The organism is Sulfitobacter mediterraneus, assembly GCF_016801775.1.
Taxonomy (GTDB): domain Bacteria; phylum Pseudomonadota; class Alphaproteobacteria; order Rhodobacterales; family Rhodobacteraceae; genus Sulfitobacter; species Sulfitobacter mediterraneus_A.
The window spans coordinates 398100-511614 of record NZ_CP069004.1 but is presented as its reverse complement, the minus strand read 5'-3'; the positions used below and the strand labels follow the sequence as shown (position 1 = coordinate 511614).

Genomic DNA, 113515 nt, shown 5'->3' with positions numbered 1-113515 from the left:
TCTCCACCACGCCACTGGCGGCCGAGGTTAGGGTTTCCAATGTGCCAAACCCGTCTTCGTAACTGATTTGCACGTGAATTTCCGCGCCGATATCTTCTGCACCCAGATCATAATTGGCAGTCACGGCATCAGGCTGCACCAGCCCGTCACGGAACCAGACAAAGCTGAACGCGCCGGTCCCGTCAGGATCACTGATCCCGGAGGTATCTGCAAATAGTGTGCTGCCTTCTTTGGCCATGCCGGTCAATGTAATCGCGCCTTCGGGGGCATCGTTTACGTTCTCGACGGGCGCTGTGGCGGCTGATGTAAGGGTCTCAACCGTGCCATGGCCGTCGGTAAAGCTGACTTGGACCTCGATCGTTTTGCCAATATCGGCGGCTGTCAAAGCATAGCTTGGACCGGTCTGCCCCGGCACCGGATCGCCGTCGCGCAGCCAGACATAGGCAAACGGGCCGAGACCGTCGAGATCCGCGATGCCGTCCGTTTGGGCGGTCAATATGCTGCCCTCTTGCAAGGAGCCGACCACTTGCGGTTCACCTGTTGCTGGATCGTTCACGTTTTCGATCAGGGCCGTTGCACCGGAGGTCGCTGCCTCGGCATTGCCGAACTGATCATTGAAAGACACCCTCACAGAAAGGGCACTGCCGATGTCCGCAGCGGTCAGGACATATTCGTCCTGTGTGGCACCGGCCACGGCTTCGCCATCGCGCAGCCATTGATAGTGGAACGGGCCAAGACCATCCGGATCGGTAAGTCCGCTGGGATCTGCGGTCAATCTCGCGCCTTCCTTGGCCTCACCGTAGATGTTGACCGTGCCCGAAACCGGATCGTTTGTATTGGTCACAGGGCCGGTTGGGCCGGACAGCAGAACCTCACTGGCGCCAAAACTGTCGGTAAAGGCCAGACGGGCGGTAAAGACCTTGCCAATGTCGGCGGAGGTCAACGCATAGGTTGTGCCGGTCACGCCTGTGTCCTGACCATCGGCGAGCCAGGTGATTGTGTATGGTTCCAAACCATCCTCATCGGCCAGATCGCTGACCGAAGCGGTCAATGTACCGCCCTCGGTCACATTTCCGCCAATGATGAGCGTGCCACTGGCGGGATCGTTCTGGTTCTCCACGATGGCGGTTGCGCCGCTGATCAGGGTTTCAAGGCTGCCGTGCCCGTCAGTATAGGACAAACGCACTTGCAGTGAGGTGCCAACATCCGCCTGCACGGGCGTGTACTGCGCCGCCGTTGCGCCCGCAATTTCGGTACCGCCGCGCAGCCACTGATAGGAAAACGCGCCCAATCCGTCGGGGTCTGCAATGGTGCCGGTGGCAGCCGTCAAAGATGTGCCCTGCTTTGCCAAGCCGGTGATCTGCACTTTGCCCTGAGGCGCATCGTTGACGTTCTGCACGGGGCCGCTTGGGCCGCTGGTCACGGCCTCGCTGGTGCCTTGCCCGTCAATGTAGGAGACCCGCACCGACATCTGGGCATCCACGTCCTGTTGCCCCAGTTCGTAGGTTTCTGCAGTCGCGCCAGCGACGCTTTGACCGTCCCGCAGCCATTGGTAGGAGAATGCGCCGAGGCCATCCCCGTCTGTCACTGCCGACGCATTTACGCCCAGCGTTTCGCCTTGCGCCGCGATACCGGTCAGGGTGACGCTGCCTTGGGGTGCTGTGTTGGTGTTTTCGACCGCGGCTGTTGCGGTGCTGGTCACGGCTTCTATCGTGCCTTGCCCGTCTGTATAGATGATCCGTAGGGAGATTGTCGCGCCAACGTCGTCTTGTTGCAATTGATAGCTACTGCCGGTTGCGCCGGCGATATCACTGGCGCCCCGCTGCCACTGGTAGGAAAACGCGCCGAGGCCATCTGCATCGGACAGAGCATTTGTATTTGCGCTCAGCGTTGCACCTTCCTGTGGCTGGCCATTGATCTGCACGATGCCTTGCGGTGCATCGTTGATGTTCTGCACTGCCGCGCTGGCACCGCTGGTCAGGGTTTCCAATGTGCCTTGCCCGTCGACAAAGCTGACCCGCACCGAGATCTGTGTATCCACATCTTGCTGGGACAGTTGATAGCTGGCCGATGTAGCACCGGATATTTGCGCGCCATCGCGCAGCCACTGGTAGGAAAAGCCGCCCAACCCGTCGCTGTCAGTGATAGCAGATGTGTCCGCCACGAGGGTCGCGCCCTGCAAGGCCGTTCCCGTGATATCTACCACGCCTTGCGGTGCATCATTCAGGTTCTGTACAGGACTGGTTGCCGCGCTTGTTACGGTCTCAAGTGTGCCTTGCTGATCGGTGTAGCGGACCCGCAGCGCGATGTCGTGGCCAACGTCGGATTGCGTCAGGGCAAAGCTGCTGCCTGTTGCGCCATTGATTACGCCGCCATCACGCAGCCATTGATAGGACAACGCCCCCAGCCCATCGGCATCGGTCAAGGCATTGGTGCGCGCAGAAAGCACGCTGCCTTCTTGCGCGGTGCCGTCGATCTGCACGCCGCCTTGGGGCGCGTCATTGATGTTTTGCACGGTGGCAGTGGCGGCGCTGTTGATGTGTTCGGTTGTGCCTTGCTGGTCGGTGTAGGACACGCGCAGGCTGATGGTTTCGTCTACATCTGATTGGGTCAGGCGGTAACTGCTGCCCGTCGCGCCAGAAATCGCCGCGCCGTCCCGCAGCCATGTATAGTTGAACAGACCAAGGCCATCTGCATCGGACAAGCCAGAGGTCTGCGCGGTCAGCAACACGCCCTGCCGTGCGGTGCCATTGATAGAAATCCCGCCTTCCGGCGCGTCGTTGACGTTTTGCACGGTGGCCGTCAAGGCGCTGGTCAAGGCTTCGTCATAACCGGCCTGGTCTTCGAAGCTGACGCGCAGTGAAATCCGCTCGCCCACATCGGCCTGGCCCAAGGTATAGCTGCTTCCGGTTGCGCCGCTGATCGCGCTGCCATCACGCAGCCATTGATAGGAAAACGCCCCCAGACCGTCGGCATCGGCAATCCCGCTGGTATTCGCCGTCAGGGTCTGGTCTTCGCGGGCGGTGCCGCTGATGGTGACAGATCCGGTTGCCGCGGAATTGCCCGCGGGCACATCGCCTTGCAGTTCGATGTTGGCGGCGGTCAGGGGTGTCCCGCTTTGCGAGCCGTGAAATATGTCGATGTAGGTGCCGTCAGACAATGTGAGCCGCGAGACATTGGAGAAAGGTTTGGTGATCGAGGCAATCGCCGCATCCGCCGTGGCAAAGCCGCTGTCAATCAGCCGGATCACCTCGGTGCCAAGATCAAAGTCATAGACCGTGTTCTCGCCATCCCCAAGGCCGACGACAAAGGTGTCGGTTCCGCCTTGGCCGAACATCACATCCTCCCCCGCGCCGCCGCGCAGGGTGTCATTGCCTATGCCGCCCTGAAGCTGATCATTTCCGGCATCGCCAAACAATTCATCCGCGCCGGTCTGGCCAAACAAAGTGTCTTGCCCGCCGCCGCCGTGTAACGTGTCATCGCCCAGATCACCCTGGATCTGATCGTTGCCGCCCAGACCGTCGATGAGATCACCGATGATGGTGCCAAAAATCGTTTCGCCCCCGCCAGTGGCGATGTCAGGTTGAGATCCCTGCGCGGTGTAGTCTGTGACCTCGTAACCGATATCGGCAAGGATGGCTTTATCCACTTCGCTCAGCAGTACGCGTGTACCCGTGGTCAGCATCGGATCGAGCGATACGGTATCACCATCAAATCCTTCTTCGACGTGGCTGTGATCATCGTGCAGAGGCACAGCTGCGCCGCCGTTCACCGAACGGGCATTGGTTCCGGTAAAGGTTTCGCCCGATACCAGCGCATCAAACGCACCGGAGGTGCCAATGCCAAGGATATGGCCGATCTCATGCACCGCGACCGACAGGAAATCGTTCTGCCCCGCAGAGGGTGCGCCAAGGCCAAAGTTCCAGTTCGTGCCGGTGTCAAATGTCAGCGTGCCTGCCCAGGGCTCAAAGTCGCTGACCGCACCTTGGCCGCGAAAATCATCGCTGATCCGCGCTGAAAAGATATCGCCGGATGCCGAATACCCCGATGGTCCGGCGTATCCCAAGGTGGAGCCGCCAAGCGAGGCCGCGCCCACGAACACAATCAGGTCATCAACGGCCTCGGTCAGGGTGATGGTTTCCTGGGTCACGCCATTTGTTGGATTGGTGATGTCGAAAGAGATACCCGCCTGCACGTCGTCAAAGTCGTCACCGATGACGCTTTCCCAAAGACGGGCCGCTTCCTCGAGGGTGGCACGGCGGCTGGCGTCCGAGAAAAACCCATTCGTGTCAAAGCGATAGTCAAACTTGATCTCAAACGACATGTCGTAAACCCTTAATCATCAATCCGGCGCCTTTGCCCCCAGGTGCACCCGCGCAACCGGCCCCGTCTTGCATCACACATTCGCAAAACCGGCCCGCAAAAACGCCCAAGCGTCTGTGACCATGATCGAAAAAGTTGACGAAAAGATGTTCCAAATCGTGCTTGGGCACAGAAAATAGATAAACGTGACCACAACGCCAGTGCAGCCTGCGCCGTCGGCGAATATCGGCATAGTGGAGATGTCCCTCGGCAAATTGCCGCTGTCGAAGCCCATGGAGGCGGTCAGTCCAGAACCACCGCCACCAGCCCGACGAAATCACCCATTTTAACCAGCCCCGGCACATGACGTGCCGCCAGAATGCCGCTGCGCCCTGCAGTGCAAATCTGTGGCGCAACGCCGGTACGGTCTGCCGGCCAGATGCGGGCAATCGGTTGCCCCTCAGTCACTGAATCCCCCATGTCCCGAAGGTATTCGATCATCCCCGCAGTTTCCGCAAAGTGAAAACAACTGGCATCCGGCATGTCGATATTGATGGTTGGATCCTGCGTCATCTCACCTTGCAAAATACCACTGTGGATCAACAGGTTGCGAATCCCCTTGCGGGCGATGGCGACACTTCGGGCGGTGGATGTGCCCGCGCCGCCCAATTCGGTTGTGACAAAGACCTTGCCCTGGTTTTCGACCTCGGTGTCAAACATGCCAACGTTGTCGATCTCCAGCATTCGCGCCGAATAGGGCGCGTTGAACGCCTGCATCGCGGCCATGCAAGCGGCCTCCTGGGTTTTGTCCTCAAGCACATGCGCTGCCGCGAAGGGCAGAAAATCCAGCGTGCTGCCGCCTGAATGGAAATCCAGCACCACATCGGCCAGCGGCACCAGCCGGGTTGCGATAAAATCGCAGATCTTGGCAGTGGCGTTGCCATCGGGCTGGCCCGGAAAGCTGCGGTTCATATTGGCCCCGTCAATGGGCGAGCACCGCTTGCCCGCCGCAAAGGCAGGCATGTTCATCATCGGCAGGATGATCACCCGGCCGGTGATCTGATCGGGGGTCAGCGTCACCGCCAGATCCTGAAGCGCAATGGGCCCTTCGTATTCATCGCCGTGATTGGCCCCGGTCAACAGCGCGGTTGGCCCGGTCCCATTGGCAATCACCGTGATCGGGATCATCACAGAGCCCCAGGCGCTGTCATCGCGGCTGTAGGGCAGCTTGAGAAAACCATGATGCACGCCCTGCGCATCCAGCGGGATTGTGGCGCTGATCGGGTTGGCCGTCATCGTTTCACCCACAACTCACGCGGGGTGTTGCACAGGCATTCATGGCCCGTTTCAGTGATCAGGATCGGCTCCGTGATTTCCAGCCCGCCATCATCAAGCCAGAGCGCGGGCATAAAGTGGAAGGTCATCCCCGGCTCCAGCACAGTGGTGTCGCCGCGCCGGAACGAGATGGTACGTTCGCCCCAATCGGGGGGATAGCTTATTCCGATGGCATAACCGCAGCGGCTGTCTTTCTCAAAACCCGCCTTGTTGAGCGTGGCATTGAATGCGTTGGCGATGTCCTGGGCCTGATTGCCCGGCTTTGCCTGTTCCAACCCAGCCTCAATGGCATCGAGAACCGCGCTTTCCGCATCACGGTATTTCTGCGGCACATCGCCAAGGAACAGCGTGCGCGATTGCGGACATTGATAGCGCCGGTGTGCGCCTGCGATTTCAAAAAAGGTCGCCTCGCCCTTCTGCATCGGGCGGTCATCCCACGTCAGATGCGGCGCTGTGGCATCAAGGCCTGACGGGGCCATTGGCACAATCGCCGGATAATCCCCCCAATGCCCTTCAGCCCCGCGAATGGCAGTTGCGTAGATCTCGGCGATCAGATCGTTCTTGCGCAATCCCGGTTCGGCCAATTCGAGCACACGTTCATGCATGACTTCGACAATACGCGCAGCGCGGCGCATGTATTCAATCTCAGTCTGGGATTTGACCGCCCGTTGCCAATTGACCAAACCTGTCGCATCGGCGAACCGCGCCTCCGGCAATGCACCGGTCAGTGTCATATGCGCCTTGGCGGAATAGTAATAGTTGTCCATCTCAACGCCAATTCGCGCATTTGACAGCCCAAGTTCGTTCAGCAAGCCCGCCAGATCGGACATTGGATGTTTGTCGGGATTTTGCACATAGGTGTCATCGTAGCCGCGAATGTGGTCCGCGCCGTCCATGAATACCGTGCGCCCCGCGCCCACCGCATCCATCGCCCTGCCCCACCAGACCGGATCGCCCGATTGGGTCAGGACCACACCCTGATAAACGTAGAAGGACCACCCGTCATAGCCCGTCAGCCAAGACATATTGGATGGATCGCAGACCACAATAGCCTCAAGTCCGGCTGCGTCCATCGCGGTGCGGGTTTTGGCAATGCGGCGGCGATATTCATCATCAGAGAAGTTTTTATCAAATGTTGTCATGGGCTTGTTCCGGTCAAATCCGCGCGGGCCTGTCCCGCCTCCCGATTAGATTTTCCTGATTTGTTGCAATTGACAAGCGCCCATGTTGCACCGACATGATCACCCTCATGAAATCACCGCGCCTTGATAAGACCGATATCGCCATCCTTGCCCTGCTGTCGCGCAATGGCCGGATCAGCAAAAGCGATCTGGCCCGCAAGGTCGGGCTTCGGCCCACGGCGTGCTGGGAGCGGATGCAGCGGCTTGAAGAAAACGGCGTCATCACAGGCTACCGCGCAGAGTTCCATTTGCGCGCCATCGGCCCGTCTATCACGGTCTTTGTCACGGTTGAGTTGGGCGCGCATCGTGCTGAAAATTTTGACAAATTTGAACGCGAGGTGGCCCGCCATGATGAGATCACAGGCTGCTGGGCCTTGGGCGGCGGCTTTGATTATCTGTTGCAGGTCGTGAGCCCCGATATCGACAGTTACCAGCGCCTGATCGACACGCTTTTGGATCAACGTGCGGGGGTGACGCGCTACTTTACCTATATCGTGACCAAGCCAGTCAAAGACGGCCCGCCACCCTTTGATCTGCTCAGCGGGGGCTGAGCGCAATCCGATGATTTTTTGGGATCAGAACCGATTTGCCGAAAAATCATCGCCGCGCCGCAGGCTAGGTCAAACCCAATGAGGCAATACATCTGCCAAGACAAAGACCAAAGGACCGGCCATGACAGACACACGCAGCAACGACCAGCTTAGCCAGTGGGACCACGATCACTTTTTCCACCCTTCGACCCATCTGGGCCAGTTTGCCCGCCGCGAAATGGGCAACCGGATCATCACCGGGGCCGAAGGGGTTCATATCACGGACCGCGAGGGCAACCGGTCGCTGGATGCTTTTGCCGGGCTCTACTGTGTGAACGTCGGATATGGCCGCACCGAGATCGCCGAGGCCATCGCCAAACAGGCGCATGAACTGGCCTATTACCATTCCTATGTGGGGCACGGTACCGAGGCCTCCATCACCCTGTCGCGGATGATTGCAGAGCGTGCGCCCGAAGGGATGAACCACGTCTATTACGGGCAAAGCGGATCTGACGCCAATGAGACCAACATCAAATTGGTCTGGTACTACAACAACATCCTTGGCCGCCCGCAGAAGAAAAAGATCATCTCGCGCTGGCGCGGTTATCACGGCTCCGGTCTGATGACCGGCTCTTTGACCGGATTGGGATTGTTCCACAACAAGTTTGATCTGCCGCTGTCGCAAGTGGTGCACACCGAAGCCCCCTATTACTATCGCCGCGATGATCTGTCCCAGACCGAAGCACAGTTCACCGCCCATTGCGCGGCAGAACTTGAGGCGTTGATTGAGCGTGAGGGGCCAGACACCATCGCCGCCTTTATCGGCGAGCCGGTTTTGGGCACAGGCGGCATTGTTCCGCCCCCTGCCGGATACTGGGAAGCGATTCAGGATGTATTGAACAAACACGATATCTTGCTGATCTCGGACGAGGTCGTGACCGGCTTTGGCCGTTTGGGCACCATGATGGGATCGGATCACTACGGGATGAAGCCTGATCTGATCACCATCGCCAAAGGTCTGACCTCGGCCTATGCACCGCTGTCCGGCTCCATCGTGTCGGACAAGATGTGGAAGGTGCTGGAGCAAGGCACCGATGAAAACGGCCCCATTGGCCATGGCTGGACCTATTCGGCGCATCCCATCGGCGCAGCAGCGGGGGTGGCCAACCTCGAATTGCTGGACCGGCTGGATCTGGTGGCCAACGCGGGCAGCACCGGCGCGCACCTGAACGCCGCGATGGCGGCGGCATTGGGCACCCACGCCCATGTGGGCGAGATCCGCGGCGAAGGGATGCTTTGTGCGGTCGAGCTGGTGAAGGATCGTGATGACCGGATCTATTTCGATGCCGCTGAGAAAGTCGCACCACGGATCGTGGCAAGGATGCTGGAACTGGGCGTGATTGCCCGCGCCATGCCGCAGGGCGACATCATCGGCTTTGCCCCGCCGTTCTGCCTCACCCGATCCGAAGCGGACCACGTTGTCGGCGTGACCCACCGGGCCATCACTGACATTCTGGGCTAAACAACCAGCGGGCGGCGATCAATCGCCGTCCGCCACCCCAGCCGCCCGTGCCCGCGCCCGCCGTGCACGATAGCTGGGCAGCACCACGAGGATCGCGGCAATCACCAAAAGGCCAAGCGTCATGGGCCGTTCCCAGATAAACCCGATACCGTCATAAAGCTGCATGGAGCGGGCGAAGTTGTTCTCAAGCATGCCGCCCAGAATGAACCCGATCAGCAGCGGAGCCAGCGGGTAATCTGCAAACTTCAGCGCCGTGGCACAGATGCCGAAACCCACCAGCAAAAGCAGCTCTGTTGCATTGTTCTGGCCGATGTAGGCGCCCATTAAGGTGAAAAACAAAATGAACGGGATCAGATAGTTGCGCGGGATCGATAGCACTTTGGCAATATAGGGGATCAAGGGCAGGTTCAGGATCAACAACACCAGATTGCCGATGAACATCGACATGATCACCGCCCAGAAAATCTGCGGCTCGTCGATCATCAGGCGCGGCCCCGGCGAGACATTGAGCGCGATCAGAGCCCCCAGCAGGATCGCCGTGGTGCCAGAGCCGGGAATGCCCAGCGTCAGCAGCGGCACAAATGATCCAGTGCAGGCGGCGTTGTTGGCGGTTTCGGGCGCGGCGAGGCCTTTGATCGACCCTTTACCAAATTCTTCCTGCTCTTCTTTGGTGGCGATGTTGCGTTCGACCGCGTAACCCAGAAAGCTGGCGATCGTGGCACCCGCACCGGGCAGAACCCCGATGAAGAACCCCTGCAAAGATTGCCGCCCGATCACCGGCGCAATTGCGCGGGCCTCGCTGCGGGTGATGCGCAGGTCTTTGATTTTGCCGTCGCCGCCACCTTGGGTGATTTTCGGTTTCAGCACCAGAAACAACGCCTCTGGCAGGGCGAACATCGCCATCGCCAGAGTGATAAAGCCAAAGCCCGATTGCAGGTCCATCACCCCCATGGTGAAGCGCGGCAGGTTAAAGAGCGCCCCCTCGCCCACGGTCGCCATGATCAGGCCCAGCACGGTCATCATCATCGCCTTGGCCACCTGCCCCGTGCCCGCAAAGGCCGCGATGGCCGACAGACCCACCACCATCAGGGCGAAATATTCTGCTGAATGGAAAAGCAGCGCCACCGAGGACAGCATCGGCGCAAAGACCATCAGCAGCAATGCACCGATTGTACCACCGGCAAAGCTGGCGATGGCGGCAATCGTCAAGGCCTTGCCGGCCTTGCCCTGTTTCGCCATCGGATAGCCATCAAAGCTGGAGGCCACGGTGCCCGCCACCCCCGGCGCATTCAGCAGGATCGAGGATGTCGAACCTCCAAAGATCGCGCCGTAATAAACTCCGGCCAGCAGGATCAGCGCCGCGGAAGGATCACCCATCGAGATCGCCACCGGGATCATGATCGCGATGATCGACATCGGGCCAAGGCCGGGCAGCATGCCGATGAATGTCCCGATCAGACAACCACCAATCACCATCAACAGGTTTTGCAGGGAAAGGGCCGTTTGCAGGCCAATCAGAAGTCCTTCGAGCATGTCATCACCCTCCGAAAAAGCCGGGCAAGGGGCGCATGTAGATTCCCAAGACCTGTTGCACCAGATACCAGACCACCACAGCCGTCAGCACCGAAACCGGCACCATCAGATGCCATTTGCGTTCGCCCAGAATGAACGATCCCAGAATGAGAAAAGCACCGGTGGAGAACAGAAACCCAAGCGGCCGCAGGCACAGCGCATAGGCCACCATCAGCGCCAGCAGCAAGATCGCCTGACCCAAATGGTAATCCCCCAAGCGGCGGTAATCGATCTCACCGACTTGGGTTTCTCTTTTCTCCAGCCCCAGCAGGATAATCAGCGAGGCAAGAATGCCCAGCACCGACAAAACTTTGGGAAAGGTGCTTGGCCAGATGGGGTTGCGCTTCATAAAGGGGGCAAGGCTGCCGTCCATTGTGAACCACGCGGTGTAGCCATAAGTCAGGCAAATTCCGAGCAATATCAGTGCGATCCAGCGATCAAGCGCCATCGTCCCATCCCCCCTTTGGTGATGCAGGGCGGCGTACCGCCCTGCCATGTTCAGCCTTTGTTAAAGAAAGCCGAGCTTTTTCATCAGATCACCGATGACCTTTTCCTGATCTTCTAGGAAAGCGCGGAAATCATCGCCGGAGTTGTGGATGTTGACCCAACCGTTGCGGGCGCGCACGGCCTCCCATTCAGGTGTGTCATACATTTTGGCCAGCGCATCTTGGTACATCGCCACTTTGTCTGCGGGCAGACCCGGCGCACCAAAGAACCCGCGCCAGTTCACAAAGCTGGTGTCGATACCCTGCTCTTTCATAGTCATCGCATCCGCTGCGGCAGCCACACGTTCATCGGCTGTCACACCGATAATCTTGACCTCGCCTGCCTTGGCCAGATCCACCGCTTCGGAAAAGCCGGTCGAAAGCGCGGCAATCTCGCCTGACAGCAGCGCCGCCATGGCCTTGCCGCCCGCGTCATAGGGGATGTATTTGACGCCAAGCGCATCTTTGCCCGCCGCTTCCATCACCATGGCCGCGACCAAATGGTCCATGCCGCCGGGAACGGAGCCGCCGCCGATAGCCGTGGCAGAAGGATCCGCGTCATAGGCCGCCAGCAGATCCGCCATGGAATTGATCGGGCTGTCCTTGCCCACAACAATCGCCGCGTAGTCACCGATGGTGCCCGCCACCAAGGTCAGATCGCGGAAGTTATGCGGGAACACGCCCGTCAGCGAGCGGATCACGATGGGCGTGGAGTTGACCATCAGCGTGCCGTGGTTGCTTTCGGCGTTCTCGATCAGATAGCCGATGGCCTTGCCGCCGCCGCCACCTGACATGTTTTCGTAAGAGGCGGTGCCCACAAGGCCCGCGCCGGTCAGTGCCTCGCCGGTACCACGTGCGGTGCCATCCCAGCCGCCGCCAGCACCGCCGGGGATCAAGAAGTGAATGCTGTCGAGCACCTTGTGGCCATCCGCCATCGCAGGTGCGCCAAAGCTAAGCGCGGCAACGGCAGCGCCAATCAGGGCGCGGCGGCCCAGTTTCAATGTGGTCATGTTGTCCTCCCATTTGACATCTGGCCGCAGCACGGCTCAGTTGAAGGAAGACTAGAACGCCAACCTGACACAAACCTGACACGTCACAAGAAGGCCGCGCCGCGCCATGAAATTTCTGTTGGTCGAAGACAATGCCGAGCTGGCCAAGGCGATTTCGTCGCGGATGAAGTTCGACGGCCATGTCGTTGATCACGCGGACAAACTGGGCGATGCCATCGCCTTTTCCGAGACCGGTGAATATGATCTTATTCTGCTTGATATCATGTTGCCGGATGGCGACGGGCGCAGCTTTCTCAAACAACACAGATCGGGGGGACAGGACACGCCGGTGATCGTTTTGACCGCCCGCAGTCAGGTGTCCGACAGAATCAGCATGCTCGATCTTGGAGCCGATGACTATGTGACCAAGCCGTTTGACCACGCCGAATTGCAGGCCCGGTGCCGCGCAGTGCTGCGCCGCAAGGCGGGCAAGGGCAAGACCGAGATTGAGCTGGGCGGCGCGGTGTTTGATCCGGTGGCCGGCACCCTCCAGATCGGCGGCGCGGCGATTGGTCTGCGCAATCGCGAATTGCGTCTGCTTGAATTGTTCATGAATGCACCGGGGCAGATTTTCTCCAAACAAAAGCTTTTTGATCGGCTGTTTTCCATTGATGACGACGCCAGCGAGAACGCGATTGAGGTCTATGTCGGGCGTCTGCGCAAACATCTCGAAGGCAGCGATCTGCGCATCACCACGTTGCGCGGGCTGGGCTACAGGCTTGACCATGGTTGAGGCGGTGCCTGTCTCCGGATCGCTGCGCGGACGGCTTATGATCACCCTTATTGGCGGCGCGGCGGTGCTGGCGCTGCTGCTGTTTCTGGCCTTGCGCAGCTATGCCGCGCAGGTCGCACAGGAGGGTCAGGACAGCATTCTGCGCGCCTCTGTCGCTTCTATTCTGGATGCCGCTGTGCTGCGACGCGGACAGGTTGAGATCGACATTCCCTATGCGTCCTTTTCCATGCTCAGCACCGCCTCTGATGATCGGGTGTTCTATGCGGTACATCAGGACCAGTCCTTGGTTTCAGGCTATGAGGGGCTCTTGCCCAAAGCAGACAGCCAAACAGCGCAAGACGGTTTTCAAACCGTTGAATTCCTGAACACGTCCCTGCGTCTTGCAACCGCATCGCGCATGCTGGTGGGGGAAAGCGAACGCACGCAGATCACAGTCTCCGTGGGCCAGACCCAAGACGCGCTGGCCGGAACGCTCAACCGGATTTCGCGCAATGCGGCCTATTTTGGCGCGGGGTTCTTTGCGCTGGCTGTTGTGCTGTCGCTCTGGGCGACCTCCGCCACCATTGGCCAGCTCAAACGCCTGACCACCTCCGTGGCACGGCGCGGCCCGCAAGACCTCAGCCCGTTTGCCAAGCCGGTGCCGTCAGAGATGCTGCCGCTGGTGCAGTCACTCAATTCACTGATGGGGCGGTTGGATCATTCGCTCAAGCAGTCGGAGGATTTCATCGCCGAAGCCGCGCACCGCGTGCGCACCCCGCTGGCCACCGTGCGGTCCTATGCCGAGGCGACGCTGCAACGGGTCAACCGTGGTGAAAACCGCGAGGCGTTGCGGTCGATGATCCGCGCGATTGATGAGAGTTCACGGGCGGCAGGGCAGTTGCTGGATCATGCGATGATCACCTTTCGCGCCGATCATCTGGACCGGCAGGACATTGATTTGGTTGAATTGGTGCAGGATCTGGTCCTGCGCCTGACACCGGTTGCGGATATGCGCGATGTCGATCTGCGGGTCCATGGCACGGCGCAACTGCCCTATTCAGGTGATCCGATCCTGCTGCAGAACGCCATCCGCAACGTGATCGACAACGCCCTGAAATACGCTCCGACAGAAAGCGCGGTGGACATCACACTGACCGGCGATCCGGTAAAGCAGATCCAGGTTTGCGACCAGGGTCCGGGGTTTCCCCCTGCGGAAATCGATACGCTGGCGGCCCGGTTCAAACGCGGTAACAACGCCGAGGGGATCATTGGATCCGGATTGGGCCTGACCATTGCGCAGGATGTGGCCTTGGCCCATGGCGGCACATTGAACCTGTCAAACCGGGTGGAGGGCGGCGCATGCGTATCCTTGCAGTTCTAGTTCTGTTGCTTTGGCCCGTGGTAGGTTTGGCACAAGACTGGGAAGATCAGCAGCTATTTGAAGGCAGCGCGGCAAGCCAGACACTGCGGGTGTTGTCCAGCACCGACACCTCGTTTTTTGCACCCATCATCCAGCGGTTCTTGCGTGAACAGCCGGGATGGGCCATCGAATACTTCGTGCATAGTACCGCCGAGATTGACCGGCGATTCCGCGATAACCCCGATGGCTATGATTTGGTGATCTCAAGCGCGATGGATTTGCAGCTTAAACTGGCCAATGATGGATATGCCATGCAGATCAATGACATAAGCCACCCCGATTGGGCGCAATGGCGGCAGAGCCTGTTTGCCTTTACCACGGAACCGGCAGCGATCGTGATCAACCGAGCCGCCTTTGCCGGACATGACATGCCCCAGAACCGTCAGGATCTGATCCGGGCGTTGCGGGCGCGGCCGGAGCAGTTTCGCGGACGTTTGGGCACTTATGATGTGCGCGAGTCTGCGCTTGGCTATCTGTTTGCCACGCAGGACGCCCGCGCATCCGAAACGTTCTGGCGGCTGATGGAGGTGATGGGCGGGCTTGATATCCGGCTTTATTGCTGTTCGGGCGAGATGATTGACGATCTTTATTCCGGCAAGATTGCTGTCGCCTACAATGTTTTGGGCAGCTATGCGCTGGCGCGGCGTGACACCCACGATGCGCTTGAGATCATCTTGCCGTCTGATTTTCCGACCACGATGATGCGCACGGCCTTTGTGCCCAGCGGTGCCAGCCATCCGCAAATGGGCGCTGAGTTCATCCGCTATCTCATTGCGCTGCAGTCGGCCGGAACGCCCCAGGATTTCCCCCTGCCCCCGCTCAACTTGGAACAAGGCAGCATTGCACAATCCACCATCGCACTGGAGCCTGCGTTGATGACCTATCTTGACCGGCTCAAGCGGCGCACGTTTCTCAAGGAATGGCAAAGCGCGATCATTCAGGACCGCTGAAAACCTGGCTCAGGATTTGCCGCGAAAGCCGGGCACGCGGCCGGTAAACAACGACCACAGGACAACAACCATATAGGCAAGGCACAGCACCACGAGGGTGGTCCAGACATAGGTCAGCACCGCCGCCGCCACGACCGCCACGCCAACAAGGTAGTATTTGACATTGTGGCGCGAGACCTTGGTGGTCTTGAACGACCAAGTCGGCACCCGGCTGATCAGCAGCAGACCAATCACCACCATATAGGCACAGATCACCAGCTCCGGCAGGACCAGCGTATTGGGAAAGGCAAAGGTCGCGAACATCGGCAACAGGACCAAGAGCGCGCCTGCGGGGGACGGCACGCCCGTGAAATGCGGACTGGGAGGTTGGTCGATTTCGGCCTTGCTGGACACGTTGAACCGCGCCAGTCGCACCACGCAGCAGACCGCAAAGACCAGAACCGAAAACCATGCGGCACTGTTCATGTCTTGCAGCGCCCAGAAATACAGGATCAGCGGCGGCGCAACCCCGAAGTTCAGAAAATCGGCCAGTGAATCGAGTTCCGCACCCATGGCGCTGTCGCTGCCCAAAAGCCGCGCCATGCGGCCATCAAGACCGTCCAGAACACCGGCCACTACAATCAGCTGCACCGCAAAAACGAAATTGCCCTGAACCCCATAACGAATGGCCGACAGACCGGCGCAAATCGCCGCAATGGTGAGCATATTCGGGATCAGCTGGACCAGCGAAAACTCACCCTTGGTCTTTTCAGGAAGATCGCCCATCCGTTTGCTCATGCGCCCTCTTCGGTCGCGGCGGGCAGTTCGGCCAACACCGTTTCGCCCGCGATCATGGTTTGGCCAATGCGGACCATCGGCTCGACCCCTTTGGGCAAATAGACATCCAGCCGCGAGCCAAAGCGGATCAGCCCAAAGCGTTCACCGCGCTGCAAGGTTGCGCCGGGTTCGACAAAACAGACGATGCGCCGGGCCACCAGGCCGGCGATCTGCACCACGGCCAGTTCCTGCCCGTTGTCCATCTTGACGCAAAGGCTGTTGCGTTCGTTGTCCACGCTGGCCTTGTCCAGCGAGGCATTGAAAAACTTGCCGGGGCGATAGCTGACCGCGCGGATTTCGCCGGAAACCGGCGTGCGGTTCACGTGGCAATTGAACACGTTCATGAATACGCTCACACGGGTCAGCGCCTCATCCGGCATGCCCAGTTCCGCGGGCGGCACCGCAGGTTCAATCAGGGAGATCACGCCATCGGCAGGGCTGATGATCAGTCCCGGACGGTCCGGCGTGACCCGTTCAGGATCGCGGAAAAAGTAATAGCACCACACCGTCAAGCCAACCCCGATCCAACCCAGAAAGGTCGAAAACACGAACAGGACACACGTGACAGCCGCAAATATGGCAACAAATTTGATGCCTTCAGGGTGCATTGGTTTGATGAAGGTGCCCATCATTTGCATGGCGTCTTTTCCTTGTGGCAGGTACCGCATCCCTCATAAGGCGATTGGGCAAGAGTGCAAGGGTATTCACACCGGCCTCAGGTCAACCACCTTGGCCGCGCCGCAGCGTCAGGCAGGTGGACCAGATGTGTCAGCCCCGCATTGAGCCGTCCCCAATTCCCACCATCCCGCAGCAGCGCCGCTGGCCATGATGTGGTTCGCGCCATTGCCGTTTCAAGGCTGTCACCGGCTTGTTCCGTCAAAACCGCGATGGCGCGGGTCAAATCCAGATGCGCCCCGGCCAAGGTGCCATCCGCCAGCGTCAGCCGGTCACCGCAGCGCCGGATTTCGCGGCCATTGAGGGCAAAGCTGTGCACGTCGCTGCCAGCTGTGGCCATGGCATCTGTCACGGCAAATATCCGATCCTTGCGCCCCTTGGCCCGCAGCGCCAGACGCATCGTTGCGGGATGCACGTGAATGCCGTCAGCGATCACCCCGGCAAAGACATCGTCCTGATCCAGCACGGCCCCTACCAGACCGGGGGCGCGGTTGGTCAGCTGGCTCATGGCGTTGAACAGATGCGTTGCGCCTTTCGCGCCCGCATCAAAGGCGGCCATGCAGGTCTCGTAATCCGCATCGGTATGGCCAAGGAAAACAACCACGCCAGCGTCTGACAGGGTTTTGATCTGCGCCAAGCTGGCGTTTTCAGGGGCCAGCGTGACCTTGAGGGTGGCAATGCGATCAGCTGCCCGCAGCAGCATCTGCAAATCCTCGTCCTCCATAGGCCGGATCAGTGCCCCGTCATGCGCGCCCTTGCGGGAAACCGCCAGATGGGGCCCTTCGAGATGCAGGCCGACGATACCCGGCAATCTGGTCGCTTGCGCCTCGATCACGGCGGCAATTGCCGCCTCCGTCCGGGCACGGGTGTCCGTGATCAGCGTGGGCAACAAGGCGGCTGTGCCCAGCGCGGCATGGGCCGCTGCCATCTGCTGTAGGGTTTCCACCTTGGGCGCGTCATTGAACATCACGCCGCCGCCACCGTTGACTTGCAAGTCCACATATCCCGGCATGATCGTTCCACCTGCCAGATCGGTCGCAACGCAGCCTTCCGGCAATGGTCCTTCGGGCACCGCCGCCACCTGCCCCGCTGCATCTGCAATCAACATATGCCCGCGGTGCAAGGTTTCTCCGTCATGGATGTTTGCGCCCAAAAAGGCCTGGCTGGGTTTCAACATCGTTGGCCGGTATCCTTGCGGCGATCTGCATCACTTTGGATCTAGCACATCCAGTGCCGAGCCTGCCAGTGGCCCGATGCCAAATCCGCAGGGTCAGGCCGTTTGTGCGCGGGCGATAATCTGCCTCATATGAACGACATAGCTTTCGGGCAGGTCCAGTTCGTCCAGCCCCTTGAGGATCGGGCGCACATAGTCGTCACTGGGTGCGATCATGCGGGTCAATCCGGGTATTTCATAGGTCACCGAGGGCACCTCATTGCCATCTGCATCAATGAGCGTGATCTCTTTGCGGGCCCACATATCCTCTGACACGGCGGCTTGATCCAGCTTTTCCATGTCATCTTGGCTCAACTCATATTGGATCCCGTACATGACATCATCGGGAGCCACATCCAGCGTGCATCCGGTCACGCCATCGCGTTTGCACGCTCCAAAGCCCATCCGGTATCCCTTGAGTTTCATAATCCCCAAAGGTTTGGCGGAGGGGGCAAACTTTTGCATGCCTTCGACATCCAGAAGTGTCCCGTAGGCAAAGTAATTCATGTGTTGTTCCTTTCGTTCATCTTATTCAACCGTTTAAAAACCTGTTTAGTGGCCACATCGTGCCGCACCCGGACCGCGCCCATTTCTGCGCGGGGGGCGGCGAAACCGGTTCACCCAAGCGCCGAGGCAACGCTCCATTTTTCTGGGCGGGCGGCCTGCACGCGAATATTTTCGATGTCGGCAATTCGGTGGCAGGCCGCGCGATGCCCTTCTGCGACTTGCTGCATTTGCGGGAAGGTCTGGTGGCATTGATCTTGCGAAAACGGGCATCGCGGCGCAAAGCGGCAGCCCCTGGGCGGATCCACCAGATCAGGCGGCGTGCCGGGGATGGCAATCGGCTCTGCCTCGCTGTCCAGATCAGGAAGGGAGTTCTTCAGCCCCAAGGTATAGGGATGAAACGGCGTGTTCACGACCTGCGCTGTTGGCCCCTCTTCGACGATGACACCGCCATACATCACCGCCATGCGGTCACAGTTTTCGATCACCAGCGCCAGATCATGGGTGACCAGCAGGATGGAAAAGCCGAACTGGGTTTGCAGATCACGGATGCGGCGGAAGATCTGGTCCTGGACAATGACATCAAGCGAGGTTGTCGGCTCATCCGCCAGGACAACAGAAGGGTTCAGAACCAATGCCATCGCAATGATCGCCCGTTGCCGCATACCGCCCGAAAACTGATGCGGGAATTCGCGAAAGCGTTTGGGGTCGACACCGACAAGTTCGAACAGGTCTTTGGCGCGTGCCGTTGCCTCACGGCGTGAGACATTCTCGTGCGCCTTGATGGCATCAATGATCTGATCGCCCACCCGATGCACGGGATCAAGCGCATTCAAAGCACTTTGGGTGATCATCGACATGTCTTTCCAGCGCCGCTGACGGCGGCGTTCCGGGGTGGCGGCGATCATGTCCTCTCCGTTCAGACAGACCGCTCCGGACAGGATCTCTGCGTTGCCAGGCAGAACCCCCATGACCGATTTCAAGAAGGTACTTTTGCCGCAGCCGGATTCGCCGACCAGACCAAGGTTTTCACCGGCCTCAAGGGTGAGCTTCACCCCCTGCAAGGCGGCGGCAGGGCCGCGGTCAGTGCGATAACGAACGGACAGATCAGTGACGGACAGGCGCGGGTTTGCCATGATCAAAGCCCCCGCAGGCGCGGATTGACCGCTTCTTCATAGGCGCGTCCGATGAAATAGACGGAACTGACCAAAACCATGATCGCGGCCCCCGGAGGGATCACCCACCATGGGGCGCGGTACATCATCTGGCTGGCGAAGGCCTGATAGATCACCGATCCCCAGCTGACGACTTCGGGATCGCTGTAGCCCAGAAATCCGATGCTGGCCTCGGTGATGATGGCCCATGCCAGCGCAAAGGCGATGTTCACCAATGCCAATGGCAGGATGTTCGGGGCAATTTCGCGGTAAATGATGGTCCAATCACTGGCACCGGACACACGGGCGGCGGCAATAAACGGCATTTCCTTGAGCGACAGCACCTGCGCCCGGATCACCCGCGCGGTGGACCGCCACATCACAAGGGTCATGGCAAAGATTATGGTCCAGATGCTGCGCCCCGAAATCGAGAGCACCACAATGATGAAGGGCAAGAAGGGCAAACCCAGAAACACGTCTGTTATGCGCATCAGGATGGCGTCGGTCTTGCCGCCGAAATAGCCGGAAATCAGTCCGACGTTGACGCCGATGACTACGACGCCCAGTGCTGTCAGCACTCCCACCAGCATCGCGGGCCTTGCGCCCCACAAGATCTGGCTGAACACATCCCGGCCCAGCGCCGTGGTGCCAAGCCAATGATCCAGCGATGGCGGGGCCAATCGCACCAGTTTGCCCGCCGCATCATAGTTACGCTCCATCGGGTCAAAGGGCGCGATGAGCGGCCCAATGATCGCCATCAGGGCGCAGAAAACAAAGATCCAGAAAGCGATCTTGCCAGACCAGGTCTGATGCACGGTGCGCAAGAAGTGCCGGGCAAAGGCCACCGGCCCTTTTTCAAGACGCGCCTCGCTGGCCGCCATCTGTGTCGCGGCGGTATCGGCGGTGATCTCAGTCATAAACAATCCTCGGATCCAAAAGCCCATAAAGAAGATCAGCCGCAAAGGTGCCCAGCACCGTCAATACGGCAATCAGGAAGAAAGCGGCCTGCACCACCGGATAATCCGATGTCTCGACGCCCTGGATCATCAGCAATCCCAGCCCCGGCCATGAAAACACGGTTTCGATCACGACAGAGCCTGCGACAGCCCAGCCAAGGATCATCGGGATCGTGGTCGCCACTGGCAGCATGGAATTGCGCGCCGCGTGGTGAAACAGGATGCGGCGTTCCTTCAGCCCCTTCATACGGGCCAGTTCAATAAAGTCCTCACCGATCGTGCCCAGCATGCTGGAGCGCATCAGCAGCAGCGGGAAACAGATCTGATAGGCGGTGTTGACCATGAAGGGCAGTGCCAGATGGTGCAGGAAATCCTTGGAAAGATACATCGCCAGCGTCGGGTCCGGGAATGCACCGGGGGTGACGATATGGCCCGCTGGAAACCAGTCCAGCCATAGCGAGAACACCAAGATCGCCAGCATCGCGACCCAGAACACTGGTGCCGATTGAAAGGCCGTGGCCGCAAACACCACAGAGAACTCTGCCTTGCCGCCACGCCACCATGCCATCACTGCGCCGATGATCATGCCCAACCCATAGGCCGCTATGAGCGACGGCAGGATCAGCATGATGGTGTTCATCAGCCGTCCCTCGATCAATTCCGCAACCGACCTATTGGTCCGGAAAGACACACCAAAGTCGAACTGGGCGTAATTCTTGAGGTAGATCACGAATTGCTGGTGCAGTGGTTTGTCGAGGCCGAATTGCTCCATCATGGCGGCTTGGGCCTTGGGATAAAGCGCGTCACTGATCACCATGGCCGTAGGATCACCCGGCATCAGCCGGAACAAAAAGAACATCAGCACCAGCATCGCCAGCAGGGTCAGCACCATATGGACCAGACGCGTGACAAGATACTTACCCATGGGCGGCGTCCTTCCCTGTGTTGGCCAGATGACAGGCCACCATCTGTTTGCCCGTTGAGGCCAATGGCGGCGCCTGTGTTGCGCAATCAGCAATCGCCACTGGGCAACGGTCGCGAAACAGGCAACCCTCCTGCGGCCGGATCGCATCGGGCAAAGCCCCTTCGATCTGCGCGGCGGGCCTCTCCGCCCCCGGCACATGGCTGGGAATCGAGGCTATCAGCGCCTTGGTGTAGGGATGGCTGGGGTTTCTCAGGATTTCCCGAACAGGGCCGATCTCGACAATCTTGCCCAGATACATGATCGCCACATCGTCACAGATCGTCGGAACGGTCGCCAGATCATGTGTGATGTAAACCAGCGACAGATCGCGTTCCCGCACCAACTGGCGTAACAGGCGGATGATGTCCCATTTGATCGACACGTCCAGCATCGAGATGGGTTCGTCCGCGACCAGAAACGTGGGGTCCAGAACAATCGCCCGTGCGATGCACAAGCGCTGCCGCTGCCCGCCACTCAGAAGATGCGGATGTTTGCTGAGGAACAATTCGGGCGGGTTTAGTCCCACCTGTTCCATCGCTTTGAGAACAGCTGTGCGGATCTTGGCTGTATCGGTCTCCCCCTGGTAGACCAGCGGGCGCGAAACGATCTGAAACACATCATGGCTGGGGTTGATGGAGCCGTAAGGATCTTGAAACACCATCTGCATCTGCCGGTGAAAGGCATGGCGATCGCGGATGCGCATCTCACCCAGATCGTCCTTGTTTATGAGGATGCTGCCAGCTGTGGGGCTTTCCAGCCCCACAAGCATCTTGGCCGTGGTGGATTTGCCGCATCCGCTTTCGCCGACGATGCCCAGCACCTTGCCTGCATCAACCTTGAAACTGATCCCGTCCACAGCGCGGACCATCTTGTGCCGGTCCGCGGAAAAAAGAGACCTCAGCCCGGTCACCACCGGATAATGACGAATGAGATTGTTTGCTTCAATCATTGGGGTGACCTGTTGTCGATTGCGGGCTGAGGTATGGTTTAGACTGTGCGGATCACTTGGGCGGAAAGTGCAGCCGTCCGTCGTCATCCCAGGTGAACCCGGCGTCCTTCAGCATCTGCCGGGCCAGATCGAGATCAAAGACCGGAGGCTTCAGTGCGGGATTGTGCCAATAGGCGTTGACCGGCACGATCGAACTGCCCGAGGCCGCCGCGAGACCACCAAAGATGTCATTGATGATGGCATCATAAGGCACGGCATGGGCCAAGGCGCGGCGCAGGTCCTTGTTCCAGAACACCGGCCCTGTAACCTTGTAGCGCACAGAGTTGTAGCCGTTCGACTTCGCCTCATAGAGCTTGATGTTGTCGAGACCGCGGTATTCATCAATGGTGATCGGAACAACCGGCTGGAAAGAGGCGTCAATCTCGCCCTTGCGCAGTGATTGCATCACCACCTCGGCAGAGCCGTAGACAATGCTCAGGATATCAGACTGCGGTTCGCCATAGTGGTCTTTGCGCGCAGACAGGTACATCTCCTGCCCCTCCTTGCGGTATTTCACGGTGTAGGGGCCGCTGCCGATTGGGCGATCATTGGCAAAATCCTGTGGCTTTTCGATGCCCAGATCCTCTACCAGCGTGCCCCAGACATGCTGCGGCAAGACATAGACCTGCCCCAGCGTGTTCATCACAAAGGGCGCATAGGGTTGGTTGAGTGTGAAACGGACCGTGTCATCACCAACAACGTTCACCGAGGCCACTTTTTCAAGATATTTGGTGAAGTAAGCGGATTCCCACTTTTTCATATACTCAAAGGTGAATTTCACGTCCTCCGGTGTCACCGGCTGTCCGTCAGAGAACGTGTGACCTGTGCGCATTTTGACATCCACGGTCAGGTCATCGACCACCTCAATGGACTCCGCCAACCACATGCGTGGCGATCCGTCGGGTGCAAGCACCACGAGCTTGTCATAGATCAGGGCCAGATTGGTCAGGTCTTCATTGGTGCTGGCCACCAGCGGGTTGAGCGTGGTGTAATCCACCGTCCAGCCGATGCGCACGGGACCACCATGTTTGGACTTCATCCGCATGATATTGTCGTTGGCGCGGATGCCCTCGGGCGAGGCTTCAAAACCGTCGATCTCCATGTTGTCGCTGTTGATCGCATGGGTGCTGATGGCATAGGTCACGATGGCCTCGGGGGGATCGTTGTACAGCTCCTCCTGCAAGGCATAGATCACTTCGCGGCGTTCTTCGGGGTCGTAGATGCCCAGCTGCTTTTCGCCCAGTTTGTCCACCATGGGGTTGCTGTATTCCCCTACGTTCCAGTTGCCGGGGGCGGAATTTGCCGAGTTGAACTGAGAGTTGGTGAAAAAGTCCGGCTCAAGCCGAAGCGGATTGCCCGAGAGCGAGGACAAGACCGCGTCAAACTTATGCTCCTTGAACCACAAAGACAGCATCGGATTGGGGAAGGCGACGGGATTGATATTGACCTTAAGCCCCAGCTTCTCCCACTGCTCTGCCACGTAGTTTGAGCTTTCTGCGTAGTGCGAATATTTCGCGGCGGGCCAGGTCAGGAAATCAACCTCTGGCACAATCTCGCCGTCTTGGGCCATGGCGCTGATTGGCAAAGCCATCAGCGCAGAGGCGGCCATTAAATTCCGAAACATCATACATCCTCCCCGATGTGAAAGTCAGAAACAGGATCACCCCAATCACGACATCTGCCTTTGCAAAGCATATTTGCCCGAAAAACGGACCAAATTGCGGGTTTGGAGTTGCCCAATGTGAATTTGTTCCTCTAGTTTGGAGAAATGCCAAAACATGTAAAATGAAGATTTCGCCGCTCTATCAGTCCAAAATGGAATGACAAAATACCCGACGTGAGGGACATCCGATGAGACGCACATTGCCGCCAACCAGTTCTTTGGCCTGCTTTGAATCGACCGTCCGCCTGGGCAGCGTCACCTTGGCCGCGGAGGAGCTGAACCTGACGCAAAGCGCTGTAAGCAAACGCCTTTCGGGGCTTGAAGATTTGTTGGGGCGTAAATTGTTCACCCGCGAGCAGCGACAGCTCACCCCGACACCGGCAGCGCGTGAATATGCCAAAGAAGTCAGCGAGATTATCAACCGATTGGAAATTTCAACCGCGCGGCTGATCTCTCAGGGCCGGCATGGCGGTGTGCTGACCGTTGCCATTCTGCCGACCTTTGGCACCAGATGGCTGGTGCCGCGCCTGAGTGAGTTTCTGTCAGAACACCCATTGATTGAGCTGAACTTGATCTCGAAGATCAGCCCCTTTGATTTTGAAAACGAAGTCACGGATCTGGCCATCCACTTTGGCCTGCCTGAATGGGACAAGGCCCATTGTGAATACCTGATGGACGAGGCCGTCGTGGCCGTTTGCGCCCCTTCCGTGCTTGAACTGGACCAACCCATGATGCAGGCCAACGAGATAGCCTCACATACGTTGATCCAGCACACCACGCGCCCCTATCTTTGGAATGATTGGCTGAAAAGTTGCGGCACCCGGCCAGTGGGCGCAACAGTTGGCCCGCGGTTTGAATTCTACGCCCATGTGATCGAGGCCGCGCTGGCCGGCATCGGCGTTGCGGTTCTGCCAGAGTTCCTGATCCAGAACGAGTTGGAGCGCGGCATGCTCAGGCTCGCCCATGAGCATCGCTTGGTCTGCAAGGAACGGTATTATGCCGTGTATCCGGCAAAAAATTCGCACAATTCCAACGTTGTGGACTTTGTGAACTGGCTCAAGATCAAATGCGAGGAACAGACACAATTGTCGCAACGCGGAGAACTTTGAACCGCCCGGTCAGTGTGCTGGCCTGCGCCGGCCTTGCCCTTCCCTCTTTTGCGGTGCATCCCTTGATCATCACACAAGGCCGGAGACACAGTGGAAGCGGAATTTGCCATCATCGGAGGCGGGATTGTCGGGCTGTCGCTTGCCTATGGCCTGCTCAAGCGTGGCAAATCGGTTTGCATCTGGGATGAAGGTGACAGCGCCTTTCGCGCCTCTCGGGGCAATTTCGGGCTGGTCTGGGTGCAAAGCAAGGGATTGCATCAACCGGCCTATGCGCAATGGACAAGGGCCTCTGCCCGCGCCTACCGGAGCTTTGCCGATGAGATCGAAACTGTCTCTGGCCTGCCACTGAACCTGCAACAGGATGGCGGCTATATCATCCACATGAGCGAAGACAGCCTTGATGCCGACCGCAAGCTTTACGATGGGTTGCGCAACCGTCTGGGGGGCGATTATCCGTTCGAGGTGATGGGCCACAACGCGCTCAAGACAGAAGAGCCCAACATCGGACCCAAGGTGGCGGGCGCGCTCTATTGCCGTGAGGACGGGCATGTGAACCCTTTGCGGCTGTTGCGCGGGCTGACCATCGCGGTGCGCCAGTTGGGCGGCACGGTGCGGACCGGCCACAGGGTGACAGACATCCAGCCGCAATCGGCGGGGTTCACCATTACCGACCAGAACAACACAACTATGGTTGCAGAAAAGGTTGTGCTGGCCGCCGGGTTGGGCGCGATGACGCTGGGGCCGCAGCTGGGGTTCACTGCCCCCATCCGGCCGCAGCAGGGGCAGATCATCATCACCGAAAAGCTGCCCAAACTGATGAACCGGCCCAATGTCGAGGTCCGGCAGGTCGACGAAGGCGGCATCCAGATCGGTGCCAGCAGCGCCGAGGTTGGTCTCAATGATCGCGAGGATGTGGCAACGGTGGCCGGACTGGCGGCGCATGCAGTGGATATGTTTCCCAAACTGGCCCACGCCAGAATGCTGCGCAGCTGGGCCGCGTTGCGGATCATGTCACCCGATGGACTGCCGATCTACCAGCGGTCGGTGCAGCATCCCGGCGCTTTTTTTGTGACCTGCCACAGCGGCATCACGCTGGCGGCGGCACATGCAGGGGTATTGGGTGATTGGTTGACCGACAGCGCGGAGCAGCCTGATCTGACAGCTTTTGGTGAGGACCGGTTTGATGTTTGAACGGATGGACAAGGGCCAGCGTGACCGCCTGCGCTTCACCTTCAACGGCGCAGAGGTCACTGGCCAATCCGGCGATACCATCGCCGCGGCATTGCTGGCAAAGGGCCATAGGGTGTTTCGCCAGACCCCGACAACCGGCGCGCCCCGCGGGCCTTATTGCATGATGGGCAGTTGTCTTGAGTGTCTTGTGGTGGTGGATGGCGAAACGGTGCAAGCCTGCCAGACCGCAGCGCAGGACGGTCTGACCGTTACATCGCCGCCCCCTGTAAAGGACATCCCATGACCCGCTCCGACTTGATTGTCATCGGTGCAGGTCCAGCTGGCATGGCCGCCGCCATGCTGGCCGCGCAGCAGGGCATGTCTGTGCTGGTGCTGGATGAAAACCCCGCGCCGGGCGGCCAGATTTACCGCAATCTGGCAACATCCACGGCAACACAAAGGGCTGTTATGGGTCCGGACTATGCCGCAGGCCTGCGGCTGATTGATGGCTTGACTGCGGCCCCCCTCACGGTGATCTCAAGCGCGGTGGTTTGGGATGTGGATCAAGATTGCACCGTCACCTATTCCAAAGACGGCCAGGCCTATCGCGCCAAGGCAGATCACCTGCTGATTTGCACGGGCGCAACGGAACGGCCTGTGCCGCTGCCCGGTTGGACCTTGCCAGGGGTGATGACTGCAGGCGCGGCGCAGATCTTGATGAAGACCAGCGGATTATTGTGCAAGGACGCCGTTCTGGCGGGGTCCGGTCCACTGCTTTATCTGGTCGCAGTGCAGATGGTGCAGGCAGGCACGCCGCCCAAGGCGTTGGTCGAGACCCAGACACCCGCCCACTACCGCGCCGCGTTGCGCCATGCGGTCGGCGCATTGCGCGGCTGGAAGACCTTGGCGAAAGGGGCGCGGATGCTGCGCGATCTGCGCCGCGCCGCTGTGCCGCGTTACACGGCTGCCAGCGATCTGGCCATCACGGGCGATACTGCCACCAGTGGGCTGCGGTTCACGGCTCTGGGTCAGGCACATCATCTGGAATGCACGACCGTGCTGTTGCATCAAGGGGTGGTGCCAAACACACAGATCACCCGCGCCTTGCGCCTGGATCATCGCTGGCACGCGGGGCAACGCTGTTTCCACCCGTCTGTTTCCGAATGGGGGCAAAGCAGCCATCCACAGATTTACATCGCCGGTGATGGTGCGGCAATCGGCGGGGCCAGAGCGGCAGAGCACGCCGGTCAATGCGCCGCTGCTGATATCTTGCGCAGCGCTGGCCGGATCACCACCGCCCAGCGTGATGGCCTCGCGGCCTCCGCCAAACGAAACCTCGCCCGCGAACGGGCGCTGCGCCCGTTTCTGGATGCGCTTTATGCCCCGCCCGCCGGGGTCATGCAGCCCCCTGATGAGGTGATCGTCTGTCGCTGCGAAGACGTAACCGCAGGTGACATTCGCGCCTATGCCCGCCTTGGCTGCAAAGGGCCAAGCCAGACCAAGGCCTTTGGCCGCGCGGGGATGGGCCCCTGTCAGGGGCGCTCTTGCGGACTGACGGTGACCGAACTATTGGCGCAAGCCACGGGGCAAAACCATCAAGACACCGGATATTTCAGGATCCGTGCCCCGCTGAAACCCGTCACATTGGGCGAAGTTGCCGCCCTGCACAGCCCCGCCCCATCACAGCCCGAAGGACAAGACCCATGATCACCCGCAGCCACACCGCACAGCGCATGAGCAAGATCACGATCCACAAGGAAACCGTCTATCTTTGCGGTCAGGTTGGCGGGGCCGAGGGCGATGTCACCGATCAGACCCGCGAATGCCTGCGCCGGATCGAAACGTTGCTGGCCGAAGCCGGATCAAGCCCTGCGCATATCCTTCAAGCGGTGATCTGGCTGGCGGATATGTCGGACTTTGCGGCGATGAATGCGGTTTGGGACAGTTGGGTGCCCGAGGGCGCGGCCCCCGCCCGTGCCTGCGGCGAGGCAGCCTTGGCCCGGCCAGAGCTGAAGGTCGAGATCATTATCACAGCGGCAATGGCCTAGCGCCCGACACCTCGTCAACCCGCGTCGCCGTTGGGGATCAACACGCAAAGCTGCGCAATCCTGTCCTCAGTGGTTTGAAAATCCTGTGCCGCATTGGCAATTCCCTGACTGGCCGAGAGCAACAGCGCAGCCAGTTCCTGGGGATTGCGGGAGACCTGCGCCAGGGCCTTTGCAATTGCGTCTTCGATAACACTGTCGGTTTCCACAAACTGAACCGACCGCAGACGGGTCTTGGCAGCAAAGAGCTCAGCGGCATGCGGCGATTGCCGCACCAGATCATGCACAATCCGGTGTTTGTCCGTCAGGGCCGCCCTCACCCGCTGTTGGACCGTCGCCGCGTCCGAGGCCAGCGCCGCCTCCACCGCATTGATCAAACGGGACGCCACATGATCGGCCACCGCGACAAAGACCGCATCCTTGTCAGGAAAATAGCTATAAAGTGTCGCCTTGGAGACCCCCGCCGCTTGCGCCAGTCCCTCCATCGAGGTGGCGCGAAAACCCGATTGCACAAATGCCTGTTGGGCCAATGAAACGATACGGTCACGGCGGCTGGACCGGAGGGGGCTGAGGGCATCTGTCATAAAAGCTGTTCCATTTTCAAAACTATACACTATGATCGCTATTCGTTCAATTCGTTTTGATTCTCCTTGTTCAAAAAATGGAACTGCGTCATGAAAATCATCAAGTGGGCCCTTCTCGCCCTTCTCGGAACAGTGATCGCCACCTTGCTGGCGATCAAGCTGATCTATGGGATGGGCAAGCCCTACCCTGATGTTTCAACGCCGCCTCTGCGCAGCGATGCGGCGCCCGCAATCACGCTGCCCTTGCCGCCGGGTATGGTTGCCGCAGGGCCGCAAGGGCGGATCTTTTTCACCTATCACCCGTTTCATCGCCCGCAGGACCATACAGAACATCTGATCTTTGAATGGACCCCTGGCGGCGCGGTGCCCCTGGCGCCTGAAATTGCCGCGCAATTGCACGGTGTGTTCGGCATCACCGTGGACCGCCAAAACCGGCTTTGGGTCGTGCGCCCCGGCGCCATGGAAGGCCGCCCGACGCAGGTCGTGGCCATCGACATCGACAACGGCCAGATTGCCTTTGAACATACATTCCCCGATGGCATGGGCGGTTTTGCGCAGGATCTGCGGGTCTCGGCTGATGGCCGGTATGTCTATCTGGCCGACACCGGATTGCTACGGTTCACCGATGCGGCGCTGCTGGTACTCGACACCCAAACCAAAGAGGTCCGCAAGGTGCTGGAGGGCCATGAAACGATCGCGCCGCAAAATTGGGTCATGCGGCGCACCGATGGCAGTGCCTATCGTCTGGGCTATGGTTTGGTCAGTTTTCAGGTGGGCGTGGACGGATTGGAATTGTCCGAAGATGGCGATTGGCTGATCTATGCGGCGATGAGCCATGACAGTGTTTACCGTGTGCCAACCGCTCTTTTGACCAATTTCGACAGCCGCCCTGAAGACATCGAGAACGCCATCGAAAAACTCGGCCCCGCCCCGATGAGCGATGGCATCGCGCTGACCCCGGCGGGGGCAGTGATCCTGACGGACGTGGAAAATGGCGGACTGGCGGTCCTTGAGGATGGCAGATTGCAAACGCTTGTGGCCTTGGACGGCGTTGATTGGGCCGACAGCGTGACGGTGGCCCCGAATGGCGACATCTGGTTTACCGACAGCCGCTTGACCGATCTGCTTGATCCATTTGGCAATCCCGCCTCGGCCGAGGTCATGAAGCAATCGGCGCCCTATGCCATCTACCGCATTCCGGCGGGCAACACCGCAGAGTGACGACGGCCAGCGGGGAAACACCGCCGTCGCGACATCGGGGAACAAAACCGAGGTGACATTTGCAAAGAACGGACCGTGCCGCGTGCATAGCTTAACGGAACGTTTAACTTTGCACGCGGCTCCGCCTATCGCTTGATTGCATCAACGCTCAGGCGGGGCTGCATTTCAAACAGGCACTGTCAAGGCGTTGCAGCTTTGCTCGCTCACCCAAAACTTGCCATTTGCAAAGTCCGGGCCGCGTTTCGTGTTGAAAAACGGGGCTTTCATCCCTTTCAGAAAGAAAAACATATCGCGAGTAAATTTTTTGATAACAATGTAAAACTTTATCACCTAACATGCGACTGACCACAAATGAGGGGGCGCCGCAATGTCCGACACCAAGATCAAGAATATGGAAGAGTTTGCCCAGATCAGCGGGCTGTCCCGACCAACGGTGTCCAAGTATTTTCACGACCCCAATAGCGTTCGGGCCAGCACCCGCCAGCGGATCGAGGAGGCGCTTGAGGCCCATGACTACCGGCCAAACATCTATGCGATGAACCAGAACCGCAAGTTGACCAAGAACATCGGTATCGTGGTGCCCTATCTGGCCGATCCGTTTTTTGCTGAGATCGCCCGAAACATCGAAACCCGCTGCATTGATGCTGGCTATTCCCCGACGTTGTTCAGTTCTCACGGTGATCCTGATCTCGAACGGCAAATCCTTGATAACCTGCGCCTTCTCAAACCCGCAGGCGTGCTGCTGGCCCCGCTTGGGCGCGCCTCGGACCGCAGCATTATCGAGGCCTTTTGCAATGAGGTGTTCACTGTTCTGTTCGACAGCAATCTTGATGGCCTGGGGGAGGCCTTTGTCGGATCTGACAACGCGAGCTTTGTCTCCCAGACCGTTGATTATCTTTGCAGAACGGGTGAACCGCCCTGTTTCTTCGAGATGCGCAATCCGGCCAATCCCAACGCGAACAAGCGCAGGGCCGCCTTCATCCAGAACATGGAAGCACGCGGGCATGAGCCGCATGTGATCCGTGTCGAAGGCACCGGCTGGCATTTCGAAGAGATTGGCAAGCAAGGCGGGCTGCGGGTGCTGGAGGACAACAGCCTGCCCAGCAGCACGATCCTGTGCAGCAATGACCGTTTGGCGATCGGCTTTCTTTCGGCCTGCTATGAAAAAGGCCTGCGGGTCGGGCGCGGCTCCGGCTGTGCGCTGCGCGTGGCCTCGCATGATGATCACCCGTTCTCGCGTTTCACCTGCCCCTCCCTCACCACGGCCGGGCACGATTATGACGGCGTGGCCAAGGGCAGCGTTGAGCGTCTCTTGAAGCTGATCGAAACCGGAGAGCGGTTTGCCGAACGCACCGATACCCTATGCGCCGCACAACTGGTGCTGAGGGCGTCGGCATAAATCATCACAAAATTTACGCGCGTTAATTTTAGATTGACGCCCGTCGCCTCTCTCGCTTAGTCTGCGGCCATATAACATCCAGCTTAGGGAGGATTCGGATGTCTTTGAGAAACGCATTTCGTGCGGCAACTGCGGTCACTTTGATCACCGCCGGTGGCGCATTCGCCGACACCATCACCATCGCGACAGTGAATAACGGCGACATGATCCGCATGCAGGGTTTGACCGATGACTTCACCGCCAAAACCGGCCACGAGGTAGAGTGGGTTACGCTGGAAGAAAACGTGCTGCGCCAGCGTGTGACAACCGATATCACCACCAAGGGTGGTTCCTTCGACATCATGACAATCGGCATGTACGAAACGCCGATCTGGGGCGCAAACGGCTGGCTGGTGCCACTGGACAATCTGTCTGAAGAATACGACGTCGATGACATCCTGCCAGCGATGGCCGGCGGTCTGAGCCATGATGGCACGCTGTATGCGGCACCGTTCTATGGCGAAAGTTCCATGATCATGTATCGCACCGACCTGATGGAAGCGGCTGGCTTGGAAATGCCAAAAGCCCCTACATGGGACTTTATCGCCGAGGCCGCAGCCGCGATGACCGACCGCGACAATGACATCAACGGCATCTGCCTGCGCGGCAAGGCCGGTTGGGGTGAAGGTGGCGCGTTCATCACCGCGATGTCCAATTCCTTTGGCGCACGCTGGTTCGACATGGACTGGAACGCCCAGTTCGACACGCAGCCATGGGCAGACACGCTCAACTTCTTCAAGAACATGATGGATGCCTCCGGCCCCGCCGGTTATGCAACCAACGGCTTCAACGAGAACCTGTCGCTGTTCAATCAGGGCAAATGCGGCATGTGGATCGACGCCACGGTCGCGGCCTCTTTCGTGACGGGCAAGGATTCCACCGTTGCAGATCACGTTGGCTTTGCGCTGGCACCGGACAACGGTCTGGGCAAACGCTCCAACTGGCTCTGGGCTTGGGCGCTGGCCATTCCTGCCGGCACTCAGAAGCAGGACGCCGCACTGCAGTTCATCGAATGGGCCACCAGCAAAGACTACATCGAACTGGTCGCGGGCAAAGAAGGCTGGGCCAACGTTCCTCCGGGCGCACGTACTTCCCTGTATGAAAACCCCAACTACCAGGCCGTGCCTTTCGCGCAGATGACGCTGGATTCTATCCTGTCAGCCGATCCTAACAACTCCACCGTTGAGCCAAGCCCATATGTGGGTGTGCAGTTCGCGGCGATCCCGGAGTTCGCAGGCATCGCAACAGACGTGAGCCAGGAGTTCTCAGCGGCTTATGCCGGTCAGCAGACCGTCGAAGAAGCGCTGGCCAAGGCGCAGGCCCTGACCAACGACGCCATGGAAGCGGCTGGCTACAAATAAGCCGCGCTGACATCCAGTAAGGGCGGCGGCCCGGTCGCCGCCCTTCACCCAGACGACCTTTTCATTCACTCTGATCTTATTCTGGCGGCAAGTCCGCCCCCGAGAAAGGTGTATCCAAAATGGCCACCAAAGCATCCAGATCCGCCGCCCGCGTAATGATGGCCCCTGCTGTGATCCTGCTTTTGGGCTGGATGTTGGTGCCCCTGACCATGACGCTTTGGTTCTCGTTCCGCAAATACCTGCCCCTGCGCGGCGGTGATCTGGGATGGGCCGGGTTTGACAATTACACCCGTTTCGTCAGTTCCAGCGCCTTTTGGCCCAGTGTACAGGCCACCCTCATCATCGTGGGTTCTGTTCTGGTGATCACCGTTTGCCTTGGCGTGTTGCTGGCGATGTTGCTGGACCAGCCGATGTGGGGGCAAGGCGTTGTCCGTATCCTCGTGATTGCACCGTTCTTCGTGATGCCCACCGTATCTGCGCTGGTGTGGAAGAACATCTTTATGGACCCCACCAACGGTCTGTTTGCGCATCTTTGGAAATTTTTCGGGGCCGATCCGGTCTCGTGGCTGTCGCAGGCCTCCCTGCCCTCGATCATCCTGATCGTCAGCTGGCAATGGCTGCCTTTCGCGACGCTGATCCTGCTCACCGCGATTCAATCGCTGGACAGTGAACAGTTGGAAGCCGCCGAAATGGACGGCGCACCGCATCTCAAGCGGTTCTGGTTCATCATCCTGCCGCATCTGGCGCGTGCAATCACCATTGTCGTGCTGATCCAGACGATTTTCCTTCTGTCGATATTCGCCGAGATTTTCGTGACCACCGGCGGTGCCTTCGGATCAAAAACCCTGACCTACCTGATCTTCCAGCGGGTGCTGGAAAGCCAGAACGTTGGCCTGGGATCGGCAGGCGGCGTCTATGCAATCATCCTCGCTAATATCGTCGCTATCTTCTTGATGCGGATTGTGGGGAAGAACCTCGATGCTTGATCCACACCGCACCCCCGCCCGTTACGGCACCTCGCCCCGCAGCTTTTTCAACCAAAGGACTGTCTGATGGCCCGCTCTGTCACCTCACAACGCAAGGCGATCAACACTGCAGTGGCTTGGGCCGTTGGTTTGCTGATCTTCTTTCCGATCCTCTGGACCATCCTGACCAGCTTCAAAACCGAGGCGCAGGCGATCAACGACCCGCCGCTGTTCCTGTTCTTTGACTGGACGCTTGAGAATTACACCGTGGTGCAGGAACGCTCCAACTATATGCGGTTCTTGTGGAACTCTGTGTTCATCGCGGGCGGTTCCACCATTCTGGGCGTGATGATTGCCATTCCCGCCGCGTGGTCGATGGCCTTTGTGCCCTCCAAGCGGACCAAGGATATCCTGCTGTGGATGCTCTCCACCAAGATGTTGCCGGCGGTTGGGGTTTTGTATCCGATCTACCTGATCTTCATCCAGTTTGGCCTGCTCGACAGCCGTCTGGGTCTGGTGATTGTGCTGATGCTGATCAACCTGCCGATCATCGTCTGGATGCTTTACACCTATTTCCGCGAAATTCCCGGCGAGATTCTTGAGGCGGCCCGCATGGACGGTGCCACCCTGCGCGAAGAGATCCTCTATGTGCTGACGCCCATGGCCATCCCCGGCATTGCGTCAACCTTGCTGCTGAACTTCATCCTGGCCTGGAACGAGGCGTTCTGGACACTCAACCTGACCGCCGCGAAGGCCGCACCGCTGACCGCGTTCATCGCCAGCTACTCCAGCCCTGAAGGGCTTTTCTACGCCAAACTCTCCGCCGCATCGACAATGGCGATCGCACCCATCCTTGTTCTGGGCTGGTTCAGCCAAAAACAACTGGTGCGCGGTCTGACCTTCGGCGCCGTGAAATAAGACAGGAACCAAAGATTATGGGACGTATCACACTGGACAAAGTCACGAAAAGCTTTGGCGATGTCGAAGTTATTCCACCCTTGGACCTGACCATCGAAGACGGTGAGTTTACCGTTTTTGTCGGCCCGTCCGGTTGCGGCAAATCCACCTTGCTGCGACTGATCGCAGGTCTTGAGGATATCACCTCGGGGCAGATCCGGATTGACGGCACCGATGCCACCAACGTGCCGCCGTCCAAGCGCGGTCTTGCGATGGTGTTTCAGTCCTATGCGCTCTATCCGCATATGTCGGTGCGCAAGAACATCGCCTTTCCGCTGCGCATGGCCAAGCTGGACAAGGCCGAACAGGACCGCCGCGTCGAACAGGCGGCGGCGGTTCTGAACCTCGCCGATTATCTGGATCGCAAGCCCGGCCAGTTGTCCGGTGGCCAGCGCCAGCGTGTTGCCATCGGCCGCGCCATTGTGCGCGAACCTTCGGCGTTTCTGTTTGATGAGCCTTTGTCCAACCTTGACGCGGCCCTTCGGGTCGGGATGCGCATGGAAATCTCCGAGCTGCACAAAAAACTTGCCACCACGATGGTTTACGTGACCCACGATCAGGTCGAAGCGATGACCATGGCGGACAAGATCGTGGTGCTACGGGCAGGCCATATCGAACAGGTCGGCAGCCCGCTTGAGCTGTATCACAATCCCCGCAACCTCTTTGTGGCAGGCTTTATCGGCTCGCCCACCATGAACCTGATCAGCGGACCGGAGGCAGCCAAGCGTGATGCCACAACCATCGGTATTCGCCCCGAACATATCACGGTCTCCGACAAGGAAGGTGCTTGGAAAGGTGTTGTGGGCGTGTCCGAGCATCTGGGCTCTGACACGTTCTTTCATATCCATGACACGGGTCTGGCTGAAACCATCACGGTGCGTGCGGGCGGCGAGGTCGGGTTTCGCCATGGGGATACCGTACATCTGACCCCGCGCGAAGATGTGATGCACCGCTTTGACGCGCAGGGGTTGCGCATCGCATGACACGGCTGGCCGGTAAGAACGCCCTGATCACGGGTGCGGCGCGCGGGATCGGTCTGGCCTTTGCCAAGGCTTACGTGGCTGAAGGGGCGCGTGTGGCCATTGCGGACATCGACATTGACCGCGCCCAGACCGCCGCCACCGGATTGGGCGATGCGGCGATTGCGGTGCAGATGGATGTGACCGATCAGGCCAGCATCGACCGCGCCGTGGCACAGGTCACCGATGACTTTGGGCAGATCGACATTCTGATCAACAACGCCGCGCTCTTTACCGCAGCACCCGTAGTCGAAATTGACCGCGCCGATTATGCGCGGGTTTTCGACATCAACGTGGGTGGCACGCTGTTTACGCTACAGGCCGTGGCCCGCCACATGATCGAATGTGGCACCAAGGGCCGGATCATCAACATGGCCAGTCAGGCCGGTCGCCGCGGAGAGCCATTGGTCGCAATCTACTGCGCAACCAAGGCTGCGGTGATCAGTCTGACGCAGTCGGCAGGGCTCGATCTGATCAAACACGGCATCAACGTCAATGCCATCGCTCCCGGTGTGGTGGACGGCGAACATTGGGACGGGGTCGATGCGTTCTTTGCCAAATACGAGGGCAAGGCACCGGGCCAGAAGAAACAAGAGGTCGCGGCAAGCGTGCCATACGGCCGGATGGGCCGCGCAGAGGATTTGACAGGTATGGCGGTCTTTTTGGCCAGTGACGAGGCGGAGTACGTGGTGGCGCAATGCTACAACGTCGATGGCGGTCAATGGATGAGCTGATGGCAGATGGTGCAAACGGCAATGGTCTGGTCCGGCTGAGCGATCAGACCCTCAGCGTGCTGCCCGGCGGTGTTGCGCGACCAACCTACAACCGCCAAGCCCTCACCGCAGGTATTGTGCATATCGGTCTGGGCAATTTCCACCGCGCCCATCAGGCGTGGTATCTGCATCGGTTGATGCAAATGGGAAAAGCGCAGGATTGGGCCATCATCGGCGCAGGTGTGCGGGCGGCCGACAGCGCCCAGCGCAGCCGCCTGTTGGGGCAGGATTGCCTGACCACGCTGATTGAACTGGACCCCGCGGGCATGTCCGCAGAAGTATCGGGCGCGATGATAGCTTTTCTGCCTGTGGCCGCGGACAACGCGCCGTTGATCGCACAGATGGCCGATCCGGAAATCCGCATTGTGTCGCTCACCGTGACCGAGGGGGGCTATTACGTCGATCCGGCGTCTGGCGGCTTCGACGCAGGCCATGCCGACATCACGCATGACGCCGCCCATCCCGGCAGCCCGCGCACCGCCTTTGGCGCGATCATCGCCGCGCTTGGCCTGCGCCGCGTCCAAGGGACCGGCCCCTTCACGGTGATGAGCTGCGACAATCTGCAAAGCAACGGCGATGTGCTGCGCCAGACGGTGCTGTCCCTGGCGCGGATGTCCGATCCGGCGCTGGCAGACTGGATCGCGGCAGAGTGCAGTTTCCCCAATTCTATGGTCGATTGCATCGTTCCGGCCACCGGTACAGCCGAACGGGCGCTGGCCAACCGTTTTGGCATAGACGATGCCGCGCCAGTGACCCATGAGAACTTTCGCCAATGGGTGATCGAGGATGATTTCTGCGCCGGGCGTCCGCCACTCGAAGAGGCCGGCGCGACCTTTTGCGACGACGTACACCAGTTTGAAGCGATGAAGCTGCGCATACTTAATGGTGGGCATCAGATCATCGCCGCCGCAGGAGATCTGCTGGGCATCGAAACCATCGCCCAGACGATGGATCATCCGCTGATCCGTCAAACCCTGCGCAAGATCATTCAGCAAGAGATCGCGCCCCATGTGGCTGATGTGCCCGGCATGACCCCCCTCGCCTATCTCGATCTGATCGACCGCCGTTTTGCCAATCCCGAGATCCGCGACACCACGCGGCGGGTGGCCTATGACGGGTCAAGCCGCCAGCCGGGGTTTATTCTGCCATCGGCACGCGACGGTCTGGCCGCAGGCACGCCGGTGTCCGGTCTGGCACTGGTTTCGGCCATCTGGGCGCGGTATTGCCTTGGAACCCGCGAGGATGGGACATCGATTGAAGCCAATGATCCCAATTGGCAGGCGCTGACCGAGCTGGCCAAGCAGGCGGCTGTCGAACCTGACCTTTGGTTGGCGCAAAGGCAGATCTATGGTGATCTGTCGTCAGCCACGGCTTTTGCAGCAGCCTTCTCCGGCTGGATGAAGCTGCTGCATTCAGACGGCGTTGAGGCAACCTTGACCCAATATCTGGACCTTTGAGCGATGATACTGTGTTGCGGCGAAGCCCTGATCGACATGATCCCGACACCCACCGCATCGGGCGGCATGGCCTACGCCCCGCATACGGGCGGCGCGATCTTTAACACCGCTATCGCACTGGGCCGCCTTGGCGCGGATGCAGCACTGCTCAGCGGGGTGTCCACTGACGGATTTGGTGAGATGTTGGTTGCCTCGCTGCGGGCCAATAACGTCAAGACGGATCACCTGATCCGCTCGGATCGACTGACCACTTTGGCGATTGTGCACCTGACAGAGGGCAAGGCGGTTTATTCCTTCTATGATGAGAACTCTGCCGGTTCCGCATTTGCAGCGGCGGACATGCCCGCCCTGCCGGACGATCTCACCGCCCTGTATTTTGGCGGGATCAGCTTGGTCGCGGAACCTGCGGCCACCGCCTATGAGGCGCTGATGGCGCAGGCGGCAGGCCGCAACACCATTGTGCTGGATCCCAATATCCGTCCGGGGTTCATCACAGATGAACCGGCCTTTCGTGCGCGGCTGGCGCGAATGATCGCAAAAAGCGACATCGTCAAGGTGTCCGACGAAGATCTGGACTGGATCGACCAAGGTGGCGGATCGCTCACGGATCGCGCCCGCCGGTTGTGCGAGGCCGGACCGCAGTTTGTCGTGGTAACCAAAGGCGACAAGGGCGCTACTGTGGTGAGCCGCACCGCCCAGTTGGACAGCCCGGCATTATCCGCGCAAGTGGTCGACACCGTTGGTGCGGGCGATACCTTTAACGCCGGTTTGATGCTGGGTCTGGACCGTTTGGGCCTGTTGAACAAGGCCAGCCTGGCTGCAGCACAGGTTCCACAATTGCGCCCCGCCCTCACGCTGGGCGCACGCGCGGCGGCTGTGACTGTCTCGCGGGCCGGTGCAAATCCGCCTTGGGCATCGGAACTGGATCTTTCGGAATGACCCAGCCGCATGTCACGCAACTGGCAGGCCAAATCGCGGCGCTCAGTGATGGCAGGACACGCCGCATGATCGCAATCGCCGGTGCGCCGGGGTCAGGCAAATCCACCATCGTTGCGGAACTGGCCAAGCGGATACCGGGCAGTGCGATCGTTCCGATGGATGGGTTTCATCAGGACAATGACATCCTTACGGCGCGCGGCCGCCTGCACCGGAAGGGGGCGCCAGACACCTTTGACACAGGCGCAATGCTGCGGGTGTTGCAAGAGGTCGCGCGTGGAGGCGCGGTGTCGGTGCCGGTTTTTGACCGCGGTGCCGATGCCGTGGTGCCAGATGGCGCGTTGATCCCGGCCACAGCCGATATCATCCTTGTGGAAGGCAATTATCTGTTGTTGGACACGCCCGGTTGGCGCGAAATGCACGAAATGTGGGATCTGACGGTGCTCTTGGATGTTCCGCCAGATGAATTGCGCAGGCGGCTGGTGCGCCGCTGGACAGACCATGACCTGACCCCGCAACAGGCGCAAGATCGCGCCGCATCAAATGATCTGCCCAATGCTCAAACGGTCATGGCGCAATCGATTGTTCCCGATATCCGCCTTAAATCGGCTTAAGGACGCATTTACGGCGATTGATTCGGCCCATTTGCGGATTCATCCGGTGATTGAATCGAAACAATTGCGAATATCTCTGATCATTGTCCCCCAAGGGCGCATGGCGTCCGCCTTATTTAGCGCTTATTTGGCGGAAGGCACTTTTACAAACCTCAAACTAATGCATTGTTTTAATTATATTTAATCTAATATAGCGCTGTTCTCAGGCGTTGCCAGGTGGCCATTTTTACGGGCATTCTCTGCCTTGTTTAGGACCAAATAGAACTGTGAGACCACCCGATGCCTCTTTCAAACGCGGCGGGCGCAACACTATCCATTGTCGCTCATATTGATGACGATCTGCTGTTTCAGAACCCCGATATCCAGAACAGTATTTCTGCGGGTGGTGGGCATACGACAGTCTACCTGACAGCCGGTGATGCCGGTCAGGACGCCGCCTATTGGGAAGGGCGCGAAATGGGTGCGAAGGCGGCCTATGGCCATATGGCGGGCGCGGATGATTGGGTCGACACTCTCACAACCTTTCACAACGGCACCGATGATTTTGAGGTCCGCGCCTCCTATTTGGAAAGCGACCCTGACATCCGGCTCTATTTCCTGCGGCTGCCCGATGGCAATCCAAACGGGTCCGGCTATGCCAGTACGGACCAGCAAAGCCTTGAACAGCTCTGGGATGGCGATATTGCCTTGATTGACAGTGTGGATGGGGCCAATACCCTGTCTGCGGATGATGTCTCCGGTCTCCTGCTCGGGATCATGGAACATCATCAGCCGGATGCCATTCTCATTCAAGACCACAGCTCCGAACATGCGGGCGGCAACCATTCGGACCATGTGAATTCCTCACAATTTGCCTATGAGGCACAGCAATTCTACAGCAGCGATCATGAGCTGATTTCCTATGTCGAATATGCCACTGCCGATCTGGGCGCGAACCTGTCGGATGAAGATGCGGCGCAAAACCTTGATACCTTTTACGAATACGCTGCCCATGACCCGCATGTCGCCAATGGCACGGACGCGGAGGGCAATCCGATCATTTCAGACACCTACCGCGCATGGACCGAAGCCAGCTATGAGGTCGGCAACCTGCCAGATCCCCATGCTCATCCCGAAAACTGGACGGATCAATTTGCGAGTGGCGCAGGCGGCTGGGATAATGGCGAACACATCCGCACATTGGCCGATGTGAACGGTGACGGTATGGCCGATATCGTTGGTTTTGGCGACAGCAGCGTCGACATCGCCCAGTCGGACGGCACCCAGTTTGAGGCTGCAACCTCGGCGATCAATGACTTTACCCAGAACGCAGGTGGCTGGCGCATCGATACCCATGACCGCGCCATCGCCGATGTGAACGGCGACGGCATGGCTGATATTGTCGGCTTTGGCGGCAGCAACGTCATTGTGGCGTTGTCCGATGCAACCGATTTCGACGCCATCGAGCTGTGGTCAAACGGCTTTGACAGCGACGCCGGATGGGACAGCAGCCGCCATGAACGTGAGGTTGCTGATGTGGACGGCGACGGGCTGGCCGATGTGGTGGCCTTTGGCGAGAACCGCGTGACCGTGGCCTTGTCCAACGGAACGGAATTTGAGGCGGGCCAAGGATGGTCAACCGATTTTGGATATAACGACGGCTGGCGCATGGATGCCCATGTACGGGTGTTGGATGATGTGAACGGTGACGGGCTGGCCGATATTGTCGGATTTGGCAGTGATGGCGTATCGGTCGCCACCTCCAACGGCAATGGCTTTGACGAGACCGAGCTTTGGCTGGATGAGGCTGCGGCGGGCAGTGACTGGAACGCAGCGGATCACACCCGCACAGTTGCAGATGTTGATGGCGATGGGCGGGCCGATATCGTGTCCTTCGGTGCGGATGGTGTCTATGTCGCAACCGCAACCGGCACCGGGTTTAACGATGCAACGCTCTGGACCACGCTCATGGGCACATCCGATGGCTGGACCAATGCGGATGACGCACGCAGCGTCGGTGATGTGAATGGCGATGGCCTGGCAGATCTGGTCGGCTTTGGCGCAGAGGGGGTGCAGGTCGCCCTTTCTACAGGCACCGGATTTGAACAGGTTGATGGCGCGCCGCTGGTGCAGGATTTTGAAACGGCAGCTTATGTTTCCGACAGCAACCCGCCGGAGGAAGAGCCTGACGCAAGCCAAGGCACCGAAGGGGACGACACTCTGGTTGGCACCACCGGCGATGACACGATCCTTGCCCTTGGCGGTGACGATTCCGTCGAAGGGGATATGGGCGACGATCTGATCGATGGCGGCGATGGCGCAGATACGCTGCGCGGAGGTCATGGGGCCGATACGATCAACGGCGGTGATGGCGATGACCAGATCGAGGGGCTTTATGGCGACGACGTGATCACCGCCGGTGCCGGCAACGATCACGTTTTTGCCCGCGACGAAGACGATATCGTTTATGGCAATGACGGAAATGACACATTGATCGGCGGGCGCGGCACCGACACGATATATGGCGGCGCAGGCGATGACCTGATTGCAGGCAGCCAGCTTGATGACGAAATCCACGGCGGCGACGGCAATGATCTGGTGTTTATCGGCACGCCTGAAGGATCCGACCGGATTTTTCTGGATGATGGCAATGACATACTGGATGGCGGCAGCGCCGGGTCCGGCTTTTATGCCGAGGGCGGCAATGGCAACGATCTGATGAACTCCGGCGTTGGCAATGACACGTTGCTGGGCGGTGCGGGGAATGACCAGATCAACAGCGGCGCTGGCGATGATCTGCTGTATGCAGGTGGCGGCAGCGATATTGTGACCGGCGGCGATGGCGATGACGTGTTCTTTTTGCAAGACCTGCCCGGCAGCGTGCGCATCACCGATTTTGGCGCCAATGGCGCGGCAGACCAGATCGACCTCTCCGAGATTGCAGGTTTTGATAGGGTAGAAGACCTTTCAACGGCCCTGTCTTGGGTGAATGGCGAAATGACCATAACCCTGCCCGTGACCGACGGTGTCTTGACAGTCACTGTTCTGTCCGATGCGCCGCTGAGCGCCGGTGATTTTGGTCTCACTGGTGATCTGGTTCTGCCCGAGGTCGTTGAAGACACCGTTGATGATGGCAGCGACGATGACACTGTCGATGGCGGCAATGGTGATGATACCGTCGGTGGCGGCAATGGAGATGATACCGTCGATGGCGGTACGGGCGATGGTCCATACTATTCACTGGACGGGCCGGACGCAGGCCATTTTGACATTGATACCGTCACAGGCGAGGTCAGCAACAAGGATTGGTTCACACCGAACTACGCGCAGGTTTGGGACACCAATGGCGATCACATCTATGAAGCCTCAGTCGTGGAACATGATGCCACCGGAGCCGAAATTGGCCGAAGCGATCTGCAATTGGTGGTGACCCCAACAGAGGCGATCTGGCGCGATGCGATTGATCTGTCGGGTGGTGACGACACGGTCGATGATGGCAATGGTGATGACACCGTCGACGGCGGCATTGGCGATGACACCGTCGATGGCGGCAGTGGCGATGATACCGTCGATGGCGGCAGTGGCGATGACACCGTCGATGGCGGCAATGGCGATGACACCGTCGATGGGGGCAGTGGCGGCGATCCGTTGGATGGCGGCACCGGCGCAGGCGAAACATACGTTTTGGCCGGCACGGATGCAGGACATTTCGACCTTGATCCGGACACCGGCGAAGTTACCAACAAGGATTGGTTCACGCCGAACTACGATCAGGTTTGGGATACCAATGGCGATCACATCTACGAGGTTTCCGTGCTTGGTCTGGACGCAAACGGCGAAGAGATCAGCGCCAGCCATTTCGAACTGGTTGTGACCCCCACAGACACGTTCTGGCAGGTTGGCGATGCCCCTGACGGCGATGGCGGCGACACCGATCCGGGCGATGAACCGGGCACTGGCGATGACATTGATCCCGATGGCGGCACAGGCGGTGACACTGGTGGCGATAACGGCGGCGGCACGGATGAGGCTGTCTTGCGCTTTGCCCTCGAAGGGCCGGACGCGGGCCACTTCAATGTGGACAATGACACCGGCGAGATCAGCAACAAAAGCTGGTTCACCCCGTCATATGATCAACTCTGGGACACCAACGGCGACCACATCTATGACGTGTCGGTGGTGGAGTTTGACGAGGCGGGCGATGAGATCGGCCGCGATGCGCTGCAACTTGTGGTCACGCAAACCGATAGCTTCTGGCAAGATGCCCCTGCCCTGGCAACGGGACCAGAAGAGATGACAGGCGAAGAGATCATGGCGGCGCTCGCCCTGCCGGAAAGTGCCGATGACAGCCTGATTCCGCCGGATGATCCCGATGAAATGGAAGACCCGTTGCTGGGCTTCTAGGCTGGGGCGGTTGGCCCTTCGCGCGCCGCGCCAGCGTGCCGCTACGCCCGCAGAATGGCCGCGCCCTCAAAGGGCGGTACGTCGGCGGCGGTTATGGCTTCGCCTTGCAAATAGGCCGGCTCGGCCAGCCGCGTTAGCGGATCAAAGGTTCGGCCCGTCTCTGAGCCATCCAGCCACCGCCAAGACGCGTGGCCCTGCAGGCGGCATATCCGGCCCGCCGCATGTACCGCCAACACCATCTGATCAATCATCCCTGCCCGCCCGGCGGTGATGTTCAACGGGACCGGCGCATCGGGGTGCAGATCCGGGATATGCATGATAGGGGCATGGCTGAGCGTCAGCCGCGCATGAGACAACCCGCGCCGCTGCATCAGGTGAAGAATGGAAATTTCCAGTGGGAAATAGCCATCGATGAAATCGCCAAAACGACCCGGCGCTTGCGATCGCACAACAGCGTCCATCATCAGAACAAGCCAAAGTATTCTTGCTGTTCCCACTCCGAAACGGTCATCAGGTACCGGTCCCATTCTGCGCGTTTGAGTGTGGCCAGGTAGGATGTGAATTCCGCACCAAAACTTTGCCGGATGTGGCCTGATCCGTCAAAGGCTTCAATCGCCGCCAGCAGGCTTTGCGGCAACCGGTCTGCGCCTTCGCCGTAAGGGGATTCCGTGGCAGGCGGCGCAGGTGTTTGGGATCGCAGCCCGGCCAGCCCTGCATAAATTTGCGCGGCAAAGGCGAAATGCGGATTTGCGGTGGTGTCGGCCACACGGTTTTCAATGCGCGACGCGGCGTCACCGGGATACATCAGCGCCCGCACCATCGCGCCGCGATTGTCCCAGCCCCATTGAATGCGGTTCGGGGCCAGTTGGAAAGGCGTGAATCGTTTGTAGCTGTTCACCGTCGGGTTCGTCAGCAAGCAGGACGCAGTGGCATGTGCCAACAAACCCGCGATCCAGCCATCGGCTTGCGGCGTCAGCCCGCCATCTGCCTTTGGCACAAATACGTTCTGGCCCGTGTCGTTTGCAATCAGGGACTGATGGATGTGCCAGCCGTTCGCCGCCGCATTGGGCAGGTTGGGTTTGGCCATGAATGTGGCATGGAGCCCCCGCGTCTGGCAGACCTCCTTGACCATTGTGCGAAACAGCACAAACCGATCCGCTTGGGTCTGCGGGTCTGACGGGGCAAAGGTGAACTCGAACTGGCTTGGCCCCATTTCGATTTCCATCGAACGCGGCTCAAGCCCCATGGCATCGGCGTTGCGGCGCAGATCATCCAAAAGATCCTGCGCTTCGGAATAGCGGGTTTCGCTGAGGTACTGATGGCCCTGGGTCAGGTTGGATGTCTGCACGGGCGCGGGGGGCATGGTGGCTTGCGCATGTCCCAGCGCGGCATCGCGCAACTGAAAAACCTGAAATTCGACCTCAAGCCCAAAGACCGCCTGATAGCCCGCAGCGTCCAGATCAGCCACCGCCTTGGCCAGTACTGCGCCGCAGGCAAAGGGCACCTCGGCGCCGCTTCGGTCCAGCACATCGCAAAGCAAAATCGCTGAATGGGGCGACCATGGCAGGATGAAAAACCGTGCCGGGTCCGGTCGGATCAACACATCACCCGCGCCTGCCAAGGGCAGATCCGCGACCTGCGCCCCTTCGGTCCAGACCGGGAAGACGGTGCTGTTGGACGTGTCTTTGAGCAGCAGCGTAGAGGGGATGCCGATGCCCTTTTCAAAGGCGGTTTCCAAAGCGCCGGCGACGATGGTCTTGCCGCGCAAGATACCGTGTTGATCGACAAAACAGATGCGCAGGGTCTCAACACCCTGTTGCGCAACGGTTTCAAGGACATGCGAAATGAGTTCTGCGCGGGTGTTCATAAATACTTAAACCGATGCGTCCCAAGGGCATTCTGACCGCCGTGCAATATCTGCCGCATGGCTTGCGCTTTGCCAGTTGGCGGTCGGCGCGATGGCGTCGTTTGACAGTGGGCCAAGAATCCCCATTACATCCGCCCGGCCTTGCATCGGCAAATCCTCAGGCCGCTCCGCCGCGAGATCTGCAATCGCCTTTCGCAACATCCGCCGATAACGGATGATCGCCACATCACTGCGGCCCAGATGTTCTTGTCTCCGGTCCTGAATTGCGCCCATCCCTTCAACCGCCCATTGATCATGCACGTTAATGTCCAGCCCCATGCCTGTATAGGTCAGGGTCTCCTGTTCGGCCGGATCGTAGTGATAGTTGTTGTCGCGGTTCTTCAGTGGCGCGTAATCCGGCAAGCTGTGCTCTTTGAGCCGCTGTTCTCGCATCAGTTCCTTGTTCACCGGGTTTTTGAAGCTGGTGAAGATCGTGAACCAATAGCAGTTTTCATCATCGATCGGCACATGCCACTGGGTGATCGTCATCTCGCGCGACATCGGAATGCAGATCGCCTCGGGAAAAATCTGGTTGGTCACGCGGACATGGGTCAGGTCGTTGTCCATATGGCGCAGCGCGGTGATCTTGAGGCCATAGTCGGTCTCGTCCACCTTGATCTCTGGCCGTGGGTATTCGCGCAGCACCTGCGTCATGGGCATGTCGGTATGGGCCGCCTTGTCCCGGAATTGTTTGCCATAGCTGTCGCTTGGGTCTTCGTCTTCCAGGAACCTGTGCAGGAACGAGGCATGGGCCGGATCAATACCGATCTCCAATGCCTGAAGCCAGTTGCAGCGCCACAGGCCTTTGAACGCAAAAACATGGCTGTCCGGTGCGCGGAAACAATCAAAGTTTGGGAACTTAGGCGGATCGCCAGGCCCCATATAGGCAAAGACCGCCCCTTTGATCTCATGGACGGGATAGCTCGGTCCGTTTGGATCAAGGATGATCTCTTGCGGTGCGGGACAATAGGCCGGTGGCTCTCCCTCCGGTGCGATGCGTGTTCTCAGGTTCAGTGTGCCGCTATCGGCGCGAACAAGGGCCAGACGTTCACCCAGCAGATTGACCGCAACGGGAAAATCGCCCCGCAATTCGTCGCTTAGCGCGGCAGGCTGCCAATAGTGGCGCAGCACGTTGCCTGCATCGGTGTTTGGACCAATGCGCGTGATCTGGTCGTTCAAGGCCTGGCTGATCATGTGTTGTCCCCCTGTGTTTCGCACCATGCCGAGATGACACCGTTTTCCTCTTTCACCGGCACCATCGGCACTTTGATCTGGGTGTACATTTTGGACCCTTCCGGTTCGGCAGGTTGTTCCACGCATTGGCCGGTCCGGTCAAAGTGCCAGCCATGAAAGGGGCAGCGCAACCCGTTGTCTTCAAGCCGGCCAAAGCACAGATCTGCCCCCCGGTGCGGGCAGTTCCTGCCAATCAACCCCAAGCCGCCTTCCTCATCACGGAACAGGACATAACGATCACTGCCAAGGGTGATCGGCAAAAGTGGACGGCCCGCATCCAGCGTCGCGGATTGCGCGATGACCTTCCAATGACCCTCAGCGTGATTGTCCGCAGTGATCGGGGAGGTTGTCATGATTGTTGAACCCTCTTCATTTGTGCGATATATGAACTTAAATGCGTAATATGAACGTAACCCAACAATTGGACCCCCGTCAACATGACCACGCGTGACACCGCATCAACATTTGCCAAAGGCCTTGCCGTTCTGAGCTGCTTTGAGGGCGGGCGGAACGATCTGACCATGGCCGACATTGCTCGGCTGACCGGCTTTGATCGGGCCACAGCCCGCCGCCTGTGCCTGACATTGCAAAGCAGTGGCTACCTTTACAAACACGAAAAGGCCTTGCGGCTGACACCCAAGGTGCTGGCCATCGCGGGCGGTTATCTCAAGGCAGAATATATAGGCAAGTCCGTGCAGCCGACACTGGATCAATTCGCCAGAGAGCTGGACGGAGAGATTGCACTTGCGGTGCGCGATGGCACACGGGCCATCTATGTGGCGCGATCCGCCGTGCCTTCGGCGCGCCTGTCTCTGGGCCTGTCGGTCGGCAGCACACTGCCGCTGTTACCCACGGCGGTCGGGCGCATGCTGCTGGCCGGTTGCTCTGGGCCAGAGCGGGAACAGATCATCAACGATTGCGGGATGGTGCGGTTTACCGAACAGACGACACTGGACCGCCCTGCCCTTGAGGCCGAAATTCACAAGGCCGCCACCCAGGGCTTTGCCTTTGCCGCCAACGAGTTCGAGATGGGCGCCGCCGGGGTGGCAGTACCGGTTCACGGCATTTCACAAACGCAGGCGGTCTTGGCGACCACTGCATCGGTCAATTACCTTGACCGGCAAAGCCAGCTTGATCACGTCCTCGATATCCTGCGCAAGGCGGCGATGAGCCTGCGCAGGTAACACCGCCATGCCCGATTGCACGTTGGCCCGCAATCAGGCAGAAACCAAATGACCTGGCGGAAAGCCACGGAAAGGAACAGCCCGCTATGATTGCCTACGTTACTGTTGGTGCGGATGATATCGCACTTGCGAAACGGTTCTACTCTGCGTTTTTGCCAGCGCTTGGTTACGGCCTGACAGAGGGTGCGGAGGGGCTCAGCTTTGCACTGCCGGTGGCACCGGGGCAGTCTCCGGTCCTGCCGGATTTTTACGTCAAACCGACCTTTAACGGGCAACCGGCCACAGCCGGAAACGGCGCGATGGTTGCCTTCGAGGCCGGCAGCCAAAGCCAGGTGCGCCAATTGCACGCCGCCGCCCTCGCCGCTGGCGGGCAGGACGAAGGGCAGCCGGGGTTTCGTGCATCTTATGGGCCGCGTTTTTACGTCTGTTACTTGCGTGACCCGCAAGGCAACAAGATCGCATTGTTTTCCAGCAACCCAAATGAGCCCGGCCGGGACGATTAGGTCTATGCGGGGGGACTTTGGATCCGCGGTCCCGAAAGATGGGCAATCACGCTTTTTCTAACGGCGCGAATGCGGGGGATGTCCCGCAAGTCTTGATGTGATCCCACCCAGATCGGCACTTCAATGTCGGGCATTCTATCCGCCAGATGCAAAAGGTCCGGAACACGGTCGCCAACGAATGATGGCAAGACCGCAATCCCGGCCCCCGATTGCGCCATGCGGGACAAAACCACAAAACTGTCCGATCCGGACTGCATGCTGTCGCCCGGCACATTGGCAGACAGCCATTTTGCCGGGACTGATCGCGCCAATGGGCCTTGCAGCCTGAACCATTTGTCCAGATCCGCCGAGGTGGCATAGGCCCGGAACACAAGCGGGGTCACGGATGTGGCAATCATGTCCTCCGGCAATGTCATCGCGGGGCGCACGAACAGATCGGCCTCCATCCGCGCGAAATTGAGGTGGCTGTTATTGCTCAGCAATTCGATCTCAAGCTGCGGGGCTTCGGCCTTCAGGGTCTGCAAGACATCCGGCAACAAATACTGGCAAATGGTATCCGTGGATGAAATGCGCACCACCCCGCTCAGCTGTGGATTTGCCCCCAGCATCAGCCGCTCAACGCCCAGGACCGCGTTTTCAACCTCCCGCACCGCCTGAACCAGCGCCTCCTTGCCGGGCAACACCCGGTAGCCGTTTGCGTTTCGGTCAAAGATTGCGCCACCGTTCTGCGCTTCAAATGCAGCGACGCGCCTCAGCACGGTTGCATGGTTCACGCCCAGATCACGGGCGGCCGCGCTGACCGATCCGGCCTCGATCACCGACAGGACGTACCGCAGGTTGTCCCAGTTTGAGCTGTGCATAATTTCGCAAACCCTATGCAATTATTCCTACTTCCTTTGAATATTCACACAGCTAGACTGATCCGCATATATATTTTTGGGAGGACTGCGGATGAAACTGGGAATTTGCGCACTTGGCGGCATGATCACAGCGGCGGTTGTTGCCACATCAGCGATGGGCGATGGCCACGCGGACAAGGCGATCATGGCAGCCGTCAAAGCGCGGCAATCACAGATGACACTGTATTCATTTAACATCAGCGTTCTGGGCGGCATGGCCAAGGGTGACATTGCCTATGACGCGGAGGCGGCCAGTGCCGCGGCCAGCAATCTGGCGGCATTGGCGCAGATGGATCAGTCGCGCATGTGGCCGCAAGGATCCGACAACGAGGCGCTTGGCACAGAAGCCACTGCGGCACTGCCCGCGATCTGGCAACCCGGCAGCACCGCCGCAGAAAAGGGTATGGCACTTGCCGAGGCTGCGATCGCGATGGAGCAATCAGCCGGCGCCGGGCTCGATTCATTGCGCGGTGCAATTGGCGCGGTTGGCAAATCCTGCGGCGCATGCCACGAAAGCTATCGTCAAAAGAACTAAGGGTTGATCAACAGCCGCGCTGGAATGCAGCGCCGGATGTGATTTTTAGTGGCCAGTGAGCGGGATATGCTTGCTGGCCTTTTTCCTGTCTTTCTGGCAAGGATGGACGCGGCGCTTGGACCCCGCCCTGCAAATGCCAGAAGGCCGCGCATCGCCCTCCCCTCAGATCGCGACCGAACCTCGACCACCGCCCATGCGCACAAAAACAACAAATCCTGCGGTAAACCCTTGATCGGTATCCAAGATGGGGCCACCATCGCGCGGTTCATACAATTTATTCAAAAATGTCGGGCGGTGCTTACGGCCGCGTCAGAAGGGCGATCAAAGATGACACAAAGCAAAACCTGGCTCAGCATGATCTGTGCAGCGCTGTTATCCTCTTTGATCGCAGCACTGCCAGCCGCTGCGCAATCCCCTTTTGAGGGTGGCTGGACGCTCAACACAGAGATGTCCAACCTCAGTTTCCAGTCGGTCAAGAAACAGACCGTTGTGGAATCCAGCGGCTTTGCCACCTTTCAAGGCACAATCGACGAAAGCGGGATGGCCAAGGTCACGGTCTTGCTTGATTCCGTAGACACCAAGATCGACCTGCGCAACGTCCGCATGCGGTTCTTATTCTTTGAAACGTTCAAATTCCCCGAGGCCACGATCACGGCGCAGATCAATCCTGCCGACATTGCTGATCTGGCGACAGTCCGGCGCAAGAAAGTGGCTGTGGATTACACGGTCGACCTGCACGGCGTGCAGCAATCCTATCAATCCATGGTCACCGCAACCTTGCTGACCGACGATCTGGTTTCCATCGCCTCGGCCACGCCGATCTCTGTGCCTGTGGCCGATTTCAACCTGACCGAAGGTTTGGGCAAGTTGCAGGATGCCGCAAATGTCGAGATCATTCCCTCCGCCACGGTTTCCTTTGACTGGGTTTTTGCCCGCAACACCTCGACCCTCGCCGTGGCCCCTGCGGCCGCGCCCGCGCAGCCGGCCAATGCCGCGCTTGAGGCCGAAGGAGATTTTGACAAGGCGGCCTGCAAAGGGCGGTTCGAAATCCTTTCGCGCACAGGGAATATCTACTTTGCCTCCGGTTCTTCACGTTTGGAAAACAAATCCGGCCCATTGTTAGACAGCCTCGCCAGCATCATGTCGCGCTGTCCCGGTATGATCATCGAGGTGGGCGGTCACACGGATAGCGTCGGTTCTGCTGCCTCCAACCAACGTCTTTCCGAATTTCGTGCAGCCTCGGTCGTGACCTATCTGGAGGGCAAGGGCCTTGCAAAAGACACAATGGTCGCCAAGGGTTACGGAGAGACGCAACCGATTGCAGACAACGCCACCAAAAAAGGGCGCTGGGACAACCGCCGGATCGAATTCAAGGTGCTTGAAAACTAGATGAAACAGATCTTTCGACTTTGGACAGCGCTGCTGGTGCTGAGTTTCGGGGCGCAGTCCGCGTGGGCCGAGACCCGGCTGGCGCTGATTGTGGGCAATGGAAGCTATTCTTCTGTCACGCAGCTGGACAATCCGGTGCATGATGCCGCTCTGATGGCGCAGGCACTGACCGCAAAGGGGTTCGAGGTCACGATGCTGACCGATGTCGGGCAAACCGCGCTGAACCAAGGGATCGCGCAATTCGGGCGCGATCTGCGTGCGGCAGGAAAGGATGCAACCGGTTTGTTCTACTACGCCGGTCACGCGGTGCAGTCGTTTGGCGAAAACTACCTGTTGCCGGTGGATGCCAGCCTGACCGATGCTGCGGATTTGTCCTTGGTCGCTGTTCAGGCAGAGGCCGTCCTGCGGCAAATGCGATCTGCGCAGAACAAGACCAATATCGTCATTCTGGATGCCTGCCGGAACAACCCGTTTGAGGCCATTCGCGATCTCAACGACAACGGCTTGGCCGAGATGAAAGCGCCGACTGGTACGTTCCTGTCCTATTCCACGGCGCCGGGCGCCGTTGCATTGGACGGTTTGGACGGCAATAGCCCCTTTACCAAAGCTTTGGCCGTGCAGATCAACGTTGTCGGATTGCCGATTGAACAGACCTTCAAACGCACCCGTATTGAAGTGATTGAACAGACCAATGGCCGTCAGACCCCGTGGGATACGTCTTCACTGACCGGGGATTTCTTTTTTGAGGCCAAGCAGCAGCTGACAGCGCAAGAGTTGCAGGAAAAGCAGTTGTGGGATTCCGTGAAGGTCAGCGACGATCCCGTGCAGCTTATGCTGTTCCTGCGCAGCTATCCTGCGGGCCGGTATCAAGAAGAGGGGCGTCAGCGCCTGACCGCCCTGTTGGAAAAAGAGCTGGGCACCGGGCCTGCGGCCCCTTCAGACGGCGCCGCCCAGGACACCGCAGAACCCGCCGTGCCTGCACCCAAGACGCAGGACACCGCTGCCGCGCCCGAGCCCCCTGCCCCGCAAACGCCAAGTGCAAGCGAGGACGAACTGATCGCCGCCGCACAAAGCAGCGGATCAGCGGTGGATTATCAGGCATATCTGGACGTGTTCCCGCAAGGCACATATGCCGAGCTGGCGGCCTTTGAACTGAAAATCATCAAGGAAAAAGCTGAACGCGCTGCCGCTGCAGATACGCCTGTTGAGCCCCAAACCCAAACCATTGCCGCGACGCCCGAAACACCTGCGGTGGCCGATCTGTCTGGTCTGACCTTCGACACGCCATTCCCGACAGGCGGTGCGCCCATTCAAGGTCTCAGTATCTCAGAGATTGTAGAGCTTGCACCGATGTTTGCGCCGATTGAGGGCATTCCGGAGGAATTGTGGAAGGATCAGACCTGTTCCAACTGCCATGAGTGGACCAAAGAAGCGCTTTGCGCCCAGGGCACCACTTACACCCAGAACAACAACGTCCGGGCCTTGTCCAAACAGCATCCATTCGGCGGTGTCTTCAAGCAGGGCCTGCGCGACTGGGCGACGGGCAAATGTAAATAGGGCCGCTTGCGCCGGGTACCTTTGGCTAAGGCAAGACATTATGCACGACCTCCACCACTGGCCCCGCCAGAGGTTGATTGGTTGAGGCAATGGATTGCACCGCCCGGCCATGCTACCGGTTCCGCATTGCAGACCCTCTAGGAGTATTTTTATGGCCGGTCTTTTGATTGCATTCACCGGGGAAGGACAGTTGTTTCAAATCTGGCCCACCCACGCGATGAAGCGGTTCCCGCAGGCGACCCTTTATGATCGCAGCGCCAAGGTTACGGCCTTCCGCCAAGCGGAGGCCAAGCTGGGCAAGGATGGCTGGCTCAACCCCGAGGGTCAGGCAGCCGCCAGACGCACGGCACAGAACCTTGCCAATCCGACCGAGGTTGACGCGACCGTAACCTTCAGCGGCCCCCTTCAAAACGGTGTGGTGAAGGTCAAATGCAAAACCGGTGCCGAAAAGGTGTTTCAGATCCGGCTGAACAGCCTGGACGACAGGGCCATCGAACAGGCGTTTTTCAACGTCGATGCGGCGATCACCCGCTGCAAAGTCGGCGCACCGATGGCCTGAAGGCTGAAGCCAACCGCCCGTGCCGTTCGCGGCGTGGGACGTAGCAATAAAAACGGGCGGGTGCAGAGGCGCGTTTGAAGGTGCGTCACCACCGCCAAGGAGATATCAAGATGATAATTTACGGTCTAAGCACCTGCGCGATTTGCCAAAAGGCCCGCAAGGCGCTGGAAGCGGAACACAAGGATATCCGATTTCGCGATGTCCGCGCCGAGCCGTTGAGCGAAGCTGAACTGGCGGAGCTGATTGCAGAATTCGGAGACCGGCTTGTGGATCGCAGCACCAATGACTATCGCGGACTGAATGCCTGGTTGAAAGAGTCAGAAGCCGAAGCGCAAATCGCAGCCCAGCCCAAAGTCATGACCCGTCCTGTGATCCGCGACCAAACCGCGTTTTATCTGGGCTGGGATGAAACGGTGCAAAAGGCGTTATTGGCAAAGTAGCGGCTTTGCCACCGTCTCACCCCACCGCTTGTTCCCCCAAAGGCTCAGCGTTTCTACTTGCGCAGATCTGTAGGGGTCTTGCCGGTCTCACGTTTGAAGGCCTTGTAAAATGCGGAGCGCGAGTTGAAGCCGACGTCATAGGTGATCACAAGGATGGTCGCGTCCGTCGTTGTCAGTTGCTTGATCGCATCCTTGATCCGCCAGCCGTTCACCAGCTCGAAAAAGCTTTTGCCCAGATGGGTGTTGAGAGTTTGCGAGACATAATGCGAGGTCACGCCGATGTGCTTGGCCAGATCCCAAAGCGACAGGTTCGGATCGCGGTAGAGCAGATCCTTGGACATTGCCGCTTCGATCTTGCGGGCGATGCGTTCGGCGCGGTCCGGATCGAGTGCGGATTTTTCGTATTTTTGAGCGGGTGGCAGATCCGGCATGCGCGGTTCGACCAGCGGGCCGCGGACCAGGCCTGGACGTTGCCGCAGCCCCCAAACGCCGATCACCCAGAACAACGCGAGCAGTGAAAAACTGCTCAATGTCGAGACCCACGGCCCATACGCTTCTTCGGAAAATGCGCCGACCCAGATCAAGCCCGTGAAGGCCAAGTTGACGCAGAGATAAAAGCCGGCACTTGCGAGAATAACCCAAACCCAGGTCAATTCCCTGTTTTCGGTGCTGGCAAAAACATCTTTCAGCCGGGTCTGATAAGCCATCAATCGACGCACCGTAAGATAGACATAGGTGCCGATCATGATCTTGAAGGCAATATCTGCAACCAACACCGCCAGGCCGACAAGCAAAACCACCACCAGTTGCGCAACATCCTCCTCCAATTGGGGCTCAGACAGTTCGACGGGAAAGAAGAACAGAGTCCAGAAACACAGCGTCACGAAAACAATCGGAACAATGTGGTTTCGAATGTTCGCAATGCGCTCTGGCACGCCTTCTGTGGTCAATGCGCGCACATAGACCCAGAACAGGAAAGGACAGGCGATTTCCAATGCGCCGGTGATCAGATTAATCCGCGACAGCACCCCGGTCCCGGAGGGGTCATAAGCCTCGGTCAAAACCGCCACGCCCGTTGAGATGCCCTGAAACAGGAACAGCAACGCCAGCGGAAAATATACCCCTGGGTCGCGACGCCTGAGCATCAACAGATGCGCACAAAACAGACAGATGCCCGTCAAGGCGATGTTAAAAAACAGGTCAATGCTTGCAAAGGTCATTCAGCATCTTTTCATAATTCAAGCACAGATCGGGTCCCTGTGCATGACAGTGCAATGACAGATCGGCAACCATACATATCATAGCCATTCTCTGTTCTCCCAGTTGTCGCGACTGCGCGGCGGTCATGGCCTTCTTGATTGGCTGGACACTTCGCATGCCCAGCCAAGCGGTGACTGGTGGTCGCGCCGCCCCGCGAGGTAGAGACCCAGCGCAGAGAAAGCTGATTTGCGGCGTCCGCCCTCACCCAGCAATCTGGCTGGCGCGCTCGCGGCTCAACCAACCTCGGTCTGCTCCATCTGTTGGTTCTTCAGAACGCCAAAGAACTTGTAGCAAGAGCAAGGTTCTCGGCCGCCACACGTTGCTGAACCGCAGCGCAGGCTTGCAGGTTTCCTGCCAGACAGGCGGCATCAAGCTGCTCCCGCGCAGAAATTTCCGCAGGCGTTTCGCAGGCGCTGAGGCCCAGAACCGCAAGGATAAGGTATCGTTTCATGTCATGTCTTTCTTTGTGTTTTCGCATTTCTCCCCCGATCTTTTCGGTGGGTCACATGCTGCGCAGAGCCATCGCCAGCCAAGTGAACTTTTCCTTGGCGTTCATCGTTCGAGGCATCAGGGTGAAACGGCTATTGATTGGCTTCTGACCAGTTGTGACCGTATCAATTGGCCCGTGATCTCCACGAGAGTCGTCCGCCCCAACAGGGCGAGACAATGTTTTTCGAGAACCAAGCGGCCCGCTGCCGGATCTGGCGAGGGATGCACAGACCTGAAAAACACAAAGGCCGCGCAGGGCGGCCTGATGACAACGAGAAGAGGGAAAAGGTGGCGGAGGCTCAGGGATTCGAACCCTGGGGACGCTTTCACGCCCGTCGGTTTTCAAGACCGGTGCATTCGACCACTCTGCCAAACCTCCGCGATATGTCTCCCTTAATCAACCTGTTACGATTCGGCAAACCGAGAAATGGCGCGACGGGTCGGGGAATTTTGCCGATCCGCCCTCGCCAGCCTTTTCAGGTGCGACTTGCCGCGTTAGGATGCCGCAAAGATCCCCGTCAGGGGACGATTGGTGCTGCCGGAAAATCGGCAAAAACGTGCCCGACAGGGACACACAGGCAAGGACAGAACATCATGAGCAGGCCCGTTGACCGCATGCAATTTACCCGCCCCCGCTTGCGCCTTTTTACCGGTGCGGCGCTTTCTCTGACGCTTCTCGCGGGCTGCGATGAGAACGGGCAGTTCAACCTGCCGTTGCCCAAGCCCAAGGCGGAGGCCAGCGCCGCGGGCAGCACGCAATCGACCAAGCTGATTGAACGCGACGTCGAAGCGCCGGAAATTTTTTCGGCCACCGAACAAGGGCTTTGGGACGGACGGCCCTCGCTGGGCGGTGTCTGGGTGGCCCATCCCGATGTACAAGAGCCGGAGCGCGTGATCATCCGCAACCAAGCCAATGGCAAGTTCGTAATCGGCGCATTGTTCCGTCGCGAGCGCGAATTGCCCGGGCCGCGCCTGCAGATCTCCTCCGATGCGGCGGCGGCGCTCAGCATTCTGGCCGGTGCGCCGACAGAGCTGAACGTGACCGCATTGCGCCGCGAAGAGACCGCCGTGCCAACGGCGCCGGCCCCTGCCCCCGAAACCACCGATACAGTGGCCGCGCCCGCCGAGGTGTCAGAAACCACGCTGGATCCCATCGCCGCCGCTGGCGCTGCGATTGAGGCCGCCCCTGCCACGCCCGTGGCCGAAGCCCCTGCTCCGAAACCCGCCAAAGCCGCGCCCAAGCGCAGCGCCTCATCGCTCAAACGGCCCTATGTCCAGATCGGCATCTTCAGCGTCGAGGCCAACGCCAAACGCGTGGCCAAGCAGATGCGCGGCGCCGGGATTGTCCCGACCATCAAGCGCGGCGAAACCAACGGCAAACCGTTCTGGCGCGTTGTCGTTGGCCCGGCCAGCAACAAATCCGAGCTCAATGACCTGATCAAAAAGATCAAGGCCGAAGGGTTCTCTGACGCATACGCCGTCACCAATTGATCTGAACGACAGGAGCATACCCCCCTCATGATCCGCTTCTTTGCTGCCTGCCTGGCGCTGATCCTACTGGCCCTTCCCGCCGCGGCCTTCGATACCAAGGCCACAGCGGCCTATGTCTTTGACCAGACCACCGGCACCGTCTTGCTGACCAAGAACGCGGACACCCCCTTGCCGCCTGCGTCGATGTCCAAACTGATGACGCTATACATGGCGTTTGAGGCCATTGAACGGGGCAAACAGAACGGCGGTCTGGATCTGGTGGAAAAGCTGCCAGTCTCCAGCCATGCGATGGCCTATGGTGGGTCGACGATGTTTCTGGACACCACGGACCGGGTCAAGGTCGAAGACCTGCTGCGAGGGATTATCGTGCTGTCCGGCAATGACGCCTGTGCTGTGATTGCCGAGGCTTTGTCGCCCGATGGCACCGAATACGGCTTTGCCCGAATGATGACCCAGCGGGCACAGCAATTGGGCATGACCAATTCCACCTTTGCCAATTCCAATGGCTGGCCGCAGGCCGGACATCTGATGTCGGTGCGCGATCTTGGCCTATTGGCGAACCGGATCATCACTGATTTCCCCCAATATTATCCGCTGTTCTCGGAGCGCACGTTTGCCTTTGACGGTCGTGCGCCAAAAAACACCACGAACCGCAACCCATTGCTCGGCCTTGGGATCGGGGCGGACGGGCTGAAGACCGGACACACCAATGAGGCCGGTTATGGCTTGGTTGGATCGGCCAAACAGGGCGACCGCCGGGTGATCTTTGTGCTTTCGGGTCTGGGCAGTTCGTCGGAGCGGGCGCAAGAAGCCGAAGCCATCGTCAATTGGGCCTTCCGGCAGTTCTCGCAAAAATCGCTGGGCGCGGCCGGCAAACGTCTGGCCGATGCGCCTGTTGCCATGGGCGTGTCCGACAGTGTGGGCCTTGAGTTGCAGGATGATCTGTCGGTTCTCGTGCCGGTCTCCGGCGGTGTCAAAGTGACCGGAGAGGTAATCTACACCGGCCCGATCCATGCGCCAATTGCCAAGGGGGACGTGCTTGGGGAATTGCGGGTTGAGCGGGGCGATCTGCCCGAAGTGCGCGTGCCGCTGGTCGCCTCTGACGCGGTTGAACCGGGCGGCTTCATGGTCAAGGTGACGGCCGCCGCAAAGCATTTGCTGGCGCGTCTGAATGCCGGACCGCAGGACGCATCGTGAGCCAACCGGGACTTTTTATCAGTTTTGAAGGCATCGATGGTTCTGGTAAATCGACGCAGGCGCGTCTTTTGGCCGAAACGCTTGAGGCGCAGGGTATCGACGTTGTCCTGACCCGTGAGCCGGGCGGTTCGCCCGGCGCGGAAGAGATTCGCGCCTTGGTGTTGCAGGGTGATCCGGATCGTTGGTCAGCCCGAACAGAAATCCTGCTGTTCACCGCGGCCCGCCGGGATCATCTGGAACGCACGATCCAGCCGGCACTGGATGCGGGAAAAGTGGTGATCTGCGACCGTTTTGCCGATTCCACGCGGATGTATCAGGGGCTGTCGCGCGGCGATCTGCGCGGCATCGTCGATCAGTTGCACAGCCTGATGATCGGGGTGGAGCCGGACCTGACCATCCTGATCGACATGGATCCGGCGAAAGGCCTATCGCGTGCCCTGTCGCGCCAGACGGTGGAAGAGCGGTTCGAGGACTTTGGCGAAGATCTGCAAAAGGCGATGCGAGCCGGGTTTCTGGCACTGGCCAAAGAATATGCAGAGCGGTTCGAGGTGATCGACGGCGCCCGCCAGATTGACGAGGTCGCGGGCGATGTTCTGGCCGTTGTTCAAACGCGGCTGGAAAAGGCAGTGCAAAGCTGATCTCAGGCTGCCCCGGCCATCCCCAAAAGCACCGCTTTGCTTGCCTCATCGGATGGAAAAAACAACTCGATCTTGAGATCATCCAAGGACAGATCCTCTGCCGTGCCGAACTGCGCGATGGTCGAGAACAATGACAACTGCTGATCGCCGATGCGGTAGATTGTGGGAATAACCGGCGGCGTATCCTCTGTGCCTGATGGCCCCGCCGCTTTGGTCAATTCCTCCGCCACCGCATCAAACCGCGCATCGCCGCCACGCCCCGCACTTTCCGTGCGCAGCCGCAGCGCCAGATGCTGTGCCACTTCGGGCCAGTTTACAATCACCTGCGGCAGCAAGTCAGAGCTTGAGATTTCCAGCAAATCCGCCCCTTCGTTGACCCCCAACATGCCAAACAGTCGCTGCGCCGATTGGTTCATCCGCACCACCCGCCACATCCGGTCCAGCGCAAAACCGGGATAGGGATCATGGCGCATCAACATGTGATCAATCGCGGCGCGGATCGGGGCCATCTGCGCATCCTGCCAATCCCGCCCCGGATATCGCGCGGCAAAGCCTGCAAGGGTCAGCATCTGATTGCGCACCGCCAGAGGCAGATACAGCGCCGCGCCCAAACGTTCCACCATCTCGCGGCTGGGCTTGGCGCGTCCTGTTTCCAAAAACGACAGATGCCGCGAAGAGACCCCTGCCTCCAGCGCCAGATCAAGTTGACTGAAACGGCGCTGCTTGCGCCAGGATTTGAGGCTGTCTGAAAATGTGGTCATGGGATCAGGCTATCACGAATATTGGCGCGGCGCAGTTACCTCTGAGGTAATTGATTTGCCTCCTTCCAATGGCGCATCACTGTGCCACTTCAACGTCACAGGAGGCTGCCATGCCAGCACAATCTGCAAAAAGACTTGGCCAGTTCGCGGCCATCACCGTGATCGGCTTTGGCCTAATCACCGCCCTTGGCTCCAACCCTGCAACCAATGCTCTGCCCAACGTCCTTGTGGATCTGCTGCATTGGCCTTTCAACGGGCTTGAACAGGTGGATACCCCCGCCGCCCGCGTCATCGCGGCGATCGCAGGCGGGGTCATGGTCGGCTGGGGCATCAACTTGCTGCTGATCACCAACCATCTTTTTGACACCAACAACCGCCTTTGGTGCTTGCTGGTGTTTCCGGGGCTGGCCTGTTGGTACGTGGTGGACAGCACCGGATCGGTCTTGTCCGGCGCGTGGCTGAACGCCTGGCTCAACCTCAGCTTTCTGGTGATGTTTGGTGCGGCCTATTGGATGCGCAGCCGGGCCGTGGACCGCGCTCAGACCGTTTGATACCCTTCGGCAGCGGTCGGGGTTTTTCGCCGCCACCGCTGCCCTGCCCCATTCCATCCGCCCGCAAACATGCTAAACGATTGGCATGACTGATGACGCCCCTCAACCCGATCGCGTAACCGGTGCGCTGCACCCCCGCGACACGCTCCGCTTGATCGGGCAAGGCGCGGCTGAGGCGGCCTTTCTTGACGCATTCAACGCAGGTAAATTGCACCACGCGTGGCTGCTTTCTGGTCCGCGCGGGGTGGGCAAGGCCACGCTGGCTTGGCGGCTGGCGCGGTTCTTGCTGGCGACACCGGACCCCGATGATGGCGGCATGTTTGCAGCCGAACCGGCAACCAGCCTGAGCATCCCCGAAGATCATCCCGTTGCCCGGCGCATCGCTTCTGGCGGCGAAGGTGCGGTGAAGTCGGTCACGCGCTCCATCAATCCTGACACCAAAAAGATGCGCAAACAGATTGTCGTCGACGACGTGCGGGCGCTCAACGGATTTTTCCAGATGTCCGCAGCGGATGGCGGTCGGCGTGTGGTGATCATCGATGATGCTGATGAGATGAACCCGAACGCCGCCAACGCCCTGCTCAAGATGCTGGAAGAGCCACCTGAACGGGCGGTGCTGCTGCTGATCAGCCATCAACCCTCGGGCCTGCTGCCAACGATCCGGTCGCGCTGCCGGACCCTGCGGCTTGGAACCCTGTCACCTGATGAGATGGCGCAGGCGCTCGGCGCCTCAGAGATTGAAGTCAGCGGCGACGCGGCAGCCTTGGCGGAACTTTCTGGCGGATCAGTGGGCGGTGCGATGCGTCTGTCTTTGATGGGTGGGCTACAAATCTATGCTGAATTGATCGCGCTGATGTCGTCCCTGCCCCAGATGGACCGCGCCCGCGCCCTCAAACTCGCCGAAGCCGCCGCGCAACGCGGGGCGGAAGAAAAACTGACCTTGCTGTTCACATTGGTTGAACTGCTTTTGGCGCGGCTGGCCCGCACCGGCGCCACCGGATCCCCGCCCGCCACCGAGGCTGCGCAGGGTGAAGCGGCTGTGTTGGCCCGTTTGTCACCAACACCTTACCAAGGCCGGATCTGGGCCGATGTCGCAGCAGAGATTTCGGCACGCGCCCGCCACGGGCTCGCGGTCAACCTTGACCCTGCCGCGCTGGTCCTAGATACCCTGCAGAAGATGGCCCAAGCGGCCCCGCGATAAGACAGGACCGCAGGCATGACGCAAACGCCGCAGATCACAGACAGCCATTGTCACCTTGATTTCCCCGACTTCGAAGGCCAGCTGGACGAGATTGTCGCCCGCGCCGCCCGTGCCGGTGTGACGCGCATGGTCACGATCTGCACCAAGCTCAAGAACGAACCTTCCGTGCGTGCCATCGCAGAGGCGCACGATCCGGTCTTTTATGCCGCTGGCACCCACCCGATGTCCGCCGCGTCAGAGCCGCTGACCAGCACGGACGAGCTGATCGCGCTGGCGCAGCATCCCAAGTTTGTTGGCATTGGCGAGACCGGCCTTGATTATCATTACACCGCCGACAGCGCCGAGGTGCAGAAAACCTCGCTGCGCATCCATATCGACGCGGCGCGGCAAACCGGCCTGCCCCTGATCATTCATGCCCGCGACGCCGATGATGATATGGCCCGCATTCTTGCCGAAGAGTTCAAGCAAGGGTCTTATGCTTGCGTGATGCATTGCTTTTCCTCCTCCCCCGCGCTGGCCCGTGCCGCGCTTGACCTGGGGTTTTACCTCAGCATGTCAGGCATCACCGCCTTCCCCAAATCCACCGAACTGCGCGAGATTTTTGCCAACTGCCCGCTGGACCGCGTTCTGGTCGAAACCGACGCGCCCTATCTTGCGCCGCCGCCCCATCGCGGCAAGCGAAATGAGCCGGCCTATACCGCCCATACCGCGCAAAAAGCGGCAGAAACCTTCGGGCTGGATTACGCCGAATTCGCGGCCCAGACGCAGGCCAACTTTGACCGCCTCTTTGCCAAGGCTGCGGCCTATCAGGTGCCCGCCTGATGGCTCAAATGCGCATCACCATCCTGGGCTGCGGCTCTTCTGGCGGGGTGCCACGCCTTGGCGGGCATTGGGGCGCATGCGATCCGGAGGAGCCAAAAAACCGCAGAGGCCGCTGTTCCGCTTTGGTGGAACGGATCGGGCCCGAGGGCACAACATCCGTGCTGATCGACACCTCCCCCGATATGCGCCAACAGCTCTTGAATGCCGGGGTCAGCCGCCTCGATGCGGTGCTCTATACCCATTCTCACGCCGACCACGTGCATGGGCTCGATGATCTGCGCATGATCGTGATCAACATGCGCGCCCGCCTGCCGGTCTGGGCGGATGCACCCACGCGCGCGGCCCTGCTGGAACGGTTCGGTTATGCCTTTATCCGCCCCGAAGGCTCAATGTATCCGCCGATCCTCGACATGCACGACATTGAGGGCGATGTCACAATCGACGGCCCCGGCGGCGCATTGAACTTTACGCCGTTTCTGGTCAACCACGGCGGCATGGATGCACTTGGCTTCAAGATGAATAACGTTGCCTATCTGCCTGATGTTGCAACCATTCCCGATGATGTCTGGCCGCATCTCCAGGGCTTGCGCTGCTGGATCGTCGATGCCCTGCGCCGCGATCCACACCCCACCCACAGCCATCTGGACCAAACTTTGCAATGGATCGCCGACATGGCTCCGCAAGAGGCGGTGCTGACCAACATGCACAACGATCTGGACTATCAAACCCTGCGCGGCGAACTGCCCGCACATATTTCGCCCGCCTATGACGGTATGACGCTCAACTTCGAGATCGACTGAACTTCATTTGGCCCTTTAAACCTCCACGGGGGTGTGGGGGTGTGAAACCCCCACCGCAACGCCCCCACCAAACCCAAGGCCCACGACGTGCAAACCCTGCTTGATGTCATTCTGCCCGTCTTTCTGGTCATCGGCTTTGGCTATGTGGCGGTGTGGAAAAACCTGTTTCCGGCCTCTGGCATCGACGGGGTGATGAAGTTCACCCAGAACTTCGCCATCCCCTGCCTGCTGTTTCAGGCCATCGCCCATCTGGATCTCTCCGCCTCGCTGACCCCGGCCCTGATGACCAGCTTTTTTGGCGGCGCGGCGATCTGTTTTGCCCTCGGCATCTTTGGTGCCCGGCTGTTGTTCAAGCGCGATTGGGAAGACTGCGTTGCCATCGGTTTTTGCTGCCTGTTTTCCAACTCTGTCCTGCTGGGCCTGCCGATCACTGAACGGGCCTACGGCACGGATGCGCTGGCGGGCAACTTTGCCATCGTCGCTTTTCACGCGCCGTTCTGCTACGGGCTGGGCATTACGGTGATGGAGGTGGTGCGCAACCGCGGTGAAACCGGGCTGACCATGCTGCGCAATGTGGGGCGGGCGATGTTCCGCAATGCGCTGGTCATTGGCATTCTGGCAGGCTTTGCAGTCAACCTTAGCGGGCTGACCATCCCCACCGTTGTCGAAGACGCGCTGTCCCTGATTGTCCGCGCTGCCCTGCCCGCCGCGCTGTTCGCGCTTGGCGGTGTGTTGATCCAATACCGGCCCGAGGGCGACATGAAAGCCATCGCCATGGTTTGCGGCATTGCGCTTTTGGTGCATCCGGCCTTGGTCTGGACATTCGGATCGGCACTGTCATTGCCAACGGACGCCTTTCGATCCGGCGTCTTGACCGCCGCAATGGCACCAGGTTTCAACGCCTATATCTTTGCAAATATGTATGGCCGGGCGCGGCGAGTTGCGGCCTCGTCGGTGTTGATTGCCACCGCGATATCAATCCTGTCGGTCTGGTTCTGGCTGGGCGCATTGCCCTAAACGCTCAGGCGAGCCCCAGAACCGGCGCGACCGTGGCCTGATCAAAATTGGCTCCGCACAGCACGATGACTGACGTTTGCCCGGCAAAGCGTGGCCGATCCTCCAGCCAGGGGGCCAAGGCCAACCCGGCGGAGCCTTCCACAAGCATCTTTTCATCCCAGGCGATGCGCCGCATGCCTTCGGCAATCTGGTTTTCGGTGCAGGTGATGAACTCATCTACCACCTCCGTTACCAGCGGCAGGGTGATCGTACCTTCGTCGATGCCGCCCGCGCAGCCATCTGCAAGCGTATCGGAATGTACCACACCAACGGTTTTGCCCGCTTTCACACTGGCGTCCAGCGCAGCGGAATTGATGGCGCTGACCCCGATCATGCGGGTACGCGGCGAAAACGCCTTGAGCACCGATCCGATGCCCGAGATGAGGCCACCACCACCAAGCGACACAAAAACGTTGTCGATCTGCGGAAATTGTTCCAACAGCTCGAGCGCCAGAGTGCCTTGTCCGGCGATGATCTGCGCATCGTTATAGGGCGAGACATAGGTATGACCGCGCTCTTCTGCGACAACCCGCGCATGACGTTCAGCCAGCCCGGAATCATTGGAATGCAGGATCACCTCAACACCCAAGGCCTTGATCTTGTTAAGCTTATCTTTTGCCACCGTTTCAGGCAGCACCACGGCCAGTTGATGGCCCGTGATCTGCGCCGCCGTTGAAAGCGCGATGCCGTGATTGCCCGAGGAGGCGGTGATCACCGGCTGGGCCACTGGCAGGGACGTCAGTTTCGACAGCGCCCCGCGAAACTTGAACGATCCCGTGCGCTGAAAATTCTCGGCCTTGAAGAACAGACCTGTGCCATCCTCAAACACCCGTTTTGACGGCAGACAGGGGGTCGGCGGCAACCATTGCGCAATGCGGCGGCGGGCCTGAACGCTGGCGGCGGCCTGTTGCAGGACGAGGGGCGATGGGGTCATGTGGTGTCTCCTTGCCCGGCCAATCTATGCGGCCCATGCGGCAGGCACAATCCACCCGCACACACCCTTGGTTTGGCCACTGGCACCTTGGCGAAAAATGGGCCTTACTGGCGATAAATCCAATTGTCTGGAGGTTTCTCATGCAACTGCGCGCCCATCACCCCTATCCCTCTCGCCGGTCGGCGGTTCTGGCTGGCAATATGGTGGCCACCTCGCAGCCATTGGCGGCGCAGGCCGGGGTTGCGATGTTGGCGCGGGGCGGCAATGCGGTGGATGCGGCGCTGGCTGCGGCGATTGCTTTGACGGTGCTGGAACCGACAGGCAATGGCATCGGGTCAGACGCCTTTGCGATCCTTTGGGATGGCGCTGAGCTGCACGGGCTCAATGCCTCTGGCCGCTCCCCTGCGGGGTGGACGGCTGACCGGTTTGCTGGCCAAACCGAAATGCCCTTTCGCGGCTGGGAAAGTGTGACAGTGCCCGGCGCGGTTTCGGCTTGGGTGATGCTGTCAGACCGGTTTGGCAAGCTGCCTTTTGCCGATCTGTTCGCACCCGCCATCCGCTATGCCGAAAGCGGCTTCCCGGTCTCGCCCGTCATTGCCAGCCTCTGGGCGCGGGCGGCAGAGGAGTTGCACGCGCAACCCGGTTTTGCCGAGACCTTCATGCCAAATGGCCGCGCCCCACAGGCCGGAGAGATATTTGCCAGCCCCGGCCATGCCCACACCCTGCGCCGGATTGCCGACACAGAGGGCGCTGCCTTTTATCACGGTGACATCGCACAAAAGGTTGCGGCATTTGCTGCCGAACATGGCGCAGCCCTGACAGCGGATGATCTGGCAGCGCATGAGGCAGATTGGTGCGGTACGATCTCAAAAAACTTTGACGATGTAACGCTGCACGAGATCCCCCCAAACGGTCAGGGCATTGCGGCGTTGATGGCGCTGGGGATGCTGAGCCATACCGCGATCCGCGATCTGGATGCTGATGATCCACAAGCGATGCATTTGCAGATCGAGGCGATGAAGCTGGCCCTGGCAGATGCAGAAACCTATGTGGGCGATCCGGGCCATATGGACCGCGTCGGGGCGGATGATTTGCTGGATGACGATTACCTCAAGGCGCGGGCCGCATTGATTGATCCGGCGCGGGCGCAGGATTTTGGTGCGGGTGCGCCCAAACAAGGCGGCACGGTTTATCTGACGGCGGCGGATGCATCAGGCATGATGGTGTCCTTCATCCAGTCCAACTATGCCGGTTTTGGCTCTGGCGTAGTGGTGCCCGGAACCGGCATTGCCTTGCAAAACCGTGGCGCGGGGTTCTCGCTTGACCCACGCAATCAAAACTATGTCGGCCCGAACAAGCGCCCGTTTCACACGATCATTCCCGGTTTCGTTATGGGGCCCGAGGGGCCGCGCATGAGTTTTGGAGTGATGGGCGGGCCGATGCAGGCGCAAGGGCATGTGCAAATGGTGCTGCGCTGCGAGTTGTTTGGCCAAGACCCGCAGATGGCCGCAGATGCGCCACGCTGGCGCGTGACCGAAGGGTTGGGTCTGGCCTGCGAGACCACCCTGCCAGAAGCGACCCTGGCCGCGCTCACCGGATTGGGGCACGAAATCACGCTGGAGGCACCTGACAATGCCTTTGGCTTTGGCGGGGCGCAATTGATCCGGCGTTTGCCGGGCGGCGGCGGTTACGCTGGCGGATCGGACCCGCGCAAGGACGGGGCCGCCATCGGGTTTTGACGCAGCGTCAGGCACCTGATCCAGCGGCCGGTTTGATCCACCTCAACGCGGCAATACAGCATCGCAGCTAAACTTAAGGGGACGGCAACAAAGCAAAGGACCACCCCCGTGGGCACACAGAATTATCCTGACCTGACCAAAGGCATCGCAACCCAGATCGGTGCACTGCGCAAGGGCATCCCAGACACGATGAAGGGCTTTGGCGATATGGCCAAACACGCCGAGGCCGAGGGCGCATTGGATGGCAAAACCAAAGAGCTGATTTCGATGGGAATCGCGATTGCCCTGCGCTGTGACGGGTGCATCGGGTTTCACACCAAGGCGCTGTTGCGGCTGGGGGCAACGCGGCAGGAATTTCAGGAAATGCTGGGCGTGGCGATCTATATGGGCGGTGGCCCTTCGCTGATGTATGCGGCCCAAGCCATGGACGCATGGGAACAATTTGGCGGCAGCGCTGAATGATCCGGAACCGATTGTTGCGCCCGGCCTGAACCGGGCGCGGCTTTGATCTAGGTGGACGGCATAATCCAGAAACCTCTCAAGCTGTACCTCTTGGTTACCTGTGCAGTGTCTTCCTTTGGGTATCTATCGGTTCCGAATTGAATATTCAGGCCTGTCGCGCGACCAATGCCGCACGCAGCCGTTGGTTTTCCTCCTGAAGGGCAGCGATTTCCCCGCCTGCCTCTGCATCGGTTAAACGGCGCGGAATGTGACGCGGGCAGTTCCAATCAAATGCGTCCACGGTTATCTTCATCAGCCGTTCCGTGCCCGGCGGTGAGAGATCCGGCAATTGCGCCGGCCAATCGGGGCTGGCCTGTTCAATCGTTTGTGCACGGCCCCAGATTTTCAGTCGGCGGGCATTGGGATAATCCATCAAGATCAACGAGACACGGTCATTTCCACTGAGGTTGCCAAGGCTCAGATACTGCCGATTGCCGCGTACATCCGCATAAGCAAGGGTTTTGGCATCCAGCACACGCAGAAAACCGGGCGTGCCGCCGCGAAATTGAACATAGGGCCAGCCGGTCTCGGACACGGTGGCTTGGTAAAACCCGTCCCTCGCATGGACAAACGTCGCCTCTTCGGGGCCAAGTGTGTCGCCGCCGGACCGTTCATCGGTCAGGAATTTTGCGTAGCTGCCCGATCCGTTTCGGTCCTGTGCGGCACGCACGGCGGGGGTGAATGCAATTTCAGCAAAGGCATAGGCCATGGTCTGTTCCTCTAGTTCAATAATTCACGATCAGCCGGGAATGTCTCCACAAGGTTAACTGATCTGTTCACATAAAACGCATTGTTGTACTGATCGGTTAATGTTATCAAATCAATTTTTGCGTTACCGCGTATCTACACGTCATAACCGGCTCAAAACACGATGGGAAACCACTGATTTTTCGAGATTTACTTGACCAGCAACAGATTTGAAGTAATTTACAGATCAGTCAATGTTGAGGCCCGGATGAGCAAGAACAAGCGAAGTGAATTGCTTCAAAAAGCCTTGCTGCTGTTCTATCGGAACGGCTTTCACGCCACGGGCATGGATCTCGTGGCCAAAGAGACCGGCGTCTCCAAAACCTCGATCTACAAACACTTCCGCACCAAGGAAGAATTGATCCTCGCGGTGCTGCGTTTGCGCGACGAGGGCTTTCGCAATGACCTTTACCGCCGCATGGAAGAGACATCCGAAACGCCGCAAGGGCAATTGCTTGCGCTTTTCGACGTGCTCAAGGACTGGTTCAAGGAGGACAGTTTTAAGGGCTGTATGTTCATCAAGGCCAGCGCCGAATTTCAGGACAAGAACCACGCAATCAACGCGCAGGCCTTTGCGCATAAACAATTGCTGACCGATCATCTGGCCAAGCTCGCGACGCAGGCCGGCTACCCACACCCCGAAGATTTGGCGCGCAAGTTGGTGATCCTCAAGGAAGGAGCGATCGTGATGGCCGCGATGTCCCACACCACAGCCAGCGCTGATGAAGCCAAGGAAATCGCCAAGGTTCTGCTGGCGGGCTAATGTTGTGCCGCAGCCACCCTGAGTGATCCATTACGCAGCACCAGCCGTAGCATAGGCAAGACCGTTCTTGAGCAATGTGAGGCCGCCAGTGATGCATCTTCCCCGAGTGAGCCTGTTTGCCTTTGTTCTGGCCGCAGCGGGCGTGCCGCTTTATATCCATCTGCCAAGGTTTGCCGCGGTCGAGCTTGAGATGAGCCTCGCCACCCTTGGCGTTATCCTTTTGGCCATCCGGGCTGTTGATCTGGTGCAGGATCCGGCAATCGGCTGGGCCATTGACCGTTGGCCACGGGCCCAATGGATCTTTGGCACAGCGGCGCTGCTTGGCCTATCCATTGGTTTTCCCTTGTTGTTTTCGCTTGATGCCGGTCCGCAAGTGGCACTGCGCTTGACCCTGACCTTGGTGCTTCTGTTTTCGGCCTATAGCCTGGGGATGATCCTGCTTTATGGGCGCACGGCCTCCCTGGCACCGGGCAACGCCCTGCCCGACACCATGCGGCTGGCGGCGTTTCGCGAGACGGGGATGTTGGCCGGGGTGATCTTTGCCGCCCTTGCGCCGCTTGGGTTTGCGGCATTGGGCGGCGATGGATATTTGATGTTTGGCCTTTCACTTTGTGCGGTCGGGGTTGTGGCCGCCCTGCTCACCGCGCCCCTTTGGCGGCGCATCCCCCTGCCCGCCAAGGGGTTCTCCATCGAACGGTATCGCGATCCGGTGATTGGGCGGCTGTTGTTGCTGGCCTTGGTCAATGGGTTGCCGGTTGCGGTGACATCCACCCTTTTTGTGTTCTTTGTCGAGGACCGGTTGCAATTGCAGGGCCAGGCCGGTCTTTTGCTGCTGGTGTTTTTTGCTGCCGCTTTGGTCAGCGTGCCGGGCTGGACGGTCCTTGCGCGGCATATATCGCCGCGCAAGGTGCTGTTGCTGGCGATGCCGCTCGCGATTGCAGGGTTCATCGGCGCGGCGTTTTTGCCGGTAGGCAGTGGTCTTGGTATGGCAGCGATCTGCGCCGCATCCGGCGCGGCCCTCGGGGCCGAGATGGTGATCCTGCCGGTGCTGTTTGCAGGCGCCCTCAACAAAGCCGGACTAAAAGCCTCAGAAGGGTTTGGCCTATGGTCGTTTGCCGGAAAACTCGGGCTCGCGCTGACCTCTTTTGCCCTGCTCCCGCTGCTGCAAGGGGCAGGCTTCACGCCCGGCCAGGCCAATAGCGATCAGGCGCTTTGGGCGTTGACGCTTTGCTATGCGGTGCTGCCTTGCGTTTTGAAACTTGCAGCCGTTGCCCTGGTCTGGCGCCTCCCGGAGTGAAGGTTTGGCCTGATTGCAGGCGCAACTGCCCTCCCGTCTTTCGGTTCTAAAGAGGGGCGCTTTATTCCGCGAAAGGATCTGTGGTGCGGGCGGTGGGACGAAGCTAGAACTGTCGAAGCTCTCATCGCTCTTTCAGATCGACTGCCGCCCAGTACACCATTTCGAAGGGGGTGGTCCCTTTGTTGCGCAAAGGAACTGTGGTGCGGGTGAAGGGACTTGAACCCCCACGCCTTGCGGCGCCAGAACCTAAATCTGGTGCGTCTACCAATTCCGCCACACCCGCACGATTTGCCAAAGGCAACAGGCGGGTGACTATCAAAACCTCAAACGCTTGGCGAGGGCAAAAATGACTGCCCTTAAGATGATCTTTGCATCTATGCCCGACAACCGGAGCAAAGCGGGCACTGGAGGGGCAGAATGGAACCGAACCCAAGCGATCGCGGCGTCCATCAACCCGGTCCCCCGCACAGGATGACACCACATCTTTTGCCGTGCGGAGGCGTGCCGGCAGGCACGAACGTGCTTACCTCCGACGGCGCCTTGCCGGTTGAATTCCTATCTGCGGGGGACCGGATTGTCAGCCGTGATGGGGGGTTTGTGGCCGTGCGCGGGGTGCGGCGCGATTTTTGGGGCGGCGCATGGGCAATGGTGCGTGCGGGCGCATTTGGTCCGGGCATGCCCGAGGTGGATCTGCCATTGCCGGCGGCGCAACAGGTGCTGCTGCGGGGCGATCTGGCCGTGGCGATTGCGGGCCAGACGCAGGTTCTGATGCCGCTGTCTGAACTGGTGGGACAGTCAGGTTTCGAAACCTGTGACATTGGCCCGTCCCTTGTGTTTGCCATCTGCTGCGGCCCGCCGCAGGTGATTTATGCAGGCGGGGTCGAGCTGTCTACGGCGGGCTGCGGCGATGGCCTTGACGGCTAAAGCCCCATTGCGCGGAACACCTTGGGCAGTTCTTCTGGCAGATCTTCGGCAATCAGACCCGGACCAAAAGAGGCGGCACATTCCACGTGAAGGTAGGCGGCGATCTCGGCCATGGTGATCAGTTCCGCGCTGTTGTCAGAGGCGGCAAGGCCCGCGATTAATCCGGCCAGAACATCACCCGCACCAGCGGTTGCCAGCCACGGCACCTGCCGGTCATAGGCCGCCGCATGCACGCTTGCGCCGCCCTCCGGCGTGGCAATCACGGTGTCTGGCCCTTTCAGAAGGACGATGCACCCTGCCCGCTCCGCCGCCTGCCGTGCGACGTCGATCTTGGAAAGACCATCCCGCCGCGACAAGGCCAGATCGGGGAAGAGCCGGGCAAATTCGCCCTCATGCGGGGTGAGGACAGTGCGCGGATGACATTGGGCAAAAAGCGCAGCGGGATCGTCGGCAAAACTGCCAAGCGCATCTGCGTCCAGCACCACAGCCGGATCGCGCCACGCCCGTGCACCGGCGCGCTGCGCCAAAACCTGGCCGACCAGATCGCGGGTGCGGTCATTCACACCAAGGCCGGGGCCGATGCAATAGGCTGTGACCCTGTCATCCGCGACGGTGCTCAGCGGTGCGTCCTTGGCCAAGGGGCGCAGCATGATCGCATCCAATTGGCAGGCGTTCTCGATCAAGGCGGAGGGCGGGCAAAGCAGCGTCACGACCCCCGCCCCTGACCTCAGCGCCGCCCGCGCGGCAAGCCGCCCCGCCCCGCCGCGTCCGACCCCGCCTGCAAAAACCATCACATGCCCATGGTCGAACTTGTGACCGTTGTGTCGGGATTTCCCGATAAAGGATCCCGGCCAGATGCGCGGGGGCAACTTTGATCCTGCAAAGACCGGCGTCACCAGCCGGGCGCGGCTGTCGTCAGGCGGCTGGCCCAGCATGCTGCGTTCCGGATCGGATTTGCGCAAACCAATATCCGCGATCACGACCGCCCCGCAAACCAACGGCCCGGCACCCAGATAATGCCCCGGTTTGGGTGTGTGAAAGGTGACGGTCAGCTGCGCCAGGTTGGTGGATATGACGCCGCCGGTCTTCTCCTGATCTTGCGGCACCATGCCAGTGTCAAGGTTCAGCCCCGACGGACAATCCACCGCAACGCGCCGGATCGAGGACCGGCTATTCCATTTGGTTTTGCCCAAGGCGGCAAGAGCCTGCTGCACCTTGGGTGGTAGTGGGCGCGTCAGACCAGTGCCAAAGACCGCATCAACAATCAAATCGGGCCGCGCCGCCACTCGCAGGTTTTTGGCTGTTAGCTCCAAGACGCCGCCCAGCGCGGTCCAGCGGGTATAATTGGCTTTGGCATCTGGGGGCAGTTTGTCTGCGTCACCAAAAAGAAACAGATCGACCTCCCAGCCTGCATCCTTGAGCAACCGCGCAATGACAAATCCATCTCCGCCGTTGTTACCCGGCCCGCATAGAACAAGCGCGCGGTGCGGCACTTGCGCCAGCTCTGGCCAATGCGAAAATGCAGCGTCGATCACGCCCTGCCCGGCCCGCTCCATCAGGTCCAATCCGGTGACGGCGCCGCTGTCCATTGCGGCCTGTTCCACCGCGCGCATTTGCGCGGATGTCAGCAATTCGGTCATGGCCCGAGATCCCCCGATTCATTTCTGCCTGTTTTTTGTGCGCTCTGCCCAAATACCAAGCGGGGCGCAGAAAATCACCGCGCCCATTTGTCCCAAGCTACCGCAGCAGATGGATTCTCAACAGGTTAAATGAAATGAGAACCCCAAGCGATTTCATCCACGAAGGGGCACGCCATGAAAAAGATCGAAGCGATCATCAAACCGTTCAAACTGGACGAGGTGAAAGAGGCCCTGCAAGACGTTGGCGTTCAGGGCCTGTCCGTGATCGAGGTCAAGGGTTTCGGCCGTCAGAAAGGCCATACCGAGCTCTATCGCGGTGCGGAATACGTTGTTGATTTCCTGCCCAAGGTTAAAGTCGAGGTGGTTCTTGACGATGATCAGGTCGATGCCGCCATCGAGGCCATCGTAGACGCCGCAAAAACAGAAAAGATCGGCGACGGCAAAATTTTTGTCTCGCCCGTTGAGCAAACGATCCGCATTCGGACCGGCGAAACCGGCTCGGACGCGCTGTAATCTATCCATCCATCTTAAGAAATAGGTATCATCATGAACAACAAAGAGTTCCTGAAAAAGATCAAGGACGAAGACATCGAATATGTCGACATCCGTTTCACCGACACCCGCGGCAAGCTGCAGCACGTGACAGTTGTAAACGATCTGGTTGACGAAGACTTTCTCGAAGAAGGCTTTATGTTTGACGGCTCCTCCATCGCGGGCTGGAAAAGCATCGAAGCCTCCGACATGAAGCTGATGCCGGATGTGTCCAGCGCCTATATTGATCCGTTCTATGCGGAAAAGACCATCTGTGTGCATTGCTCCATTGTTGAGCCTGACACGGGTGAAGCTTACGAGCGTGACCCGCGCGGCACGGCGCAGAAGGCCGAAGCCTATCTGAAGTCTTCCGGCATTGGTGACATTTCCTACTTCGGCCCCGAAGCGGAATTCTTCCTCTTTGACGATGTGCGGTTCTCCAACTCGATCAACAAAGTGTCCTACGAAGTGGACGCCTCTGACGCATCCTGGAACACGGACACCGAGTATGAAATGGGCAACATGGGGCACCGTCCAGGCCTCAAGGGCGGCTATTTCCCTGTGAACCCAACAGATGAAGCGCAGGATCTGCGGGCGGAAATGCTGTCCACGATGAAGCGTTTGGGCATGAAAGTGGACAAGCATCACCACGAGGTTGCGTCCTGCCAGCACGAATTGGGTCTGATCTTTGGCTCCCTGACCGAACAGGCCGATGAGCTGCAGAAGTATAAATACGTGATCCACAACGTTGCGCATGCCTACGGCAAATCCGCAACCTTCATGCCCAAGCCGATCTATGGTGACAACGGATCTGGCATGCACGTGAACATGTCGATCTGGAAAGACGGCAAGCCATTGTTTGCAGGCGACAAATATGCCGACCTGTCCCAAGAGGCGATCTGGTTCATTGGCGGCATCCTGTCCCACGCCAAGGCGCTCAATGCCTTCACCAACCCGGCGACCAACAGCTACAAGCGTCTGATCCCTGGTTTCGAAGCGCCTGTTCTGCGGGCCTATTCCGCGCGTAACCGCTCCGGCTGTGTGCGTATCCCATGGACCGAAAGCCCAAAGGCCAAGCGTGTGGAAGCCCGCTTCCCTGATCCGGCGGCCAACCCCTACCTTTGCTTTGCGGCCCTGCTGATGGCCGGTCTTGACGGCATCAAGAACAAGATCGATCCCGGCGAGGCGATGGACAAGAACCTGTATGATCTGCCTGCCGAAGAGCTGGCCGGCATCCCGACGGTTTGTGGTTCCCTGCGCGAAGCAATGGAAGAGCTGGAAGCAGACATGGACTTCCTGCTGGCCGGTGACGTGTTCACCCGTGATCAGATCGAAGGTTATATCGAGCTGAAGATGGAAGAAGTGCACAAATACGAGCACACGCCTCACCCTGTTGAGTTTGGCATGTATTACAGCGTGTAATTTCAGAGACTTACACTATTCACGAAAGGGCGTCCCATTTGCGGGCGCCCTTTTTGGTTTGTCCAAATCGTCGCGGCCAAACCATGATTGCGCCCCAATATGGCCAGAATTGCCTCGAATAAACGGGCTCGTGAATAATTAGTGAGCATACGATGGCAATCTCAACCACAACCTTTGCAGAACGCATCGGCCGGATAGAGAAGCACCAGAGCGGAAGGCTGACAGTCGAAACGTGCAGCAGTCCCCAGTTGAGTGCGGGTAAAACCAGGCGGACACGGTTTACGTTTCCGTTCTTCTTTGGTGTCGGCATTCTGACGGGCGGTTCGGCGTATGCCTGGGTCGTGACGCGGGCCGATCCGCAATGGGTGATGGTTCTGACCACTTGGACCAACGGTTGATGCAACAGGCCGCAGTTGCCCGTTGAAACAAATCCAAACCTTGTTAATCTTCGTTAAGTTCGGATTTTTGAGGTTCCCCCAGTATGTTTAAAAAGTCACTCCTTACCGTTGCGGCGCTTGCCGTCCTGGCAACCCCTGCCCTGTCAGCAGAATGCATCACCAGCAAAGGCAGCTTCGGCGCCTACAAGCAGAGCTTGGCAAAAGACGCAGCCAAGGCGGGCGTGGGCCAACGGGGACTTCAGGCGTTGAACGCGGCCAGCCTGTCAGACATCACCTGGCGTTTTGAATCGCGCCCCTCCAGCCAGACCGGCGTATCGCAGGGTGATCCGGCGCGGTTCCTGGCCAAGCGATCCGGCAGTTCGGCGCAAAACTTTGTCAACCAGACACGCAAGAAGATTGCCCGCAATCCCAATACCTTCGCCGCGATTGAGCGGACATACGGAGTTCCGGCCAGCCTTTTGGCAACGATCTGGGGACTTGAGACAAGCTGGGGCGGCTATTTGGGAAAGACACCCATTGTGAGCGGTGCGGTGACTTTGGCATCCTATTGCCGCCGCCATCCCAAGTTTGAAACCCACGCCATTGCCGCGCTCAAGATGGCCGATCGCGGTGTGATCTCCGGCAAGACCCGCGGCGGCCCTTCGGGCGAATTGGGGCATATGCAGTTTCTGGCGGGCAACTGGCTGCGCTATGGGGTGGATGGCAATGGTGATGGCCGTGCCGACCCCTATACCGCCGCAGATGCCCTGGCCACCGCGGCCAATATGCTGCGCAAAAACGGCTGGAAGCCCGGCAAACCCTTCGGCCAGGGCACCCGCAACTTCAAAGTGTTGTCGGTTTGGAATGACAGCGGCAACTACCAACGCGCCATCGCCTATGCCGCCGGATTGGTGGAGTAATAGGGGAGAATTTCGACCGGTCGAGACTGTATCAAAGGCTGCTTTGAGCCCAATGTAGTCCCCTATTATGGTGAGATATGCTCTCTTCTGCCCCCAAGGCAATCTTGGCTAATCAACTGGGATTTCCGAGGATCATAGATGTCCATCTTCAAAGACTTCGAGTTGGAAGTCGTCGACATACTCACTTCGAACGTCCTCTCCCAAGAATTGAGGTCTAAATTAGACAGTGAAGCTGTGTTGGTTGATCTCAGCTTTTCTGGTTGCGGGTATTTTTTAACCGTCAAACACGACGAACTTCCTTCAGAAAGAGTAGTTTGCAGTGAAGGGGCATCGGGCGAAGTAGATGGCAAACCGATCGGTTTTGTCATCTTCATAGAAGATCAAGAACTTATGCTTGAATGCTTTAGTTTTGGCGAAGACGACTTTCCTGAGTATTATCGAGAATTAGGGATATCAGTGGATTCTGGCTCGGCAATACTTAACGACAACTCGGGAGTTGTTGCCGACAAGAAGCAAAACGGCTCGACCATATGGAACTGGCTCAAGAGATGCCTTGGATTGTGAGGTGGTTTCAGAGATATGCCGCAAAGTCCGCAAAGCCGTCTCTGCCCCCCAATTGCCCTCTGCCGCTCTTCAACCCACGCCCCCTTGCACACCGCCATTCCTCCCCCTATATGACCGCCAAGGGTCAGGCCCCTGCCATCCGCAATCCGGTGAAGTCCTGAATTGTTTTCAAACCTTCAATCTCGCTGATTGACAGGCAACGCGGATCCCTTTCACCCGACGCGAGTGCAGGAGTGTTTGATATGACCAATCCTATTCCGTCCCGTGATGTGCTCAAGGCACAGGCCAAACGCCTGCGCAGTGATTTGAATGCACGCGGCCAGACCATCAGTCACGCAGAAGCGCTGGAAACCATTGCCCATCAGTGGGGCATGCGCGATTGGAACACCATCGCGGCCAAAGCGGCCAATGCCCATCCCGGCTGGACCCCCGGCCAGCGGATATCGGGGCGCTATCTGGGCCATGCCTTTCGCGGCGAGGTCAAGGCGGCGCGGCTGTCGTCCAATGGCTATTGGTCGCTGACCCTTCGCTTTGACGAGGCGATCGATGTGGTGGCGTCCGAGCTGTTCAGTTCGTACCGGCGGCAGGTGAATACCACCGTGAATGCAGCCGGTGTGTCACCGCAGAAAACGTCGAACGGGGTGCCGCATATGGTGCTGGATGTCGCCTGAGCAAAGGGGCGCAGGTCGTTTGATCTGCGCCCGACGCGGCCCAATACTAACGCCGAACAACCCATGTATGAATGGTAAAGATCACCGCATCCGTGCGCGGCATCCGGATGATGCATTGACGCTCTGATCTGTTGAAACGTTCCACTTCCCCCACAGCCTTGCGCCGCGGTTGGTGCAGATCCGCCTCAACATAGCTCAGCCGGTTGAACCGCCACAGGGGCCGCCCGGCCCGCACGCCGTCAAACATCCGCTGTACCCGTCGGGCAATGTCATCATCGTATTCCGGCACTGGGATATGAATATCAACCAACGGCTTGCCTGCCTTTTCCGCCAATCGCCAATTGGCCGGGAAACACAGAACTGCGCCGGTCAATACGTGTTCATCCCCGCGCTTTTGCAAAATACAGATATCTTCTTGCACCAAATGGCCAAGGGTGAGCAGAGGTTGCTGATGGTCCAGCGGCACAATGCGGCCATCGGGGCAGATCACCTCATCCCCTGCCCGTTCAAATCCCAACCCCGGTAACAGATGCAGGGCCTCCTCCAACACCTCCTGCGCAGCGGGCAATGCGGCGGGGTCCATCCACAGCACAGCCTCGCGTTTCTCGGCCAGCAGTTGGGCACGATAGGCCAGTTGCGCGGCGTAAGCCTCATCCACGCGCAGCCAGTCATCCGGCGCACAGGGACCAACCCCAGGCAGTTTGTTCTCAACGGTTTGCGGCGGCGGCAGATGCTCTTGCAGGATCTCGGTCATGGACGGACCATATGAAGACCAACCCGCCTTGTCGTGCAAAAACGACACCTCTTTCTGTCGGATTTCAGCAACCCTTGGCATTTCAAACAGGCACTCTGATCCAAACAAGCGTTGGAGCCCACCATGAACAGCCATTATCGCGACACCCGCAAGATTGATCCGCAATTGGGCAGCACCCTTGCCGATGGCAGCCCCAACGACAACAACCGCATTGAGATCGGCCCGACGCAGCTGGCGTTTGACGAATGGCGGGCGGCGGGGCTGGAGATGCCAAATCTTGAAAAGATGCGCCGCTACAGATGGGAACGGCTGACCCGCCATGTGGTGGACCGCGGCTATGGCGGCATCTTGATGTTTGACCCCCTCAACATCCGCTATGCCACCGACAGCACCAACATGCAGCTTTGGAACACCCACAATCCGTTTCGGGCGGTTCTGCTTTGCGCCGACGGCTATATGGTGATCTGGGACTACAAGAACTCCCCCTTCCTGAGCGAGTTCAACCCACTGGTGCGCGAACAAAGGTCCGGTGCGGACCTGTTCTATTTTGATCGCGGCGACAAGGTTGATCTGGCGGCAGATGTGTTCAGCAACGAAGTGCGGGCGCTGATTGCGGAACACGGCGGCGGCAATATGCGTTTGGCGGTGGACAAGATCATGCTGCACGGGTTGCGAGCGCTTGAGGCGCAGGGCTTTGAGATCATGGACGGCGAAGAGGTCACCGAAAAAAGCCGCTCGATCAAGGGACCGGACGAGATTTTGGCGATGCGCTGTGCCTCCCATGCCTGCGAGGTCTCAGTGCGCGCGATGGAGGATTTTGCCCGCGCGGCTGTGCCAAATGGGAAAACGTCCGAAGATGACATCTGGGCGGTTCTGCACGCCGAGAACATCAAACGCGGCGGCGAATGGATTGAAACGCGGCTTTTGGCGTCCGGGCAACGGACCAACCCATGGTTTCAGGAATGTGGCCCGCGCATCACCCAGCCCAACGAGATCATTGCCTTTGATACCGATCTGATCGGCAGTTATGGCATTTGCGTGGATATCTCGCGCACATGGTGGGTAGGAGATGAGAAGCCGCGTGCAGACATGATCTATGCCATGCAACACGCGGTTGAGCATATTCAGACCAACATGCAAATGCTCAAACCCGGTGTGATGATCCCCGAATTGACCGCCGGTACGCATGTGCTGGACGCGCAGTATCAGGCCGGAAAATACGGCTGCCTGATGCATGGCGTGGGCCTGTGTGATGAATGGCCTCTCGTGGCCTATCCTGATCACGCGGTTGCGGGGGCTTACGACTACCCGCTGGAGGCTGGCATGGTGCTGTGTGTGGAGGCCCTGGTCTCGCCCGAGGGCGGGGATTTTTCGATCAAGCTGGAAGATCAGGTTTTGGTCACAGAAGATGGATTTGAAAACCTGACAACCTATCCCTTCGATGCGGCCTTAATGGGCGACTAAAGTCAGGTTCAAAATTTATCCTTCGAATACAGATGCTTGAGGCGGATTTCCGCCTCATCCCTTTGCGCGCGCCAAGTGACATATGTCACAAGACACCTTGGAATTACCCGGCATTTGCCCAAATTTTTGCACAATTCGCGCCTATCTCGGTCCTCGGCATTAAGCCCTAGTAGGTCAGAAGACTGAACATCCCGAGAAATGAGGAGAGCAGTCATGTCGTCCATTCTCAACAATAATTCCGCAACGGTGGCCCTGGCCACACTCAAAAATGTCAACCGTGGTCTGAATGAAACCCAGTCGCGTATTTCAACCGGTTTGCAGGTACGCTCCGGTAAGGAAAACGCCGCCTACTTCGCCATCTCCGAAACGATGAAGGGCGACAGCGGCATGTTCAAGGCCATCAACGAAGGTATGACAGCCACGAAAAACTCCGTTGCAACCGCCCGTCTTGGCGCCGAAACAGTCAAGGATCTGGCCAACCAGATGGTTGAGCGTATCGCGTTTGCCCAAAGCGATGGTGTGGACAAAGCCGACGTTCAAAGTGAACTCGACGCTCTGGCCGAAAACATGCAGTCCGCCATTGATCAGGCCACCTTTAACGGTGACGATCTGGTGGGTGCCGCGTCTTCGACCGTGACAGTTGTCAGCGGTATTTCCCGCGCCAGCGGTTCTTTCGCAACAACCACAATCAGCTTTGACACGGTTGACCTTCAGGCGATTCAGACAGCTATGGCAGCGGTTGATGTGACCGACACTTCAACAACCATGGCGGCCAAACTGGTCGTGGCCGAGGGCCAGCTGTCCAACGCGATTGACGCGGCGACGTCTATGGGCGTGACCGAGAAAACGCTTGAAGGCCAGATGGACTTTCTTGACAGCCTGACAGACACGCTGGATTCCGGTATCAGCTCCATGGTGGATGCGAATATGGAAGAAGAAGCGGCCCGTCTGCAGGCCTATCAGGTGCAGCAGCAGTTGGCGACGCAGTCCCTGTCGATTGCCAACCAGGCACCAGGCAACATTCTGAGCCTGTTCCGTTAATCGGCTGCCAATCTTGGAAATTTGCCCCGTCCGGTTCTGCCGGGCGGGGTTTTCTTTTGTCTCGCGCGTGCCCGCCGCGCCGCGATTGTCCTTCAAACCTGCTGACCCGTGGCCCTAGGTTTGCTAACGTCCCATTGTCGCTTTGATAGATCAGGGCAAAGTAAAGTGGGAAAAACCAATGCTTGACGTCGATGAAGAGATCACCAGCCTTTCGCGACTGCGTGAATTGCTGCCCACAGAAGGGTTCACAAACACCTTTTTGAAGGTCACGGACAAAATCACTCCTGTTGCGACCCAGTTTATCGAAACCGCGCCCTTTATCGTGATCGGCACCAAATCCTCGGACGGTCTGATCGACGTTTCACCCAAAGGGGATCCGGCCGGATTTGTCGAGGTCTATGACGAAAAGACCCTGATCATCCCCGATCGGTTGGGCAATCACCGCGTGGATGGATTTCAGAATATTCTGGAAGATCCGAACGTTGCGATCCTGTTTATTGTGCCGGGGCATGGCGACACGTTGCGCGTTGCGGGCAAGGCGAGGATTGTCAAAGACAAGTCGATCAGCGCACGACATGCGATCAAGGGCCGCGCTCCAATGTTGGCATTGGTTGTTGAGGTCGAGGAGGTCTTTATGCATTGCTCGAAGTCCTTGATCCGATCGCGCCTGTGGCAGCCTGATCATTGGCCCGCGAGAAAGACAGCGCCAACGCTGGCTGAATGGGTGATTGAAGTGGTCGACAGAGACCAGACCCTGAACGAGGTCCAGGAGGACCATTCCAATGACGAGGCAGAGCGCCTGTATTAGAACCGGTGCAATGGCAGTCTGAAATTGACATTAAGATCGCGGCGCAAAGCCCTGATCTTGAGTCCTATTCTCCAACCCGCCTTTGCCCCTATTGCCCCAAAGCCTGCCCCAGATCTGCAATCAGATCACCCGCGTCCTCAATCCCCACCGACAACCGCAACAGACCTTCGGGGATGCCGGTGTGCGGCTCGATTGTGTGGCGATGCTCCACCAGGCTTTCAACCCCGCCGAGCGAGGTCGCCCGCAAGAACAATTGCAACCGCCCCGCCGCCTTGAGCGCCGCCGCGCCGCCGCCTTTGACCACAAAGGACAGAAGTCCGCCATATCCGCCAGTCATCTGGCGTTTGGCGATCACATGGCCGGGATGGTCCGGCAATCCGGGGTAAAGCACGGCCTCAACCTGTGGGTGGTCCTGCAAATATTCAGCGATCTTCATGGCATTGCGGGACATTTCCCGCATCCGCAGTGGCAGCGTGCGCATCCCGCGGGTCAAAAGCCATGCCTCCATCGGCCCCATCACCGCGCCAGCCTGATTGCGATCATCCACGATCATCTTCCAGATGTCATCCTCCGGTGCCGCCGTTGACAGCGTTCCGGCCAGAACATCGGAATGCCCATTGATCCCCTTGGTCGCCGAATGCATGACAATATCCGCGCCGAGCGCCAAAGGCTGGCTCAGCACCGGTGTCGCCGCCGTGCTGTCCACCACCAATTTCGCCCCGGCCGCATGGGCCATCCGCGCCGCGCCGGTCACATCGGTGATGCGCAGCCACGGATTTGACGGGGTCTCGATCCAGATGAGCGCCGGTTTATGCACCTTGCAGGCGATCTCCAGACTGATCGGGTCAGAGGTTTCCACCTCATGCAGTTCGATCCCCCGCCGCGTGCAGAAATCGCGGATCCATGCGGTTGTGCCCCAGTAGATCTGCGTCTGAACAACCACGCTGGCGCCGGTCGGCACGGTGCGAAACACCGCCGCAACCGCTGCCATGCCGGAAGGAAACAGCAGGCTCTCTGCCGCACCTTCGAGTTTTGACAACAGATCTTCAGCCACCCGCACGTTTTCGTTGTGGGACCGCAGATAGACATTCTCCGGATTGACCGGATCATAGTTTTCATCCCGCACAAAGGTCGTGGCCATATGAATACCCGGCACAACACCGGCTGTATGCGCGTCAGCGGCCCCGCCCGCGTGGGCGGCGATGGTTGCAGGGTGCAGATCGGGTTTGAATGTGTCAGCCACGGGCATATCTCGTCTTGGATGGTTTCGCGCCAGTGCTACACTCCTGCCGCCGCGGTGTAAAACCCTCGCCGCGATGCTCCGCCGCTGTCACTCCCCCGTGAGGGGTCTGTCACATGACTTGCGCATGGCCTGCCCATCACTCACCTTTGACCAAAGCCAAGCGGAGAACAGATCATGGCCACCAAACGCATCACCTTTCCCGGCCATGACGGCACTCCGCTTGCGGCGCGGCTGGATCTGCCCGATGGGCCACATCTCGCGACCGCGCTCTTTGCCCATTGTTTCACCTGCGGCAAGGACATCGCCGCCGCCCGCCGCATCGCGGCGCGGCTGGCCGGCATGGGCATCGCTGTATTGCGCTTTGATTTCACCGGCCTGGGCCATTCGGAGGGGGAGTTTGCCAATACCTCCTTTACCTCCAACGTCGAAGACCTGATCGCGGCCTGCACCTATCTGGATCAATCCGGCATCGCGCCCAGCCTGCTGATCGGCCACTCCCTTGGCGGCGCGGCGGTGCTAAGCGCCGCCAGCCGGATGCCGGGGATCAAGGCCGTGGCCAGCCTTGCCGCGCCTTTTGACCCCAGCCATGTCATTCACAACTTTGCCGATGCCCTGCCCGAGATCCGCGCCGAGGGGCAGGCCGAGGTTTGCCTCGCGGGCCGCCCCTTCACGATCAGCAGAGGCTTTATCGAGGATATCGAACAGGCCGCCCTGACCCAGTCCATCAAAGCCTTGGATGCGGCGCTTATGGTGATGCATGCGCCGTTGGATGATGTGGTGGGCATCGAAAACGCCAGCCAGATCTTTGGCGCCGCCAAACACCCCAAAAGCTTTGTCACGCTGGACAATGCCGACCATTTGATCAGCCGCGCCGAAGATGCCGATTATGCCGCCGAGGTGATCGCCACATGGGCCGGCCGCTACATTCCACTGGCCCCGCCTGCCCCGCCGCCCGGCGCACCCGAGGGAATCATCCGCGTTGCCGAAGCCGACCCGGACGGGTTCTTGCAGGATGTCTTTTCCGGCCCGCACCATCACGCGCTGGCGGATGAACCGCTCGCCTATGGCGGCACCAATCGCGGCATGTCGCCCTATGGCTTTCTTTCCGCCGGACTGGGCGCCTGCACCTCGATGACCATTCGCATGTACGCCCGCCGCAAGGGCTGGCCCCTCGATCACGTCAGCGTCGATGTCTGCCACGACAAGGTCCACGCGCAAGACGCCGAAACCGGCAGCGGCGCCAAGGTGGACACATGGCGCAGACGCATCCGGCTGGAGGGGGCATTGGACGCGGATCAACGCCAGCGCCTGCTGGAGATTGCGGATAAATGCCCCGTCCACCGCACCCTTGAACGCGCCTCTGAGGTGGTGACAGAACTCATCGACTGACCCTCCCCTCTTTTTGGCGTCAAATACTCCGGGGGAATCGGTGCCCCGCACCGATGGGGGCTGGCACCCTAATCGGCCGCAGGTCGATAAACAGCCTCTGAAATATCCCCCGCCGCCCCGATAAACCGCAACCGGTCGCCCTGCCGGGTCATGTCGTAACAGGCCCAAAGGTCCGAAGGCGGCCATTGGCTGCAGTATTGGTAGCCCTCAACCCGCCAGTATCCCCATGAGTCGCGCCCCGCATTGTACAAGGTCTTGCCCGAGGCGCGAAAATCCTGCCAGGCCGATCCGTATTGCACCACTTTGCCGGTCAAGGCGGCGCTGATCTCTGCCCCGCTCAGAGGTGTCCAAGCCGCCTCGTCCGCTTGCACCGCAAACGGCCCGCACAACATGAAAAACAGCACGAATTGACGCATCTTCTGGCTCCTGCCTTGTTCTTACCCCTGCGGCAGTCTATTGCGCCGGTGACCCACAAAACAGTCACAAAAAGGTGTGTGCCGATGATCCCCCGCTATTCCCGCCCCGATATGGTTGCGATCTGGTCTCCGGAGACAAAATTCCGGATCTGGTATGAGATCGAGGCCCACGCCTGCGATGCAATGGCAGACATCGGCGTGATCCCCCGCGAAAACGCGGATGCGGTGTGGAAGGCCAAGGATGTCGAGTTTGACGTGGCCCGCATCGACGAGATCGAAGCTGTGACCAAACATGACGTCATCGCCTTTCTGACCCATCTGGCCGAACATGTCGGCAGCGACGAGGCCCGCTTTGTGCATCAGGGCATGACCTCCTCCGATGTGCTCGACACTTGTTTTAACGTGCAGCTGACCCGCGCCGCCGATCTGTTGATCGCGGATATGGAAGGGTTGCTGGCCGCGCTCAAACGCCGGGCGCTGGAGCACAAGATGACCGTGCGCATCGGGCGCAGCCATGGCATCCACGCCGAACCCACCACCATGGGCCTGACTTTCGCGCGTTTCTACGCCGAAATGGACCGCAACCTGACGCGTCTGCGCACCGCACGCGACGAGATCGCCACCGGCGCCATTTCGGGCGCTGTCGGCACCTTCGCCAATATCGACCCTGCGGTCGAAGAACATGTCTGCGCCAAACTGGGCCTCAAGCCCGAACCGATCAGCACCCAAGTGATCCCGCGTGACCGCCATGCCGCCTTCTTTGCCGCGCTTGGCGTCGTCGGCTCTTCGATTGAGAACATCGCCACCGAGATCCGCCATATGCAGCGCACGGAAGTGCTTGAGGCCGAAGAGTTTTTCTCGAAGGGCCAAAAAGGGTCCTCCGCGATGCCGCACAAGCGCAATCCGGTTTTGACCGAAAACCTGACCGGTTTGGCCCGTCTGGTGCGCATGGCCGTTGTGCCCGCAATGGAAAACGTCGCCCTCTGGCACGAGCGGGACATCTCCCACAGCTCGGTTGAGCGCAACATCGGCCCCGACACCACGATTACGCTTGATTTTGCCCTCGCCCGTCTGACCTCCGTGGTCGACAAACTGGTAATCTACCCCGACAACATGCTGGCCAATATGAATAAATTCCGCGGTCTGGTGATGTCACAGCGGGTCTTGCTGGCCCTGACCCAAGCGGGCGTCAGCCGCGAGGACAGCTACAAGCTGGTGCAGCGCAATGCGATGAAGGTTTGGGAAGAAGGCAAGGACTTCAAAACCGAACTGCTGGCGGATGCGGACGTGCTGAAATCCCTCAGCGCGGAGGAGATCGAAGAAAAATTCGACCTTGGCTATCACACCAAACATGTTGATACGATCTTCGCCCGCGTGTTCGGCGACTAAAAACACGGTTCTGGCGGCCACGGCCCCGGCTTCATTTGGCAAGAAAAACGCGATCCCGCCCTCTCATGGGGCGGGATCGGTTGTTTTGGGCGAAAAAACAGGCCGCTTCCCGCGCAGTTGTGGTTTTTGAAATCTCAATATTTGAAAAATCCGCCCTTCGGTGTAGCTTTGACTTATCAACCAAAGGAGACGGACCATGAAGACCAAGACCCTTTTGATTGCCCTTACCCTGATCGCGGCCCCCAGCCTGAGCCTTGCGATGGGCTGTTCGCATGGCAAGGAGAAACAGGCAATGTCATGTGCCGCCGGCACAGCCTATGACAGCGCCAGCCACAGTTGCCTGCCTGTCAGTACCTGATCGGCACCGAGACACTCAAGACGCCCAAACATCCAAGTTGCCGGAAAGGTTATACTTTTCGGCAAGCTGATCCATTTTTCCAAAAATCAAACATTCGTGAGCGAATAAATTGGCAGCCCTGCGGGTTATCTCTGTGTGATACCCTTCAGACACGAACATCAGGAGTTTTTATGAAGTATTTTGTTATGGCATCCGCCCTCGCCCTTCCGCTCAGCATGGGTACGGCCCTTTATGCGGCAGGCGGCGGAGATGAGACCGCGCCGTCCAAACCAAAGTGCAAGAATGGTCAGGTCTATGACAAAAAGACCAAGGCTTGCGTGAACGCCGAAGAAAGCCATTTGGACACAGACACGCTTTATCAAACCGTGCGCCAGCTGGCCTATGCAGGCCGTTACGACGATGCGCAGACCGTTCTGGCCGCGATGCCGCAGGATGATGACCGCACCTTGACCTATCTGGGCTTTACCAACCGCAAGATGGGCAAGACCGATCTGGCGATGTCCTATTACAACCGCGCCCTGGTGGTGAACCCGGCCAATGTGTTGGCCCGGTCCTATATGGGCCAGGGGTTTGTTGAAGAGGGCCGCGTGGCCGATGCGCTTGAGCAATTGCGCCTGATCCGCAGCCATGGCGGCAGCGGCACATGGGCCGAAGCCTCCCTGCGCAAGGCCATCGCTGCTGGACGCACTTACAACTACTGATTTCAACCTTTTTTCACCTTTGCCTGTCACAACGTCCCGGCATTCTGCGGGGGACAGGCCAAGATGAACGATGTGGTTCCGATGAACAGTCTCGCGCCGCTTCCTGTCCTTGACGGGGGCGGCGTCACTGTGTCGCTCAGCCGCCGCGCGAAGGCGGCAATCATTGTGCGGCTTTTGCTGAACGACGGGGCTGATATCCCGCTTGAGGACCTGCCGGATGAATTGCAGGCGAGCCTGACCCACCAGATGGGGCAAATGCGCGTGGTGGACCGCGATACAATGATGGCGGTGGTTGAGGAATTCGCCAACGAGGTCGAAAAGGTCGGCCTGTCCTTTCCTGCGGGCATCGCCGGGGCGCTGGATGCGCTGGACGGCAAGATCAGTCCACACACCGCCGCACGCCTGCGCAAAGAGGCCGGCGTGCGCCAGTTTGGCAACCCTTGGGCGCGGCTTGGCGAATTGGGCGCAGAGCGCCTGCTGCCCGCCGTTGAGAACGAAAGCATTGAAGTGGCGGCGGTGGTGCTGTCGAAACTGCCCGTTGCCATGTCCGCCGAGATCCTCGGCAAATTGCCCGGCCCGCAAGCGCGGCGTATCACCTATGCGGTGTCCCTGACGGGCGCTGTCACGCCAGAGGCCGTCGACCGGATTGGCCTGTCATTGGCCAGCCAGCTGGACGCCCAGCCCGCCACCGCCTTTGACAGTGATCCGGTTGAAAGGGTCGGCGCGATCCTGAATTCCTCCACCAATGTGACCCGCGACGATGTGCTGACCGGCCTCGACGAAACCGATCAGGGCTTTGCCAATGCGGTGCGCAAGGCGATCTTTACCTTTGCCAATATCCCCGCCCGCATCGCCCCACGCGACATCCCCCGCATCCTGCGCGAGGTGGATCAGGACAAGCTGGTGCTGGCCCTCGCCGGTGCAGAGGCTGCCGGATTTGCCGCATCGCGTGATTTCGTGCTGGAGAACATGTCAGGCCGCATGGCCGATCAATTGCGCGAAGAGATTGAAGAGGCCGGCAAGGTCAAGGCCGCCGAGGTCGAGGCGGCCATGTCAGGTATCGTCGATGTGATCCGCGCGATGGAACAATCGGGCGATCTGTTGTTGGTGGTTGAAGACGACGACGAAGACTAGGCTCCGGTCCCCTTCTTCGCAGAGGATCACTGCCCATCCTGCGGGTGGTGTCTTGTTGCCGCTGGGCGGGCGGGCTATGTCTGGCGTAATCGCCACAGCTGATCGAGGCTTATGTCCGCCCCTGCCCCCACAGACGCAAATGATCCGCCACGGCTGCGCAAATTTGTCCATTACACCACCAACCTGATGATCGTGGCGGTGATCCGGTTGGCGCTGGCATTGCCTTATGCCCTGCGCGTGCGCTTTGTCGGGTGGTTGGTGCAGCATGTCATCGGCCCGCTGGCCGGATACCGCAAACGCGCATTGGACAATCTGGCGCTGATCCATCCCGAGATGGAGGAAGACCAACGGCAACAGATCGCCTCCGATTGTCTCAACAACGTCGGGCGCAGTTTTATCGAAAACTATTCTGCCCGCGATTTTCCCGCCCGCATGGCCCAGATCACACCCGAAGGGCCCGGCTTTGCCGCGCTGGAAGAGGCCGCCGCCGCGAACCGTCCGGTGATCCTTGTCACCGGGCATTTTGGCAATTACGAGGCCACCCGCGCCGCCTTGGTGGCACGTGGCTTCGATATTGGCGGGCTCTACAGAGACATGAAGAACCCCTATTTCAACGCCCATTATGTGAAAACCATGGAGGCTTTTGGCGGGCCGGTGTTTCCGCAGGGGCGCAAAGGCACTGCCGGATTTGTGCGACATCTCAAGGGTGGCGGGCAACTGGTGCTGCTGTTTGATCAGCATGTGATGTATGCGCCGATCCTTGATTTTATGGGCGAACCGGCGCGCACAGCCCTGTCAGCGGCGGAACTGGCGCTGCGCTATGATGCTTTGCTGATCCCGTTCTATGGCATTCGCCAGCCAGATGGCTTGTCGTTTCAAACACTGCTAGAGGCACCCGTTTCCCATTCGGACGCCCAGACCATGACGCAGGCAATCAACGACAGCCTTGCCGCGCAAGTGGCAAAACGTCCTGAACAATGGTTCTGGGTTCACCGCCGCTGGCGCAGTCACGAGCCCTAGGTTGATTTGCGATCAGCGCAGGCGGGCCGCACCAAAAATTGGCCCGGCGTTGCGCCCCTGAATGATCACTACGGAGGGTTTGTCGCCTTCCACCTGCGCCACAAGTTTCAGCGCCTCACGGCCGTCCCAGTGGCCCAGAACGGTCCATCCTTCGACGATATTTGCGTATTCCACGGTTTTACCTGCGTTCTCTCCGCGTTTGATATGGGTCGTTTGGCGCGGCTCATAGCGCAGCATATGGACCGTCATACCGCCCTGGACCTGCGCCAGGCGCTTGGCTGTGATCTTGAGGGCATTGCCATCGCGAGACAGTGTTACGGCAACCTTGGGCGCCTGGCGGGCGTGTTCGGCAATCGCCTTGGCCAAGGCCATGGGTTTTGCGCCGACAATATCGGTCTGCCCCTGTACGATCATTTCCGGGGTATAGATTGAGCGGCGATGCCCTGCCGCGGCATAGGCCCGCTGCCGCTCCGCATGGGCGGGATCGCCAAATGGGTCTTTCCAGCCGATGTAATCCCAATAATCCACATGCAGGGCCAGCGCGATCACATCGTCCCGGTCTGCCAGTTCATGCAGGATCTGATCGGCGGGCGGGCAGGATGAACATCCTTGCGAGGTATAAAGTTCGACCACCACGGGTGTGTCTTGCGCAGACAGCGGCGCGGCCAGCGCCATCAAACCTGCAAGAAGAGAGTATTTTAGAAATTTCATCTGATTCCATCACAACACGCCGGGATATACAGCATCTAACCGTCCGGCCCTGAAATAACCAATCAAGGTTTCTTGAGAGCCCGCGTGAGCGATGGACCAATAAAACATGGAATTTCGGTACACCATGGTATACAAAATAGCTCAAATGCCACTAATAGTGGTTGAAACGTGCCTCGCCAGATGGCATTGAGGCGCCAGAAACGCCACCCATCAGACCCCGAAGGGAGCCACTCCATGACAATTACCGTTGGTCAGGACACCGCAAAGACCCGCAAATCCATCACCGCGGGCAACCAGACGATTGCCTATTATTCGATCCCCGCCGCGCAGGACGCCGGGCTTGGCGACTTTTCCAAGCTGCCCGCCGCGCTCAAGGTCGTGCTGGAAAACATGCTGCGGTTCGAGGATGGCAAGACCGTCACCGTGGACGACATCAAGGCCTTTGCCGAATGGGGTGCCAAGGGCGGCAAGAACCCGCGCGAGATTGCATATCGCCCTGCCCGCGTATTGATGCAGGATTTCACCGGCGTTCCGGCGGTTGTCGATCTGGCCGCGATGCGCGACGGTCTGGTGGCGCTTGGCGGTGACGCGGAAAAGATCAACCCGCTGAACCCTGTTGATCTGGTCATCGACCACTCGGTGATGATTGATGAGTTCGGCAACCCGCGCGCGTTTCAGATGAACGTAGACCGCGAATATGAGCGGAACATGGAACGCTACACCTTCCTCAAGTGGGGACAAAAGGCGTTTAACAACTTCCGCGTTGTGCCCCCCGGCACCGGCATCTGTCACCAGGTGAACCTTGAATATCTGGCACAAACGGTCTGGACCGACAAAGACCAGAACGGCGATGAAGTGGCCTATCCTGATACGCTGGTCGGCACAGACAGCCACACCACAATGGTCAACGGCATGGCCGTTCTGGGCTGGGGTGTTGGCGGGATCGAGGCCGAGGCTGCCATGCTGGGTCAGCCGATTTCGATGCTGATCCCCGAAGTGGTCGGTTTTGAGCTGACCGGCCGCATGATGGAAGGCACCACAGGCACCGACCTTGTGCTGAAAGTTGTTGAAATGCTGCGTGAAAAAGGCGTGGTCAGCAAATTTGTCGAATTCTACGGCGAGGGTCTTGATCACCTGCCCCTGGCAGACCGTGCGACCATCGCCAACATGGCACCTGAGTATGGCGCGACCTGCGGCTTTTTCCCGATCGACGGTGAAACCCTGCGTTACCTGCGCACCACGGGCCGTGATGAGGACCGCATCGCGCTGGTCGAAGCCTATGCCAAAGAAAACGGGATGTGGCGCGGCGACGATTACGCGCCCATCTATACTGACACATTGAGCCTGGATATGGGCACCATCGTGCCTGCGATCTCCGGCCCGAAACGCCCGCAGGATTATATTGCACTGACCTCGGCGCACACGGCGTTTGGTGAATACGTCAAAGGTGTCCGCGCGGGCAAGGATGCCTCCCCGAAAGAAGAAATTCGCTGGGAAGGCGAAGGTGGCCAGCCTGAACCACGTGAAATCCCCGGTGATGAAGGCAGCCACAAACGTGGCTATGTGAAAACCGACGACGGTCATTACCAGCTGCATGACGGGTCTATCGTGATCGCCTCGATCACGTCATGCACCAATACTTCGAACCCCTATGTGATGATCGGCGCGGGTCTGGTGGCACGCAAGGCACGCGCGCTGGGTCTGACCCGCAAGCCTTGGGTCAAAACATCGCTGGCCCCCGGCTCGCAAGTGGTGTCGGCCTATCTTGAGGCTGCGAACCTGCAGGAAGATCTGGACGCCATCGGCTTTAACCTTGTCGGCTATGGCTGCACCACCTGTATTGGTAACTCCGGCCCGCTTGAGCCGGCGATCAGCAAGGCAATCAACGACTATGATCTGATCGGCACCTCGATCCTGTCGGGCAACCGCAACTTCGAAGGGCGCATTTCCCCTGATGTGCGCGCCAACTACCTCGCTTCGCCTCCCCTCGTGGTGGCCTATGCGCTGGTCGGTGACATGAACCATGATCTGGCAAACAGCCCGCTGGGTCAGGATCAGAATGGCAATGATGTTTATCTCAAGGACATCTGGCCCACCACGCAAGAGGTCGCGGAACTGGTCGAACAGACTGTCACCCGCGAGGCGTTCCAGACCAAATATGCCGACGTCTTCAAAGGCGACGAAAAGTGGCAGGCAGTGGAAACCACAGACAGCCAGACCTACGACTGGCCGGTACAATCCACCTATGTTCAGAACCCGCCTTACTTCCAGGGGATGAGCAAAGATCCCGGTGTGATCACCAACATCGAAGGTGCCAAGGTGCTTGCGGTTCTCGGCGATATGATCACCACTGACCACATTTCACCCGCCGGTTCTTTCAAGGCGGACACCCCTGCCGGTCAGTATCTGACCGAACGTCAGGTGCCCGTCCGCGAGTTCAACTCCTACGGCTCCCGCCGGGGCAACCATGAAGTGATGATGCGCGGTACCTTTGCCAACATTCGCATCAAGAATGAGATGCTGGATGGCGTTGAGGGCGGCTATACAAAAGGCCCCGATGGCGCGCAGACCTCGATCTTCGACGCGGCCATGGCGCATCAGGCCAATGGCACCCCGCTGGTGGTCTTTGGCGGTGAACAATACGGCGCGGGGTCCAGCCGTGACTGGGCGGCCAAGGGCACAGCCCTGCTGGGCGTCAAGGCGGTGATTGCCGAGAGCTTTGAGCGTATCCACCGTTCCAACCTCGTTGGCATGGGCGTGATCCCGTTTGAATTCACTGGCGGTGACAACCGCAAATCTCTGGGCCTGACGGGCGAGGAAACTGTGTCGATCTCTGGTCTGGACACAATCCAGCCCCTGCAAGACGTGCCTTGCGCGATCACCATGGCGGACGGAACGGTCAAGAACATCATGATCAAATGCCGGATCGATACCGCAATCGAGATCGAATACATCGAACATGGCGGCGTGCTGCACTACGTGTTGCGCGATCTGGCCAAAGCAGGCTAGAACTGCGATCAGTCAAATAGAAAAGGCCCCGGCATTGCGTCCGGGGCCTTTTTCTTTGCCAGTTTCATTTGGCCAAAAACTCAATCCCGCTTATCGGCCAAGCGCCTCGCGCAACGCGGGCAGGAACCGTTGCTCGTAGTCGCTGCCAACCAGCGGTCCGGCATAGCGGAACAGCACCGTGCCGCTGCCATCCAGAATGAAGGTTTCCGGCGGCGCGGTCACGCCCCAGTCAATCGCAGTGCGCCCCTGTGGATCGAACCCGACGCCGATAAAGGGATTGCCGTCTTCGGTCAGATAATCGCGGGCATTGCCTTCGAGGTCTTTGAAATTGATGCCGACGATGGGCATGCCCTCTGCGGCCATTTCAAGAAGCTTGGGATGTTCGGCGCGGCAGGGCGGGCACCAGCTGGCCCAGAAATTCACCAATGTCACCTCGCCCGAGGCCAGCATATCGGCGGTTGCTGGCGGAAACCCGTCCAGCGGCAGCTCTGGCACGCCGGGTGCCTTTTGCCCAACCAGGGTGGAGGGCAGCCCCTCGAGGTCATCACGGAACATGCCAACGGCAGCCAGCGCCACAAATCCGGCAAAGATCAGCGGTGGGGCGATCATCAGGGGGCGTATCCTAGCCATTTTTCTTGATCTCCGCTTCGATCTTTCTCAGGGCGGCGCGCGCCGTCCGGCCACGGCGCAGGGTCAGCGCCAGAAGCCCGGCAAGCAAAAGCAGTGTCGCGCCATAGGACGACAGCACTTCGAAGGCATATTTCCCCAGATCCGGCATCACAGCCCCCTCTCCGACCGCGCCAGCAATGCGGCGGCCCTGCGGATGCGAATTTCTGTGCCGGTGCGGTAGAGCACCATTGCAAGAAACAGCAGCACAAAACCCGCCATCGAAATCGCCAGTGGCACAAAAAACGTATCATCCACCGTGCGCCCGCCCGTGGCCACCGGCACCGAGGTGCCCTGGTGCAGGCCCTGGTTCCAGAACCGCACGGCATAGCGCGACAGCAGCGCAAAGACGGAGCCGACCAAACACAGGATGGAGGTCAAATCCGCCGCCGTGTCCGGGTCTTCGATCGCGGCCCACAGGGCGATGTAGCCCAGGTAAAACAGGAAAAGGATCAAAAACGAGGTCAGGCGCGGATCCCAAGCCCACCATGTGCCCCACATCGGTTGGCCCCAAAGGGCCCCGGTGATCAGGGCTATTACGGTCATCACCATGCCCACCGGCGCGGCAGCCTTGGCGGCCAGCGCGCTGACGTGGTGCCGCCGGATCAGCCAGATCAGCGAGGTGATCAGCATCATGCCCCACGCGTTGATTGCCATCATCGCGGATGGCACGTGGATAAAGATGATCTTGACCGTTGATCCCTGCCGGTAGTCATCGGGCGTGCCAAAGAACCCCCAGACCAGACCAGTGGCCACGCTCGCGGCGGCCAGCACCCAAAGCACAGGCTGCACCCGCTCTGACAAAGCGAGAAATCTCACGGGGTTTGCATATTGCCAAATGGACATGGGGTTTATCTAACGCTCCGCTGCGGCCCGCTCAATGCTCAAACGCGTGAACGGGGCGGGATGGACAAAAAGACGCGATCATCGCAGACCCATGCGCAGAACAGCGGCGCTGGCAAAGGGCATCAGCGCGATGGTGGCAAAGGTGATCCCGGCCAGCATGATCAGGTAGGTGTCATGCTGCATTCCCATCGCCCCGCGCCGCGCGGCCTCGGCCCCGAAAATCAGCGTTGGCACATAAAGCGGCAGCACCAGCAACGACAAAAGCAGCCCGCCACGTTTGATGCCCACGGTCAGCGCCGCACCAAAGGTGCCGATCACCGACAGCGCCGGCGTGCCAAGCGCCAGCGAAATGACCAGCGGCAAAAACCCTTGCGGCGGCAGGTTCAGCAACACCGCCAGAACCGGCGCGGCCAGCACGAGCGGCAGGCCCGTGGTCAACCAATGAGCCAGTGCCTTGATGCTCACCACCGCCTCAAGCGGCAGGGGAGCCGTGACCAGCAGATCCAGCGTCCCGTCCTCGTAATCCAGCGCCAGCAGACGATCCAGCGACAGCAGGCAAGCCAGCAATGCGCCCAGCCACAACACCCCTGCCGCGATCCGGCCCAGCAGTTCCGGCTGCGGGCCAACGCTGAACGGGACCAGCACGGTCACGATGAGGAAAAACGCAAGGCCAAGACCAAATCCGCCGCCCGCCCGCAAGGCAAGACGCAGATCGCGGATCAGCAGGGCAATCACAGGAACGCCTCATCGCTGGCCCCGGCGCGGGCGCTGGCATGGGCGCGAAACGGTGTGAGGTCCAGCACCTCGGCCTCCAGCCCCAGATCAATATGCGTGGCCATCAGGGCCGAACCGCCCTGCCCCAGATGTGCCCGCACCGCCGCGGCAAATTGCGCCACGGCATCTTTGTCGAGCGACACAGTCGGTTCATCCAAAATCCAGATCGGTCGCCCGGTCACCAACAATCGCGCCAGACCCAAGCGGCGCTTTTGCCCGGCCGACAGGGTGCCTGCCAAACGGTCCGCCAGTGGGTGCAGGGCATAGGCGTCCAGCGCTGCAGTGATATCGGTGCGGCCAAAGACCTGCGCCCAGAACATCAGGTTTTCGCGTACACTCAACATCGCCTTGAGGCCATCGGCGTGGCCAGCATAGGCAATCTGATCCTCTGCGCCGGTGATCTGTCCCGACAGCGGCGGTTGCAATCCGGAGATGCTGCGCAAAAGCGTGGTTTTACCCGCCCCGTTTGGCCCGCGAAGGATCAGCGCCTGACCGGGCCCTACCGTCAGCGATACACCCGTCAGCACAGGCACGCCGCCACGGGCAAGGGTCAGGTTGTCCACACGCAAGGTCATGGCACAGCCCTACCCGATTGGCGCGTCATGCAAAAGCGGCATTGCAGCACATCAGACGGGGATCATTGCCAGCGCGATCCGGCGGCCCTCGCTGAGCAGCACGTTATAGGTGCGGCATGCGGCGGGGGAAGACATCGGCTCTGCCGCGATACCGGCCTCTTGCAATTGCTGATCCAGATCATCGGGCAGATGGGCGATCTCGGCGCCGGTGCCGACAAACAAAACGTCAATCTCTCCCGCCATTGCCAAAAGCGGCGCTGTGTCCTCCAACCCGCCCCAGCGTTTAGGGCCATCTGCGCCGGTGATCACCGGCCCCTCAATGACCTGCCCGCCGATGCGGAAAAAGCCGGGCCCATACCCTTCGACCGGCTGGGCGTTGTTGTATTCCACTTCATTGAGACGCATGGATCATCCTTTCCAAATCGGCAGCCCCAGGATAGCGGAACTGAAAATCACGAGATAGGCTACAAAACGAAAAAGCCGCGCCGCCTTGGGGTTGAACAGACGCGCGCCGATGACATTGGCGATCAGGTTTGGCACGCCGAGCATCAGACCCAGTGCAAAGACCGGCCAGACCATCAGCCCGCTCAGCCACAGCACGGGAAACAGCACCAGATCCACCGCAAACAGGTACAGCATCAGATTGGCGCGGATGGTCGCCACGGGCAATGTGCTGGCCATATAGAGCATGATCACCGGCGGGCCGGGTATACCGGCAAAACCGGTCATGAATCCGCCAATGCCGCCTGCGCCGACGGTAAGACTTGCGGTCAACGCTCCGGTGTAGCGCCAGCCGGAGATGACCAGCACCAGCAGCGCCAAGACAATGCCGGAGATGATCCAGCCAAAAACCAATGGATCCAGTTGTGTCAAAAGCCACAGACCGACGGGCAGACAGATCAATGCACCCAGGATCAGCCGCCCCACATCGCGCGGTGTCCCATCACGCATTGAGGGCCGCAGGTTGGGCACCGGGCCAAGGATTTCAGCCGCTGTCAGGAAAATCACAGCCTCGACCGGCGACAGCACCGAAGCGGCCACTGGCATGATGATCATCGCGGAGCCAAAGCCGGAGAAACCGCGCACGATGCCCGCGACAAAAACAGCCCCCACCAGCCAGATCAGCCCTTCGGGCGATCCGGCTGGAAGCAGCCAATCAGGCATCTATGTTGGCGTATTGGTTGCCTGCGTTTGCATCCGGCTTGGACCAGTCACGTTTCACGCCAAGGTACAAAAGCACCGCAGAGGCCACAAAGATCGAGCTGTATGTACCGACGATCACGCCCCAGATCATCGCAAAGACAAAGCCGCGGATCACATCGCCGCCCAGCACAAACAGCGCAATCAGCGCCAGCAGCGTCGTGACAGAGGTCATGAAAGTCCGGCTCATGGTTTCGTTGATCGAGAGGTTCAGAACCTCTTTGAGATCGCGCTTTTTGTACTTGCGCAGGTTCTCCCGCACTCGGTCAAACACGACCACCGTATCGTTCAGCGAATAGCCCACAATGGTCAGCAACGCTGCGATAATCGCCAGATCGAACCGGATCTGAAGCTCAGAGAAAATCCCGATGGTCAGCAAAACGTCATGCACCAGCGCCAGCACCGCACCGACGGCAAATTGCCATTCAAACCGCAGCCAGATGTAGATCAGGACCGCGCCAATCGCCAAGACCACGGCAATTGCAGCGGTTTGGATCAATTCGCCCGATACTTTGGGGCCAACGGATTCAACGGATGTAAATTTGATGTCCGGACGGATGTCTTTCAGCGCGGCCTGAACCGCCTCGATGGTGTCCACTGACACCGCTTCTTGTTCGTCCTGCGCCTGAATGCGGATCATCGCCACGTTCTGATCTTCGCGGAAGGTCGGATCGAACACTTCGGTGATGGTGATATCGCCAAGATCCAGTTGCTCCATCGCGCCGCGGTATTCGGCCACGTTCACCGCCAGCGGGCTTTCGGTGCGGATTGTGGTGCCGCCGCGAAAGTCGATGCCAAAGTTCAGACCCTGGATCATGAAGGAGGCAAAGGCGATGACCATCATCAGCCCCGAAATGCCCAGCCACATCTTCCAGTGCTTGAAGAAGTCGAAGTTCGAGTTTTCCTTGAACAATCGCAAACGCATGTCAGACCTCAATCGTTTTCGGGCGGCGTGCCTCGAACCAGATCACCACCAACAGGCGGGTGACAAAGATCGCGGTGAACACAGATGTGATGATGCCAAAGCCCAGCGTGATCGCAAAGCCGCGCACCGGGCCGGAGCCCATGACAAACAGGATCACGGCTGTGATCAATGTGGTGATATTGGCGTCTACGATCGCCGATAGCGCCTTTTCATAGCCAAGCGAGATCGCGCGGGCCGGCCCTTTGGCGGTTTTCAACTCTTCGCGGATGCGCTCAAAGATCAGCACGTTGGCGTCCACCGCCATGCCGACCGTCAAAACGATCCCCGCAATGCCCGGCAAGGTCAGTGTCGCACCGACAAGGCTGAGCAGGCCAAAGATCATGCCGACGTTGATGACCAGCGCGATATTGGCGAAAATGCCGAACAGACCATAGCTCAGGAACATAAAGACCAGCACGGCGACAAAGGCGATGATTGTCGCGACCTTGCCCGCATCGATGCTGTCTTGGCCCAGTTCGGGGCCGATGGTGCGTTCTTCCAGAAACACCAGCCCTGCAGGCAGCGCACCGGCGCGCAGAAGGATCGCGAGGTTGGTGCTTTCCTCGACATTGAAATTGCCGGTGATAATGCCCGATCCGCCGGGGATATGACTTCGGATCGTGGGGGCGCTGATCACCTTGTCATCAAGGATGATCGCAAAGGGCGCACCAATGTTTTCAGCGGTGTAGTTGCCGAACTTGCGTGCGCCGGTGGTGTTGAACCGGAAACTGACCGCGGGCGATCCGTTCTCGTCAAAGCTGGGCTGCGCATCGACCAGTTCCTCGCCAGTGACGACAGGCGCGGCCTCAACGGTGTAATAGGCACCTTCCTCATCCACGGAGGGCAACACTTTGTTACCGATACCGGGGTTGGCGTTGGCGTCCGACCCGCGGTTCACAACCGGGTTGAAGGTCAGCTGCGCGGTGGTGCCGATGATCGCTTTCAGCTCGGCCGCCGAACCGATGCCGGGCACCTGAATGAGGATCCGGTCCGCGCCCTGGCGCTGGATGGTCGGCTCGCGGGTGCCGACCTCGTCAATCCGGCGGCGGATGATCTCAAGCGATTGTTGCATCGTGCGCTCATCGGTCGCCTGCTTTTCCGCATCCGACAGGGTGACGATGATCATCCCGTCTTCGCCGCGCACATCGATGTCATTGGACCCTGCCCCGGTCAGCGTGGTCACGGGCCGAGCCAAACCCCGCACGATCTCCAACGCCTGCGCCATCTTGTCCGTATCGTTGAGCCGCACGCGCAGCTCATCTTCGGGAGATTGCTGGCGGCGCACGGGGGTCAAGCTGCGCAAGGCGTCGCGGACCTCGGGCCATTGGGCCTCCATCCGTGCAGCATAAACGTCCTGCACCTTGACCTCGGCCAGAAGATGCGCCCCGCCGCGCAGGTCCAGACCCAGATTGACCAGCCCCGATGGCATCCAGTCGGGCCAAAGCGCCAATTGCGCCTGAAGCTCGGGGGTGGATCCGGAAAGCTCAATCGCCTTGGCGGCATCATTGTGCTGTTCCACGGGGCCGTAAAACGCATTGGGCAGCGCCAGCCAGAGCCCGATGGCACAGGTCAGCGCAATAGCAATCCGTTTCCACAGATCAATCTGAAGCATGGGTCCGCCTTTATCTTAAGCGTTGGCCGCAGGGGCGGTTTATTTGGCCGGTTCGGTCTTGGAGACAACCGTGGCGATGGTGGATTGGATCACGCGAACCTTGACGCCATCGGCAATCTCGATCTCCAGCTCGCCATCTTCGCGCACTTTGACCACTTTGCCGATCATGCCGCCCTGGGTCACAACCTGATCCCCGCGCCGCAGGGCCGCAACCATCGCCTGATGTTCCTTGGCTTTTTTCTGCTGGGGACGGATCAGGAGGAAATACATGATACCGAAGATCAGGATCAGCGGGATAAATTGCTGGATGCCTTGCATGGAGGTGGTCCTTTTAGCTGCTGTTGAGGGCGCAGAACGCCCCACCACGAAGTTTGGCAGAACCTATGCGTGGCAAGGGCAAGGCGCAAGGTGCAAAGGGGAGTTTTGGGTGGACGGGACGGAGGAAGCAGGTAGTCTCGGATAAGTTGTGCCTGCTCGCCCTTGAGCAGATGTGACTGAAGAGCAATCCACGACCATTCCCCCCTCACTCCGCTCTACCCCTTTGCTGCGCAATCCGGCATAACGCGGCGAGACGATTCATTTCCAAGGACGCATCCCATGCATGACATCCGCGCCATCCGCGAAAATCCTGAGTTTCTTGACGCTGCCCTTGCGCGGCGGGGCGAAGATGCGATGTCCTCCAAGGTGCTGGCCCTGGACGAGGCACGGCGGGCCAAGATCGGTGCGGCTGAGGCCGCCCAGGCCGAACAGAACAAGGCCAGCAAGTTGGTGGGCGCCGCCAAGGCCAAGGGTGACGAGGCCGAGTTTGAGCGGCTGCGTGCGCTTGTGGCTGACAAAAAGGCCGAAGTGGCGGCGATGCAGGGCGAGGCCAAGGAGCTGGACGCGCAGCTGACCGATATGCTGGCCCGCATTCCCAACTCCCCTGCCGATGATGTGCCAAGCGGCGCGGATGAGGCGGAGAATGTCGAAGTGCACCGCTGGGGCGATCTGCCGGAATTCGATTTCGAGCCCAAGGAGCATTACGAGATCGCGGGCGTGGCCCCGAACATGGATTTTGAAACCGCCGCCAAGACATCCGGCGCCCGGTTTGTGATGCTCAAGGGTGCTGTGGCGCGGGTGCACCGGGCCTTGGCGCAGTTCATGGTGGACACCCATGTGGATCACAACGGGCTAACCGAAGTGAACTCCCCCGTTCTGGTGCGCGACGAGGCGATGTACGGTACGGACAAACTGCCGAAATTCGGCGAGGACAGCTATCAAACCACCAATGGCTGGTGGCTGGTGCCAACGTCCGAGGTGCCGCTGACCTATACCGCGGCGGACGAGGTGCTGGAGGAAAGCGCCCTGCCCAAACGCTATACCGCCCATACGCTTTGCTTCCGTTCCGAGGCGGGCAGCGCCGGGCGCGATACCGCGGGCATGCTGCGCCAGCACCAGTTTGAAAAGGTCGAAATGGTCAGCGTCACCCATCCGGACGAAAGCGATAATGAGCAAAAGCGCATGTTGCGCTGCGCAGAGGATCTGCTGGAACGGCTGGGCGTGCCCTATCGCACGGTGATCCTGTGCACCGGAGACATGGGCTTTGGCGCACGGCGCACCTATGACATCGAGGCCTGGGTGCCCGGGCAGAACACCTACCGCGAGATTTCGTCGGTTTCGACCACGGGTGATTTTCAGGCCCGCCGGATGAATGCCCGGTTCAAACCCAAAGACGGCGGCAAGCCGCAGTTCGTGCATACATTGAACGGCTCCGGCCTTGCGGTCGGGCGCTGTTTGATTGCGGTGCTGGAAAACGGCCAGCAAGCCGACGGTTCTGTGAAGTTGCCCGATGTTCTGGCCCCCTATCTGGGCGGCAAGACCACCATCGCGTCGGATGGCACGCTGGCCTGATCCGGCAAGGACCGGCTGCTTTGCGCGGCCGGGATTGCACCAGTTGAAAAATACACATCCTCGGCTAGCTTGAGGGTAGGGTCACAGCCCTGCCCTTTTGACTGACCGAGGATTGTCTATGTCCGGCCCCATGCGCCCTGCCTTTGCCCTTTTGGCTGTTCTGCTGAGCCTGTCTTTTGCCGCATCTCCGTTTTTCGTGGAGGGATTTGGCGGGTTTGATCCCAACCAGTTTCCGGTTCCCCAAGAAAATCCCCCTGTCCAGCCGGCCGGCTATGCCTTCGGGATCTGGGGGCTGATTTACGTCTGGTTGATACTTGGTATGGGCTGGGGCGCACTGCGGGCGTTGCGGGACGGGCAATGGCATGACATGCGCGTGCCGCTGTGCCTGTCGCTGGCCTTTGGCACCGGCTGGCTTGCGGTCGCGGTGGCGAGCCCCGTTTGGGCTGCGGTGTTGATCTGGGCGATGCTTCTGACCGCTCTGGCGGCGCTGTTTATGGCGCCGGTCGGGGATCGGGTCTGGGCGGCATGGCCGGTCGGGCTTTATGCCGGTTGGCTCAGCGCGGCGTCTTGCGTGTCACTGGGCCTGTTGGCGGCGGGCTACGGCTGGTTGGATCAGACCACGGCAGCGCTGGTGTTTGTGGGACTTGCCATTGTACTGGGCGGATTTGTGCAAGGCGCATTGGGCCGTGCGCCGACCTATGGAGCGGCGGTCATCTGGGCACTGGCGGCGGTGGTTGTGAACAATTTGGCAACCGCGCCGATGGTGGCCTATGTGGCGGGCGGCGGTGCCTTGGTGATGGTTATCCCAACGTTGAAAGCCTTGATGCGCGGCTGAGGGCTGGCGGGAATTTTGAGATTTCCGCGCCAAACCTTCAAAGAGTTTGGAGGATTGGCACGAAAACACCGCAAATTTGCTTTCTTGAATGAGTACGGGTCGGACTTTTGAAAAAGCCCGACCCGTACTCCTTAATCCTTGCGCCGACCTGCCATATGTTTCCGCAACTTCGACGGCGGCGCCTTTTTTCGGCCCTTGTAAGGGTTGGCATCGTTTTGCCCCCGCATCCAAAGCCGGATCGGCGTTCCGGGCATGTCAAAATCGACCCGCAAACCATTCACCAGATAGCGGCTATAGCTTTCGGGCACCTTGTCGGGATGGCTACACATCACCACAAAACCGGGCGGACGTGTCTTGGCCTGCGTCATGTAGCGCAGCTTGATCCGCTTGCCCTGCGGCGCGGGCGGCGGGTGTGCTTCCATCATGCCAGCCAGCCAACGGTTCAACTGCGCGGTGGTGATCCGTCGGTTCCAGACGTCATAGGCCCGCATGATCGCCTCATGCAAACGGTCCAGCCCCCGGCCCGTCTTGGCCGACACAGTGATCAGCGGCGCACCGCGCAACTGCGGCAGCAGGCGTTCAAAGCTTTCCTTGAGCGTCTTGAGTTTGGCCTGACGTTCGTCTTCGATGTCCCATTTGTTGACCGCGATGATAACGGCGCGGCCCTCGCGTTCGGCCAGATCGGCGATGCGCAGGTCTTGCTGTTCAAACGGGATTTCGGCATCCAGAAGGACGACCACGACCTCGGCGAACTTCACGGCCCGCAAACCATCGCTGACGCTGAGTTTTTCCAGCTTTTCCTGCACCTTGGCCTTTTTGCGCATGCCGGCTGTGTCAAAGATCCGCATCGGCACGCCGATCCATTCGGTGCGCAGGGAAATCGCATCACGGGTGATGCCTGCCTCCGGCCCGGTGAGCAGGCGGTCCTCACCCATGATCTGGTTGATCAGGGTAGATTTACCGGCATTGGGGCGCCCCACCACAGCCACCTGCAAAGGCTTGGCATGGGTCGGCACCGGCACCGCATCGGGATCTTCGGCCTCGTCCTCGGTCAGATCAACATCGGTTTCAGGCGCGTCTTCACTGGCGCGTTCGGCAAATTGATCGGCCAGCGGCATAAGCACGGAATAAAGATCGTTCAAGCCCTCGCCATGTTCGGCGGACATGCGGATCGGTTCGCCCAAACCCAATGAATAGGCCTCGATCACGCCGGCATCGGCGGCTTTGCCTTCGGCCTTGTTGGCGGCGAGAATCACATGGGCAGAGCGTTTGCGCAGAATATCGGCAAACACCAGATCGGACGGGGTGATCCCGACCCGCGCATCTACCATGAACAAGCAGATGTCAGCCATGTCCACTGCGCGTTCGGTCAGACGGCGCATCCGGCCCTGAAGACTGTCATCGGTGACCTCTTCCAGACCGGCGGTATCCACCACGGTAAAGCGCAGGTCGGCCAGACGCGCGGCGCCTTCACGCAGATCGCGCGTGACACCGGGCTGGTCATCCACCAGCGCAAGACGTTTGCCGACAAGACGGTTGAACAGCGTGGATTTGCCCACATTGGGGCGGCCCACGATGGCGAGAGTAAAGGACATTTTAAGGCTCCAGGCCGGATCAGGCCAAATCAAGCCTGCGCTTTAGACCATTTCGCGGTCAACGGAAAGCGTGCAATTGCCCCTTGCGCGAGACAAGGTAAAGCGTGCCGCCCGCCACAACCGGCGCAGTGGTCGCGCCGCCGGGGATTTCGGTGGTGCCCAGAAGGCTGCCGTCACGCGGATCAAAGCTGCGCAGCAGCCCGTCGCTGGAGGCCACGATCACGCGCCCGCCCGCCACAACAGGGCCGTGGTGCGCATAGACCTCGGACTGCCGCTTTGGCTTGGATTTCACAAAATTCGGCAGAGGCACGCCCCAGATGCGGCTTCCGTCATTGGCATCCAGACGCACCAGCTCATTGAGATCTGTCAGAGCAAAGACGCTGCCCCCTATGGGCCAGACCGGGCCGATTGCGCCCTCGCGGGCGGTCCATTGGGGTTGGCCGCTGCCCAGCTTGAGCGCCATCAGGCGGCCCGACTGGTTGCCAGCATAAAGGGTATCGCCCGACAGCATCGGCGCAGATGTGATGTCAGAGATAGAGGACATCGCGCGGCCGGGACGCTTGCCCACGACGGCCGTGTTCCAGCGCGGCAAACCGCCACGGCGGAACACCGCCTGCACTTCGCCCGACCCGAAAGAGAAAATCGCCAATTGGTCATTTACCACGGGGGCCGGTGTGCCCAGCACGTTCTGCAGGCTTGGCGTTGCGGACACCTGCCATTGGATGCGGCCGTCGGATTTGCGCACAGCCCAGCCCGTGTCATCCCCTGCGGTCAGGTAAACCAGATCGCCATAAACCGTTGGGGTGCCCGTGCCACTGGCATCGAGGTCTTGCGTCCAACGCACCGCGCCGGAAGCCGCATCGATGGCCGACAGATAACCGTAGCCTACCGAGACATAGACCGTGTCGCCCTCAACCGCGATGCCACCACCGGAGCTTTGCCCAGCCTTGTCTGACGCGGGGGTCAAATCACGCGACCACAGGGTCGCACCAGAGGTGGATGTGGCTGTCAAAGTGGCCGATGCATCAAGGGTAAAGACCCGCCCGGAGGCGACAACAGGGTTTGCAGAGATGCGCAGTTTGCGGCTGTCCCCCTGCCCGATGTCCGCGCTCCATGCCAGTTGCGGAGCGGCGCGCAGGGCCGGATGGGATGTGCGGTATTTCGGGGTGCCGGGGCTCTGGCTCCAACTGGCGTTGTTGGTGGCGGCGCCCAGCGCGATGGGGCGGCTTTCATTCGGGCTGGTGTCACGCACCTGAAGCGGCTGAGCAAGATCGGGATCCGTCAGCACCGCACGGACGTTTTCCCGTTCGCCGACCAGATAGGTCTCTCTTTCGGTGCAGGCGCTCAGCACCAGCGCACCGGCAATAAGGCCGCACATCACCGGATGGACCGCAAAACGCTTTGGTTGGATCATCGCCCTGCTCACTTCTGTTTCGTCTGTTCGGGGCGCACCCCGTTCATCAATTCTCGCCTGCGGGCGCCTCTGCCCCATCCAAACCGGCAATGCCGTCAAGATCAGGTTCGCCGCCCAAGGCCACAATCACCTGTAGCGCACGTTGTTGCAAGTCCGAGGTCGTCTCGGCATCTGCCAGAATGGCTTGATACCGCTCAACCGCCGCCTCTGGGGCACCGGTTTCAATGTCGATCAACGCCAATTGTTCCACCGCCAACAGCCGCAGCGGGTTGCCCGGCTGCGCCATCGCCTCAAAGGACAGGCGGCGGTCATCTGCCGGTGTCATGCCCGCTTGCAAGGTCAACGACTTGAACTGCGCAATCTGGCGGTAGATCTGCGGCACTTCGCCGTCGATGGCCAATGCATCAAGGGTTTCGACAGCTGCGGCCGCATCGCCCGAGGTGGATTGCTCGGCTGCGGTCATCAGGCGCAACACCGCCTTTGCCCCCGGCGTGCCCGCGTCAATCGCCGCCAACTGGCTGGCACGTGCGGCGCTTTCGTTTTGCTCAAGCGCGTTCAGCATCGCATCGCCCAGGGCTTCGGCCTGAGCCTTGCTTTGTGCCTTTTGGTATTCGTTCCATGCAGCCCCGCCGACGACCAGGAAAATGGCAAGGACCGCGATCCAGCCATAACGGCGCAGCATTTTATAAAGCCGATCCCGACGGACCTCTTCGTTGACCTCTTCGATGAAACTGTCGGTATCGCTCATTGCGCCTGCCCCCGGCCTTCGATTTTGACCCTCTTAGCCTGCCTACCGCATCAAGCCAAGGCCTTGCCCGCTCTGTATCTGCCTGATTTTCCGGCTTGCAATCGATTCAATATAAAAAAAATGCGCACCTAAACTAGTCAGTTTAGATAACATACCCTAAATAGTGCCCATGGCCGGGCCTGAAGGGATTGGTCCATCAAATTATTGCGAGGCACTCAGATGCGCATTTTCTCCATTTTGGCCGCTTTGGTCGTGACCGTTATTCTGGCAATGTCAATTTTGGCCCGCCCACAGCTTATGGCCCTTTTGGGCATGAACGGCGACGCCGAGGCGGCGCAGGACAGCACATTGACCACCGGCGAAGCGGGCACCGCAGAGGCCGCAACACAGAAACTGGTCAAGGTTCTGGTGCGCAAGGTGATCGCGGAACAAGTGGACAGCGCGGTGATCCTGCGCGGCCAAACCGCCGCCGCGCGGCAGGTCGATGTGAAATCTGAGACCTCTGCCATTGTAGCCTCTGCACCGCTGCGCAAGGGCACCACCGTTGAGGAAGGTCAGGCGCTTTGTGTGCTGGACCCCGGCACGCGCGGCTCTGCACTGGATGAGGCACGCGCCCGTCTGGCTGAGGCGCGGTCCCGCGTCCCCGAATCCGAGGCCCGCGTAGACGAAGCGCAAGCGCGGCTTGAAGAGGCCAAAATCAACCAGAACGCTGCCTCCCGCCTCATACAGGACGGTTTCGCCTCGCAGACCCGTGTGGCCTCTGCCGATGCCTCGGTTGCGGCAGCCAAGGCGGCGGTCAGTTCTGCCACCTCCGGCCTATCCTCCGCAAAGGCCAGCATCGAAGCGGCGACAGCATCTGTGGCAAGCGCCGAAAAAGAGATTGAACGCCTGACCATCCGCGCGCCCTTTGGCGGTTTGCTGGAAAGTGACACGGCAGAACTGGGCAGCTTGCTGCAGCCCGGCGCCCTTTGCGCAACGATCATCCAGCTTGATCCGATCAAGCTGGTGGGTTTTGTTCCGGAAACGGAAGTGAACCGCGTCAGCCTTGGCGCCCGCGCCGGTGCGCAACTGGCCGCCGGCGGCAAACAGGTCTTTGGCGAGGTGGTGTTCCTGTCTCGCTCTGCCGATCCGCAAACCCGCACCTTCCGTGTAGAGATCGACGTTGCAAACAGCGATCTGGCGATCCGGGATGGCCAAACCGCCGAGATCGGCATCGCTTCTGCAGGTGTCAAAGCACATCTCATTCCACAATCGGCCTTGACCCTGAATGACGATGGCGCTTTGGGCGTTCGGATGATTGATGACGCAGCAGTCGTGGCCTTTGCCCCTGTCGAGATCATGCGCGATACGCCCGATGGCATCTGGGTGACGGGCCTGCCCCTTGAGGCGGATATCATTGTGGTCGGTCAGGAATACGTCACCGCAGGCGTTACCGTTGCGCCGACCTGGGAGGAGTTGAGCCAATGACCGGTATCGTCGATTGGGCCGCTGGCCGTGCCCGAATGGTGATGGCCTTTATCCTGCTCAGCCTCGTGGTGGGCGGGTATTCCTATTCCACACTTCCCAAAGAGGGTGAGCCGGACATTGAAATCCCGGCTCTTTTTGTATCGGTCCCTTTCCCCGGCATTTCGGCCGCAGACAGTGAGACACTGCTGGTCAAACCGATGGAGACCGAACTGGCCGATCTCGATGGCCTGAAAAAGATGTCAGGCACCGCAGCGGAGAACTACGCCGGTGTGGCGCTGGAGTTTGAATTTGGCTGGGACAAGACCAAGATCATGGCCGATGTGCGCGATGCGATGTCCACGGCCGAGGCGAATTTTCCCGAAGGCGCTGAAAAATACACGATCAACGAGATCAATTTTTCCGAGTTTCCGATCATCATTGTAAACCTCACCGGCCCCGTGCCGGAACGCACCATGGCCCGCGTGGCCCGCGACCTTCAGGACGATCTTGAGGCGCTGGATGCGGTGCTGGAGGCCGGTCTCGCGGGTGACCGCGACGAGATGCTTGAGGTCTTGATCGATCCTCTGCGCCTTGAGGCTTACAACGTGACGGCGGGCGAATTGATCAATGTGGTCAAGAACAACAACCAATTGATTGCTGCAGGCGAAATCGAAAGCGAGCAAGGCTCCTTTGCGGTCAAGATCCCCTCGTCATTTGACGAGCCCCGCGATGTTTACGCCCTGCCGGTCAAGACCAACGGCGACCGGGTTGTGACCCTTGGGGATCTGGCCGAGATCAACCTGACCTTCGAAGACCGCAAAGGCACCGCCCGCTTTAACGGCGAAAAGACGCTGGCGCTTCAGGTCGTCAAGCGCAAAGGGTTTAACCTGATTGACACCGCGCAACTGGTTAAGGAAATCGTGGCCGAACGCAGCGCCGAATGGCCCGATGGCCTTCAGGCGGCAGTGACGGTCGGCACCTCCAACGACCAAAGCCGCATCGTGGACAGCATGGTGCAACAGCTTCTTGGCTCGGTCTTTACCGCCGTGGCGCTGGTGATGATCGTGGTTCTGGCAGCGCTTGGCATTCGCGCGGCGTTGCTGGTTGGTTTTGCAATTCCCACCTCGTTCCTGTTGTGTTTCGCCTTTTTGGCCCTGATGGGGATCTCGATCTCAAACATCGTGATGTTCGGCCTGATTTTGGCGGTCGGGATGTTGGTGGATGGCGCAATTGTGGTCGTTGAATACGCCGATGCCCGTCAGCAGGAGGGCGTCGGCCCGATGCACGCCTATGTGGATGCGGCCAAGCGGATGTTCTGGCCGATCATCAGCTCCACCGCGACAACGCTTTGTGCCTTCCTGCCGATGCTGTTCTGGCCCGGCGTACCGGGCGAATTCATGGGTATGTTGCCGGTCACCTTGATCTTTGTTTTGTCTGCCTCTCTGGTGGTGGCCTTGGTCTATCTGCCCGTGATGGGCGGGGTCACAGGCCGGCTTGAGCGTTGGATGGCCAACAACATGGAGGCCATTGCCGGTCTGCGCTGGTATCTGCATATCCTGCTGTTCCCTGTTGCACTGGCCATGATCTTGCTGCCAATGGCAGGCATGCCGCCGCTTTTTGCTGTGATCTCTGCCCGCTTTGCCGAGATGGACGCGCTGAATGTGATTGGCTCTGTGGTGCCAACCTTTGCTGTTGTGTTCCTCTGTGTGGTCGTGCTGGCCGCGCTGCTGGCGGTCGGGCTGTCGGGCGCGATGATGGGGCTGCTGTCGTTCTTCGGCATTTTCACCCGTTTGGGGCGCGGTGGTCGCTGGGTCACCTCGAAACTGTTCCGCAAACCCCCTGACAAGATCAACGCAGGCTACCGCCGCAACGGTTTTGGTCGGGTGATCGCCTTTATTGCGGGCAATCCGGTGATGCCGTTGGCCATGGCGGGGATTGTGTTCGTCTTTGTCGGATCCGTCCTGATCTACTTTTCCAACAACTCCAAAGGGGTTGAGTTCTTTGTGGAATCCGAGCCGGAGCAGGCCATCGTTTATGTGCTGGCCCGCGGCAACCTGAGCCTCGATGAAAAGGATGCGCTTTTGCAAAAGGCCGAAGAGATCGTTTTGCAGCATCCCGGCATCCAGACAGCCTTTGCCTTTGCCGGTGAAGGAGGCTTGGACAGCAACACCGGCGGCGCCGTCACCCCCAAAGACAGCATTGGGCAGGTACAGCTCGAAACCATCCCGTGGGAGGATCGTCCGAACCGCAGCTCTGTCCTGTTCACGGTGCCCTTCGTCGGCTTCGAGGTGCGCCGTGAAACGCAGGATCCGGCCTATGACGGGGATGTCATTATCGCAGAGCTGACCGAACAGTTGGAGAATATTCCCGGCATCCGCGTTGAAATTTTGGCACAGGCCCGCGGCCCGGCTTCGGGCAAGCCCGTGCATCTGAGGCTCAAGTCCGACAGCTATACCGACCTGATCGCAGCAGCGGCGCTGGCGCGGGAACAATATGAAAAGACCCCAGGCCTGACCCTGATCGAAGACACCCGCCCCCTGCCCGGCATCGACTGGAAAATCGATGTGGATGTGGAAAAAGCGGGCCGCTATGGCGCGGATGTTCTGACCGTTGGCGCGATGGTGCAATTGGTTACACGCGGCTTGTTGCTGGACACGATGCGGGTCGACAGCTCGGACGAAGAGATCGAGATCCGCGTGCGCCTGCCCGAAAAAGACCGCGTGCTCAGCACGCTGGACACGCTTAAGGTGCGCACAGCTGATGGGTTGATCCCGCTGAGCAATTTCATCACCCGGACGCCGGTGCCAAAACTGGCCGAGGTCAACCGTGTGGATCAAAAGCGCTATCTTGATGTCAAGGCGGACGTGGCGCCCGGCCTGATGAAGCTGGTCAAATCCACCGGCACCGAGCGGACCGATGCGACAGTGACCCTCGCCACTCTGCGCCCCGCGGGCAATGACGCGGATATCAGAACCGTCGATGGCATCGCCTACAAGATCACCGACCGTACAGAGGCGGCGGGCGATACGGATCTGCAAGCCGGACTGTCGGCGGGCGAACTTCGTCTGGTTCCGATCAATCCCAACGAACGGATCGCCGAGATCACCAAATGGCTGGACACCAAGCCGCTGGGCCTGGGCGTGACCTATGAATGGACCGGAGACCAGGAAGATCAGGCGGAAAGCCAGGCCTTCCTCAGCTCGGCCTTTACCGCCGCGCTGGGTCTGATGTTCATCATCCTGCTGGCGCAGTTCAACTCGTTCTATAATGCGGTTCTGGTGCTGTTGGCGGTGGTTCTGTCGACCACGGGCGTGCTGATCGGAATGCTGGTGATGGATCAAACCTTCTCGATCATCATGACCGGCACCGGCATTGTCGCGCTGGCGGGGATTGTGGTGAACAACAACATCATCCTGATCGACACCTACCAGGAATATGAACGCTACATGCCACGGATTGAGGCGATCATCCGCACCGCGCAGGCACGGATCCGGCCGGTGCTCCTGACCACGATCACAACAATGGCGGGCCTCGCACCGATGATGTTCGGGCTCTCCCTGAACTTTGCCGAGGGTGGCTATACCATCGACAGCCCAACCGCGCTGTGGTGGAAACAGCTGGCAACGGCTGTGGTCTTTGGCCTTGGGATTGCAACCGTGCTGACCCTGATTGTCACGCCGTCAATGCTGGCCATCCGGGTCTGGGCGACGACCTATATCCGTTGGGTGGCACGTCTGCTGGCCAAGATGTCACTGGGCCGGGCCAGCCGCGCCGCGCAAGACTGGTCGCTGCAACGGGACGCCCGGCGCAAGAACACCCATGAGATCATCTGGGATGACAGCACCGCCGCGGCGCCTACACCAGCGGAATAGCAACCGCGCCTTCGTCTGGGCTCCGGCCCTCACAGCCGCCTCAAAACCAAAATCGCCCGCAGTGCGCAACACTGCGGGCGATTTCGTTTGTGAGTGCAACAAGCGCGGGCACCGCCGCAAGAACTGAATAAATGGGTCCAGACCCAGAGCAACAACCACCGCAGTCACGGCGGACCACCACGCCCCTGCTTCATTTGGCAAGAAAAACTCAATCCCGCCCGCGCGACAAGCACACTCGCCTGCAATGATACGGCGATTAGCCCTCTTCGGCCTGCTGGCGATGCCACAGCTGCGCATAGCGGCCATCCTGCTCCAGCAATGCGTCGTGCCGCCCTTGCTCAACAACCTTGCCCTTTTCCAGAACCACAATCAGATCGGCATCTGCAATCGTGCTCAACCGGTGCGCGATGGTCAGAACCGTGCGCCCCTGCCCGGCCCGCATCAAAGCGTCCTGAATTTCATGCTCTGTCTCGCTGTCCAGCGCCGAGGTCGCCTCATCCAGCAGCAGGATCGGCGGGTCTTTCAACAAGGTCCGCGCAATGCCCACCCTCTGTTTCTCGCCGCCTGACAGTTTCAGGCCACGCTCACCCACCGTGGTGTCATAGCCATCGGGCAGGCCGACAATAAAGTCGTGGATCTGCGCGTCTTTTGCAGCCGCTTCGACCTCTTCCTGGCTGGCCCCATCGCGGCCATAGGCAATGTTGTAGCGGATCGTGTCGTTGAACAGCACCGTGTCCTGCGGCACCACCCCGATGGCCTGATGCAGGCTCAACTGGGTCACATCCCGCACGTCCTGCCCGTCGATTTTCACCGCGCCGGATTGCACGTCATAAAACCGGAAGAGCAGCCGCCCAATGGTTGATTTGCCCGATCCGGTAGAACCGACAATCGCAACGGTTTGCCCCGGTTTGGCATCAATGGTCACGCCGCTGAGAATGGTCCGGTCCGGGTCATAGCCAAAAACCACGTTTTCCAATGTGACCTGACCGCCATTGACCTTGAGATCCGGGGCATCGTCGCGGTCCCTGATCTCGGCCGGTTGTTCCAAAAGGCCAAACATCTGGCCCATGTCCACCAAGGCCTGACGGATTTCGCGATACACCGTGCCAAGGAAATTCAACGGCACGGTGATCTGCACCATATAGGCGTTGACCATGACAAAATCGCCCACCGTCAATGTGCCGTTCTGCACGCCAACCGCGGCCAGCACCATGACGCCAACCAGACCGCAGGTGATGATCAGGGATTGACCAAAGTTCAGGAAAGCCAGCGAATAGTTGGTCTTGATCGCGGCAACCTCATAGCCTTCCATTGCCGCATCATAGCGGGCGGCCTCGCGCGCCTCGGCCCCGAAATATTTGACGGTTTCATAATTCAGCAGGCTGTCGATGGCCTTTTGATTGGCATCGGTGTCCTGATCGTTCATCTGGCGTCGCAGCTTTACCCGCCATTCTGTCACGGCAAAGGTGAACCAGACATAAAGGCCGATGGTGACCGCGACGATGGCCAGATACCACGCATCAAACAGGATCGTCAGGATCACCCCGATCAACAGCAGCTCAAGGATCAGCGGCCCGATGGAGAACAGCAAGAACCTGAGCAGGAACTCGACCCCCTTTACGCCCCGCTCAATGATCCGGGACAAGCCGCCGGTCTTGCGGGTGATATGGTAGCGCATGGACAGGCGGTGAATATGGTTGAAGGTCTCTAGCGCCAGCATCCGCAAAGCCCTTTGGGCGACGCGGGCAAAAATCGCATCGCGCAACTGTTGAAAGCCCACGGTCATAAGCCGTGCCATGCCGTAAGCCACCGTCAGACCAATGGCCCCCAGTGCCAGCATCGGCACGCCTTCACCCGCCAGCTTGTCCACTGCCCCTTTGTAGAACAATGGCGTGGCCACCGAGATCAACTTGGACACGACCAGTGCCACCATGGCCCAGACCACCCGGTGTTTGACCCACGGCATATTTGACGGCCACAAATAGGGCGCCACCTTGCGCAGCACCAAAAGCGCCGATTGGCGTTCGGCCTGATCGGCCAGTTCAGCATCACTCAGTAATTTTTTGGGATCGCCGGATTTGGCAGGCGCGACGCGGGCAGTATCAGAAGGCATAGGA

General features: G+C 59.5%; 106 protein-coding genes and 2 tRNA genes (1 of these 108 running past the window's edge). 61 read left to right on the top strand and 47 right to left on the bottom strand.

Annotated elements, in window-relative coordinates:
- The 3 genes from JNX03_RS02435 to doeA all read right to left on the bottom strand — a co-directional run.
- Positions 1-4324: the 5' portion of a DUF4214 domain-containing protein gene (locus JNX03_RS02435; protein ID WP_203210876.1), read on the bottom strand. It extends 1235 nt beyond the left edge of the window; the window shows 4324 of its 5559 coding nt (coding positions 1-4324); the start codon lies at positions 4322-4324; its stop codon lies beyond the left edge, outside the window.
- A gap of 281 nt (positions 4325-4605) precedes the next feature.
- Positions 4606-5598, bottom strand: a complete 993-nt coding sequence (gene doeB / locus JNX03_RS02430; protein WP_203210875.1) for a N(2)-acetyl-L-2,4-diaminobutanoate deacetylase DoeB — start codon at positions 5596-5598, stop codon at positions 4606-4608.
- Entirely contained in the window at positions 5595-6779 is a 1185-nt protein-coding gene (doeA, locus tag JNX03_RS02425; RefSeq protein WP_203210874.1) for an ectoine hydrolase DoeA, read from the bottom strand. Before doeA ends, doeB begins: the two co-directional genes overlap by 4 nt.
- A 107-nt stretch (positions 6780-6886) precedes the next feature.
- On the opposite strand from doeA, the gene JNX03_RS02420 reads away from it, so the two are divergent.
- Both JNX03_RS02420 and JNX03_RS02415 read left to right on the top strand, forming a co-directional pair.
- Positions 6887-7369, top strand: a complete 483-nt coding sequence (locus JNX03_RS02420; protein ID WP_037907705.1) for an Lrp/AsnC family transcriptional regulator — start codon at positions 6887-6889, stop codon at positions 7367-7369.
- 121 nt (positions 7370-7490) lie between these two features.
- A complete protein-coding gene (locus tag JNX03_RS02415) occupies positions 7491-8870 on the top strand; it encodes an aspartate aminotransferase family protein (RefSeq protein WP_203210873.1) in 1380 nt (459 codons plus the stop codon).
- An 18-nt stretch (positions 8871-8888) separates the two neighbouring features.
- On the opposite strand, the gene JNX03_RS02410 is transcribed toward JNX03_RS02415, so the two are convergent.
- From JNX03_RS02410 to JNX03_RS02400, 3 genes are read right to left on the bottom strand one after another with little or no spacing between them, the layout of a single operon-like run.
- Positions 8889-10403, bottom strand: a complete 1515-nt coding sequence (locus JNX03_RS02410; RefSeq protein WP_203210872.1) for a tripartite tricarboxylate transporter permease — start codon at positions 10401-10403, stop codon at positions 8889-8891.
- A gap of 4 nt (positions 10404-10407) precedes the next feature.
- Positions 10408-10890 (bottom strand): tripartite tricarboxylate transporter TctB family protein, encoded by a 483-nt coding sequence (locus JNX03_RS02405; protein ID WP_203210871.1) that lies wholly within the window; start codon positions 10888-10890, stop codon positions 10408-10410.
- Between the two features lie 60 nt (positions 10891-10950).
- On the bottom strand, positions 10951-11937 hold the full coding sequence (locus tag JNX03_RS02400) for a Bug family tripartite tricarboxylate transporter substrate binding protein (protein WP_203210870.1): 987 nt from the start codon (positions 11935-11937) through the stop codon (positions 10951-10953).
- 106 nt (positions 11938-12043) lie between these two features.
- Here JNX03_RS02400 and JNX03_RS02395 point away from each other — a divergent pair, with 106 nt between their 5' ends.
- From JNX03_RS02395 to JNX03_RS02385, 3 genes are read left to right on the top strand one after another with little or no spacing between them, the layout of a single operon-like run.
- A complete protein-coding gene (locus JNX03_RS02395; protein ID WP_120502706.1) occupies positions 12044-12709 on the top strand; it encodes a response regulator transcription factor in 666 nt (221 codons plus the stop codon).
- On the top strand, positions 12702-14069 hold the full coding sequence (locus JNX03_RS02390) for a sensor histidine kinase (RefSeq protein ID WP_203212105.1): 1368 nt from the start codon (positions 12702-12704) through the stop codon (positions 14067-14069). Before JNX03_RS02395 ends, JNX03_RS02390 begins: the two co-directional genes overlap by 8 nt.
- Entirely contained in the window at positions 14048-15058 is a 1011-nt protein-coding gene (locus JNX03_RS02385) for an ABC transporter substrate-binding protein (RefSeq protein WP_203210869.1), read from the top strand. Before JNX03_RS02390 ends, JNX03_RS02385 begins: the two co-directional genes overlap by 22 nt.
- 9 nt (positions 15059-15067) lie before the next feature.
- Here JNX03_RS02385 and pssA read toward each other — a convergent pair whose 3' ends face one another.
- The 9 genes from pssA to JNX03_RS02340 all read right to left on the bottom strand — a co-directional run bounded on the left by pssA (position 15068) and on the right by JNX03_RS02340 (position 23952).
- Positions 15068-15823: a CDP-diacylglycerol--serine O-phosphatidyltransferase gene (pssA, locus tag JNX03_RS02380; RefSeq protein WP_203212104.1), complete on the bottom strand. Its 756-nt coding sequence runs from the start codon at positions 15821-15823 to the stop codon at positions 15068-15070.
- Positions 15824-15831: 8 nt separating this feature from the next.
- Entirely contained in the window at positions 15832-16512 is a 681-nt protein-coding gene (locus tag JNX03_RS02375; protein WP_203210868.1) for a phosphatidylserine decarboxylase, read from the bottom strand.
- 77 nt (positions 16513-16589) lie between these two features.
- Entirely contained in the window at positions 16590-17726 is a 1137-nt protein-coding gene (gene nagA, locus JNX03_RS02370) for an N-acetylglucosamine-6-phosphate deacetylase (protein ID WP_203210867.1), read from the bottom strand.
- A gap of 93 nt (positions 17727-17819) precedes the next feature.
- Positions 17820-18269, bottom strand: coding sequence for a gamma-glutamylcyclotransferase family protein (locus tag JNX03_RS02365; RefSeq protein WP_203210866.1), 450 nt, complete (start codon positions 18267-18269; stop codon positions 17820-17822).
- A 110-nt stretch (positions 18270-18379) separates the two neighbouring features.
- On the bottom strand, positions 18380-19402 hold the full coding sequence (locus JNX03_RS02360; RefSeq protein WP_203210865.1) for an ABC transporter ATP-binding protein: 1023 nt from the start codon (positions 19400-19402) through the stop codon (positions 18380-18382).
- A 2-nt stretch (positions 19403-19404) separates the two neighbouring features.
- Complete coding sequence (locus tag JNX03_RS02355; RefSeq protein WP_203210864.1) at positions 19405-20337, bottom strand: ABC transporter permease; 933 nt, start codon at positions 20335-20337, stop codon at positions 19405-19407.
- The gene (locus tag JNX03_RS02350; RefSeq protein ID WP_203210863.1) at positions 20330-21301 is read right to left on the bottom strand and encodes an ABC transporter permease; all 972 of its coding nucleotides are present in this window, start codon (positions 21299-21301) and stop codon (positions 20330-20332) included. The genes JNX03_RS02355 and JNX03_RS02350 overlap by 8 nt, the downstream gene beginning before the upstream one ends.
- Complete coding sequence (locus JNX03_RS02345) at positions 21294-22289, bottom strand: oligopeptide/dipeptide ABC transporter ATP-binding protein (RefSeq protein ID WP_203210862.1); 996 nt, start codon at positions 22287-22289, stop codon at positions 21294-21296. The genes JNX03_RS02350 and JNX03_RS02345 overlap by 8 nt, the downstream gene beginning before the upstream one ends.
- A 52-nt stretch (positions 22290-22341) precedes the next feature.
- On the bottom strand, positions 22342-23952 hold the full coding sequence (locus JNX03_RS02340) for an ABC transporter substrate-binding protein (protein WP_203210861.1): 1611 nt from the start codon (positions 23950-23952) through the stop codon (positions 22342-22344).
- A 227-nt stretch (positions 23953-24179) separates the two neighbouring features.
- Here JNX03_RS02340 and JNX03_RS02335 point away from each other — a divergent pair, with 227 nt between their 5' ends.
- The 5 genes from JNX03_RS02335 to JNX03_RS02315 all read left to right on the top strand — a co-directional run bounded on the left by JNX03_RS02335 (position 24180) and on the right by JNX03_RS02315 (position 28318).
- Positions 24180-25100, top strand: coding sequence for a LysR family transcriptional regulator (locus JNX03_RS02335; RefSeq protein ID WP_203210860.1), 921 nt, complete (start codon positions 24180-24182; stop codon positions 25098-25100).
- Positions 25101-25190: 90 nt separating this feature from the next.
- On the top strand, positions 25191-26291 hold the full coding sequence (locus JNX03_RS02330) for an NAD(P)/FAD-dependent oxidoreductase (protein ID WP_203210859.1): 1101 nt from the start codon (positions 25191-25193) through the stop codon (positions 26289-26291).
- Complete coding sequence (locus JNX03_RS02325) at positions 26284-26574, top strand: (2Fe-2S)-binding protein (protein ID WP_203210858.1); 291 nt, start codon at positions 26284-26286, stop codon at positions 26572-26574. Before JNX03_RS02330 ends, JNX03_RS02325 begins: the two co-directional genes overlap by 8 nt.
- On the top strand, positions 26571-27977 hold the full coding sequence (locus JNX03_RS02320) for an NAD(P)/FAD-dependent oxidoreductase (protein ID WP_203210857.1): 1407 nt from the start codon (positions 26571-26573) through the stop codon (positions 27975-27977). Before JNX03_RS02325 ends, JNX03_RS02320 begins: the two co-directional genes overlap by 4 nt.
- Entirely contained in the window at positions 27974-28318 is a 345-nt protein-coding gene (locus tag JNX03_RS02315; protein ID WP_203210856.1) for a RidA family protein, read from the top strand. Before JNX03_RS02320 ends, JNX03_RS02315 begins: the two co-directional genes overlap by 4 nt.
- A gap of 14 nt (positions 28319-28332) precedes the next feature.
- On the opposite strand, the gene JNX03_RS02310 is transcribed toward JNX03_RS02315, so the two are convergent.
- On the bottom strand, positions 28333-28899 hold the full coding sequence (locus JNX03_RS02310; RefSeq protein WP_203210855.1) for a TetR/AcrR family transcriptional regulator: 567 nt from the start codon (positions 28897-28899) through the stop codon (positions 28333-28335).
- Positions 28900-28989: 90 nt separating this feature from the next.
- Between JNX03_RS02310 and JNX03_RS02305 the strand changes: the two genes are divergently transcribed.
- The 11 genes from JNX03_RS02305 to JNX03_RS02255 all read left to right on the top strand — a co-directional run bounded on the left by JNX03_RS02305 (position 28990) and on the right by JNX03_RS02255 (position 44023).
- Positions 28990-30120, top strand: coding sequence for an SMP-30/gluconolactonase/LRE family protein (locus JNX03_RS02305; RefSeq protein ID WP_203210854.1), 1131 nt, complete (start codon positions 28990-28992; stop codon positions 30118-30120).
- A gap of 367 nt (positions 30121-30487) precedes the next feature.
- Positions 30488-31519, top strand: a complete 1032-nt coding sequence (locus JNX03_RS02300; RefSeq protein WP_203210853.1) for a LacI family DNA-binding transcriptional regulator — start codon at positions 30488-30490, stop codon at positions 31517-31519.
- A gap of 98 nt (positions 31520-31617) precedes the next feature.
- Positions 31618-32919 (top strand): ABC transporter substrate-binding protein, encoded by a 1302-nt coding sequence (locus JNX03_RS02295; RefSeq protein WP_203210852.1) that lies wholly within the window; start codon positions 31618-31620, stop codon positions 32917-32919.
- Between the two features lie 119 nt (positions 32920-33038).
- On the top strand, positions 33039-33905 hold the full coding sequence (locus JNX03_RS02290) for a carbohydrate ABC transporter permease (protein WP_203210851.1): 867 nt from the start codon (positions 33039-33041) through the stop codon (positions 33903-33905).
- A 66-nt stretch (positions 33906-33971) separates the two neighbouring features.
- Entirely contained in the window at positions 33972-34802 is an 831-nt protein-coding gene (locus JNX03_RS02285) for a carbohydrate ABC transporter permease (protein ID WP_025048451.1), read from the top strand.
- Positions 34803-34819: 17 nt separating this feature from the next.
- Entirely contained in the window at positions 34820-35824 is a 1005-nt protein-coding gene (locus JNX03_RS02280; RefSeq protein ID WP_203210850.1) for an ABC transporter ATP-binding protein, read from the top strand.
- Entirely contained in the window at positions 35821-36594 is a 774-nt protein-coding gene (locus JNX03_RS02275) for an L-iditol 2-dehydrogenase (protein WP_203210849.1), read from the top strand. The genes JNX03_RS02280 and JNX03_RS02275 overlap by 4 nt, the downstream gene beginning before the upstream one ends.
- Positions 36594-38090: a mannitol dehydrogenase family protein gene (locus JNX03_RS02270; RefSeq protein ID WP_203210848.1), complete on the top strand. Its 1497-nt coding sequence runs from the start codon at positions 36594-36596 to the stop codon at positions 38088-38090. The genes JNX03_RS02275 and JNX03_RS02270 overlap by 1 nt, the downstream gene beginning before the upstream one ends.
- Positions 38091-38093: 3 nt before the next feature.
- Entirely contained in the window at positions 38094-39029 is a 936-nt protein-coding gene (locus JNX03_RS02265; RefSeq protein WP_203210847.1) for a carbohydrate kinase family protein, read from the top strand.
- Entirely contained in the window at positions 39026-39640 is a 615-nt protein-coding gene (locus tag JNX03_RS02260) for an AAA family ATPase (RefSeq protein ID WP_203210846.1), read from the top strand. The genes JNX03_RS02265 and JNX03_RS02260 overlap by 4 nt, the downstream gene beginning before the upstream one ends.
- Before the next feature lie 279 nt (positions 39641-39919).
- Positions 39920-44023 carry an FG-GAP-like repeat-containing protein gene (locus tag JNX03_RS02255; protein WP_203210845.1) on the top strand — a complete coding sequence of 1368 codons (4104 nt, stop codon included), beginning with the start codon at positions 39920-39922 and terminating at the stop codon, positions 44021-44023.
- A gap of 41 nt (positions 44024-44064) precedes the next feature.
- On the opposite strand, the gene JNX03_RS02250 is transcribed toward JNX03_RS02255, so the two are convergent.
- Genes JNX03_RS02250 through JNX03_RS02235 form a run of 4 tightly spaced genes read right to left on the bottom strand, consistent with a single transcriptional unit; the run spans position 44065 to position 47515 of the window.
- Positions 44065-44487, bottom strand: a complete 423-nt coding sequence (locus JNX03_RS02250) for a hypothetical protein (RefSeq protein WP_203210844.1) — start codon at positions 44485-44487, stop codon at positions 44065-44067.
- Positions 44487-45890, bottom strand: coding sequence for a glutamine synthetase family protein (locus JNX03_RS02245; RefSeq protein ID WP_203210843.1), 1404 nt, complete (start codon positions 45888-45890; stop codon positions 44487-44489). Before JNX03_RS02245 ends, JNX03_RS02250 begins: the two co-directional genes overlap by 1 nt.
- 6 nt (positions 45891-45896) lie before the next feature.
- A complete protein-coding gene (locus tag JNX03_RS02240) occupies positions 45897-47123 on the bottom strand; it encodes an aromatic ring-hydroxylating dioxygenase subunit alpha (RefSeq protein ID WP_203210842.1) in 1227 nt (408 codons plus the stop codon).
- Positions 47120-47515 (bottom strand): Rieske 2Fe-2S domain-containing protein, encoded by a 396-nt coding sequence (locus tag JNX03_RS02235; RefSeq protein WP_203210841.1) that lies wholly within the window; start codon positions 47513-47515, stop codon positions 47120-47122. The genes JNX03_RS02240 and JNX03_RS02235 overlap by 4 nt, the downstream gene beginning before the upstream one ends.
- A gap of 84 nt (positions 47516-47599) precedes the next feature.
- Here JNX03_RS02235 and JNX03_RS02230 point away from each other — a divergent pair, with 84 nt between their 5' ends.
- The gene (locus JNX03_RS02230) at positions 47600-48346 is read left to right on the top strand and encodes an IclR family transcriptional regulator domain-containing protein (protein WP_203210840.1); all 747 of its coding nucleotides are present in this window, start codon (positions 47600-47602) and stop codon (positions 48344-48346) included.
- A gap of 86 nt (positions 48347-48432) precedes the next feature.
- The gene (locus JNX03_RS02225) at positions 48433-48849 is read left to right on the top strand and encodes a VOC family protein (RefSeq protein WP_203210839.1); all 417 of its coding nucleotides are present in this window, start codon (positions 48433-48435) and stop codon (positions 48847-48849) included.
- Between the two features lie 2 nt (positions 48850-48851).
- On the opposite strand, the gene JNX03_RS02220 is transcribed toward JNX03_RS02225, so the two are convergent.
- Complete coding sequence (locus JNX03_RS02220; protein ID WP_203210838.1) at positions 48852-49709, bottom strand: LysR family transcriptional regulator; 858 nt, start codon at positions 49707-49709, stop codon at positions 48852-48854.
- A 91-nt stretch (positions 49710-49800) separates the two neighbouring features.
- Here JNX03_RS02220 and JNX03_RS02215 point away from each other — a divergent pair, with 91 nt between their 5' ends.
- From JNX03_RS02215 to JNX03_RS02195, 5 genes are all read left to right on the top strand, one after another.
- Positions 49801-50283, top strand: a complete 483-nt coding sequence (locus JNX03_RS02215) for a c-type cytochrome (protein WP_203210837.1) — start codon at positions 49801-49803, stop codon at positions 50281-50283.
- 327 nt (positions 50284-50610) lie between these two features.
- Positions 50611-51672: an OmpA family protein gene (locus tag JNX03_RS02210; RefSeq protein WP_203210836.1), complete on the top strand. Its 1062-nt coding sequence runs from the start codon at positions 50611-50613 to the stop codon at positions 51670-51672.
- Complete coding sequence (locus JNX03_RS02205) at positions 51673-53229, top strand: caspase family protein (protein WP_203210835.1); 1557 nt, start codon at positions 51673-51675, stop codon at positions 53227-53229. It abuts the gene before it with no gap.
- 151 nt (positions 53230-53380) lie between these two features.
- Positions 53381-53788: a hypothetical protein gene (locus tag JNX03_RS02200; RefSeq protein WP_203210834.1), complete on the top strand. Its 408-nt coding sequence runs from the start codon at positions 53381-53383 to the stop codon at positions 53786-53788.
- A gap of 110 nt (positions 53789-53898) precedes the next feature.
- Positions 53899-54228, top strand: coding sequence for an arsenate reductase family protein (locus JNX03_RS02195; RefSeq protein WP_203210833.1), 330 nt, complete (start codon positions 53899-53901; stop codon positions 54226-54228).
- 53 nt (positions 54229-54281) lie between these two features.
- On the opposite strand, the gene JNX03_RS02190 is transcribed toward JNX03_RS02195, so the two are convergent.
- The 3 genes from JNX03_RS02190 to JNX03_RS02180 form a co-directional block, all read right to left on the bottom strand.
- Positions 54282-55448 (bottom strand): helix-turn-helix domain-containing protein, encoded by a 1167-nt coding sequence (locus JNX03_RS02190; RefSeq protein WP_203210832.1) that lies wholly within the window; start codon positions 55446-55448, stop codon positions 54282-54284.
- Positions 55449-55756: 308 nt separating this feature from the next.
- Positions 55757-55939 (bottom strand): hypothetical protein, encoded by a 183-nt coding sequence (locus tag JNX03_RS02185; protein WP_025048476.1) that lies wholly within the window; start codon positions 55937-55939, stop codon positions 55757-55759.
- A gap of 327 nt (positions 55940-56266) precedes the next feature.
- A tRNA-Ser gene (locus tag JNX03_RS02180) sits at positions 56267-56356 on the bottom strand.
- A gap of 215 nt (positions 56357-56571) precedes the next feature.
- On the opposite strand from JNX03_RS02180, the gene JNX03_RS02175 reads away from it, so the two are divergent.
- Genes JNX03_RS02175 through tmk form a run of 3 tightly spaced genes read left to right on the top strand, consistent with a single transcriptional unit; the run spans position 56572 to position 59303 of the window.
- The gene (locus JNX03_RS02175; RefSeq protein ID WP_231024125.1) at positions 56572-57468 is read left to right on the top strand and encodes an SPOR domain-containing protein; all 897 of its coding nucleotides are present in this window, start codon (positions 56572-56574) and stop codon (positions 57466-57468) included.
- A 27-nt stretch (positions 57469-57495) separates the two neighbouring features.
- Positions 57496-58665: a D-alanyl-D-alanine carboxypeptidase family protein gene (locus JNX03_RS02170; protein ID WP_203210831.1), complete on the top strand. Its 1170-nt coding sequence runs from the start codon at positions 57496-57498 to the stop codon at positions 58663-58665.
- Positions 58662-59303 (top strand): dTMP kinase, encoded by a 642-nt coding sequence (gene tmk, locus JNX03_RS02165; protein WP_203210830.1) that lies wholly within the window; start codon positions 58662-58664, stop codon positions 59301-59303. Before JNX03_RS02170 ends, tmk begins: the two co-directional genes overlap by 4 nt.
- 2 nt (positions 59304-59305) lie before the next feature.
- Here tmk and JNX03_RS02160 read toward each other — a convergent pair whose 3' ends face one another.
- Positions 59306-60064 carry a helix-turn-helix domain-containing protein gene (locus tag JNX03_RS02160; protein ID WP_203210829.1) on the bottom strand — a complete coding sequence of 253 codons (759 nt, stop codon included), beginning with the start codon at positions 60062-60064 and terminating at the stop codon, positions 59306-59308.
- Positions 60065-60174: 110 nt separating this feature from the next.
- Here JNX03_RS02160 and JNX03_RS02155 point away from each other — a divergent pair, with 110 nt between their 5' ends.
- The 5 genes from JNX03_RS02155 to JNX03_RS02135 all read left to right on the top strand — a co-directional run bounded on the left by JNX03_RS02155 (position 60175) and on the right by JNX03_RS02135 (position 64455).
- On the top strand, positions 60175-60615 hold the full coding sequence (locus JNX03_RS02155; RefSeq protein ID WP_203210828.1) for a hypothetical protein: 441 nt from the start codon (positions 60175-60177) through the stop codon (positions 60613-60615).
- Between the two features lie 85 nt (positions 60616-60700).
- Complete coding sequence (locus JNX03_RS02150; RefSeq protein ID WP_203210827.1) at positions 60701-61816, top strand: DNA polymerase III subunit delta'; 1116 nt, start codon at positions 60701-60703, stop codon at positions 61814-61816.
- Positions 61817-61831: 15 nt separating this feature from the next.
- Positions 61832-62638, top strand: coding sequence for a TatD family hydrolase (locus tag JNX03_RS02145; RefSeq protein WP_203210826.1), 807 nt, complete (start codon positions 61832-61834; stop codon positions 62636-62638).
- A complete protein-coding gene (locus JNX03_RS02140; RefSeq protein WP_203210825.1) occupies positions 62638-63438 on the top strand; it encodes an MBL fold metallo-hydrolase in 801 nt (266 codons plus the stop codon). Before JNX03_RS02145 ends, JNX03_RS02140 begins: the two co-directional genes overlap by 1 nt.
- An 87-nt stretch (positions 63439-63525) precedes the next feature.
- On the top strand, positions 63526-64455 hold the full coding sequence (locus JNX03_RS02135; RefSeq protein WP_203210824.1) for an AEC family transporter: 930 nt from the start codon (positions 63526-63528) through the stop codon (positions 64453-64455).
- 4 nt (positions 64456-64459) lie between these two features.
- On the opposite strand, the gene JNX03_RS02130 is transcribed toward JNX03_RS02135, so the two are convergent.
- The gene (locus JNX03_RS02130) at positions 64460-65428 is read right to left on the bottom strand and encodes a pyridoxal-phosphate dependent enzyme (protein ID WP_203210823.1); all 969 of its coding nucleotides are present in this window, start codon (positions 65426-65428) and stop codon (positions 64460-64462) included.
- A gap of 140 nt (positions 65429-65568) precedes the next feature.
- Here JNX03_RS02130 and JNX03_RS02125 point away from each other — a divergent pair, with 140 nt between their 5' ends.
- Together JNX03_RS02125 and JNX03_RS02120 are read left to right on the top strand one after the other, a co-directional pair.
- The gene (locus JNX03_RS02125; RefSeq protein ID WP_203210822.1) at positions 65569-67167 is read left to right on the top strand and encodes a gamma-glutamyltransferase family protein; all 1599 of its coding nucleotides are present in this window, start codon (positions 65569-65571) and stop codon (positions 67165-67167) included.
- Between the two features lie 108 nt (positions 67168-67275).
- Positions 67276-67629, top strand: a complete 354-nt coding sequence (locus tag JNX03_RS02120) for a carboxymuconolactone decarboxylase family protein (RefSeq protein ID WP_037911663.1) — start codon at positions 67276-67278, stop codon at positions 67627-67629.
- A gap of 145 nt (positions 67630-67774) precedes the next feature.
- Here the strand turns inward: JNX03_RS02120 and JNX03_RS02115 are convergent, their stop codons facing one another.
- On the bottom strand, positions 67775-68377 hold the full coding sequence (locus tag JNX03_RS02115) for a pyridoxamine 5'-phosphate oxidase family protein (protein ID WP_203210821.1): 603 nt from the start codon (positions 68375-68377) through the stop codon (positions 67775-67777).
- Between the two features lie 246 nt (positions 68378-68623).
- Between JNX03_RS02115 and JNX03_RS02110 the strand changes: the two genes are divergently transcribed.
- Both JNX03_RS02110 and JNX03_RS02105 read left to right on the top strand, forming a co-directional pair.
- Positions 68624-69178 carry a TetR/AcrR family transcriptional regulator gene (locus JNX03_RS02110; RefSeq protein WP_203210820.1) on the top strand — a complete coding sequence of 185 codons (555 nt, stop codon included), beginning with the start codon at positions 68624-68626 and terminating at the stop codon, positions 69176-69178.
- 91 nt (positions 69179-69269) lie between these two features.
- Entirely contained in the window at positions 69270-70475 is a 1206-nt protein-coding gene (locus JNX03_RS02105; protein WP_203210819.1) for an MFS transporter, read from the top strand.
- 198 nt (positions 70476-70673) lie between these two features.
- Here the strand turns inward: JNX03_RS02105 and JNX03_RS02100 are convergent.
- A tRNA-Leu gene (locus JNX03_RS02100) sits at positions 70674-70758 on the bottom strand.
- A gap of 236 nt (positions 70759-70994) precedes the next feature.
- Here JNX03_RS02100 and JNX03_RS02095 point away from each other — a divergent pair.
- The gene (locus tag JNX03_RS02095) at positions 70995-71399 is read left to right on the top strand and encodes a Hint domain-containing protein (protein ID WP_203210818.1); all 405 of its coding nucleotides are present in this window, start codon (positions 70995-70997) and stop codon (positions 71397-71399) included.
- On the opposite strand, the gene JNX03_RS02090 is transcribed toward JNX03_RS02095, so the two are convergent.
- Positions 71396-73039, bottom strand: a complete 1644-nt coding sequence (locus JNX03_RS02090) for an NAD(P)H-hydrate dehydratase (protein ID WP_203210817.1) — start codon at positions 73037-73039, stop codon at positions 71396-71398. The two genes, JNX03_RS02095 and JNX03_RS02090, sit on opposite strands and share 4 nt — an antisense overlap.
- Positions 73040-73213: 174 nt before the next feature.
- Between JNX03_RS02090 and JNX03_RS02085 the strand changes: the two genes are divergently transcribed.
- The 6 genes from JNX03_RS02085 to JNX03_RS02060 all read left to right on the top strand — a co-directional run bounded on the left by JNX03_RS02085 (position 73214) and on the right by JNX03_RS02060 (position 77524).
- Positions 73214-73552, top strand: coding sequence for a P-II family nitrogen regulator (locus JNX03_RS02085; RefSeq protein ID WP_025044188.1), 339 nt, complete (start codon positions 73214-73216; stop codon positions 73550-73552).
- Positions 73553-73585: 33 nt separating this feature from the next.
- Positions 73586-74992, top strand: coding sequence for a type I glutamate--ammonia ligase (gene glnA, locus JNX03_RS02080; RefSeq protein ID WP_203210816.1), 1407 nt, complete (start codon positions 73586-73588; stop codon positions 74990-74992).
- A 152-nt stretch (positions 74993-75144) separates the two neighbouring features.
- Positions 75145-75390 carry a hypothetical protein gene (locus tag JNX03_RS02075; protein WP_203210815.1) on the top strand — a complete coding sequence of 82 codons (246 nt, stop codon included), beginning with the start codon at positions 75145-75147 and terminating at the stop codon, positions 75388-75390.
- 83 nt (positions 75391-75473) lie between these two features.
- A complete protein-coding gene (locus JNX03_RS02070) occupies positions 75474-76289 on the top strand; it encodes a lytic murein transglycosylase (RefSeq protein ID WP_203210814.1) in 816 nt (271 codons plus the stop codon).
- Between the two features lie 138 nt (positions 76290-76427).
- Entirely contained in the window at positions 76428-76853 is a 426-nt protein-coding gene (locus JNX03_RS02065; RefSeq protein ID WP_037910723.1) for a hypothetical protein, read from the top strand.
- A 242-nt stretch (positions 76854-77095) separates the two neighbouring features.
- Entirely contained in the window at positions 77096-77524 is a 429-nt protein-coding gene (locus JNX03_RS02060) for a glyoxalase superfamily protein (protein ID WP_203210813.1), read from the top strand.
- A gap of 46 nt (positions 77525-77570) precedes the next feature.
- Here JNX03_RS02060 and JNX03_RS02055 read toward each other — a convergent pair whose 3' ends face one another.
- Positions 77571-78278, bottom strand: coding sequence for a heme-dependent oxidative N-demethylase family protein (locus JNX03_RS02055; protein ID WP_203210812.1), 708 nt, complete (start codon positions 78276-78278; stop codon positions 77571-77573).
- 123 nt (positions 78279-78401) lie between these two features.
- On the opposite strand from JNX03_RS02055, the gene dddP reads away from it, so the two are divergent.
- The 3 genes from dddP to JNX03_RS02040 all read left to right on the top strand — a co-directional run bounded on the left by dddP (position 78402) and on the right by JNX03_RS02040 (position 81591).
- The gene (gene dddP, locus JNX03_RS02050) at positions 78402-79742 is read left to right on the top strand and encodes a dimethylsulfonioproprionate lyase DddP (protein WP_203210811.1); all 1341 of its coding nucleotides are present in this window, start codon (positions 78402-78404) and stop codon (positions 79740-79742) included.
- A gap of 213 nt (positions 79743-79955) precedes the next feature.
- Positions 79956-80783 carry a flagellin gene (locus tag JNX03_RS02045; protein ID WP_203210810.1) on the top strand — a complete coding sequence of 276 codons (828 nt, stop codon included), beginning with the start codon at positions 79956-79958 and terminating at the stop codon, positions 80781-80783.
- Between the two features lie 178 nt (positions 80784-80961).
- Positions 80962-81591, top strand: coding sequence for an MSMEG_1061 family FMN-dependent PPOX-type flavoprotein (locus tag JNX03_RS02040; RefSeq protein ID WP_203210809.1), 630 nt, complete (start codon positions 80962-80964; stop codon positions 81589-81591).
- Positions 81592-81679: 88 nt separating this feature from the next.
- Here JNX03_RS02040 and JNX03_RS02035 read toward each other — a convergent pair whose 3' ends face one another.
- On the bottom strand, positions 81680-82840 hold the full coding sequence (locus JNX03_RS02035; RefSeq protein ID WP_203210808.1) for a trans-sulfuration enzyme family protein: 1161 nt from the start codon (positions 82838-82840) through the stop codon (positions 81680-81682).
- Positions 82841-83008: 168 nt separating this feature from the next.
- Between JNX03_RS02035 and JNX03_RS02030 the strand changes: the two genes are divergently transcribed.
- Positions 83009-84223 carry a bifunctional alpha/beta hydrolase/OsmC family protein gene (locus JNX03_RS02030; RefSeq protein ID WP_203210807.1) on the top strand — a complete coding sequence of 405 codons (1215 nt, stop codon included), beginning with the start codon at positions 83009-83011 and terminating at the stop codon, positions 84221-84223.
- 68 nt (positions 84224-84291) lie between these two features.
- Here JNX03_RS02030 and JNX03_RS02025 read toward each other — a convergent pair whose 3' ends face one another.
- A complete protein-coding gene (locus JNX03_RS02025; RefSeq protein ID WP_231024124.1) occupies positions 84292-84639 on the bottom strand; it encodes a hypothetical protein in 348 nt (115 codons plus the stop codon).
- Positions 84640-84723: 84 nt separating this feature from the next.
- Here JNX03_RS02025 and purB point away from each other — a divergent pair, with 84 nt between their 5' ends.
- The 5 genes from purB to JNX03_RS02000 all read left to right on the top strand — a co-directional run bounded on the left by purB (position 84724) and on the right by JNX03_RS02000 (position 89241).
- Positions 84724-86028, top strand: a complete 1305-nt coding sequence (purB, locus tag JNX03_RS02020; RefSeq protein ID WP_203210806.1) for an adenylosuccinate lyase — start codon at positions 84724-84726, stop codon at positions 86026-86028.
- 196 nt (positions 86029-86224) lie between these two features.
- Positions 86225-86386: a hypothetical protein gene (locus JNX03_RS02015; RefSeq protein ID WP_203210805.1), complete on the top strand. Its 162-nt coding sequence runs from the start codon at positions 86225-86227 to the stop codon at positions 86384-86386.
- Between the two features lie 170 nt (positions 86387-86556).
- Complete coding sequence (locus JNX03_RS02010; RefSeq protein WP_203210804.1) at positions 86557-87087, top strand: hypothetical protein; 531 nt, start codon at positions 86557-86559, stop codon at positions 87085-87087.
- A 63-nt stretch (positions 87088-87150) separates the two neighbouring features.
- Positions 87151-88221 (top strand): flagellar motor switch protein FliG, encoded by a 1071-nt coding sequence (locus JNX03_RS02005; RefSeq protein WP_203210803.1) that lies wholly within the window; start codon positions 87151-87153, stop codon positions 88219-88221.
- A 111-nt stretch (positions 88222-88332) separates the two neighbouring features.
- Complete coding sequence (locus JNX03_RS02000; protein WP_203210802.1) at positions 88333-89241, top strand: lysophospholipid acyltransferase family protein; 909 nt, start codon at positions 88333-88335, stop codon at positions 89239-89241.
- Between the two features lie 12 nt (positions 89242-89253).
- On the opposite strand, the gene JNX03_RS01995 is transcribed toward JNX03_RS02000, so the two are convergent.
- Positions 89254-89952 carry a DUF1223 domain-containing protein gene (locus JNX03_RS01995; protein WP_203210801.1) on the bottom strand — a complete coding sequence of 233 codons (699 nt, stop codon included), beginning with the start codon at positions 89950-89952 and terminating at the stop codon, positions 89254-89256.
- Between the two features lie 234 nt (positions 89953-90186).
- Here JNX03_RS01995 and acnA point away from each other — a divergent pair, with 234 nt between their 5' ends.
- Positions 90187-92961 (top strand): aconitate hydratase AcnA, encoded by a 2775-nt coding sequence (gene acnA, locus JNX03_RS01990; RefSeq protein WP_203210800.1) that lies wholly within the window; start codon positions 90187-90189, stop codon positions 92959-92961.
- A gap of 90 nt (positions 92962-93051) precedes the next feature.
- Here the strand turns inward: acnA and JNX03_RS01985 are convergent, their stop codons facing one another.
- The 10 genes from JNX03_RS01985 to yajC form a co-directional block, all read right to left on the bottom strand.
- Positions 93052-93570, bottom strand: coding sequence for a DsbE family thiol:disulfide interchange protein (locus tag JNX03_RS01985; protein WP_231024123.1), 519 nt, complete (start codon positions 93568-93570; stop codon positions 93052-93054).
- A 13-nt stretch (positions 93571-93583) separates the two neighbouring features.
- Positions 93584-93739: a heme exporter protein CcmD gene (gene ccmD, locus JNX03_RS01980; RefSeq protein ID WP_203210798.1), complete on the bottom strand. Its 156-nt coding sequence runs from the start codon at positions 93737-93739 to the stop codon at positions 93584-93586.
- Positions 93739-94473 (bottom strand): heme ABC transporter permease, encoded by a 735-nt coding sequence (locus tag JNX03_RS01975; RefSeq protein WP_203210797.1) that lies wholly within the window; start codon positions 94471-94473, stop codon positions 93739-93741. The genes ccmD and JNX03_RS01975 overlap by 1 nt, the downstream gene beginning before the upstream one ends.
- A gap of 78 nt (positions 94474-94551) precedes the next feature.
- Positions 94552-95208 (bottom strand): heme exporter protein CcmB, encoded by a 657-nt coding sequence (gene ccmB, locus JNX03_RS01970; protein ID WP_203210796.1) that lies wholly within the window; start codon positions 95206-95208, stop codon positions 94552-94554.
- Positions 95205-95822, bottom strand: coding sequence for a heme ABC exporter ATP-binding protein CcmA (gene ccmA, locus JNX03_RS01965; RefSeq protein ID WP_203210795.1), 618 nt, complete (start codon positions 95820-95822; stop codon positions 95205-95207). The genes ccmB and ccmA overlap by 4 nt, the downstream gene beginning before the upstream one ends.
- A 51-nt stretch (positions 95823-95873) precedes the next feature.
- A complete protein-coding gene (locus JNX03_RS01960; RefSeq protein WP_203210794.1) occupies positions 95874-96227 on the bottom strand; it encodes an Mth938-like domain-containing protein in 354 nt (117 codons plus the stop codon).
- Between the two features lie 3 nt (positions 96228-96230).
- Positions 96231-96986: a sulfite exporter TauE/SafE family protein gene (locus JNX03_RS01955; protein WP_203210793.1), complete on the bottom strand. Its 756-nt coding sequence runs from the start codon at positions 96984-96986 to the stop codon at positions 96231-96233.
- The gene (gene secF, locus JNX03_RS01950) at positions 96979-97947 is read right to left on the bottom strand and encodes a protein translocase subunit SecF (protein ID WP_203210792.1); all 969 of its coding nucleotides are present in this window, start codon (positions 97945-97947) and stop codon (positions 96979-96981) included. Before secF ends, JNX03_RS01955 begins: the two co-directional genes overlap by 8 nt.
- A gap of 1 nt (position 97948) precedes the next feature.
- Entirely contained in the window at positions 97949-99598 is a 1650-nt protein-coding gene (gene secD / locus JNX03_RS01945) for a protein translocase subunit SecD (protein WP_203210791.1), read from the bottom strand.
- A 39-nt stretch (positions 99599-99637) separates the two neighbouring features.
- Positions 99638-99916 (bottom strand): preprotein translocase subunit YajC, encoded by a 279-nt coding sequence (gene yajC, locus JNX03_RS01940; protein WP_203210790.1) that lies wholly within the window; start codon positions 99914-99916, stop codon positions 99638-99640.
- A 279-nt stretch (positions 99917-100195) separates the two neighbouring features.
- Here yajC and serS point away from each other — a divergent pair, with 279 nt between their 5' ends.
- The gene (gene serS, locus JNX03_RS01935) at positions 100196-101488 is read left to right on the top strand and encodes a serine--tRNA ligase (protein WP_203210789.1); all 1293 of its coding nucleotides are present in this window, start codon (positions 100196-100198) and stop codon (positions 101486-101488) included.
- A gap of 118 nt (positions 101489-101606) precedes the next feature.
- Positions 101607-102323: a tryptophan-rich sensory protein gene (locus tag JNX03_RS01930; protein ID WP_231024122.1), complete on the top strand. Its 717-nt coding sequence runs from the start codon at positions 101607-101609 to the stop codon at positions 102321-102323.
- A 131-nt stretch (positions 102324-102454) separates the two neighbouring features.
- Here the strand turns inward: JNX03_RS01930 and der are convergent, their stop codons facing one another.
- From der to JNX03_RS01915, 3 genes are read right to left on the bottom strand one after another with little or no spacing between them, the layout of a single operon-like run.
- Positions 102455-103918 (bottom strand): ribosome biogenesis GTPase Der, encoded by a 1464-nt coding sequence (gene der / locus JNX03_RS01925; protein ID WP_203210788.1) that lies wholly within the window; start codon positions 103916-103918, stop codon positions 102455-102457.
- A 58-nt stretch (positions 103919-103976) separates the two neighbouring features.
- On the bottom strand, positions 103977-105332 hold the full coding sequence (locus tag JNX03_RS01920; protein ID WP_203210787.1) for a PQQ-binding-like beta-propeller repeat protein: 1356 nt from the start codon (positions 105330-105332) through the stop codon (positions 103977-103979).
- Between the two features lie 46 nt (positions 105333-105378).
- The gene (locus JNX03_RS01915; protein ID WP_203210786.1) at positions 105379-106080 is read right to left on the bottom strand and encodes a hypothetical protein; all 702 of its coding nucleotides are present in this window, start codon (positions 106078-106080) and stop codon (positions 105379-105381) included.
- A 219-nt stretch (positions 106081-106299) separates the two neighbouring features.
- Here JNX03_RS01915 and JNX03_RS01910 point away from each other — a divergent pair, with 219 nt between their 5' ends.
- Positions 106300-107547, top strand: a complete 1248-nt coding sequence (locus JNX03_RS01910; protein ID WP_203210785.1) for an efflux RND transporter periplasmic adaptor subunit — start codon at positions 106300-106302, stop codon at positions 107545-107547.
- Positions 107544-111398 carry an efflux RND transporter permease subunit gene (locus JNX03_RS01905; protein WP_203210784.1) on the top strand — a complete coding sequence of 1285 codons (3855 nt, stop codon included), beginning with the start codon at positions 107544-107546 and terminating at the stop codon, positions 111396-111398. Before JNX03_RS01910 ends, JNX03_RS01905 begins: the two co-directional genes overlap by 4 nt.
- Before the next feature lie 256 nt (positions 111399-111654).
- Here JNX03_RS01905 and JNX03_RS01900 read toward each other — a convergent pair whose 3' ends face one another.
- On the bottom strand, positions 111655-113511 hold the full coding sequence (locus JNX03_RS01900; protein ID WP_203210783.1) for an ABCB family ABC transporter ATP-binding protein/permease: 1857 nt from the start codon (positions 113509-113511) through the stop codon (positions 111655-111657).
- Between the last annotated feature and the right edge of the window lie 4 nt (positions 113512-113515).

Excerpts from the sequence above, each read along its gene's own strand:
- doeB (WP_203210875.1), bottom strand. The coding sequence starts at position 5,598 with ATGACGGCCAACCCGATCAGCGCCACAATCCCGCTGGATGCGCAGGGC.
- doeA (WP_203210874.1), bottom strand. The coding sequence starts at position 6,779 with ATGACAACATTTGATAAAAACTTCTCTGATGATGAATATCGCCGCCGC.
- JNX03_RS02420 (WP_037907705.1), top strand. The coding sequence starts at position 6,887 with ATGAAATCACCGCGCCTTGATAAGACCGATATCGCCATCCTTGCCCTG.
- JNX03_RS02415 (WP_203210873.1), top strand. The coding sequence starts at position 7,491 with ATGACAGACACACGCAGCAACGACCAGCTTAGCCAGTGGGACCACGAT.
- JNX03_RS02410 (WP_203210872.1), bottom strand. The coding sequence starts at position 10,403 with ATGCTCGAAGGACTTCTGATTGGCCTGCAAACGGCCCTTTCCCTGCAA.
- JNX03_RS02405 (WP_203210871.1), bottom strand. The coding sequence starts at position 10,890 with ATGGCGCTTGATCGCTGGATCGCACTGATATTGCTCGGAATTTGCCTG.
- JNX03_RS02400 (WP_203210870.1), bottom strand. The coding sequence starts at position 11,937 with ATGACCACATTGAAACTGGGCCGCCGCGCCCTGATTGGCGCTGCCGTT.
- JNX03_RS02395 (WP_120502706.1), top strand. The coding sequence starts at position 12,044 with ATGAAATTTCTGTTGGTCGAAGACAATGCCGAGCTGGCCAAGGCGATT.
- JNX03_RS02390 (WP_203212105.1), top strand. The coding sequence starts at position 12,702 with ATGGTTGAGGCGGTGCCTGTCTCCGGATCGCTGCGCGGACGGCTTATG.
- JNX03_RS02385 (WP_203210869.1), top strand. The coding sequence starts at position 14,048 with ATGCGTATCCTTGCAGTTCTAGTTCTGTTGCTTTGGCCCGTGGTAGGT.
- pssA (WP_203212104.1), bottom strand. The coding sequence starts at position 15,823 with ATGGGCGATCTTCCTGAAAAGACCAAGGGTGAGTTTTCGCTGGTCCAG.
- JNX03_RS02375 (WP_203210868.1), bottom strand. The coding sequence starts at position 16,512 with ATGCAAATGATGGGCACCTTCATCAAACCAATGCACCCTGAAGGCATC.
- nagA (WP_203210867.1), bottom strand. The coding sequence starts at position 17,726 with ATGTTGAAACCCAGCCAGGCCTTTTTGGGCGCAAACATCCATGACGGA.
- JNX03_RS02365 (WP_203210866.1), bottom strand. The coding sequence starts at position 18,269 with ATGAATTACTTTGCCTACGGGACACTTCTGGATGTCGAAGGCATGCAA.
- JNX03_RS02360 (WP_203210865.1), bottom strand. The coding sequence starts at position 19,402 with ATGGCAAACCCGCGCCTGTCCGTCACTGATCTGTCCGTTCGTTATCGC.
- JNX03_RS02355 (WP_203210864.1), bottom strand. The coding sequence starts at position 20,337 with ATGACTGAGATCACCGCCGATACCGCCGCGACACAGATGGCGGCCAGC.
- JNX03_RS02350 (WP_203210863.1), bottom strand. The coding sequence starts at position 21,301 with ATGGGTAAGTATCTTGTCACGCGTCTGGTCCATATGGTGCTGACCCTG.
- JNX03_RS02345 (WP_203210862.1), bottom strand. The coding sequence starts at position 22,289 with ATGATTGAAGCAAACAATCTCATTCGTCATTATCCGGTGGTGACCGGG.
- JNX03_RS02340 (WP_203210861.1), bottom strand. The coding sequence starts at position 23,952 with ATGTTTCGGAATTTAATGGCCGCCTCTGCGCTGATGGCTTTGCCAATC.
- JNX03_RS02335 (WP_203210860.1), top strand. The coding sequence starts at position 24,180 with ATGAGACGCACATTGCCGCCAACCAGTTCTTTGGCCTGCTTTGAATCG.
- JNX03_RS02325 (WP_203210858.1), top strand. The coding sequence starts at position 26,284 with ATGTTTGAACGGATGGACAAGGGCCAGCGTGACCGCCTGCGCTTCACC.
- JNX03_RS02320 (WP_203210857.1), top strand. The coding sequence starts at position 26,571 with ATGACCCGCTCCGACTTGATTGTCATCGGTGCAGGTCCAGCTGGCATG.
- JNX03_RS02315 (WP_203210856.1), top strand. The coding sequence starts at position 27,974 with ATGATCACCCGCAGCCACACCGCACAGCGCATGAGCAAGATCACGATC.
- JNX03_RS02310 (WP_203210855.1), bottom strand. The coding sequence starts at position 28,899 with ATGACAGATGCCCTCAGCCCCCTCCGGTCCAGCCGCCGTGACCGTATC.
- JNX03_RS02305 (WP_203210854.1), top strand. The coding sequence starts at position 28,990 with ATGAAAATCATCAAGTGGGCCCTTCTCGCCCTTCTCGGAACAGTGATC.
- JNX03_RS02300 (WP_203210853.1), top strand. The coding sequence starts at position 30,488 with ATGTCCGACACCAAGATCAAGAATATGGAAGAGTTTGCCCAGATCAGC.
- JNX03_RS02295 (WP_203210852.1), top strand. The coding sequence starts at position 31,618 with ATGTCTTTGAGAAACGCATTTCGTGCGGCAACTGCGGTCACTTTGATC.
- JNX03_RS02290 (WP_203210851.1), top strand. The coding sequence starts at position 33,039 with ATGGCCACCAAAGCATCCAGATCCGCCGCCCGCGTAATGATGGCCCCT.
- JNX03_RS02285 (WP_025048451.1), top strand. The coding sequence starts at position 33,972 with ATGGCCCGCTCTGTCACCTCACAACGCAAGGCGATCAACACTGCAGTG.
- JNX03_RS02280 (WP_203210850.1), top strand. The coding sequence starts at position 34,820 with ATGGGACGTATCACACTGGACAAAGTCACGAAAAGCTTTGGCGATGTC.
- JNX03_RS02275 (WP_203210849.1), top strand. The coding sequence starts at position 35,821 with ATGACACGGCTGGCCGGTAAGAACGCCCTGATCACGGGTGCGGCGCGC.
- JNX03_RS02270 (WP_203210848.1), top strand. The coding sequence starts at position 36,594 with ATGGCAGATGGTGCAAACGGCAATGGTCTGGTCCGGCTGAGCGATCAG.
- JNX03_RS02265 (WP_203210847.1), top strand. The coding sequence starts at position 38,094 with ATGATACTGTGTTGCGGCGAAGCCCTGATCGACATGATCCCGACACCC.
- JNX03_RS02260 (WP_203210846.1), top strand. The coding sequence starts at position 39,026 with ATGACCCAGCCGCATGTCACGCAACTGGCAGGCCAAATCGCGGCGCTC.
- JNX03_RS02255 (WP_203210845.1), top strand. The coding sequence starts at position 39,920 with ATGCCTCTTTCAAACGCGGCGGGCGCAACACTATCCATTGTCGCTCAT.
- JNX03_RS02250 (WP_203210844.1), bottom strand. The coding sequence starts at position 44,487 with ATGATGGACGCTGTTGTGCGATCGCAAGCGCCGGGTCGTTTTGGCGAT.
- JNX03_RS02245 (WP_203210843.1), bottom strand. The coding sequence starts at position 45,890 with ATGAACACCCGCGCAGAACTCATTTCGCATGTCCTTGAAACCGTTGCG.
- JNX03_RS02240 (WP_203210842.1), bottom strand. The coding sequence starts at position 47,123 with ATGATCAGCCAGGCCTTGAACGACCAGATCACGCGCATTGGTCCAAAC.
- JNX03_RS02235 (WP_203210841.1), bottom strand. The coding sequence starts at position 47,515 with ATGACAACCTCCCCGATCACTGCGGACAATCACGCTGAGGGTCATTGG.
- JNX03_RS02230 (WP_203210840.1), top strand. The coding sequence starts at position 47,600 with ATGACCACGCGTGACACCGCATCAACATTTGCCAAAGGCCTTGCCGTT.
- JNX03_RS02225 (WP_203210839.1), top strand. The coding sequence starts at position 48,433 with ATGATTGCCTACGTTACTGTTGGTGCGGATGATATCGCACTTGCGAAA.
- JNX03_RS02220 (WP_203210838.1), bottom strand. The coding sequence starts at position 49,709 with ATGCACAGCTCAAACTGGGACAACCTGCGGTACGTCCTGTCGGTGATC.
- JNX03_RS02215 (WP_203210837.1), top strand. The coding sequence starts at position 49,801 with ATGAAACTGGGAATTTGCGCACTTGGCGGCATGATCACAGCGGCGGTT.
- JNX03_RS02210 (WP_203210836.1), top strand. The coding sequence starts at position 50,611 with ATGACACAAAGCAAAACCTGGCTCAGCATGATCTGTGCAGCGCTGTTA.
- JNX03_RS02205 (WP_203210835.1), top strand. The coding sequence starts at position 51,673 with ATGAAACAGATCTTTCGACTTTGGACAGCGCTGCTGGTGCTGAGTTTC.
- JNX03_RS02200 (WP_203210834.1), top strand. The coding sequence starts at position 53,381 with ATGGCCGGTCTTTTGATTGCATTCACCGGGGAAGGACAGTTGTTTCAA.
- JNX03_RS02195 (WP_203210833.1), top strand. The coding sequence starts at position 53,899 with ATGATAATTTACGGTCTAAGCACCTGCGCGATTTGCCAAAAGGCCCGC.
- JNX03_RS02190 (WP_203210832.1), bottom strand. The coding sequence starts at position 55,448 with ATGACCTTTGCAAGCATTGACCTGTTTTTTAACATCGCCTTGACGGGC.
- JNX03_RS02185 (WP_025048476.1), bottom strand. The coding sequence starts at position 55,939 with ATGAAACGATACCTTATCCTTGCGGTTCTGGGCCTCAGCGCCTGCGAA.
- JNX03_RS02175 (WP_231024125.1), top strand. The coding sequence starts at position 56,572 with ATGAGCAGGCCCGTTGACCGCATGCAATTTACCCGCCCCCGCTTGCGC.
- JNX03_RS02170 (WP_203210831.1), top strand. The coding sequence starts at position 57,496 with ATGATCCGCTTCTTTGCTGCCTGCCTGGCGCTGATCCTACTGGCCCTT.
- JNX03_RS02160 (WP_203210829.1), bottom strand. The coding sequence starts at position 60,064 with ATGACCACATTTTCAGACAGCCTCAAATCCTGGCGCAAGCAGCGCCGT.
- JNX03_RS02155 (WP_203210828.1), top strand. The coding sequence starts at position 60,175 with ATGCCAGCACAATCTGCAAAAAGACTTGGCCAGTTCGCGGCCATCACC.
- JNX03_RS02150 (WP_203210827.1), top strand. The coding sequence starts at position 60,701 with ATGACTGATGACGCCCCTCAACCCGATCGCGTAACCGGTGCGCTGCAC.
- JNX03_RS02145 (WP_203210826.1), top strand. The coding sequence starts at position 61,832 with ATGACGCAAACGCCGCAGATCACAGACAGCCATTGTCACCTTGATTTC.
- JNX03_RS02140 (WP_203210825.1), top strand. The coding sequence starts at position 62,638 with ATGGCTCAAATGCGCATCACCATCCTGGGCTGCGGCTCTTCTGGCGGG.
- JNX03_RS02130 (WP_203210823.1), bottom strand. The coding sequence starts at position 65,428 with ATGACCCCATCGCCCCTCGTCCTGCAACAGGCCGCCGCCAGCGTTCAG.
- JNX03_RS02125 (WP_203210822.1), top strand. The coding sequence starts at position 65,569 with ATGCAACTGCGCGCCCATCACCCCTATCCCTCTCGCCGGTCGGCGGTT.
- JNX03_RS02115 (WP_203210821.1), bottom strand. The coding sequence starts at position 68,377 with ATGGCCTATGCCTTTGCTGAAATTGCATTCACCCCCGCCGTGCGTGCC.
- JNX03_RS02110 (WP_203210820.1), top strand. The coding sequence starts at position 68,624 with ATGAGCAAGAACAAGCGAAGTGAATTGCTTCAAAAAGCCTTGCTGCTG.
- JNX03_RS02105 (WP_203210819.1), top strand. The coding sequence starts at position 69,270 with ATGCATCTTCCCCGAGTGAGCCTGTTTGCCTTTGTTCTGGCCGCAGCG.
- JNX03_RS02090 (WP_203210817.1), bottom strand. The coding sequence starts at position 73,039 with ATGACCGAATTGCTGACATCCGCGCAAATGCGCGCGGTGGAACAGGCC.
- JNX03_RS02085 (WP_025044188.1), top strand. The coding sequence starts at position 73,214 with ATGAAAAAGATCGAAGCGATCATCAAACCGTTCAAACTGGACGAGGTG.
- glnA (WP_203210816.1), top strand. The coding sequence starts at position 73,586 with ATGAACAACAAAGAGTTCCTGAAAAAGATCAAGGACGAAGACATCGAA.
- JNX03_RS02075 (WP_203210815.1), top strand. The coding sequence starts at position 75,145 with ATGGCAATCTCAACCACAACCTTTGCAGAACGCATCGGCCGGATAGAG.
- JNX03_RS02070 (WP_203210814.1), top strand. The coding sequence starts at position 75,474 with ATGTTTAAAAAGTCACTCCTTACCGTTGCGGCGCTTGCCGTCCTGGCA.
- JNX03_RS02065 (WP_037910723.1), top strand. The coding sequence starts at position 76,428 with ATGTCCATCTTCAAAGACTTCGAGTTGGAAGTCGTCGACATACTCACT.
- JNX03_RS02060 (WP_203210813.1), top strand. The coding sequence starts at position 77,096 with ATGACCAATCCTATTCCGTCCCGTGATGTGCTCAAGGCACAGGCCAAA.
- JNX03_RS02055 (WP_203210812.1), bottom strand. The coding sequence starts at position 78,278 with ATGACCGAGATCCTGCAAGAGCATCTGCCGCCGCCGCAAACCGTTGAG.
- dddP (WP_203210811.1), top strand. The coding sequence starts at position 78,402 with ATGAACAGCCATTATCGCGACACCCGCAAGATTGATCCGCAATTGGGC.
- JNX03_RS02045 (WP_203210810.1), top strand. The coding sequence starts at position 79,956 with ATGTCGTCCATTCTCAACAATAATTCCGCAACGGTGGCCCTGGCCACA.
- JNX03_RS02040 (WP_203210809.1), top strand. The coding sequence starts at position 80,962 with ATGCTTGACGTCGATGAAGAGATCACCAGCCTTTCGCGACTGCGTGAA.
- JNX03_RS02035 (WP_203210808.1), bottom strand. The coding sequence starts at position 82,840 with ATGCCCGTGGCTGACACATTCAAACCCGATCTGCACCCTGCAACCATC.
- JNX03_RS02030 (WP_203210807.1), top strand. The coding sequence starts at position 83,009 with ATGGCCACCAAACGCATCACCTTTCCCGGCCATGACGGCACTCCGCTT.
- JNX03_RS02025 (WP_231024124.1), bottom strand. The coding sequence starts at position 84,639 with ATGCGTCAATTCGTGCTGTTTTTCATGTTGTGCGGGCCGTTTGCGGTG.
- purB (WP_203210806.1), top strand. The coding sequence starts at position 84,724 with ATGATCCCCCGCTATTCCCGCCCCGATATGGTTGCGATCTGGTCTCCG.
- JNX03_RS02015 (WP_203210805.1), top strand. The coding sequence starts at position 86,225 with ATGAAGACCAAGACCCTTTTGATTGCCCTTACCCTGATCGCGGCCCCC.
- JNX03_RS02010 (WP_203210804.1), top strand. The coding sequence starts at position 86,557 with ATGAAGTATTTTGTTATGGCATCCGCCCTCGCCCTTCCGCTCAGCATG.
- JNX03_RS02005 (WP_203210803.1), top strand. The coding sequence starts at position 87,151 with ATGAACGATGTGGTTCCGATGAACAGTCTCGCGCCGCTTCCTGTCCTT.
- JNX03_RS02000 (WP_203210802.1), top strand. The coding sequence starts at position 88,333 with ATGTCCGCCCCTGCCCCCACAGACGCAAATGATCCGCCACGGCTGCGC.
- JNX03_RS01995 (WP_203210801.1), bottom strand. The coding sequence starts at position 89,952 with ATGAAATTTCTAAAATACTCTCTTCTTGCAGGTTTGATGGCGCTGGCC.
- acnA (WP_203210800.1), top strand. The coding sequence starts at position 90,187 with ATGACAATTACCGTTGGTCAGGACACCGCAAAGACCCGCAAATCCATC.
- JNX03_RS01985 (WP_231024123.1), bottom strand. The coding sequence starts at position 93,570 with ATGATCGCCCCACCGCTGATCTTTGCCGGATTTGTGGCGCTGGCTGCC.
- ccmD (WP_203210798.1), bottom strand. The coding sequence starts at position 93,739 with ATGCCGGATCTGGGGAAATATGCCTTCGAAGTGCTGTCGTCCTATGGC.
- JNX03_RS01975 (WP_203210797.1), bottom strand. The coding sequence starts at position 94,473 with ATGTCCATTTGGCAATATGCAAACCCCGTGAGATTTCTCGCTTTGTCA.
- ccmA (WP_203210795.1), bottom strand. The coding sequence starts at position 95,822 with ATGACCTTGCGTGTGGACAACCTGACCCTTGCCCGTGGCGGCGTGCCT.
- JNX03_RS01960 (WP_203210794.1), bottom strand. The coding sequence starts at position 96,227 with ATGCGTCTCAATGAAGTGGAATACAACAACGCCCAGCCGGTCGAAGGG.
- JNX03_RS01955 (WP_203210793.1), bottom strand. The coding sequence starts at position 96,986 with ATGCCTGATTGGCTGCTTCCAGCCGGATCGCCCGAAGGGCTGATCTGG.
- secF (WP_203210792.1), bottom strand. The coding sequence starts at position 97,947 with ATGCGTTTGCGATTGTTCAAGGAAAACTCGAACTTCGACTTCTTCAAG.
- secD (WP_203210791.1), bottom strand. The coding sequence starts at position 99,598 with ATGCTTCAGATTGATCTGTGGAAACGGATTGCTATTGCGCTGACCTGT.
- yajC (WP_203210790.1), bottom strand. The coding sequence starts at position 99,916 with ATGCAAGGCATCCAGCAATTTATCCCGCTGATCCTGATCTTCGGTATC.
- serS (WP_203210789.1), top strand. The coding sequence starts at position 100,196 with ATGCATGACATCCGCGCCATCCGCGAAAATCCTGAGTTTCTTGACGCT.
- JNX03_RS01930 (WP_231024122.1), top strand. The coding sequence starts at position 101,607 with ATGTCCGGCCCCATGCGCCCTGCCTTTGCCCTTTTGGCTGTTCTGCTG.
- der (WP_203210788.1), bottom strand. The coding sequence starts at position 103,918 with ATGTCCTTTACTCTCGCCATCGTGGGCCGCCCCAATGTGGGCAAATCC.
- JNX03_RS01920 (WP_203210787.1), bottom strand. The coding sequence starts at position 105,332 with ATGATCCAACCAAAGCGTTTTGCGGTCCATCCGGTGATGTGCGGCCTT.
- JNX03_RS01915 (WP_203210786.1), bottom strand. The coding sequence starts at position 106,080 with ATGAGCGATACCGACAGTTTCATCGAAGAGGTCAACGAAGAGGTCCGT.
- JNX03_RS01910 (WP_203210785.1), top strand. The coding sequence starts at position 106,300 with ATGCGCATTTTCTCCATTTTGGCCGCTTTGGTCGTGACCGTTATTCTG.
- JNX03_RS01905 (WP_203210784.1), top strand. The coding sequence starts at position 107,544 with ATGACCGGTATCGTCGATTGGGCCGCTGGCCGTGCCCGAATGGTGATG.
- JNX03_RS01900 (WP_203210783.1), bottom strand. The coding sequence starts at position 113,511 with ATGCCTTCTGATACTGCCCGCGTCGCGCCTGCCAAATCCGGCGATCCC.